This window comes from Plastoroseomonas arctica (genome assembly GCF_018128965.1).
In the GTDB taxonomy this organism is placed as follows: Bacteria; Pseudomonadota; Alphaproteobacteria; order Acetobacterales; family Acetobacteraceae; genus Plastoroseomonas; species Plastoroseomonas arctica.
This window is the reverse complement of sequence record NZ_JAAEDH010000011.1, coordinates 1-112,451: the sequence shown is the minus strand read 5'-3', so window position 1 is coordinate 112,451 and position 112,451 is coordinate 1. Positions and strand designations below refer to the sequence as shown.

General features: G+C 69.4%; 106 protein-coding genes, 2 tRNA genes and 1 pseudogene (1 of these 109 running past the window's edge). 62 read left to right on the top strand and 47 right to left on the bottom strand.

Going from position 1 to position 112,451, the window contains the following annotated elements:
- The 4 genes from GXW79_RS11300 to GXW79_RS11285 all read right to left on the bottom strand — a co-directional run.
- Positions 1–221: the start of a cache domain-containing protein gene (locus tag GXW79_RS11300; RefSeq protein ID WP_211874495.1), read on the bottom strand. It extends 907 nt beyond the left edge of the window; 221 of the gene's 1,128 nt are visible here — the first part of the coding sequence; the start codon lies at positions 219–221; its stop codon lies beyond the left edge, outside the window.
- A 78-nt stretch (positions 222–299) separates the two neighbouring features.
- On the bottom strand, positions 300–1,256 hold the full coding sequence (locus tag GXW79_RS11295; RefSeq protein ID WP_211874494.1) for an acetyl-CoA carboxylase carboxyltransferase subunit alpha: 957 nt from the start codon (positions 1,254–1,256) through the stop codon (positions 300–302).
- 50 nt (positions 1,257–1,306) lie between these two features.
- A complete protein-coding gene (locus tag GXW79_RS11290) occupies positions 1,307–2,221 on the bottom strand; it encodes a tyrosine recombinase (RefSeq protein WP_211874493.1) in 915 nt (304 codons plus the stop codon).
- A 154-nt stretch (positions 2,222–2,375) separates the two neighbouring features.
- Positions 2,376–2,522: a hypothetical protein gene (locus GXW79_RS11285; RefSeq protein ID WP_211874492.1), complete on the bottom strand. Its 147-nt coding sequence runs from the start codon at positions 2,520–2,522 to the stop codon at positions 2,376–2,378.
- On the opposite strand from GXW79_RS11285, the gene aroB reads away from it, so the two are divergent.
- The 4 genes from aroB (at position 2,521) to GXW79_RS11265 (ending at position 6,811) form a co-directional block, all read left to right on the top strand.
- Positions 2,521–4,305, top strand: coding sequence for a 3-dehydroquinate synthase (gene aroB, locus GXW79_RS11280; RefSeq protein WP_211874491.1), 1,785 nt, complete (start codon positions 2,521–2,523; stop codon positions 4,303–4,305). The two genes, GXW79_RS11285 and aroB, sit on opposite strands and share 2 nt — an antisense overlap.
- 68 nt (positions 4,306–4,373) lie before the next feature.
- Positions 4,374–5,279, top strand: coding sequence for an FkbM family methyltransferase (locus GXW79_RS11275; RefSeq protein WP_211874490.1), 906 nt, complete (start codon positions 4,374–4,376; stop codon positions 5,277–5,279).
- An 82-nt stretch (positions 5,280–5,361) separates the two neighbouring features.
- Entirely contained in the window at positions 5,362–5,961 is a 600-nt protein-coding gene (locus tag GXW79_RS11270; protein WP_211874489.1) for a DUF2889 domain-containing protein, read from the top strand.
- A 61-nt stretch (positions 5,962–6,022) separates the two neighbouring features.
- A complete protein-coding gene (locus GXW79_RS11265) occupies positions 6,023–6,811 on the top strand; it encodes a hypothetical protein (protein WP_211874488.1) in 789 nt (262 codons plus the stop codon).
- Positions 6,812–6,817: 6 nt separating this feature from the next.
- Here GXW79_RS11265 and GXW79_RS11260 read toward each other — a convergent pair whose 3' ends face one another.
- Entirely contained in the window at positions 6,818–7,252 is a 435-nt protein-coding gene (locus tag GXW79_RS11260; protein ID WP_211874487.1) for a hypothetical protein, read from the bottom strand.
- A complete protein-coding gene (secA, locus tag GXW79_RS11255) occupies positions 7,234–9,951 on the bottom strand; it encodes a preprotein translocase subunit SecA (RefSeq protein WP_211874534.1) in 2,718 nt (905 codons plus the stop codon). Before secA ends, GXW79_RS11260 begins: the two co-directional genes overlap by 19 nt.
- 149 nt (positions 9,952–10,100) lie before the next feature.
- Here secA and GXW79_RS11250 point away from each other — a divergent pair, with 149 nt between their 5' ends.
- From GXW79_RS11250 to GXW79_RS11225, 6 genes are read left to right on the top strand one after another with little or no spacing between them, the layout of a single operon-like run.
- The gene (locus tag GXW79_RS11250; protein WP_211874486.1) at positions 10,101–11,042 is read left to right on the top strand and encodes a peptidylprolyl isomerase; all 942 of its coding nucleotides are present in this window, start codon (positions 10,101–10,103) and stop codon (positions 11,040–11,042) included.
- An 11-nt stretch (positions 11,043–11,053) separates the two neighbouring features.
- Positions 11,054–12,286 (top strand): bifunctional glutamate N-acetyltransferase/amino-acid acetyltransferase ArgJ, encoded by a 1,233-nt coding sequence (argJ, locus tag GXW79_RS11245; protein WP_211874485.1) that lies wholly within the window; start codon positions 11,054–11,056, stop codon positions 12,284–12,286.
- A 52-nt stretch (positions 12,287–12,338) separates the two neighbouring features.
- Complete coding sequence (locus GXW79_RS11240; RefSeq protein WP_211874484.1) at positions 12,339–13,478, top strand: glycosyltransferase; 1,140 nt, start codon at positions 12,339–12,341, stop codon at positions 13,476–13,478.
- Positions 13,478–14,386: a class I SAM-dependent methyltransferase gene (locus GXW79_RS11235; RefSeq protein WP_211874483.1), complete on the top strand. Its 909-nt coding sequence runs from the start codon at positions 13,478–13,480 to the stop codon at positions 14,384–14,386. Before GXW79_RS11240 ends, GXW79_RS11235 begins: the two co-directional genes overlap by 1 nt.
- A gap of 36 nt (positions 14,387–14,422) precedes the next feature.
- Entirely contained in the window at positions 14,423–15,415 is a 993-nt protein-coding gene (locus GXW79_RS21655; protein ID WP_211874482.1) for a bifunctional GNAT family N-acetyltransferase/(deoxy)nucleoside triphosphate pyrophosphohydrolase, read from the top strand.
- A gap of 10 nt (positions 15,416–15,425) precedes the next feature.
- Entirely contained in the window at positions 15,426–16,181 is a 756-nt protein-coding gene (locus tag GXW79_RS11225) for a competence/damage-inducible protein A (protein WP_211874481.1), read from the top strand.
- Here the strand turns inward: GXW79_RS11225 and GXW79_RS11220 are convergent, their stop codons facing one another.
- The 12 genes from GXW79_RS11220 to GXW79_RS11165 all read right to left on the bottom strand — a co-directional run bounded on the left by GXW79_RS11220 (position 16,182) and on the right by GXW79_RS11165 (position 31,175).
- A complete protein-coding gene (locus GXW79_RS11220) occupies positions 16,182–17,045 on the bottom strand; it encodes an ABC transporter permease (protein ID WP_211874480.1) in 864 nt (287 codons plus the stop codon).
- Positions 17,042–17,989, bottom strand: coding sequence for an ABC transporter permease (locus GXW79_RS11215; protein ID WP_211874479.1), 948 nt, complete (start codon positions 17,987–17,989; stop codon positions 17,042–17,044). Before GXW79_RS11215 ends, GXW79_RS11220 begins: the two co-directional genes overlap by 4 nt.
- Complete coding sequence (locus GXW79_RS11210) at positions 17,990–18,988, bottom strand: ABC transporter ATP-binding protein (protein ID WP_367614884.1); 999 nt, start codon at positions 18,986–18,988, stop codon at positions 17,990–17,992.
- The gene (locus tag GXW79_RS11205) at positions 18,985–19,953 is read right to left on the bottom strand and encodes an ABC transporter ATP-binding protein (protein WP_211874478.1); all 969 of its coding nucleotides are present in this window, start codon (positions 19,951–19,953) and stop codon (positions 18,985–18,987) included. The genes GXW79_RS11210 and GXW79_RS11205 overlap by 4 nt, the downstream gene beginning before the upstream one ends.
- Positions 19,950–21,500, bottom strand: coding sequence for an ABC transporter substrate-binding protein (locus tag GXW79_RS11200; RefSeq protein ID WP_211874477.1), 1,551 nt, complete (start codon positions 21,498–21,500; stop codon positions 19,950–19,952). The genes GXW79_RS11205 and GXW79_RS11200 overlap by 4 nt, the downstream gene beginning before the upstream one ends.
- A gap of 3 nt (positions 21,501–21,503) precedes the next feature.
- The gene (locus GXW79_RS11195; protein ID WP_211874476.1) at positions 21,504–23,111 is read right to left on the bottom strand and encodes an ABC transporter substrate-binding protein; all 1,608 of its coding nucleotides are present in this window, start codon (positions 23,109–23,111) and stop codon (positions 21,504–21,506) included.
- A 4-nt stretch (positions 23,112–23,115) separates the two neighbouring features.
- On the bottom strand, positions 23,116–24,744 hold the full coding sequence (locus GXW79_RS11190) for an ABC transporter substrate-binding protein (protein WP_211874475.1): 1,629 nt from the start codon (positions 24,742–24,744) through the stop codon (positions 23,116–23,118).
- A gap of 3 nt (positions 24,745–24,747) precedes the next feature.
- On the bottom strand, positions 24,748–26,292 hold the full coding sequence (pehA, locus tag GXW79_RS11185) for a phosphoric/sulfuric ester hydrolase PehA (RefSeq protein WP_211874474.1): 1,545 nt from the start codon (positions 26,290–26,292) through the stop codon (positions 24,748–24,750).
- Between the two features lie 107 nt (positions 26,293–26,399).
- The gene (locus tag GXW79_RS11180) at positions 26,400–26,834 is read right to left on the bottom strand and encodes a DUF1772 domain-containing protein (RefSeq protein WP_211874473.1); all 435 of its coding nucleotides are present in this window, start codon (positions 26,832–26,834) and stop codon (positions 26,400–26,402) included.
- A gap of 15 nt (positions 26,835–26,849) precedes the next feature.
- Positions 26,850–28,037 carry an LLM class flavin-dependent oxidoreductase gene (locus tag GXW79_RS11175; RefSeq protein ID WP_211874472.1) on the bottom strand — a complete coding sequence of 396 codons (1,188 nt, stop codon included), beginning with the start codon at positions 28,035–28,037 and terminating at the stop codon, positions 26,850–26,852.
- 303 nt (positions 28,038–28,340) lie between these two features.
- Positions 28,341–30,011, bottom strand: coding sequence for a M3 family oligoendopeptidase (locus GXW79_RS11170; protein WP_408901552.1), 1,671 nt, complete (start codon positions 30,009–30,011; stop codon positions 28,341–28,343).
- A 45-nt stretch (positions 30,012–30,056) separates the two neighbouring features.
- Positions 30,057–31,175, bottom strand: a complete 1,119-nt coding sequence (locus GXW79_RS11165; protein ID WP_408901553.1) for a patatin-like phospholipase family protein — start codon at positions 31,173–31,175, stop codon at positions 30,057–30,059.
- Positions 31,176–31,415: 240 nt separating this feature from the next.
- Between GXW79_RS11165 and GXW79_RS11160 the strand changes: the two genes are divergently transcribed.
- The gene (locus GXW79_RS11160) at positions 31,416–33,719 is read left to right on the top strand and encodes a tetratricopeptide repeat protein (RefSeq protein ID WP_211874470.1); all 2,304 of its coding nucleotides are present in this window, start codon (positions 31,416–31,418) and stop codon (positions 33,717–33,719) included.
- A 116-nt stretch (positions 33,720–33,835) separates the two neighbouring features.
- A complete protein-coding gene (locus tag GXW79_RS11155) occupies positions 33,836–35,104 on the top strand; it encodes a nucleotide sugar dehydrogenase (protein WP_211874469.1) in 1,269 nt (422 codons plus the stop codon).
- 12 nt (positions 35,105–35,116) lie between these two features.
- Here GXW79_RS11155 and GXW79_RS11150 read toward each other — a convergent pair whose 3' ends face one another.
- Complete coding sequence (locus tag GXW79_RS11150; RefSeq protein ID WP_211874468.1) at positions 35,117–37,429, bottom strand: glycosyltransferase; 2,313 nt, start codon at positions 37,427–37,429, stop codon at positions 35,117–35,119.
- Positions 37,430–37,519: 90 nt separating this feature from the next.
- Positions 37,520–38,086, bottom strand: a complete 567-nt coding sequence (locus GXW79_RS11145; RefSeq protein ID WP_211874467.1) for a hypothetical protein — start codon at positions 38,084–38,086, stop codon at positions 37,520–37,522.
- A gap of 119 nt (positions 38,087–38,205) precedes the next feature.
- Between GXW79_RS11145 and GXW79_RS11140 the strand changes: the two genes are divergently transcribed.
- Positions 38,206–38,445 (top strand): hypothetical protein, encoded by a 240-nt coding sequence (locus GXW79_RS11140; RefSeq protein WP_211874466.1) that lies wholly within the window; start codon positions 38,206–38,208, stop codon positions 38,443–38,445.
- Between the two features lie 30 nt (positions 38,446–38,475).
- Here the strand turns inward: GXW79_RS11140 and GXW79_RS11135 are convergent, their stop codons facing one another.
- The 3 genes from GXW79_RS11135 to GXW79_RS11125 are packed head-to-tail and all read right to left on the bottom strand — an operon-like array spanning position 38,476 to position 41,018.
- Positions 38,476–39,192 (bottom strand): DsbA family oxidoreductase, encoded by a 717-nt coding sequence (locus GXW79_RS11135; protein WP_211874465.1) that lies wholly within the window; start codon positions 39,190–39,192, stop codon positions 38,476–38,478.
- Between the two features lie 41 nt (positions 39,193–39,233).
- Entirely contained in the window at positions 39,234–39,818 is a 585-nt protein-coding gene (locus GXW79_RS11130) for an amino acid synthesis family protein (RefSeq protein ID WP_211874464.1), read from the bottom strand.
- A 3-nt stretch (positions 39,819–39,821) separates the two neighbouring features.
- Complete coding sequence (locus GXW79_RS11125; protein ID WP_211874463.1) at positions 39,822–41,018, bottom strand: amidohydrolase family protein; 1,197 nt, start codon at positions 41,016–41,018, stop codon at positions 39,822–39,824.
- Positions 41,019–41,100: 82 nt separating this feature from the next.
- Here GXW79_RS11125 and GXW79_RS11120 point away from each other — a divergent pair, with 82 nt between their 5' ends.
- The 5 genes from GXW79_RS11120 to GXW79_RS11100 all read left to right on the top strand — a co-directional run bounded on the left by GXW79_RS11120 (position 41,101) and on the right by GXW79_RS11100 (position 47,588).
- The gene (locus GXW79_RS11120) at positions 41,101–41,532 is read left to right on the top strand and encodes a MarR family winged helix-turn-helix transcriptional regulator (RefSeq protein ID WP_211874462.1); all 432 of its coding nucleotides are present in this window, start codon (positions 41,101–41,103) and stop codon (positions 41,530–41,532) included.
- Positions 41,533–41,574: 42 nt separating this feature from the next.
- Positions 41,575–42,438 (top strand): FAD binding domain-containing protein, encoded by an 864-nt coding sequence (locus GXW79_RS11115; RefSeq protein WP_367614883.1) that lies wholly within the window; start codon positions 41,575–41,577, stop codon positions 42,436–42,438.
- A complete protein-coding gene (locus tag GXW79_RS11110; RefSeq protein WP_211874460.1) occupies positions 42,435–45,083 on the top strand; it encodes a molybdopterin-dependent oxidoreductase in 2,649 nt (882 codons plus the stop codon). The genes GXW79_RS11115 and GXW79_RS11110 overlap by 4 nt, the downstream gene beginning before the upstream one ends.
- A gap of 145 nt (positions 45,084–45,228) precedes the next feature.
- A complete protein-coding gene (locus GXW79_RS11105) occupies positions 45,229–46,701 on the top strand; it encodes a 6-hydroxynicotinate reductase (protein WP_211874459.1) in 1,473 nt (490 codons plus the stop codon).
- Positions 46,674–47,588 carry a UPF0280 family protein gene (locus tag GXW79_RS11100; protein ID WP_246503922.1) on the top strand — a complete coding sequence of 305 codons (915 nt, stop codon included), beginning with the start codon at positions 46,674–46,676 and terminating at the stop codon, positions 47,586–47,588. Before GXW79_RS11105 ends, GXW79_RS11100 begins: the two co-directional genes overlap by 28 nt.
- Positions 47,589–47,610: 22 nt before the next feature.
- Here GXW79_RS11100 and GXW79_RS11095 read toward each other — a convergent pair whose 3' ends face one another.
- The 4 genes from GXW79_RS11095 to GXW79_RS11080 all read right to left on the bottom strand — a co-directional run bounded on the left by GXW79_RS11095 (position 47,611) and on the right by GXW79_RS11080 (position 52,233).
- On the bottom strand, positions 47,611–48,312 hold the full coding sequence (locus tag GXW79_RS11095; RefSeq protein WP_211874458.1) for an ABC transporter ATP-binding protein: 702 nt from the start codon (positions 48,310–48,312) through the stop codon (positions 47,611–47,613).
- Complete coding sequence (locus tag GXW79_RS11090; protein WP_211874457.1) at positions 48,312–49,067, bottom strand: ABC transporter ATP-binding protein; 756 nt, start codon at positions 49,065–49,067, stop codon at positions 48,312–48,314. The genes GXW79_RS11095 and GXW79_RS11090 overlap by 1 nt, the downstream gene beginning before the upstream one ends.
- Before the next feature lie 157 nt (positions 49,068–49,224).
- Positions 49,225–51,069 carry an ABC transporter permease gene (locus GXW79_RS11085; RefSeq protein ID WP_211874456.1) on the bottom strand — a complete coding sequence of 615 codons (1,845 nt, stop codon included), beginning with the start codon at positions 51,067–51,069 and terminating at the stop codon, positions 49,225–49,227.
- Positions 51,070–52,233 (bottom strand): ABC transporter substrate-binding protein, encoded by a 1,164-nt coding sequence (locus tag GXW79_RS11080; RefSeq protein WP_246503921.1) that lies wholly within the window; start codon positions 52,231–52,233, stop codon positions 51,070–51,072.
- 280 nt (positions 52,234–52,513) lie between these two features.
- Between GXW79_RS11080 and GXW79_RS21650 the strand changes: the two genes are divergently transcribed.
- The 10 genes from GXW79_RS21650 to GXW79_RS11030 are packed head-to-tail and all read left to right on the top strand — an operon-like array spanning position 52,514 to position 60,129.
- Positions 52,514–53,281 (top strand): urease accessory protein UreD, encoded by a 768-nt coding sequence (locus GXW79_RS21650; RefSeq protein WP_211874454.1) that lies wholly within the window; start codon positions 52,514–52,516, stop codon positions 53,279–53,281.
- A 42-nt stretch (positions 53,282–53,323) separates the two neighbouring features.
- Positions 53,324–53,626 carry an urease subunit gamma gene (locus GXW79_RS11070; protein ID WP_211874453.1) on the top strand — a complete coding sequence of 101 codons (303 nt, stop codon included), beginning with the start codon at positions 53,324–53,326 and terminating at the stop codon, positions 53,624–53,626.
- A 10-nt stretch (positions 53,627–53,636) separates the two neighbouring features.
- Positions 53,637–53,942, top strand: coding sequence for an urease subunit beta (locus GXW79_RS11065; RefSeq protein ID WP_211874452.1), 306 nt, complete (start codon positions 53,637–53,639; stop codon positions 53,940–53,942).
- On the top strand, positions 53,942–55,654 hold the full coding sequence (ureC, locus tag GXW79_RS11060; protein ID WP_211874451.1) for an urease subunit alpha: 1,713 nt from the start codon (positions 53,942–53,944) through the stop codon (positions 55,652–55,654). Before GXW79_RS11065 ends, ureC begins: the two co-directional genes overlap by 1 nt.
- A gap of 10 nt (positions 55,655–55,664) precedes the next feature.
- Positions 55,665–56,546 (top strand): hypothetical protein, encoded by an 882-nt coding sequence (locus tag GXW79_RS11055; protein WP_211874450.1) that lies wholly within the window; start codon positions 55,665–55,667, stop codon positions 56,544–56,546.
- A 1-nt stretch (position 56,547) separates the two neighbouring features.
- Positions 56,548–57,060 (top strand): urease accessory protein UreE, encoded by a 513-nt coding sequence (gene ureE, locus GXW79_RS11050; protein WP_211874449.1) that lies wholly within the window; start codon positions 56,548–56,550, stop codon positions 57,058–57,060.
- Positions 57,008–57,721 carry an urease accessory protein UreF gene (locus GXW79_RS11045; RefSeq protein ID WP_246503920.1) on the top strand — a complete coding sequence of 238 codons (714 nt, stop codon included), beginning with the start codon at positions 57,008–57,010 and terminating at the stop codon, positions 57,719–57,721. Before ureE ends, GXW79_RS11045 begins: the two co-directional genes overlap by 53 nt.
- The gene (gene ureG / locus GXW79_RS11040; protein ID WP_211874447.1) at positions 57,718–58,341 is read left to right on the top strand and encodes an urease accessory protein UreG; all 624 of its coding nucleotides are present in this window, start codon (positions 57,718–57,720) and stop codon (positions 58,339–58,341) included. Before GXW79_RS11045 ends, ureG begins: the two co-directional genes overlap by 4 nt.
- Entirely contained in the window at positions 58,338–59,393 is a 1,056-nt protein-coding gene (locus GXW79_RS11035) for a serine hydrolase domain-containing protein (protein ID WP_211874446.1), read from the top strand. Before ureG ends, GXW79_RS11035 begins: the two co-directional genes overlap by 4 nt.
- A gap of 52 nt (positions 59,394–59,445) precedes the next feature.
- Entirely contained in the window at positions 59,446–60,129 is a 684-nt protein-coding gene (locus tag GXW79_RS11030) for a 2OG-Fe(II) oxygenase (protein WP_211874445.1), read from the top strand.
- A gap of 91 nt (positions 60,130–60,220) precedes the next feature.
- Here the strand turns inward: GXW79_RS11030 and GXW79_RS11025 are convergent, their stop codons facing one another.
- Positions 60,221–60,454, bottom strand: coding sequence for a DUF1127 domain-containing protein (locus GXW79_RS11025; protein WP_211874444.1), 234 nt, complete (start codon positions 60,452–60,454; stop codon positions 60,221–60,223).
- A gap of 100 nt (positions 60,455–60,554) precedes the next feature.
- On the opposite strand from GXW79_RS11025, the gene GXW79_RS11020 reads away from it, so the two are divergent.
- On the top strand, positions 60,555–61,433 hold the full coding sequence (locus GXW79_RS11020) for a LysR substrate-binding domain-containing protein (protein ID WP_211874443.1): 879 nt from the start codon (positions 60,555–60,557) through the stop codon (positions 61,431–61,433).
- Positions 61,434–61,626: 193 nt separating this feature from the next.
- Positions 61,627–61,845 (top strand): hypothetical protein, encoded by a 219-nt coding sequence (locus GXW79_RS11015; protein ID WP_211874442.1) that lies wholly within the window; start codon positions 61,627–61,629, stop codon positions 61,843–61,845.
- 6 nt (positions 61,846–61,851) lie between these two features.
- On the opposite strand, the gene GXW79_RS11010 is transcribed toward GXW79_RS11015, so the two are convergent.
- A complete protein-coding gene (locus GXW79_RS11010; protein WP_211874441.1) occupies positions 61,852–62,049 on the bottom strand; it encodes a ribbon-helix-helix domain-containing protein in 198 nt (65 codons plus the stop codon).
- A gap of 69 nt (positions 62,050–62,118) precedes the next feature.
- Between GXW79_RS11010 and GXW79_RS11005 the strand changes: the two genes are divergently transcribed.
- Positions 62,119–62,589 carry a molybdopterin-dependent oxidoreductase gene (locus GXW79_RS11005; RefSeq protein ID WP_211874440.1) on the top strand — a complete coding sequence of 157 codons (471 nt, stop codon included), beginning with the start codon at positions 62,119–62,121 and terminating at the stop codon, positions 62,587–62,589.
- A gap of 50 nt (positions 62,590–62,639) precedes the next feature.
- On the opposite strand, the gene GXW79_RS11000 is transcribed toward GXW79_RS11005, so the two are convergent.
- Both GXW79_RS11000 and GXW79_RS10995 read right to left on the bottom strand, forming a co-directional pair.
- The gene (locus GXW79_RS11000; protein WP_211874439.1) at positions 62,640–63,431 is read right to left on the bottom strand and encodes an alpha/beta hydrolase; all 792 of its coding nucleotides are present in this window, start codon (positions 63,429–63,431) and stop codon (positions 62,640–62,642) included.
- Positions 63,432–63,458: 27 nt separating this feature from the next.
- The gene (locus tag GXW79_RS10995; RefSeq protein WP_211874438.1) at positions 63,459–64,703 is read right to left on the bottom strand and encodes a serine hydrolase domain-containing protein; all 1,245 of its coding nucleotides are present in this window, start codon (positions 64,701–64,703) and stop codon (positions 63,459–63,461) included.
- A gap of 200 nt (positions 64,704–64,903) precedes the next feature.
- Between GXW79_RS10995 and GXW79_RS10990 the strand changes: the two genes are divergently transcribed.
- The 10 genes and pseudogenes from GXW79_RS10990 to GXW79_RS10950 all read left to right on the top strand — a co-directional run bounded on the left by GXW79_RS10990 (position 64,904) and on the right by GXW79_RS10950 (position 75,751).
- On the top strand, positions 64,904–67,051 hold the full coding sequence (locus GXW79_RS10990) for a rhamnosyltransferase WsaF family glycosyltransferase (protein ID WP_211874437.1): 2,148 nt from the start codon (positions 64,904–64,906) through the stop codon (positions 67,049–67,051).
- Between the two features lie 3 nt (positions 67,052–67,054).
- Entirely contained in the window at positions 67,055–68,302 is a 1,248-nt protein-coding gene (locus GXW79_RS10985) for a glycosyltransferase family protein (protein ID WP_211874436.1), read from the top strand.
- Positions 68,303–68,311: 9 nt separating this feature from the next.
- Positions 68,312–68,647, top strand: a pseudogene (locus GXW79_RS21800) (class I SAM-dependent methyltransferase); the annotation flags it as partial.
- 94 nt (positions 68,648–68,741) lie between these two features.
- Positions 68,742–69,110 (top strand): hypothetical protein, encoded by a 369-nt coding sequence (locus GXW79_RS21445; protein WP_246503919.1) that lies wholly within the window; start codon positions 68,742–68,744, stop codon positions 69,108–69,110.
- Positions 69,107–71,044, top strand: a complete 1,938-nt coding sequence (locus GXW79_RS10975; RefSeq protein WP_211874434.1) for a glycosyltransferase family 61 protein — start codon at positions 69,107–69,109, stop codon at positions 71,042–71,044. Before GXW79_RS21445 ends, GXW79_RS10975 begins: the two co-directional genes overlap by 4 nt.
- A 158-nt stretch (positions 71,045–71,202) precedes the next feature.
- Positions 71,203–71,976 carry a glucose-1-phosphate cytidylyltransferase gene (rfbF, locus tag GXW79_RS10970; protein WP_211874433.1) on the top strand — a complete coding sequence of 258 codons (774 nt, stop codon included), beginning with the start codon at positions 71,203–71,205 and terminating at the stop codon, positions 71,974–71,976.
- Positions 71,973–73,070: a CDP-glucose 4,6-dehydratase gene (gene rfbG, locus GXW79_RS10965; protein ID WP_367614881.1), complete on the top strand. Its 1,098-nt coding sequence runs from the start codon at positions 71,973–71,975 to the stop codon at positions 73,068–73,070. The genes rfbF and rfbG overlap by 4 nt, the downstream gene beginning before the upstream one ends.
- Positions 73,067–74,299: a class I SAM-dependent methyltransferase gene (locus GXW79_RS10960; protein WP_211874432.1), complete on the top strand. Its 1,233-nt coding sequence runs from the start codon at positions 73,067–73,069 to the stop codon at positions 74,297–74,299. The genes rfbG and GXW79_RS10960 overlap by 4 nt, the downstream gene beginning before the upstream one ends.
- Positions 74,299–74,829, top strand: coding sequence for a dTDP-4-dehydrorhamnose 3,5-epimerase family protein (locus GXW79_RS10955; RefSeq protein WP_211874431.1), 531 nt, complete (start codon positions 74,299–74,301; stop codon positions 74,827–74,829). The genes GXW79_RS10960 and GXW79_RS10955 overlap by 1 nt, the downstream gene beginning before the upstream one ends.
- A gap of 7 nt (positions 74,830–74,836) precedes the next feature.
- Positions 74,837–75,751: an NAD-dependent epimerase/dehydratase family protein gene (locus tag GXW79_RS10950; RefSeq protein ID WP_211874430.1), complete on the top strand. Its 915-nt coding sequence runs from the start codon at positions 74,837–74,839 to the stop codon at positions 75,749–75,751.
- On the opposite strand, the gene GXW79_RS10945 is transcribed toward GXW79_RS10950, so the two are convergent.
- From GXW79_RS10945 to GXW79_RS10925, 5 genes are all read right to left on the bottom strand, one after another.
- Positions 75,733–79,311 (bottom strand): glycosyltransferase family 2 protein, encoded by a 3,579-nt coding sequence (locus GXW79_RS10945; protein WP_211874429.1) that lies wholly within the window; start codon positions 79,309–79,311, stop codon positions 75,733–75,735. The genes GXW79_RS10950 and GXW79_RS10945 overlap by 19 nt on opposite strands.
- 34 nt (positions 79,312–79,345) lie before the next feature.
- Positions 79,346–80,122 carry a CmcI family methyltransferase gene (locus GXW79_RS10940; RefSeq protein WP_211874428.1) on the bottom strand — a complete coding sequence of 259 codons (777 nt, stop codon included), beginning with the start codon at positions 80,120–80,122 and terminating at the stop codon, positions 79,346–79,348.
- 73 nt (positions 80,123–80,195) lie between these two features.
- Positions 80,196–81,353, bottom strand: coding sequence for a class I SAM-dependent methyltransferase (locus GXW79_RS10935; RefSeq protein ID WP_211874427.1), 1,158 nt, complete (start codon positions 81,351–81,353; stop codon positions 80,196–80,198).
- Positions 81,354–81,543: 190 nt separating this feature from the next.
- A tRNA-Asn gene (locus tag GXW79_RS10930) sits at positions 81,544–81,619 on the bottom strand.
- 75 nt (positions 81,620–81,694) lie between these two features.
- Positions 81,695–81,765 (bottom strand) — tRNA-Cys (locus GXW79_RS10925).
- Positions 81,766–81,898: 133 nt separating this feature from the next.
- On the opposite strand from GXW79_RS10925, the gene GXW79_RS10920 reads away from it, so the two are divergent.
- The 7 genes from GXW79_RS10920 (at position 81,899) to GXW79_RS10890 (ending at position 89,916) form a co-directional block, all read left to right on the top strand.
- Positions 81,899–82,579, top strand: coding sequence for a protein-L-isoaspartate O-methyltransferase family protein (locus GXW79_RS10920; RefSeq protein WP_211874426.1), 681 nt, complete (start codon positions 81,899–81,901; stop codon positions 82,577–82,579).
- A gap of 152 nt (positions 82,580–82,731) precedes the next feature.
- Positions 82,732–84,162 carry a TolC family outer membrane protein gene (locus GXW79_RS10915; protein WP_246503917.1) on the top strand — a complete coding sequence of 477 codons (1,431 nt, stop codon included), beginning with the start codon at positions 82,732–82,734 and terminating at the stop codon, positions 84,160–84,162.
- 44 nt (positions 84,163–84,206) lie between these two features.
- Positions 84,207–84,731: a DUF2497 domain-containing protein gene (locus tag GXW79_RS10910; protein ID WP_211874425.1), complete on the top strand. Its 525-nt coding sequence runs from the start codon at positions 84,207–84,209 to the stop codon at positions 84,729–84,731.
- Between the two features lie 188 nt (positions 84,732–84,919).
- The gene (locus tag GXW79_RS10905) at positions 84,920–87,616 is read left to right on the top strand and encodes a valine--tRNA ligase (protein WP_211874424.1); all 2,697 of its coding nucleotides are present in this window, start codon (positions 84,920–84,922) and stop codon (positions 87,614–87,616) included.
- The gene (locus GXW79_RS10900; RefSeq protein WP_211874423.1) at positions 87,616–87,783 is read left to right on the top strand and encodes a hypothetical protein; all 168 of its coding nucleotides are present in this window, start codon (positions 87,616–87,618) and stop codon (positions 87,781–87,783) included. Before GXW79_RS10905 ends, GXW79_RS10900 begins: the two co-directional genes overlap by 1 nt.
- 139 nt (positions 87,784–87,922) lie before the next feature.
- Entirely contained in the window at positions 87,923–89,641 is a 1,719-nt protein-coding gene (gene ilvD, locus GXW79_RS10895; RefSeq protein ID WP_211874422.1) for a dihydroxy-acid dehydratase, read from the top strand.
- A gap of 74 nt (positions 89,642–89,715) precedes the next feature.
- Positions 89,716–89,916, top strand: coding sequence for a hypothetical protein (locus tag GXW79_RS10890; protein ID WP_211874421.1), 201 nt, complete (start codon positions 89,716–89,718; stop codon positions 89,914–89,916).
- On the opposite strand, the gene xth is transcribed toward GXW79_RS10890, so the two are convergent.
- Complete coding sequence (xth, locus tag GXW79_RS10885) at positions 89,910–90,677, bottom strand: exodeoxyribonuclease III (RefSeq protein WP_211874420.1); 768 nt, start codon at positions 90,675–90,677, stop codon at positions 89,910–89,912. The two genes, GXW79_RS10890 and xth, sit on opposite strands and share 7 nt — an antisense overlap.
- Positions 90,674–91,027: a HesB/IscA family protein gene (locus GXW79_RS10880; RefSeq protein WP_211874419.1), complete on the bottom strand. Its 354-nt coding sequence runs from the start codon at positions 91,025–91,027 to the stop codon at positions 90,674–90,676. The genes xth and GXW79_RS10880 overlap by 4 nt, the downstream gene beginning before the upstream one ends.
- A gap of 117 nt (positions 91,028–91,144) precedes the next feature.
- On the opposite strand from GXW79_RS10880, the gene GXW79_RS10875 reads away from it, so the two are divergent.
- From GXW79_RS10875 to serS, 11 genes are all read left to right on the top strand, one after another.
- Positions 91,145–92,299, top strand: a complete 1,155-nt coding sequence (locus GXW79_RS10875; RefSeq protein ID WP_211874418.1) for a deoxyguanosinetriphosphate triphosphohydrolase — start codon at positions 91,145–91,147, stop codon at positions 92,297–92,299.
- Between the two features lie 94 nt (positions 92,300–92,393).
- A complete protein-coding gene (argS, locus tag GXW79_RS10870; protein ID WP_211874417.1) occupies positions 92,394–94,178 on the top strand; it encodes an arginine--tRNA ligase in 1,785 nt (594 codons plus the stop codon).
- Positions 94,175–94,864 carry an SPOR domain-containing protein gene (locus GXW79_RS10865; protein ID WP_211874416.1) on the top strand — a complete coding sequence of 230 codons (690 nt, stop codon included), beginning with the start codon at positions 94,175–94,177 and terminating at the stop codon, positions 94,862–94,864. The genes argS and GXW79_RS10865 overlap by 4 nt, the downstream gene beginning before the upstream one ends.
- A gap of 298 nt (positions 94,865–95,162) precedes the next feature.
- Complete coding sequence (gene nagZ, locus GXW79_RS10860) at positions 95,163–96,176, top strand: beta-N-acetylhexosaminidase (RefSeq protein WP_281414714.1); 1,014 nt, start codon at positions 95,163–95,165, stop codon at positions 96,174–96,176.
- On the top strand, positions 96,176–96,874 hold the full coding sequence (locus GXW79_RS10855) for a site-2 protease family protein (RefSeq protein ID WP_211874414.1): 699 nt from the start codon (positions 96,176–96,178) through the stop codon (positions 96,872–96,874). Before nagZ ends, GXW79_RS10855 begins: the two co-directional genes overlap by 1 nt.
- On the top strand, positions 96,867–97,601 hold the full coding sequence (locus GXW79_RS10850; protein ID WP_211874413.1) for a segregation and condensation protein A: 735 nt from the start codon (positions 96,867–96,869) through the stop codon (positions 97,599–97,601). Before GXW79_RS10855 ends, GXW79_RS10850 begins: the two co-directional genes overlap by 8 nt.
- Positions 97,594–98,127, top strand: a complete 534-nt coding sequence (gene scpB / locus GXW79_RS10845; RefSeq protein ID WP_211874412.1) for an SMC-Scp complex subunit ScpB — start codon at positions 97,594–97,596, stop codon at positions 98,125–98,127. The genes GXW79_RS10850 and scpB overlap by 8 nt, the downstream gene beginning before the upstream one ends.
- Entirely contained in the window at positions 98,124–99,203 is a 1,080-nt protein-coding gene (locus GXW79_RS10840) for an ABC transporter ATP-binding protein (RefSeq protein WP_211874411.1), read from the top strand. The genes scpB and GXW79_RS10840 overlap by 4 nt, the downstream gene beginning before the upstream one ends.
- Positions 99,204–99,242: 39 nt before the next feature.
- Positions 99,243–99,704, top strand: coding sequence for a Sec-independent protein translocase protein TatB (gene tatB, locus GXW79_RS10835; protein ID WP_211874410.1), 462 nt, complete (start codon positions 99,243–99,245; stop codon positions 99,702–99,704).
- 51 nt (positions 99,705–99,755) lie between these two features.
- Positions 99,756–100,499, top strand: a complete 744-nt coding sequence (gene tatC / locus GXW79_RS10830) for a twin-arginine translocase subunit TatC (RefSeq protein ID WP_211874528.1) — start codon at positions 99,756–99,758, stop codon at positions 100,497–100,499.
- A 62-nt stretch (positions 100,500–100,561) separates the two neighbouring features.
- Positions 100,562–101,830, top strand: a complete 1,269-nt coding sequence (gene serS / locus GXW79_RS10825) for a serine--tRNA ligase (protein WP_211874409.1) — start codon at positions 100,562–100,564, stop codon at positions 101,828–101,830.
- A gap of 12 nt (positions 101,831–101,842) precedes the next feature.
- Here the strand turns inward: serS and GXW79_RS10820 are convergent, their stop codons facing one another.
- On the bottom strand, positions 101,843–102,790 hold the full coding sequence (locus GXW79_RS10820; protein ID WP_367614880.1) for an MBL fold metallo-hydrolase: 948 nt from the start codon (positions 102,788–102,790) through the stop codon (positions 101,843–101,845).
- Positions 102,787–103,647 (bottom strand): ATP-binding protein, encoded by an 861-nt coding sequence (locus GXW79_RS10815; RefSeq protein ID WP_211874407.1) that lies wholly within the window; start codon positions 103,645–103,647, stop codon positions 102,787–102,789. The genes GXW79_RS10820 and GXW79_RS10815 overlap by 4 nt, the downstream gene beginning before the upstream one ends.
- A gap of 112 nt (positions 103,648–103,759) precedes the next feature.
- On the opposite strand from GXW79_RS10815, the gene yajC reads away from it, so the two are divergent.
- Complete coding sequence (yajC, locus tag GXW79_RS10810) at positions 103,760–104,104, top strand: preprotein translocase subunit YajC (protein WP_211874406.1); 345 nt, start codon at positions 103,760–103,762, stop codon at positions 104,102–104,104.
- A 169-nt stretch (positions 104,105–104,273) separates the two neighbouring features.
- Here yajC and phoB read toward each other — a convergent pair whose 3' ends face one another.
- The 6 genes from phoB to pstS form a co-directional block, all read right to left on the bottom strand.
- Entirely contained in the window at positions 104,274–104,993 is a 720-nt protein-coding gene (gene phoB, locus GXW79_RS10805; RefSeq protein WP_211874405.1) for a phosphate regulon transcriptional regulator PhoB, read from the bottom strand.
- An 11-nt stretch (positions 104,994–105,004) separates the two neighbouring features.
- The gene (gene phoU / locus GXW79_RS10800; protein ID WP_211874404.1) at positions 105,005–105,727 is read right to left on the bottom strand and encodes a phosphate signaling complex protein PhoU; all 723 of its coding nucleotides are present in this window, start codon (positions 105,725–105,727) and stop codon (positions 105,005–105,007) included.
- A gap of 62 nt (positions 105,728–105,789) precedes the next feature.
- Positions 105,790–106,575, bottom strand: a complete 786-nt coding sequence (gene pstB, locus GXW79_RS10795; RefSeq protein WP_246503925.1) for a phosphate ABC transporter ATP-binding protein PstB — start codon at positions 106,573–106,575, stop codon at positions 105,790–105,792.
- A gap of 78 nt (positions 106,576–106,653) precedes the next feature.
- Positions 106,654–107,556 (bottom strand): phosphate ABC transporter permease PstA, encoded by a 903-nt coding sequence (gene pstA, locus GXW79_RS10790; RefSeq protein WP_246503915.1) that lies wholly within the window; start codon positions 107,554–107,556, stop codon positions 106,654–106,656.
- 4 nt (positions 107,557–107,560) lie between these two features.
- A complete protein-coding gene (gene pstC / locus GXW79_RS10785; protein WP_246503914.1) occupies positions 107,561–108,553 on the bottom strand; it encodes a phosphate ABC transporter permease subunit PstC in 993 nt (330 codons plus the stop codon).
- A gap of 158 nt (positions 108,554–108,711) precedes the next feature.
- Positions 108,712–109,773, bottom strand: coding sequence for a phosphate ABC transporter substrate-binding protein PstS (pstS, locus tag GXW79_RS10780; RefSeq protein WP_211874402.1), 1,062 nt, complete (start codon positions 109,771–109,773; stop codon positions 108,712–108,714).
- Between the two features lie 201 nt (positions 109,774–109,974).
- Here pstS and GXW79_RS10775 point away from each other — a divergent pair, with 201 nt between their 5' ends.
- Positions 109,975–110,763: an FTR1 family protein gene (locus GXW79_RS10775; RefSeq protein WP_211874401.1), complete on the top strand. Its 789-nt coding sequence runs from the start codon at positions 109,975–109,977 to the stop codon at positions 110,761–110,763.
- A gap of 6 nt (positions 110,764–110,769) precedes the next feature.
- Here the strand turns inward: GXW79_RS10775 and GXW79_RS10770 are convergent, their stop codons facing one another.
- Positions 110,770–111,576: an enoyl-CoA hydratase-related protein gene (locus GXW79_RS10770; protein ID WP_211874400.1), complete on the bottom strand. Its 807-nt coding sequence runs from the start codon at positions 111,574–111,576 to the stop codon at positions 110,770–110,772.
- Positions 111,577–111,653: 77 nt separating this feature from the next.
- Here GXW79_RS10770 and GXW79_RS10765 point away from each other — a divergent pair, with 77 nt between their 5' ends.
- Positions 111,654–112,340, top strand: a complete 687-nt coding sequence (locus GXW79_RS10765) for a DUF1194 domain-containing protein (RefSeq protein ID WP_211874399.1) — start codon at positions 111,654–111,656, stop codon at positions 112,338–112,340.
- The last annotated feature ends 111 nt before the right edge of the window (positions 112,341–112,451 follow it).

The window sequence follows — 112,451 nt, the reverse complement described above, 5'->3', positions numbered from 1 at the left end:
GCGTCGCGAACGGGGGGCATCTGGGCCACCAGCTCCGCGCGCGCGGCGAGGTCGCGGGCGGTGCCGGCGATCTCCTCGTCGACCTGCGTCGCGAGGCCACGCAGCGACTCCTCCGCGTCGCGCGTGAGGCTCGCGGCGAGTTGGGTGTAGAGGAAGCCGGCGAAGGCGGCGACGACGACGGAGGTGCCGAGGATTGCGGCCAGGATGACGCGGATTTTCAAGACGAGGTCCTTGGCGCACGCGGGCGCCGGCTCAGGGGAAGCAGGAGAGAGCGATACGGGCGCGCGGTGCGCTTGGGGTCACAGGGCGCCGACGCGCCCCATTTCCAGGAATTTTTCGCGTCGCCGCGCGCGCAGCGTCGCGCCGTCGAGGGCGGCGAGCGGCTCCAGCACCTCCTCGATGCGGACACCGACGGATGCGATGATCGCGGGCGCGTCGCGATGCGCGCCGCCCAGCGGCTCGGCGATCACGGCATCGATGATGGCCAGGCGCTTGAGGTCCTCGCCGGTCAGCCGCAGCGCCTCGGCCGCGACCGAGGCCTGCGCGGCGTCGCGCCAGAGGATCGAGGCGCAGCCCTCCGGCGAGATGACCGAATAGATCGCGTGCTCGAGCATCAGCACCCGGTCGGCGGCGGCCAGCGCGATCGCCCCGCCCGAACCGCCTTCGCCAATGATGGTGGCGATGAAGGGCACCGGTGCGTCGAGCCCGGCTTCGATCGAGCGGGCGATGGCTTCGGCCTGGCCGCGTGCCTCGGCGTCGATCCCGGGGAAGGCGCCGGCTGTGTCCACGAAGGACAAGATGGGCAGGCCGAAGCGGCCGGCGAGCTCCATGAGGCGGCGCGCCTTGCGGTAGCCCTCAGGACGCGCCATGCCGAAATTATGCTTCACGCGGCTTTCCGTGTCGTCGCCGCGCTCGGTGCCCAGGACCATCACCGCGCGGCCGTGAAAGCGCCCCATGCCACCCAGGACCGCCGCGTCATCGGCGAAGGCGCGGTCGCCGGCGAGCGGGACAAAACCCTCGATCAGGCCGGCGATGTAGTCCGAGGCGTGCGGGCGTTCGGGGTGGCGGGCGACCTGGGCCTTCTGCCAGGGCGTGAGCTTCGCGTAGGTGGCCTGGAGCAGCTTGTGCGCCTTGTCGCGCAGCCGCCCTACCTCCTCGGCGACATCGATGCCGCCGGCGTCGGTGGTGCGACGCAGCTCCTCGATCTTGCCTTCGAGCTCGGCGATGGGTTTTTCGAAATCGAGGAAGTGGCGCATGGCGGGGAGGGGTTAGCGGAAATCGGCGGCGGGCGTAAGGCCGCGGCGCGTCACGCCAGGGGATGGTGCTCGCGGACCAGGGCGCGCAGCCGCTCCTCCAGCACGTGGGTGTAGATCTGCGTCGTCGCGATATCCGCGTGGCCGAGCAGGATCTGCAGCGACCGCAGGTCGGCCCCCCGGCCGAGCAGGTGGGAGGCGAAGGAATGGCGCAGCACATGCGGGCTGACGCGGGCGGGCTCGATGCCTGCCACCAGCGCCGCCTCCTTCAACAGCAGCCCGAGTCCCTGGCGGGTGAGGTGCCCGGTGGCGCCGCGCGCGGGAAACAGGAAGCGCTGCGCCTTATCGCGCGGTGGCTTGGCGCCCTTGCGTGGCGCGGTCTTTCCAGCGTGGGCTGCGAAGGCGAGCGCACGGGCACGCGCCGAGACCGGCACCAGCCTCTCCTTGCCGCCCTTGCCGCGCACGGCGATCAGCGGCGCCTCGCCGGCACCAGGGCGGAGCGCGGTGACCGGCAGCCCCACCAGCTCAGAGGCGCGAAGGCCCGAGCAATACAGCAGCTCGACCGCCGCGGCCGCGACCGGGCCGCGTCCGGCGGGCAGGCTCGCGGCCGCCTCGATCAGGCGCACGACCTCGGCCTCGGCCAGCGGACGCGGCAGCAGTCGGGGCAGGCGGGGAGCGTCGAGCAGTTCGGTGGGGTCGTCCGCGCGCACCCCTTCGCGGGCGAGGAATTGGTGGAACTGCCGCAGCGTGGATAGCCGCCGGGCGGCGGTACGGGCGGCGAGTCCCTGTGCATCCAGCGTTGCGAGATAGGCGCTCAGCGTCGCGGCGTCGGCGCCATGTACCGGGTGCCCGGCCTGCGCCGCGAATCGGGCGAAATCCGCGAGATCGGCCGTGTAGGCGGAGAGCGTGTTGCGCGCGGCGCCACGCTCGGCCGCGAGCATTTCGAGGAAGGCCTCGGCGTGGCGCATCGACCTACCAATCTCCGGCCCGCAAGGCGGGCCGCGAGCCCGAATGGGCGAAGGCCGCTAATGCGGCGAGCCAAGCGCGCGGAGCGCGCGCCCGGCGCCTGAGGGCACAGAAATTCCTGTTGAAGTCATCGGTCATTCTTCATGACCGCTGACTTCAACGGGTTTGGAAGCGATCATTGGGTAGGACGCGCTCGACCGGCCGCGGCTCGACCGAAGGCGGGAAGGCGCCGATCGCCAGGACACCGACGACGGCCACGGCGAGCACCAGCAGCACGATCAGCACGAAGGGGCTGCGCAACATGAACCTCCCGGCGCGGCGGCAAGGCTCCCGCTCGCGCGGCGTTGTGCTAGCTTGCGAGACCGTGTCGCGCAACCTCGCCCTTGAACTGCTGTCGGACGCCGTTCCGCTGCCCGAACCAACCGGTGCCGCCCTCGGCGCGACCGCCACGCGCGCCGTGGTGCTCGTGGGCATGCCCGGCGCGGGGAAATCCGCCATCGGGCGACGCCTCGCGCATCGCCTCGGCCTGCCGTTCCGCGACGCCGATACCGAGATCGAGGCCGCCGCGGGCATGCCGATCACGGAAATCTTCGCCCGCTACGGCGAGCAGCATTTCCGCGACGGTGAGCGGCGCGTCATCGCGCGGCTGCTTTCCGGCCCGCCCATCGTGCTCGCGACCGGCGGCGGTGCCTATGCCGATGCGCGCACGCGTAAGGCGGTACGAACCTCCGGCGCCATCGCCCTGTGGCTGCGCTGCCGCCTTCCGGTCCTGATGCGCCGTGTTGCCGGGCGCGAGCACCGGCCGATGTTCCTCAACGCCGACCCGGCCGAGGTGCTCGAGCGCCTCATGGCCGCCCGCCACCCCCTCTATGCCGAGGCCGACATCATCGTGGATTGCTCCGAGGAAAGCCCTGACCAGACCACCCGCCGGGTTGCAGACGCGCTGGCCGGCTGGGTGCCCGAACGCCGCCTGCCGGTCGCCCTTGGCGAGCGCGGCTACGACATCCTGGTGGGACCCGGCCTGCTCGCCCGCGCCGGCGCGCTGATCGCTCCGGCGATCCCTGCCAGGCGCTGCGTCATCGTCACCGACGCGACGGTCGCCGGCGTGCACCTGCCGGCGCTGCGGGCCGGGCTGGCGGCCGCGGGGATCACGGTGCTCGCGGAGATCGCTGTGCCGGCGGGAGAGGCGTCCAAGTCGATGGGCGTGCTCGAGGGCCTGCTGGAGCAGATGCTCGCGGCCGGGGTGGACCGGCGGTGTGCGGTGGTGGCCCTCGGTGGCGGGGTGGTCGGCGACCTCGCGGGTTTCGCCGCCGCCGTGGCGCTGCGCGGGCTGCCCTTCGTCCAGGTGCCGACCACGCTCCTGGCGCAGGTGGACAGCTCCGTCGGCGGCAAGACCGGGGTGAACCTCGCGGCCGGGAAGAACCTCGCCGGCGCCTTCCACCAGCCGCGGATCGTGCTGGCCGATACGCGCGCGCTCACCACCCTGCCGTCGCGCGAACTGCGCGCGGGCTATGCCGAGGTCGCCAAGCACGGGCTGCTGCAGGGCGCGCTGTGGAGCTGGTGCGAGGCCGAGGGCGCCCGCGTCATCGCCGGCGACCAGGCCGCCCTCGCCCATGCCGTGATCGAGAGCTGCCGCCTCAAGGCCGCGATCGTCGCCGATGACGAGCGCGAGGAGAGCACCGAAGGCGGCCGCGCCCTGCTCAACCTCGGCCATACCTTCGCGCACGCCTTCGAGGCCGAGTGCGGCTATGGCGGGGAATTGCTGCATGGCGAGGCGGTGGCGGTCGGCCTGGGGCTCGCCGCGTCGCTCTCCGCGCGGCTTGGGCATTGCGCGCAGGAGCTGCCGGGACGCGTGATCCAGCACCTGTCGGATCTCGGCTTGCCGGTGCGCATCGCGGACCTGCCGCGGCGCTTCACGGTCGAGGCGCTGCTCGGGCGGATGCGCAAGGACAAGAAGGTGCGCGACGGCGCGATGCGCTTCGTGCTGCTGCGCGCCCCCGGCGACGCCTTCACCAGCGCCGACGTGCCGTTGGAGGTGGTGGCAAAACTGCTTTGGGACGAGGGTTGCGGATCTGGCGGTACTTAGGTTGCTGTCGGAGATTGATGATGTCATGAATGGACGGGGGCTCTCTGATGCCGGGTTCAGCACGTGCTGTGGCGGAACTGCTCCGCCTTCTGACGCCTTACGAAGTCCCTGGATTCACAAAGCGCCGCTATGGAAACAAGGCCGGCGATGGCGGCTATGTGCTGCTCTCGGAACTGCTGACGGACCAGCCTATCCTGAGTGCCGGCATCGGCAACCAGATCTCCTTTGACCAGGAGGTCGCCGCGCTCGGGCACAAGGTATTCATGCATGACCACACCATTCCCGGCCCGCGCGGTACCCACCCAAACTTCACCTTCCACAAATCGGGTATTGCCGCCGCCTCGAACGTAGAGGGAACGATGCTGAGCCTGGCCGACGTTCTCGCGAAGAATATTGGCGGCGATCGTCAGGATTTGATCCTAAAGATGGATATCGAGGGCGCCGAGTACCCGTCGCTCGACGCCATTCCGCGCAGCGCGCTGCGCCGCTTCTCGATGATGAGCTTCGAGTTCCACGAATTCCACCAGCTGGGCAATCCCGCCGTGCGGGCGAAGATGCAGCCCGTCTTCGAAAAGCTGGCGCAGGACTTCACGATCTTCCACGTCCACGCCAACAACAACCGGCCGCTGGGCCTCGTCTCAGGCTTCACGGTTGCGGATTATTACGAGCTGTCCTATGTGCGGACCGACTTGGTCAAGCGGAAGCCCAACCGAACCTTGTACCCAATGCCGCTTGACCCCCCCAATGTTGGCAAGCCGGAGCTTCCGCTTTGGTTCTTCCCCTTTCTCCCGATTGGTCCCGCGAGCGAGGCGGTGCATGAGGCGATCGTCGCCATGGGCGTCCGGATGGACGCGGCCCAGGACGTGCTCGAGAAGCAGCGCGACCTCCACATTCTCCAGCAGCGCATCGCGCAGCTTGAGGCGGAACTGGCCAAGCGCCCCGTCGCAGCCGAGACCAAAGCGCTGTCCGGCTGATCCGGGGCGGGACCCTCCCCACCTGGACCCCTACGCTGCACTGCGGCATAGATGGGCGTGAAACGGCCCTACCGGAGGCTCCATGCCCCTCTCTGCCCCCGCCGAGCGGGACCTGCTGCACCTGCGCAATATCGAGCTCCGCGGCTATCAGCGCGCCGACGGCCTGTTCGACATCGAGGCCCACCTCACCGACACGAAATCCTACGGTTTCGCCAATGAGGGCCGCGGCTGGATCGAGAAGGGCGAGGCGCTGCACGGCATGTGGATCCGCCTCACGCTCGACGAGGAGATGTTGATCCACAGCTGCGAGGCCTCCTCCGACTTCACGCCCTACCCGATCTGCCCGCAGGCCGCGCCCAACTTCGCCGCCCTCGCCGGGCTTCGCATCGGGCCGGGCTTCAACCGCGCGGTGAAGGAGCGGGTCGGCGGCGTGCTCGGCTGCACCCATCTGCGCGAGGTGCTCGGCCAGGTCGCGACCGTCACCTACCAGACGCTCTACCCGGTGCGCATGAAGCGCGAGCGCGAGGCCCGGGCGCGGCGCCTGGCCGAGGGCGGCGCCCCGGAAGTGGTGGTGCCCCGCGCCAATCCGCTGATCGGCACCTGCCTCGCCTATGCGCCGGACAGTCCGGTCGTGCTCGGCCGCGCTGCCGAGAACGAGACGGCGTCGCCCAAGGCACCGTGAACGGGCGTCGGTGGCCTGCGCGCGGGGCGCGACAGTCGCGGACTGGCAGTGGCCCAGCGCGATGATCGACCCCCGATGGACCCGCCGCGCCGTCCTGCTCGGCGCCGCCTCGGCACCCTTTGCCGCGGGCGCCCAGGCACCGCGCGATGCGCCCGAGACCGATGACGAGAGCGAACGTCGCGACCCGCCCGCGCTGGCTACCCCTCGCCCGGTGCGTCTTGCCCCCAACGCCGCGCCCGTCGTGCTCAGCGTCCGGCCGATGTCCATCGAGCGCGTCCTGGTGCTCAGCTTCGCCGGCGAGGACGGGCCGCCCGAAACGATCACGCTGCCCTCCTGGTACGGCTTCGCGCGCGTCTTCGCCGTGCTTCCGCTGCGTGGGCGCGAGGTCGTGCTCGCGAGCTTCGAGGGTGTGACGGGCACCGGCGTCTACCAGGAGATAGCGGCAATCATCGGCCGCGAGGATGGCGGTGCGCTGCGCATCCTGGGTCTGGAGACGCTGCGCTACCGCAACGCGGGCACCTGCGACGGGCAGAGCCTGTTCACCGGCCGCTTCACCGCCCAGCCGGACGGGGTTGGCCTTCGCTACGACGTCTTCGCCCGCGGCCTTCCCAGCGCATGCCCGCCGCGCCGAGCCAGTGCGGGCTGGCGCGAGGAATTCGGCACCACGTTGCGCTGGTCGGGCAGCGGCGTGCTGATGCTGCCGGTGCGTCGCGGCGAGGCGGGGCGCACACGCATCCGGGTCGAGACGGCGCGCGCCCGGGCGCACGCCTGGCTGCGCGGTGCGCCGCGCGTGATGGTCACGCTCGATGATGTGCGGCGGCTAGGGCTGATGGAGACGCTGGGCGAGTGAGCCTGGTCAGCTTGCGCAATGCAGCGCGATGGCGGCGTCGGGTTGGACCAGCATCTGGATGTCGTCCGGTCGCGACCAGACGAAGACGGATTGGTTCTCATCGCCGCCGATCTGCTGCACGGCGCCGAAGCGGCGGGTAATCCACCGGCGGAGCGCGGGCGCCTCGCGCGGGTCCTCGGCACGGATGCTGACGCAGCGCAGCCCGGTGCGGCCGAAGCCGAATGCCAGGCGGAAGACGGCGCCTTCCGCCTCGAAGCGCCCTGCGGCGCGATAGTCGAGCTCGCCCTGGCGGCGGCGTTCGGCAGGCGGCAGGGCGTGGACCGCCCCACCGGAGGCCGCGATGACGGCGCCCTCATTCATGCCCCAGCGGGTGTATTCCCAATGCGCCGCAGCGGGCGACGCCGCCAGCAGCGCGAGGGCGATCAGCCCCGCCCGTGGCAATGCTTGTACTTCTTGCCCGACCCGCAGGGGCAGGGCGCGTTGCGCGGGACATTGCCCCAGGTCGCGGGGTTCTTCGGGTCCACGGCACCGGAGGCCGGCCGCGTCGCGACCGCGGCGCCGTAGCCATCCCCGCCACCGCTCATGTCGTAGTCGCCCTGCCCGGGGTCGGGATGGCGCATGTCGGTGACGCGGATCGGATCGTGTTCCGGCAGCGGCGCCTCAGGGCGCAGCTCGATGCGCATGAGCAGGCCCGTCACCCGCTCGCGCATGTCGGCGAGCATGGTGTTGAACAGCGCGAAGGCCTCGGATTTGTATTCGTTCAGCGGGTCGCGCTGGCCGTAGGCGCGTAGGCCGATGCCGTGGCGCAGGTGCTCCAGCGCAAGCAGGTGCTCTTTCCAAACCTGGTCGAACACCTGCAGGAGCAAGGATTTTTCGACCATGCGCATGATCTCGGGCCCGACATCGGCGGCCTTGGCCGCCATGTGCCGGTCCGCGGCGTCCATCAGGCGTTCGCGCACCGCCTCGTCGTCGATGCCTTCCTCGCGCGCCCAGTCGGCCACAGGCAGGTTAAGCCCAAGGTGCTCGGTGACGGTCTTCTCGAGCGTCTCGAGGTCCCATTGCTCGGGATAGGCGTTCTCGGGAATGGCCTTGGAGACCATCTCGTTGATCGCCTCGCGGCGCATCTCCGCGGTGGTCTCGGCCACATCCTCGGCGAGCATGAAGGCGCGGCGCTGGGCGTAGACCTCGCGGCGCTGGTCGTTCATCACGTCGTCGTATTTCAGCAGGTTCTTGCGCGTGTCGAAGTTGCGCGCCTCGACCTTCTTCTGCGCCCGCTCCAGTGCCTTGTTGATCCAGGGATGGACGATCGCCTCGCCTTCCTTGAGCCCCAGCTTCTGCAGCATCCCGCCCATGCGGTTGGACCCGAAGATGCGCATCAGGTCGTCTTCGAGCGAGAGGAAGAAGCGCGACGCGCCGGGGTCGCCCTGGCGCCCGGAGCGGCCGCGCAGCTGGTTGTCGATGCGCCGCGATTCGTGCCGCTCGGTGCCGATCACGAACAGGCCTCCGGCTTCCAGCACCTTCGGGCGCAACGCTGCGATTTCCGCCTTGTGCTTCGCGAGCGCCGCTTCGAATTCCGGGCCCTCACCAGTCTTGGCGTCCTGGCGGGCGAGCATGTCGGCATTGCCGCCGAGCTGGATGTCGGTGCCACGGCCGGCCATGTTGGTGGCGATGGTGACCGAGCCCGGGCGGCCGGCCTGGGCGATGATCTCGGCTTCCTGCTCGTGGTAGCGCGCGTTCAGAACCGCGTGCGGCACCTTCTTCTTCTTGAGCAGGTTCGAGATGATCTCGCTCTTCTCGATGCTCGTCGTGCCGACCAGGCAGGGCTGGCCGCGCGTCCGCGCCTCGTCGATCAGGGTCGCCACTGCCTCATACTTCTCGGTGGCCGACCGATACACCTCGTCATCGCCATCGGCACGCGCGACGGGGACGTTGGTCGGGATCTCCAGCACTTCGAGCTTGTAGATTTCGGCGAATTCGTCGGCTTCCGTCGCCGCCGTGCCGGTCATGCCGGACAGCTTCGGATACAGCCGAAAATAGTTCTGGAAGGTGATGGAGGCGAGCGTCTGGTTCTCCGGCTGGATGGTGACGTGTTCCTTCGCCTCCAGCGCCTGGTGCAGCCCATCGGAGTAGCGCCGGCCTTCCATCATGCGGCCGGTGAACTCGTCGATGATGACGATCTTGTCCTGGTGGACGATGTATTCGATGTCGCGGTTAAACAGCGCATGCGCGCGCAGGGATTGGTTGACGTGATGGACGATGGTGACGTTGCCGATGTCATACAGCGTCCCCTCTTCGAGGATGCCCGCGATCCGTAGGGCCTGCTCGACAGCCTCGGTGCCCTCCTCGGTCAGCGAGACGGTGCGCTGCTTCTCGTCCTTCTCGAAATTCGCCGCCTCCTTCACGATCTCCTTGATGACGAGATCGACGCGGCGATAGAGGTCCGAGGTGTCGTCGGTGGGCCCCGAGATGATCAGCGGCGTGCGCGCCTCGTCGACCAGGATCGAGTCGACCTCGTCGACGATCGCGTAGGCGAAGTCGCGCTGGACCATCTCGTCGAGGCGGTACTTCATGTTGTCGCGCAGGTAGTCGAAGCCGAACTCGTTGTTGGTGCCGTAGGTGACGTCGCAATGGTAGGCGTCGCGGCGCTGGTCGTCCGTCAAGCCATGCACGATGGTGCCGGTGGTGAGCCCCAGATAGCCGTAAAGCTTGCCCATCCATTCCGCGTCGCGGGCCGCCAGGTAGTCGTTGACCGTCACCACGTGCACGCCCTTGCCAGGCAGCGCGTTGAGGTAGACGGGCAGGGTCGCGACGAGCGTCTTGCCCTCGCCGGTCTTCATCTCGGCGATCTTGCCCTCGTGCAGGACCATTCCGCCGATCAGCTGCACGTCGAAATGACGCATGCCGAAGACGCGCTTGGCCGCCTCGCGCACGGTCGCGAAGGCTTCGGGGAGGATGTCGTCGAGCGATTCGCCCTGGGCCAGGCGGGCACGGAACGCCGCCGTCTGGCCCTGCAGCTCCGCCTCCGACATGGCCTCGAAGCGAGGCTCCAGGGCGTTGATCGCGGGCACGCGCGCCTTGAGGCGCTTGAGGGCCCGGTCATTGGCGGAGCCGAACAGGGAACGGGCAAGGCCCGCGAACAGGTTAACCATGGGGGCAGGGGCTCTCCGGCCGGGCGCTGGCATCGCGCCCGCGTCAGATAGGGGTGCGGGGGGGCAAGGTCAATTCGCCCCGGCTTGTCGGGCGCCGGCGCTTCGGCCATGGTCCGGCGCGTCCACGACCGAGGTTTTTCATGCTCAGGCTTGCAGCCCTTTTCCTCCTGCTCGTGGCTGGCCCCACCTTGGCCCAGGCGCCGGCGGCAACGCCCCCGGCCGCAACCCCGCCCGCCGCCACACCCCCAGCCGCGACGACGCCCGCCGTCGATCCGGTAGTGGCGCGGGTGGATGGGGAGCCGGTGCTGCTCTCCGAAGTGACCGCCATGGCGCGCGCCCTGCCCGAGGAGCTGCGCAACGCCCCGCCGCAGATGGTCTATCCGCTCATCATCGACCAGATCGTGACGACGCGCGCCATCGTGGCGGCCGCCCGCCGCGCTGGCCTCGACCGTGAGCCCGACGTGCGCGCCCGCATCCGCCGCGCGGAGGAGCAGGAGCTGGCCCAGGCGCTGATCGCGCGCGAAATCGCCTCCCGCGTCGACGAGGCCGCCGTTCGCGCCCGCTATGACCGCGAGATCACCGGCCGCCCCGCCGAGGAGGAAGTCCGCGCCCGCCACGTCCTGGTGGCGACCGAAGCGGAGGCGCGCGATGCGCTGCGCGAAATCCAGGGCGGGGCGGATTTCGCCGCCGTCGCGACCCGCCGGTCGAGCGGCCCGGGCGCGCAGACGGGCGGCGACCTCGGCTTCTTCAAGCGCGGCGACTTGGTGCCGGAATTCGCCGAGGCCGCCTTCGCGCTGCAGCCGGGCCAGGTCTCGCCGGCGCCGGTGCGAACCAATTTCGGCTGGCACATCATCCGGGTCGAGGAACGCCGCCGCGCTGCGCCCCCTGCTTTCGAGGAGGTGCGCGACACCATCCGCCAGCAGATGTTCGAGGGCGAGGTGAACGCCTTCGTCGAGCGGCTCCGCTCGGCCGCCACCGTGGAGCGTTTCAACCTCGATGGCGGCCCGGTGCGCCCAACCGACACGGCCGAACCGCCGCCGCCGGCGGGCCCGCCCGCGCGCGGCCCCGCGCCGCGCCGCTGAGGAAGACCACCATGGCCGACCACGCCACCTCGCCGCTCGCGCTGCCGCTGCCTCAGATGCCGCCGATCGCGGGCGTGACGCTCGGCGCCGCCCAGGCGGGCATCCGCTACAAGGCGCGCGAGGACGTGACGATGATGGTGTTCCCCGCGGGCACCACTGTCGCCGGCGTCTTCACCAAGAACAAGTGCCCCGGCGCGCCCGTCGACTGGTGCCGCGACGCGCTGAAGGGCGGCAAGGCGCGCGCGTTGGTCGTAACCTCGGGCAATTCCAACGTCTTCACCGGCAAGGCCGGGCGCGAGACCTGCGCCGACACGGCCAAAGCCATGGCGGAGCTCGCCGGGTGCAAGCCGCGCGAGGTGTTTTTGGCCTCGACCGGCGTGATCGGAGAGCGGCTGCCGACTGCGAAGCTCACCGCCGCCCTGCCCGGGCTGCATGCAGCGCTCGTCGAGGATGGCTGGCCGGCGGCGGCGCGCGCGATCATGACGACCGACACCTTCCCAAAGGGTGCGGTGCGCACGGCGAAGATCGGCGACGCGACGGTTACCATCGCCGGCATCGCCAAGGGCAGCGGGATGATCGCCCCCGACATGGCGACTATGTTGAGCTTCCTCGCCACCGACGCGAAGATCCCTGCGCCCGTGCTGCAGAAATTGCTGAGCAAGGGCGTCGGCCCCAGCTTCAATTGCGTGACGGTCGATTCCGACACCTCTACCTCCGACACGGTCCTGCTGTTCGCCACCGGCGCCACCAAGCACCCGCGAGTTCCGGCCGAGGGCGGTCCGATGCTGCGCGACTTCACCCGCGCTTTGAACGACGTGCTGATGGACCTGGCCCTGATGGTCGCGCGCGACGGCGAGGGCGCCCAGAAACTCGTGCGCATCGACGTAACCGGCGCCGTGACCGCGCGCTCCGCGCACCGCATCGCGATGAGCATCGCCAATTCGCCCCTGGTGAAGACCGCCATCGCTGGCGAGGACGCGAATTGGGGCCGCATCGTCATGGCGGTGGGCAAGGCGGGCGAGCCGGCCGATCGCGACAAGCTCTCGGTGGCCGTCGGCGGCACCTGGATGGCGCGCGAGGGCGGCGTGATCCCGGATTACGACGAGGCACCTGTGGTCGCCCACATGAAGGGGCGCGAGGTCGAGATCACGGTCGATATCGGCCTGGGCAAGGGCCGCGCCACCGCCTGGACCTGCGACCTGACCCACGGCTACATCGACATCAACGGAAGCTACCGCAGCTGATCGCGGCGCGCGCGCCCGCCACGACGCCGCGCCGCACCCGGTGAGCTTCGGGATGGGCGCGGTCGCGCTGCTGGCCGCCGCACTCCTCGCCAATGTCGCCTGGATATCCGGCATCCTGTGGTTCCTCGCCTTCCTCCGCGCGCCGGCGCACCACGCGAGCGGCCGCCTCACGCTGGTGCTCGCGGCGACCGGGGGCGGTGCGCAATTCGCGACCCTGCTGGACGCGCTCACGCGGCAGACGCTGATGCCGACGCGGCTGATTCTCTGCGCCGAGAGCGAGACCGATCCCGTGGTGGCACAGGCGCGCGCCACGCCGCTGCCCTTCCCGATGGACATCGCCATTGCCGGCCTGGCCGAGCGCTGCTCGCAGAAGGGGCTGAACCTTGCGGCCGGCTTCGCGCTGCTTGATGGCAGCGAGGACGCGATCGTGCTGCTCGATGCCGATATCCTGCCCGGGCCGGGCTGGCTCTCCGCATTGGCGACGCCGGCGCTGAATGGTGCCGCGGATGTCGTGACCGGCTATCGCTGGCATATGCCCGGCGGCGGCCCGGTGCGCCATGCGGTGGTGTGGCTGGATCGCGCGCTGGCGCTCGGTCCGCGCTTCGTGGCGTCGTCAGTCGTGTGGGGCGGGTCCATCGCCATCGCGCGGGAGAGTTTTGTCGCCATGCGCCTCTCCGAGGCGCTTCAGAAATCCTTCTCCACGGACGGCGCCATCTCCCGGCGCGCGGGGGAGACTGGCGCGCGGATGCTCACGCGGCGCGCCGTGCTGCTGCCAACCCCGCCCGAGGGCGGCGAGGCCTCGGCCTGGGGGTTCAAGCGGCGGCAGCTACAGATTCTGCGCATCTACCGGCCCGGGTTCTGGGGGCTGCTCGGCCTGCTGCTGCATATGGAGGCCTGCGCGCTGCCGCTGGCGCTGCTCGGCGCCTGGTGGGCGGCGGCACCGCTGGCGGCACTCGCGCTGCTCCGGGCGGGTCTCCACGACCATGTCGGCCGCCGCATCGGGGTGCCGGATGCCCCCGCCGCACTGTTCGGCCAGGCGCTTGTCAGCATCTTCGCGCCCCCCCTCATCCTGGCGCTGTTCTGGTCCAGCGCCTTCTGGCGCACCATCCGCTGGCGCCATGTCGAATACCGCATCGACGGGCCGAACGCCGTGCGCGTGGTGCGCCGCGCGCCGCCCGCCGCGCTGCCCTGATGGCCGCGTGCCCGATCACCGGGGAGACCGCTACGCGCGTGCAGGCGGTCGGCACGAAACTGCTGCGCGGGCTGTGGCGGCACAGTTTTGGGGTCACGCCCTCCGTGCTGCCGGAGCGCGGCGAGTTTACCCTGTGGCGTGCACCCTGCGGGCTGATGTTCTTCGACCCGCCGGTCGAGGGCGATGCTGCATTCTACGCAGCGCTTTACGAAAAACTCGACGCGCCGGCGCTGATCCGCCGCGCCGCGCCGACGCGTCCGGAATACCTCGCCGCCGCGCGGCATCTCCGCGCTGGCGATGCGGTGCTCGATGTCGGCGCCGGCCCTGGCGCCTTCGCGTCGCCCGGGGTGCGCGTCACCGCGCTCGACCCGCACGCGGCCGAGGGTGGCGGGGTTCTGCGCGAGACCGCCGCCGACCACGCCGCGCGGCTGGGCGAGCACTATGATGCCGTCACCGCCTTCCAGGTCATCGAGCATGTCGCTGACCCGCTGGCGCTGACCCGCGCCATGCTGGCCTGCCTCAAGCCGGGCGGGCTGTTGATGCTCGGTGCGCCACTTTGGCCCTCGCCGATGACGGCGATCCCGAATTTCTGCCTCAACGCGCCGCCGCACCACCTGAGCTGGTGGAACGAGGGCGCCACGCGAGCGTTGGCCGCCCAGGCCGGGCTGGTGGTCCGGGACGTGGCCCTGCTGCCGGCCGCGCCGGGACAGCCGCTGATCCATTGGATGGGTCGTCTCGCGCCGATGAAGGCGCCGCCCGATGGCCCCTATTTTCGTGCCGATTGGCGCTGGCACGCCAGCCTGCTCGCGGCTTACGCGGCGGCGCGGATCCTGGCCCCGCTGCGCCGCATTCCGCCCGATGCCGCGCCACATTTCGTGCTGCTGGTGGCGCAAAAGCCGCCGCGTTGACATCGCCGCTTTTTCAATCGTTCCTAGCCATCCCCGATGCCCGATCCACGCCCCCCCACCCCTGGCTTCGAACCGCTGCGCACAGAGCGCTTCCGCCTGCGCGCCCTGCGCGCCGAGGACGCGCCGGACCTGCACCGCCTGGTCAATGACTGGGACGTGGCCAAGATGCTGGCGCGCGTGCCCTTCCCCTATCCGCGCCCGCTGGCCGACGAGTTCATCGCCTCCACCCATGTCAGCATGGCGGCCGGCAGCGCCTGGCACCTTGCGATCACCGGGCAGGAGGGCGAGTCGGAGGTGCTGGTCGGCTGCGTCGGAATCACTCGCGACCCGGAGTCCCGCGCCGCCGAGCTCGGCTACTGGATCGGCCGGCGCTTTTGGGGCCATGGCGCGGCTAGCGAGGCGGCGGGGCGGCTGCTGCGCTGGTCGCTCGCCAACCTGCCGATCGACCGCGTGGTGGCCTCCGCGCTGCTCGAGAACGCCGCCTCGCAGGCGGTGCTGCGGCGCATCGGCTTCCGCGAATCGGGCATGGGCGAGCGCGAGTTCGTCTCGCTGGGCGGCGCCCGGCCGGTGCGGCTGTTCGAGGCCAGGCGGGAGGATGTCGGCGCCCCCGCGCTCGCCGCGTCCGGTCAGAAACCCATCCTGCTGGTTGCCGCCTGCGCCCTGATCGACGCCGATGGCCGCGTGCTGCTCGCCCGCCGTCCTGAAGGCAAGGCGATGGCCGGGCTGTGGGAATTCCCTGGCGGCAAGCTGCACGCGGGCGAGACGCCGGAGGATGCGCTGATCCGCGAATTGCACGAGGAGCTGGGCATCGAGGTCCAGACCGCCTGCTTGGCCCCCTTCGCCTTCGCCTCCCATGCCGATGCGGCGTTCCACCTGCTCATGCCATTGTATGTCTGCCGGCGCTGGACCGGGCGGCCGCAGGGGCGGGAAGGGCAGGCGCTCGCCTGGGTGCGGCCCGAGAAGCTGTCCACCTATCCGATGCCGCCCGCGGATGTGCCGCTGGTGGCGCTGCTGCGCGACCTGCTTTGAGGAAATGGTCATGACGAACCCGACCGCCTGCCTGCTCATCATCGGCAATGAGGTGCTCTCGGGGCGCACCCGCGATGCCAACCTGCAGTTCATCGCCCAGGGCCTGGGCGAGATCGGCATCCCGCTGCGCGAGGTGCGCGTGATCCCCGACGTGCCCGAGACGATCATCGCGACCGTCAACGAGGTGCGCGCGAAATACGACCACGTCTTCACCACGGGTGGGATCGGACCCACGCATGACGACATCACCTCTGAATGCGTCGCCAAGGCCTTCGGCGTGCCGTGGGAGCCGCACCCGGAAGCGTGGGAGCGCCTGGCCGCGCATTACCGCAAGCTCGACCCGCCGGGCGACTACAACGCCGCACGCCAGCGCATGGGCACCATGCCGCGAGGGGCGACGCTGATCGACAACGCCATCTCCATCGCGCCGGGCTTCACCATCGGCAACGTGCATGTCATGGCCGGCGTGCCGCGCATCATGCAGGCGATGTTCGCCACACTTGCGCCGCGCCTGGCCGGTGGTCCGAAGATCCTGTCGCACACGGTCCATGCCCGCGGCGCCCAGGAAGGGGCCATCGCCGCGGAACTCGCCGCGGTGCAGGCGCACTACCCGGCGCTCGATATCGGCTCCTACCCGTATTACCGCCCCGAGGGCGGCGGCGTGGCGCTGGTCGCCAAGGGCACCGACGCGGCCGAGGTCGCGTCGGCGGGGGCGATGATGCTGGCCCTGCTCGGCACGGCAGGGCGCGAGGGCGAGCCGGAGTGACTACCGGAGCGTCGGGTCCAGCCTGTCGCGCAGCCAATCCCCCAGTACCGAGACCGAGAAGGTCGTCAGCACGATCACCGCCGCCGGCGAGAGCAGGATCCACGGCGCGCGGGTCAGATACTCCCGCCCATAGCCCACCATGGACCCCAGCGAGGTCTCCGGCGGCTGCACGCCCAGGCCCAGGAAGGACAGCCCGCTCTCCAGCAGGATGATCTCGGGGAAGGCCAGCGTCATCGAGACGATGAGCGTCGACGCGATGTTCGGCAGCACGTGCCGCCCATAGTTCCGCCACGGCGAGGCGCCGAGTTGCCGCACCGCCGCCGCATAGCCCTGCGACCCGGCGCTGATCGCGAGACCCCGTGCGATGCGCGCATACCGCTCCCACGCATGCAGTCCGAGCAGGCAGATGAACAGGGTCAGCGAATTGCCGAAGAAGGCGAGCACCGAAAGTGCGAGGATCAGGAAAGGGATGGAGGCGGAGAAATCCACCAGCGCCATCACGCACTGTTCGACCAGGCCCCGGAAATGCGCGGCCAGGAACCCCAGCGAGGTGCCGAGTGCCGCGCCGATCAGCGTGGCGCCGAAGGCGATCAGCAGCGACATGCGGATGGAGTAGATCAGCCGCGAGAACACGTCCCGCCCCAGCTCATCCGTCCCAAGCGGGTGGATGAGAACGCCGCCGAACCCGATCGGCGGTGCTAACCGATTGCGCAGGTCGAGCGCGGTGTAGCTGTAGGGTGCGAGCACATCGGCTAGGAAGGCTGTGGCCAACATCAGTCCCACCCAGCCGAGGGCGAACATCACAAGCGTCGGCGGCAGCCGGAAGCGCCGTGCGGCGGGCGCGGCAATGGCCACGTCGCTCATGCCGCGGCTCCCTTCGGCGCGCTGGCGAGACCGCTGCGCAGCCGCGGGTCGAGCGCGCCGTAGAGCAGGTCCACCACCAGGTTAGACGTCACCATCGTCGCCGCCACCAGCAGCAGGATGCATTGCACCACCGCGAGGTCGCGGTTCGCGACCGCCACCACCAGCAGCCGCCCTACGCCGGGCCAGGAGAAGACGCTCTCCACCACCACCGCGCCGGCGATCAGGCTGCCCACCATGAAGCCCACGATGGTGACCGTGGGGATCGCCGCATTCGGCAGCGCATGCCCCCAGACCACCGCGCGCCACGGCACACCCTTCGCCGACGCCGTGCGGATGTAGGGCTGTCCCAACACCTCCAGCATTGCGCTGCGTGTGAAGCGCGCGAGTACCGCCGCCCCGCCCACGCCGAGCGTGATGACCGGCAGGATAGCGTGCCGCCAGCTCTCCTGTCCGCCGGAGGGCAGCCAACCCAGCTGCACCGCGAAGAGCAACACCAGCAACAGCCCAAGCACGAAGGAGGGAATGGTGAAGCCCGCCACGGCCAGAGCCATCACCAGCCGGTCCAGCAGCGAATTGCGATGCAGCGCCGCCGTAATCCCCGCCGGGATGCCGATACACAGCTTGATCAGCAGCGCCGGGATCGTCAGCGCGAGCGTGGCCGGTACGCGCTCCAGCACCAGCGTCAGCGCCGGGCGCCCATCGCGCATGGAGCGCCCGAGATCACCCTCGAAGATGGCCGAGAAATACTTGAAATACTGCACCCACAGCGGCTCATCGAGGCCCCAGGCAGTGCGGAAGGCAGCCACCGCCTCGGGCGGCGCATCCACCGACATGATCAGCAGCGCGGGATCGCCCGACAGCCGCAGCACCACAAAGGCGAAGGTCACCACCATCACAATCGTGATCGCGGCGCGCAGCAGACGGAAGCCGAAGAAGCGCAGCATCTAGGCGGCCCTCGCGATGGCGGGTTCGTGCGCCAGGTGGCACGCCACCAGCCGCCCATCCGGCCTCGCCGTCAGCGCCGGGCTTTCCTGCGAACAGCGCGCGAAGGCCACCGGGCAGCGCGGATGAAACGCACACCCCGAAGGCCGATCCGCGGGGTTCGGCGGGTCACCTTGCAGCAGGATGCGCTGGCCGCCGCGCCCCGGATGCGGAATCGCCGACACCAGCGCCTGCGAATAAGGGTGGGCCGGGCTGTGCAGCACGTCGTCGGGCTCGCCTTCCTCGACGATGCGCCCGAGATACATCACCGCCACGCGATGGCTCACCTGCCGCACCGCGCGCAGGTCGTGGCTGATGAACAGGATTGCCGTGCCGAACTCCCGCTGCAACTTCACCAGCAGATTCATTACCTGCGCCTGGATGGACACGTCGAGCGCGCTGATCGGCTCGTCGCACACCAGCAGCGCCGGGTCCGTCGCGAGCGCGCGCGCCAACACCGCGCGCTGTCGCTGCCCGCCCGACAATTCATGGGGATAGCGCTCGGCCTGCTCCGGCCGCAGCCCCGTCGCGTGCAGCAGATGCAGCACCCGCTTCTCGCGCGCGGCCGCATCGCCGATGCCGTGAATATCCAGCGGCTCGCGCACCTGCACGCCGATCGTCAGCCTCCGGTCGAGCGCGCCGAGCGGGTCCTGGAACACCATCTGCATCCGCGCCCGCTGCGCGCGCCAGGGTGCAGTCCCGGGTGCGGGCATCGGCGCGCCCTGGAAGGCGACGGTGCCCGCATCCGGCGTCTCCAGCCCCAGCACGAGGCGTCCCGTGGTGGATTTGCCGCAACCGGATTCACCCACAAGGCCGAGCGTCTTGCCGCGTTCCAGCGAGAGCGACACGCCATCGACGGCGCGCACCTCAGTCGCCTTCCCGAAGGCGCCGCGCCGCATCCAGTAGCGGCGCATCAGGTTCTGGGCCTCGAGAAGGGGGGTGGTGATGGGAGAGGTCCTCACGCGTGCACCGCCTCGAACGCCTCAGCGCGGAGGCATGCGGCCCGATGCTCCGCCGCCATCACCCGGCTCTCTGGAATGGCCACCTCGCACGCATCGATCCGGCGCGGACAACGCGGGGCGAAGGCGCAGCCTTTCGGCATCGCGCGCGGGTCCGGCACCTGCCCGGGAATCGCGGCGAGCGGCCGGCGCGGCCCATCGATCGGCGGCAGCGCCCCGATCAGCCCATGCGTGTAGGGGTGCGCGGGCTCCGCAAAAATGCGCGCGATCGGCGCTTCCTCCACGATGCGGCCGGCATACATCACCGCGACCCGGTCGCAGGCATCCGCCACCACGCCGAGGTCATGGCTGATCAGCACCAGCGCCATGTTCATCTCCCGCCGCAGCCGCGCCAGCAGGTCCAGGATCTGCGCCTGGATGGTGACGTCGAGCGCAGTGGTCGGCTCATCCGCGATCAGCAATTCCGGCTCGCCGGCGAGCGCCATGGCGATCATCACGCGTTGGTTCTGTCCGCCGGAGAGTTCGTGCGGAAAGGCGTCCAGCCGCCGCGCCGCATCGGGGATTCCCACCAGGTCGAACAGCCGCTTCGCCTCGGCCCGCGCGGCCGCACCCGTGAGGCCGCGATGCAGCCGCAGCGCCTCGCACACCTGCTTGCCCAGGCGGTGCACCGGGTTGAGGCTGCTCGCCGGGTCCTGGAAGATCATCGCGATGCGGCCGCCGCGCAGCCGGTCCAGCACCGCCGGCTTCGCGTGCAAGATCTCCGCACGGTCCAGCGTGACGCTGCCGGTCACCCGCGCCTTGCCCGGCAGCAGGCCGAGCGCCGCAAGCCAAGTCACCGACTTGCCGCACCCGCTCTCGCCGACCATCCCGAGCGCCTCGCCGCGCGCGATGGCGAGGTCGATGCCGCGCAGCGCCGGCGTGCCATCAAAACTGACGGCGAGGTCGCGCAGCGTGACCAATGCCGTCACGCGCCGAAGCTCAGATTGGAGGCCCGGAAATCCAGCGGCCAGCCCTGCGAGGCCCGCCAGCGAATGTCGCGCCGCTTGCCGATGAAGGTCGCCGCCGTGTGCAGCACCATGTAGCCGGGGTCCTCGCGCTCGATGATCGTGAGCATACGCGCATGTGCGGCGCGACGCTCGGCTCGATCGGTCGAGGATTCGAGTGTGGCGGAGAGGCGGTTGAACTCCTCGTTCGTCCATTCGCGCTGGTTCTGCAATTCGCCGCGCGGCCCCATCGCGCGCACCAGCGACCCCACCGGGTCGCCGAAGGTATGCGTGACGGACCAGTCGCGGATGGCGCGCGTCGGCCCCGGCTCACTGATCTGGGAAAAATTCTCCATCATCTGGAGCTGCACGTTGAGCCCCGCCGCGCGCCACATCTCGACCAGCACCTGCGCGGTCGCGGTCTGGCCGGTGTAGTAGTTGTTCAGGCAGCGATAGGGAATCGGCTCGCCGCGATAGCTGGCCTCGCGCAGCAGCCGCCGCGCCTCGGCCACATCGAAGCGCGGGCTTTCCCAATCGGCCACGTACATGTCGCCGAAGAAGGGTAGTTGCAGCCCGCGCGGCATCTCCGTCCGCCCGGCCCAGAGGCTGTCCACGATCGCGCGGCGGTCGATGGCATGCGTCAGGGCGCGGCGCACCAGCGGGTTGCGCAGCACGGCGTGGCCGGCATCGAAGGCGAGGATGCGGATATTGTTGATCGGGCTGCCCAGCACCTCGAAGCGCGGGTTGCGCTCGATGATCGGGATCTGGTCGGGCGGCATGTCGGTGATGAAATCTACCTCGCCGGAGAACAGCGCGTTCACTCGGCTGGAGACTTCCGGCACTTCGACAACGCGCACGCGCCGTGCCGGCGGACGCCCGCCCCAATAGGCGTCATGCGCTTCGAAGGTCAGCGATGAATCGGGGCGGTATTCGGCCACGCGATAAGGCCCGGTGCCGACCGGCCGCCGCGCCCAGGCGAGCCAATTCTCAGCGGCCTCGAAGGCCGCCTGCGACACCACCACGCCGACATTCTGCGCCAGCCGGCCCTCCAGCGTCACGTCGGGGATGCGGTTGACGAAGCGCAGCACGCCCTCGCGCGGGATTTCCATGCGCTCGAAACCGGGGAAGGTGCGCCGCGCGGTCGCGACCACCTCGGGCGGCGTGGCGCTGCCATACAGCCGCGCCCCGCCGATGGAAAACGCGGCATCCTCCGCCGTCATCACCCGCCCATCATGCATGCGCACATCGGCGCGCAGGTCGAATTCCACGGTGCGGTCATCGACGCGCCGCCAGGCGGTGGCGAGCTCCGGCACCGCGCGCATATCGGTCGTCCAGCCGGTGCCGATCAGCCCCTCAACGAACAGCGTCGACAGCCGGAACCCGACATTGGACTGCTCGCGCGGCGTCTCCAGCGTGTTCGAGTTGGAGATCTTCTGCACCGCCACGCGCAGCTCGGGGCGCTGGTCGGATTGCGCAATGGCAGGCGCGGCCAGTGCGAGCGCCGGCAGCACCGCGAATTGACGACGACGCATGGCCTAGCCTCCCCAATTGCGCGCGCGGAAATCCATGAAGAAGGATTTCCCCGCCCGCCACGCGATGTCACGGCGCTTGGCCATAAGGTTCACCGACTGGTGCAGCACGGTGTAGACGGGGTCCTCGCGCTCGGCGATCTGGAGCATGCGGCGGAAGGCGGCGCGCCGTTCGGCCATGTCCATGCTGCTCTCCAGCACGCCCGACAGCGTGCCGAATTCGGCATTGCGCCACTCGCCCACCTGCCAGGCCTGCCCCTCTGGCCCGAAGCCCGCTACCAGCGAGGAGACGGGATCGCCGTAGGACGCGCTGTTCGACCAGTCGCGGATGCCGCGCTGTGTCGTGCGGTCGAAAATCTGGGTGAAGTTCTCGCGCATCTCGATGCGGATGTTCAGCCCCGCCGCGCGCCAGCCCTCGATCAGGATCTGCGCCGTCGCGGTCTGGTTCGCGTAGTAGTTGTTGAGCAGGCGGTAGGGTATGGGCTCGCCGCGGTAATTCGCCTCGCGCAGCAGGCGACGCGTCTCGGCGATGTCGAAGCGCGGGGCTTCCCAGTCGGCGTGGAACATCGGGCCGTAATGCTCGAATTGCAGCCCGCGCGGGATCGGCGCGCGGCCATCCCACAAGGCGGCCACGATCGCGGCGCGGTCGATCGCATGGGTGATGGCGCGGCGGATCAGCGGGTTCGCCAGGACCGGGTGGGTCGTGTCGAACACCGTCAGGCGGTGGTTCATGATGGCGTCACCCACCACCTCGTGCCGCGGCGACCGCGCGATGGTCGCGATCTGGTCGGGCGGCATGTCGCAGGCGAAATCCGCTTCGCCCGAGAGCAGCGCGTTGATGCGCGAGGACACCTCGGGCACTTCCATGAACCGGATGCGCCGAACCGGCGGGCGGCCGCCCCAGTAATCGTCGAAGGCTTCGAGCGTCAGCGACTGGTCCGGCCGGAACTCCACCACGCGATAGGGGCCGGTGCCGATCGGCCGGCGCGAATGGTCGAGCCATGAGGACGCGCCGGCGAAGGCCGCGCGGCTCAGGATCATGCCCGTGTTGCGCGTGATGCGGCCTTCGATGGTCGGGTCCGGGGTGCGGTTCACGTAGCGCACCGTCTGTGCATCGACGATCTCGATGCGCTCGAAGCCGGGATAGGTGCGCCGCGCGACGGCGGGCACCTCGGGCGGCGGCGTGCGGCCGGCCTCGCCCGGCGTTGCGACGAAGAGCCCGCGCGGCTGCGCGCCGGCGGCCGCCCATCCCATGCGCTCGGGGCCGAAGGAGAAGGCCACATCCTCCGCCGTCATCGGCGTGCCGTCATGGAACCGCACGCCCTGGCGCAGCTTCAGCTCGACCGTGCGGTCGTCGATGCGCCGCCATTCGGTGGCCAGCCCCGGCATCGGGCTGAGGTCGCCCAGCCAATCCGTCTCGATCAGCGTCTCGCCATAGGAGTTCCAGGTGCGGCTGCCGACATTGGATTGCTCGCGCAGCGTCTCCAGCGTGTTGGAGTTGGAGATGCGCTGAACGGCGATGGTGATGCTCGGGCGCTGATCCGCCTGCGCGATGGCGAAGCGCGGCAGCAGGGCCGCCGCACCGGTGGCGAGCAGGGTGCGGCGGTCCATCATCGCGTCAGGACCCGAAATTATGGGCACGGAAATCCATGGCGAAGGCGGGCGCGGTCTGCCAGCGGATGTCGCGGCGCTTGGCCGTGAAGGTCGCGTTCTGGTGCAGCACCGTGTAGGCGGGGTCCTCGCGCTCGGCGATGGTCAGCATGCGCTGGAAGGCCACGCGGCGCCGCGCGCGGTCCGTACTCGTCTCCAACTCGCGGCACAACGTGTTGAACTCGGCATTCGCGTATTCGCCGACCTGCTGCTGCTGGCCGTTCGGGCCGTGCTGGTTCACCAGGGACGAAACCGGGTCGCTGAACAGCCCCGAATTGGACCAGTCGCGCACCGCGCGCGTCGGGGTCTGCTCCAGGATCTGCGCCCAGTTCTCCTTCATCTCGATCTGCACGTTCAGCCCCGCGGCGCGCCACATCTCGACCAGGATCTGCGCGGTCGGGGTCTGGTTCGTGTAGTAATTGTTGAGCAGGCGATAGGGGATCGGCTCGCCGCGGTAATTCGCCTCGCGCAGCAGCCGGCGCGCCTCGGCCAGGTCGAAGGCCGGCACGCGCCAGTCGGCGATGAACATGTCACCGTAGAATTCCCATTGCAGCCCGGCCGGGATCACGGTGCGGCCGGACCACAGGCTGTCCACGATCGCCTGGCGGTCGATGGCGTGGGTCATCGCGCGGCGCACCAGAGGGTTGCGCAGGATGGCGTGGGACTTGTCGAACACCGTCAGGCGATGGTTCGGGATGGTGCCGCCCACCACCTCGAAGGCGCGGTTGCGCTCGATGGACACGATCTGGTCGGGCGGGATGTCGCAGGCGAACTGGTACTCGCCCGACAGCAGGCCGTTCACGCGCGAGGACACCTCCGGCACCTCGACGAAGCGCAGCTGGCGGATCGGCGGACGCCCGCCCCAATACTCGTCATGCGCGACGAGGGTCAGCGACTGGTCGGCGCGGAACTCGGCGACCTTGTAGGGGCCGGTGGTGACCGGCTTGCGCGCCCAGTCGAGCCAGGTCGCCGCCCCGGCGAAACCACGCTGGCTGCCGATGGGCGCGGCGGAATGCGTCATGCGCCCTTCGAGCGTGACGTCCGGCGTGCGGTTGATCCAGCGAAGCGTGTGGCGATCGACGATCTCGAAGCGCACGAAGCCTGGGAAGGAGCGGTTGGCAACGGCGGGCACCTCGGGCGGCAGCTCCTTTCCGCCGCGGCCGGCGGGCACCGTCTCGCCCACGCGCAGCGTCTCGCCGCTCGCGGGGCCGTTGGGCCCGAACATGCGCTCATTGCCGAAGGAGAAAGCGACATCCTCGGCCGTCAGTTCATCGCCATTGTGGAACTTCACGCCGGGACGAAGCTTGATCTCCACGACCGAGTCGCTGATGCGGCGCGTCTCGGTGGCGAGATAGGGCGTGGTCTCCAGCCGCGACTGGTAATTGCGCCCCAGCAGCCCTTCCCAGATCGAGGTGGTGAGCACGCGCTCGCCCACATTGGACTGTTCGCGCAGCGGCTCGAGCGTGTTGGTGTTGCTGATCTTCTGCACGGCCACCGTGATCACCGGGCGCTGATCCGCCTGGGCGATTGCGAAGCGGGGCAGGGTGGTCGCGGCAATGCCCGCGCCGATCGCGGCGCGGCGAGAGATGTCGGTCATGGTTCAGGTCTCCGTCTGGGGGGTACGGGTTTCGAGGCCACGCGGCGTCGCGCGGTGGTGGGTGAGCGTGCGTTCGGCGTGCTTGAGGCGCCACGACAGCGCCTTCTGTGCGTAGTCCTTGACCACGCCCGCATAGGCCGGCTCGTCGGCCAGGTTGCGGAACTGGTGCGGGTCGTCGCGGAGGTCGAAGAACAGCGGCGGCAGGGCCGCGAAATGCACGTATTTGTAGTCGTCATCCTGGATGACGCAGAGGCTGGACTCATCCATCGAGAGTCCCAGCGCCGTCTCCGGCCGGCTGTAGTGCACGTCGCGGAAATCGTACTCATAATGCAGCGCGTCGCGCCAACCCGCCGGCGTCACACCGCGCACCAGCGGGATGAGCGAGGCGCCATCGGCTGCGCGCGGGATCTCGCCGCCCAGCCATTCCAGGATGGTGGGCATCACATCCACGCTCTCGGTGAAGGCGCTCTCGATGATGCCGGCGCGCTCGGGCGCATCGGGGTCCTTGATGACCAGCGGGATGCGGAAGCTCTCATCATGATAGCCGATCTTGCCGAGCAGGTGATGGTCGCCGAGTTGCTCGCCATGGTCGGAGGTGAAGATAATCAGCGTGTCGTCCCACTGGCCGGTCTGCTCCAGGTGGTCGAAGACGCGGCCGAGGCAGGTGTCGATCTCGGTGATGAGGCCGGCATAGGTCGCGCGCATCTGCAGGATCTGCGCCTCATCCAGCGCGGCGCCGGTGCCCTCGGCGCCGTGGAAGAAGCTGCCCTGGCGGATGTTGCGGATGTAGAAATTGAGCAGCGGGTGCTGCGCCGCCTCGGCCTCGGGCGAATCCGCGCGCACCGGTCGCGGCATGTCCTCGGGCTTGTACATCGCGTGGTAGGGGGCGGGGGCGACGAAGGGCGGGTGCGGGCGGTAGTAGCCCAGATGTAGGAACCACGGCTTTTCCTGCTTGCCCTTGAGGAAGGTCAGCGCGCGTTCGGTGAAGAAGGAACTGTCGGAGAATTCGGCCGGAATGCGCGACGGCTTGTCGGTGGCACCAGGCACGGAGTCCACGCCCTCCGGCAGCCAGATATCCTCGCGCTTGGGCGGCAGTTCAAAACCGTTCTGCGCGATCCAACCAAAGTACCCATCCATGTTCGGCTCGAAGGCACCGACCGAGCGGAACCCGTCCATGATGTCGCCCAGCACCAGGAAGCGCGGATCGCGCGGCCCGGAGGTGCGCGGGTCCGGCGTGGTGGTGGTGTAGCCGATCAGCGCCGGGTCATACCCGATCAGCCGCAGCGCCTTGGCCAGGTTGAAGTGCCGCGCATCCAGCGGCACCGTGTTCTGCACCGCGCGATGGTTCATCAGGTACAGCCCGGTCAGCAGGCTGGCCCGCGCCGGCCCGCAAGGCACCGCTGTCGTCACGTGGTTGCGGAAGGTCACGCCCTCGCGGCAGAGCCGGTCCAGGTTCGGCGTACGGAGGAAATCGGCGCCGAGGGCGGGCACGAAATCGGCGCGCCACTGGTCCACGACAATCAGCAACACGTTGCGGCGTTCGCTCATCCGAGCACTCCTTGGTGAGGGCGGATTACGCTTGCTGCACTGCGAGTGCGTGACGCACGTGTTGCATTTTCATGACAAGCGCAGGCGTCGTCGGGAGCGCCGGCGAATCACATCCGCATTGAGATTACGTCGAGGAAAATTATCATCGCAATGCCGCCGAGGGCGCTTCGCCCCGCATGCAGCCAGCCCCAACGGATCAGCAGAGCCCTGGTCTCCGCCGAGGCATCGGCCGGCGCGGTCGCTTCCAGCTGGTGGTTCACGGGCATGATCACCACCAGGGTGTAGGGCCAGTTCGCCATCATGACGGCCGCCCCGGCCCCCCAGAGCCACTGCCCGCTCGTCCACCAGGCCGCAAGACCCAGCAACCCCGATGCGATCGCAAGCGAGGCCTGCATCGCGTAGCCGCGCTTGTAGGCCGGTTCCCACTGCGCCAGCGCGGCGCCGTCGCCGAGTTTCAGCCGGGCCGGGTGCTCGGCGATGTTGATGTAGATCGCCGCGCCAAAAAAGATCGCCGCGAGCACCAGCGCACCCAGGCCGAGCATGTCAGCGCCGCCAGGCTACTTCTTCTCTGAATACAGCTTCAGCCGCATGCTCTCCGGCACGTCCTGCCCGGCATCCACGAAGGCCTTCTTCAGCGCGTCGATGCTCGGCGCGAAGATGGTGGAGCGGTTGTCGCTGACCCATTCGCGCGACGCGTGGGTGGAGGCGACCGAGCCCTGGAAGCGCGGCATCACCCAACGTGCGAACAGCTCATAGCTACGCAGCGTTTGCTCGCGGTTCGCCCATTCGTGGCTGCGGAACAGCACCGCGCCGCAGCCACCCTCGCTGAAGGCGAGCAGCCGTTCGATGCCTTTCGCCACCGTGTCCGGCGAGCCAACCAACGTGGTGCCGGCGGCGAGCCCGTCGCTCAGCGGATCCTCGCTGCGCATCGGCGGCCGGCCCAGAACCTCTGAGAAGTAGTCCAGCGTTTCCAGCCGCTCGCCATGGCGCACCTCGGCCATCGCGGCCTCGTCGGTCTCGGCGACATGGAGGTTCACGACGAGTCGCCACTCGGCGCGGTTCATGCGGTGGCCGTGCTCCTCGGCGTGGTGCTCGGCCATGCGCCACTGCTCGGCCAGCTTCTGCGGCCCGCCAGGCAGCCCGGCACCAAGCGAAATCAGCCCCACCCCGTGCTTCGCCGCGGCCAGTGCGCCGGTCGGCGTGGTGCTGCTCGCGACCGCAACCGGAAAGCGCGGATAGGTGTAGGGCGCCAGATGCAGCCGCGCCTCGCGCAGCTCGAACCAATCCGTCTTCAGCGTCACGATCTCGCCGGCCAGCAGGCGCATGATCGCGCCCAGGCTCTCATCCATCCGCCGGCGCTGGTCGCCCGCATCGATCCCCATCATCCAGGCATCCGAGACCAGCGCGCCTGGCCCGCACCCCAGCATCACCCGCCCGCGCGTCATGTGGTCCAGCTGCACGAACCGCTGCGCGACCAGGAACGGATGATGATACGGCAGGCTCGACACGCCCGAACCCAGCATGATGTGGCGCGTGCGCTCCGCGGCCGCCGCGATGAAAATCTCCGGCGAGGCAATGGTCTCCCACCCGGCCGAATGATGCTCGCCAATCCAGGCCTCGTCGAAACCCAGCCTGTCGAGATGGGCGACGATTTCGAGATCACGCTCGAAGGCCAAGGTCGGGTTGTCGCCAACACGATGGAACGGTGCGAGGAAAATGCCGAAACGGAGGCCTGCATGGGGCATGGACGGGCGAACTCCCTTTTGCCGAGCATACTAAGCCCACGCCTTGACGATCCGAAAGACTGGGGGAAATGAATTTCCCCCAGACCCCCATTCTTTTGTTTTTGTCTATTGGTATGGGTTTGGAGGGTGCACCCAGCGATGAGGCGCGGTTCTGGCAACGCAGCCGGGGCCAATAGAGGTTTTTTGGGCGCTCGCTCGCAGGCCGCACCTGGCGCGGTAAACGGCGGACCGACATCACAGTCAGAACCAATAGATAAAAATAAAAGAAAGGGGTCTGGGGGAATTCTTTCCCCCAGCCTTACTTCACGCGTCCAGGAAGCTCTGCGCTTCCCGCACCACGTCCGCCAGCGCCCCGGGCTTGAACGGCGAGATCAGCCCTGCGCTCTCCACCAGCCCCGAGAACGGCATCGACCCACCCCGCGCGCACAGAGCCACATAGGCATCGAGCGCCGCTCCAAAATCCTGTCGTGACCGCACCCAGAACTGCATCGCGCAGCACAGCGCCAGCGTGTAGTCGATGTAGTAGAACGGGCCGTTGTAGATGTGCTGTTTGGCCTGCCAGCGCCCGCCCATCGCAGGGTGCTTCAGGTCTCCGTAATAGGTCCAGGGCATGTAGAGGCGTTCGAGCTTCTGCCACATCGCGTGGCGTTCGGCGGGCGTCGCCTCGGGATGCGCATAGACCTCATGCTGGAAGTGATCGACGCAGACGCCATAGGGCAGGAAGCTGAGCGACCCCACCAAGTGCATGGTGCGGAAGCGGTCGGCGGCGCGGTCGCCGACCAGAAGTCCCATCTGGGGGTGGGTGAGGAATTCGAGGCCCATGGAGTGGATCTCGGCTGATTCCATGGTCGGCCAGAGCTGGTCGATGCCGGGCTGGTCACGGCTTTCCCAGGCCTGGAAGGCGTGCCCCATCTCGTGGGTGAAGACGCCGATATCGTGATGCGTGCCGTTGAAGTTGGCGAAGATGAACGGCGTGCCGACGGAGGGGAAGCTGGTGCAGAAGCCGCCGCCCGCCTTCGTGGGGCGGTTCTTCAGGTCCATGAAGCCGCCATCGCGCAGCGTGCGATAGAAATCGGCCAGGCGCGGGTCCATGCGGTCGAACATGGTCTCGGCGGCGGCGACCAGCGTGTCGTGGTCGCCGATCGGCTTGGGGTTGCCGGCCGGGTCCATGAAGGCCTCGTCCCAGTAGCACAGGCTGTCCCAGCCATTGGATGCGCGACGGCGATCGAGGATCGTCTCGACGAGTGGGACGACGTGGGTGAGCACTTCCTCGCGGTAGCGCGCGACGTCGGCGGGGCCGTAGTCCAGCCGGCGCATGCGGCGATAGGCGAGGGCGGTGAAGGTCTCGTCGCCGAGTTTTTGCGCCATGCCGTGGCGCAGCTTCACCATGGCGTCGTAGATGGCGTCGAACTCGTCGCGGTGTTCGGCGAAGAAAGCCCAGCGCAGCCGCTCCGCCTCGTGCCGCGTCGCGCGGATCGGGTCCTCGGCATAGGGCGCCAGGCCCGCGAGGTTGACGCTCTCGCCCTCGATCTCGAAGCGGGCGGTGGCGAGCAGCTCGGTGTAGCGGGCGGAGAGTTTGCTCTCCTCCTCGAGGTCCCCGGCGATGGCGGGATCGAAGGTGGTGATGTCGTTCGCCCAGAGCCGCACGGTATGCGCGCCGGCCAGCGCCTCCAGCCCGGCGCGGTCGGGGTCGTCGAGCAGGCGGCGCTTGACCGCGGTCTCCAGCTCGGTGCCGTAGGGGGCGAGCGCGTCGGCGTATTCGCGCGCCGCCTTGGCCGCGGCATTGGTCGTGTCCTGGCTGAAGCGCAGGTGCACCAGCGCGGACCAGCTGTCGTAGTCGCGCCGTGCCTTGTCGAAGGCGACCAGTGCCGCGGCGCGGTCGCTGCCGACCAGCGCCATGATGGTGGCGTGGCGCTCGGCGAGGCCCTCCCGCGTCGGCGTGGGGAAGGCGAGGTCTGCGAATTGCATGGTCATAGCCGAACGAGAGGCTGGCGCGCGCGCGGCGTCAAGCCGGGCCCGTCACGCGTCCTCGTCGGGGATCTTGTTCGGGTTCAGCGGGTCGGACCGGCGCAGCCCCAGCCCCGGCGGGAAGGGCGCCTCCCAGGGAGCCAGGCGCAGGACCTCCCCGGCATTGGCGAAGCCCTCCGCCCAGCGTTCGCGCATCGTGTCGCGTCCGAAGGCGTAGTCCTTGCTCTGCCCCTGCTGCTGCTTCGGGCGATAGACCAGCTCGACCACGTCGATGCTGGAGATGCAGCCAAGCTCATGGAAGCGCCGGCCCTCGGGGCTCTCGCGCGCCGCCTCGGGCAGCATGGCCCAGAGCTCGCCGATCGCGACGCGCAGGTCATGCAGGCGCTTGAAGCCATCCACGCCCGCGCGCGTGCGGGAGGAATAGCGAATGTCCTTCTCGCGCTCGAGCGCTTCGGGCAGCGTGGTCGGCACCGGGCCCCGCGCGGCGAAGACATCGACCTCGAAGGCGAGTCGGTCGATGCGCGGGTCGGTGTCGAGCACGTATTGCAACGGCGTGTTCGAGACGAGGCCGCCATCCCAGTAGTGCCTGCCGTCGATCTCGACCGAGGGAAAGCCCGGCGGCAGCGCGCCCGATGCCATGACGTGCTCGGCGCGGATGCGGGTGGCCGGCTTGCCGTGGCGCGGGCGGTTCTCGAAATACTCGAAATTGCCGGTCTTGATCTCGACCGCGCCGAGGCTGAGCCGTATCGGCCCGTCATTGATCAGGTCGAAGTCGATCAGCCGCTCCAGCGTCGCCTTCAGCGCGGACGTGTCGTAGATGCTTTCGGGCAGCGGCGAGGCGAGCCAGGCGAAGGTGGGGCGCGGCTCGAAGAAGCCCGGCTGGCCGAACAGCAGCGCGCTCACCGCACCGGCCTCGCGCGGTTCGGGGAAGAAGCGGCTGAGGCCCATCTTATGCCGCATGTGCCCCGGATGGCCGGTGACGCTCTCCCAGAAATCGCGCAACGCGGCGACCCGCGCGCCCGGCGCGTTGCCGGCGATCAGCGCCGCGTTGATGGCGCCGATCGAGATGCCCGCGATCCAGTCCGGCTGCCAGGGGCTGTCGGCCAGCGCCTCGTAGACCCCGGCCTGGTAGGCGCCGAGCGCACCGCCCCCTTGCAGCAGCAAGGCCACCTCGCGAGGGCGGCGCGGCGCCGGCCCGGCTTGTGGCCTGGCTTGTGGCCTGGGGGGCGCGGAACGGGCCATGCCGGGGCTCCTGGGACGGGTGCTGTGCCGCGGCCGCCACGAGCCGGACGGTCACGTATTGCGGAGAAGCGTGGGTGCGGGCAAGGGGGAGGGGTTTGGTTCGGTTGTGGGGGAATGGGTGATGCGCTGCGCCACGGTTGAAAATTCCGTCGCCGCTGGACGCCGGGCGTGAGCGCAGCCGGCGCCGTGACACCCGGCCTGCGCGAACTGCGCATCGCGCGGCAGCATCTGGTGGCCGGGCGGGCGGCCGAGGCGGTCACCGCCTTCGCCGAGGCCGCCGAGCGCGGCGCGCCGCTTGCCGAGCGCGCGCATGACCACGCCCTCGCGCTCAGCAATACCGGGCGTCACGACGCGGCGGAGGCGCTGCTGCGCGAGGCGCTCGCCGCCGCGCCGCCGCAATACCCTCTGCTGCTGCTCATGGGCGTGGTGATCAAGCGCGACGGCCGGCTGCGCGACGCGATCGCGTTCATCGAGCAGGCGCGCGACCTCAACCCGGGCCCCGCCGCGGCGTGGCACAATCTGGGCAACACGCTGAGTGCGCTGGGCGAGGCGTCGGCCGCCGCTGCCGCCTATGCCGAGGTGGTGCAGCGCCAGCCCGAGGATGCCGGTTCGCACCGGCTGCTCGCCCAGAGCCTGCGCGACAGCGGCCGCCACGACGAGTCGGCGATGCACTACGCCCGCGCCCGCGCGCTGCGGCCCGGCGATGTCGAACTGTTCAACGAATCGCTGCTGCACCTGATCTCGCAGCAGCGCCACGAGGATGCCAAGGCGCTGGTCGCCGATTTCGAGCGCGCCAACGGCCCCGGCGCCGTCGCGACCATGCTCGAGGCGCGCCGGCTGCAGCGCACCGGCGAGCGTGATGCGGCGATCGCCCTGCTGCGCGCCCGGATCGCCGAGCACAAGGACGATCTGCGCCCCTACACCATGCTTGCGAACGCCCTGGGCGACGCCGACCGCGAGGCCGCCAACGCGGTGCTGCGCGAGGCGCTGGAGTACCATCCGCAATCGATCGACGTCGCCATCGCCTTGTGCGAGAGCCTCAACCGCACGCGCGGTCCGGGCGAGGCGGACAATATCCAGGGTGCGTGGGAGATTGCGCGCGACCTCACCGACCGCGACATCCCCGGCCTGCTCAACCACGCGCTCACCCTGCGCAGCGTGTTCCGGCGCACCGGCGATCTCGCCCGTCTCGAGAAGGTCGGCCCTGTCGAGGCGATCGCGCCCAGCTGGATCCCATCCAACCGCATCGCCGGGCTGCACAATGAGCTCGGCAACGTCACCACGCTCGAGGATCGCATCCGGCTGGTCGAATGGCACCGCGAATGGGGGCGGCGCCTGCAGGGTCGCATCGCGCCCCTGCCCGGTCCGCTTGCGGCACCGTGGGTGAAGGGCAGCCGCAAGATCCGGGTGGGCTTCCTCTCCTCCGACCTGCGACATCACCCCGTCAGCTACTTTGCGCTGCATCTGCTGGAGCTTTTCGACCGCGATCGATTCGAGGTGTTCTGCTATTCGTTCTATGAAAAGGAACGCGACCAGGTTCAGGCGCATATCGAGAGCAAGGTGACCGGCTTCCGCTGGTGGCCGCACACGCCCGATCCGGAGGTCGCACGCCGCATCCAGGACGAGAAGCTGGACATCCTGTTCGAGCTCGGCGGCAGCACGGCGATGAACAAGCTCGAGGTGATGGCCTACAAGCCGGCGCGTCTCGGCGCCTCCTGGCTGGGCTATCCGCATTCGGCGGGGATCGAGCGGATCGACTACATCCTGACCGACCCCCACCTGGCACCCGAGGACCCGCGCCTGCTGGTGGAACGCCAGTTCCGCATGCCCGAGAGCTGGGTAGCCCTTGGCCGGGTGGGCTTCATCGGCGTGCCGATCACCGAGGAAATCCCCGAGCTGCGCAACAAGCGCCTCACCTTCGGGACGATGAACAACCCGATGAAATACTCTGCCGCCTGTCTCGATGGCTGGGCGGCGGTGATGCGCGCGGTCCCCGGCGCCCGCTTCCTCTTCGTCCGCCCCGAAGGCGGCACGCCAGCCTTCCGCGACAATATCGGCGCCGGCTTTGCCGCCCGTGGCGTGGACGCGGCCCGCATCGAATACATCCCGATCCGCGGCGACCACCTCAAGCACTACAACGAGATCGACATCGCGCTCGATACCTTCCCCCATGTCGGCGGCACCACGACCTGCGAGACGCTGTGGATGGGCGTGCCGGTGGTGACCAAGGTCGGCCCCGCCTTCCAGGAGCGGCTGAGCTACTCCAACCTCACCAATGCCGGCCTGCCGGAGCTGTGTGCCTTCACGGTCGAGGACTACGTGGCCAAGGCGGTCGCCCTCGCCTGGGATCGGCCGCTGCGCAAGGCGATGCGCGCGGGGCTGCGCGGGATGATCCGGATCAAGCCCCTGGGCCAGGCGGAGCGCTTCACGCGGAGCTTCTATGCGGAGGTTGAACGGGTCGTCTCCGAATAGATCAGGCACCCTCAGAGCGGGAGTTGAGAGGGGGTCCACACGCAAGACGTGCAACAATTGATCGTCGATCAACCATTTGTGTTGATCAGTGGGTCTTTCCATGCTCCGAATGTTCCGTGTTCCTGAGCAATTCCCCGTCTGAAACGCCTGCCGACCGCGATGGCATCAGCCAAGCCCGCGTCGCGCATGTCGCCGTGCTCGGCCTTGGTTATGTCGGGCTGCCGATCGCCCGCGCCGCCTCGCGCGCCGGGCTCCGCGTCACCGGGATCGATCCTTCGCCCGAGGCGCGCGCGCGGGCGGCGGATGGCGAGATGCGGGTGCAGCCGCAAGCCGCCCCAGATGACCCGCCTGACGTCTGGATCATCGCGGTGCCGACGCCGCTCGATGGCCGCGACCGGCCGGACCTCGGGGCGGTGCGCGCCGCCTTCGCGACCGTCGTGGGCGGGCTGCGGCCGGGGGCGCTGGTGCTGCTGGTCTCCACCTGCCAACCGGGTGCGACGCGCACGCTCTGCGCGCCGCTGCTCGAGGGCGGGCCGTTGCGGATCGGGGAGGATGTCTTTCTCGCGGTCTCGCCCGAGCGGGAGAACCCCGGGCAATCCGGCTTCGGGCTCACCGATACGCCGCGCCTCGTCGGCGCGCTGGAGGCGGAGTCGCTTACCCGCGCGATGCGCTTCTGGGCCTGGCTCGGGGTGCCGACGGTGCCGGTCGCCTCGGCCGAGATCGCGGAATGCGCGAAGCTGCTGGAGAACACCTATCGCCTGGTCAACATCGCGCTGATGGACGAAATGCAGGCGGCCTTCGCGGCGCTTGGCGTGCCCACCCGCGCGGTGGTGGAGGCGGCGGCGACCAAGCCGTTCGGCTTCGCGCCGTTTTGGCCGGGCCTCGGCGCCGGCGGCCACTGCATCCCGGTGGATCCGGCCTACCTGCAGCGCGAGGCGCGCGAGGTCGGCGCGAGCTCGAGCCTGATCGCGGCGGCGCTGCGCGCGAATCGCGCGCGGCCGCGGCGGGTTCTGGCGCGGCTGGAGGAGGCGCTCGGCGGCAGCCTGCGCGGCCGCCGAGTCCTGGTCGCGGGCGTCACCTACAAGGCGGATGTGGCCGATCTGCGGGGTGCCACGGCGGTCACGCTGCTGCAGCGGTTGCAGCGACGCGGCGGCTGCGCGGCCTGGCATGACCCGGTGGTGACGGCATCGCCCACCATTCTCGCCGGCATTCCGCGCGCCCTGGCGCCGGACGCGCACCCCGGCGGTTCCCTGGATGCGCTGGTGATCGGCACGCCGCACAGCGCCTACGCACTGGATCGGCTTGCCGCCGCGGCGCCGCTGGTGGTGGATCCCTTCGGCCTGCTGAGCGCCGACGCGGTCGCCGGTCGACTTCTGCACTGCTGACGCGTCGGCGTCTCAGCCCCCCGCCATCGCGCGCAGCCGCGCGACCAGGTTGCGCAGCCGGGGCGCGAGGGTGTGGTGCTGCGCGGCATAACCGTGCCGACGGGCCGCACCGGCCGCCTCGAAGCCCGCCTCGGCGAGCGCCAGCGCCCGCGTCGCATCGCCCGCGTGGCGCACCACCGGCAGGCTCGCTTCGACCGTCGCGGGAAGGCCGGTCTCCAAGCTCTCCGCCACTACCGGCACCTGGCCCGCGAGCAGCGCCTCGTACACCGAGCCCGGCGGATCCTCGGCGCCGATCAGCGCCGCCCGCGCCGCGAGGCGTGCGCCAAAGCGCGACGCATCGTCGAGCCAGGCGTCGGGCGCGATATGCCCCATGCGCCGGCCGGCCGTCGCGAGCCGCCGCGCCGCCTCGCGCGGCCCGACACCCATGATGGGAAGCGCCAGCGCCGGCAGCACGGCGGCATGCGGGTTCGTCAGGAACGGCGCCGCAGCGGCCGTGGAGGGCAGCAGCAGGTCGGCCGCCGCGGCGATCTCGGCATGGGCGATCGGGTCGCGCCAATCCTCGACGAGCCAGGCGATGACCGGCCCGATGAAGCCGGCGTCGCGGATCGCCTGGACCCAGGCCGGGCCGTCATGCGCGCGGGTCATGCGCAGCACGAGGTCGGCATCGCGTGCCGACTGCGCCTCTGCATCGACGCGCAGCGCGATGCCGTCGGCGGCCAGCGCTGCGACCGCCTCGGCCGCCGCCTCGTCGGCGATGGCGTGCGGCTCGGCAGGGTGGGGCATCAGCAGCAGGCGCAGAGGCGCCGAGGCCAGGGCGGCGAGCAGCGCCGGTGCCGGGTCGGGCAGCGAGAGCGGGGCCAGGCGGTCGCGTACCGCCACCTGCTCGGCGAGCATGGCGCGCCGCGCCGCGGTCTTCTGCGCCGGGTGCAGGCGGTAGATCGCGCTCGGCCAGGCGGTGCCGGCGACGCGCGCGCCGAGCGTCGCGGCGCGCAGCCACAGCGCATAATCGGGCGTGAAGTGCAGCCCCGGATCGAGCCCGCCGACGCGGTCCAGCAGCCGCCGCGTGAACAGCGTCTCCGGCTGCAGGAAGTATGCCCCGCGCAGCCAGCGGCCATGGATGTCGGCGAGGCCCGCGGCGTCGAAGCCGCGCCCGTCCGCGAGCGGCACCTGCAGCCCGACCAGGCCGCCATCGCGTGCGACGAGGCAGGCGCCGTGGATGATGTCGGCGCCCGGATCGCCAAGCGATGCCAAGGCCAGCGCGAACAGCGCGCCGGGGGCCAGCATGTCGTCCGCGTTCAGCCAGCCGAGCAGGGTGCCCTCGGTCCGGGCGAAGCCCTTGTTCAGCGCGTCGACCTGCCCGCGATCGGGCTCCAGCACGGCGATGTCGATGCTCGCCGCGTGGCGGGCGATGACCGCGCGGCTGGCGTCAGAGGACCCGGCATCGAGCACGACATAGTGCAGGTTGGGATAGTCCTGCCGCGCGACGGAGCGGATGGTCGCCTCCAGCGTGTCGCCCTGGTTGAGCGAGGGTGTCACCAGGCCGATCCGTGGCCATTCCGCACCGGCGGGCAGCAGCGCCTCGAAGCCCGCGCGCATCGCCGGCGGCATCGGCGCCCAGGGCCAGGGCGTGGTGCCGGCGCGTGGCCAGGCGACCTGCGCCATCATCGCCTCGTCGGCCGGAGCGATCGCCGCGAAGGCTTCGCGCGCGGCGCCGACATCGCCATCGGCCAGCGCAGCGAAGCCGGCGTTCAACCCTGCGGCGACATCCTGGGGTGCGACCGCGAGCGCGGCCTCGAAGGCGGCGCGCGCCCGGCCGAAGCGGCCACCGGCGGCCAGGGCTAGGCCGCGCGCCGTCAGCGCCCCGGCCTCAGGCGGCGCGTCGAACAGCGCGGCGCGCTCCGCTGGTGGGCAGGAAGCGGCGAGGCGGGGAATGCGATGGCCGAGCGCATGGCTCTCCAGCAGCCGGATCAATTCACGGCGGTGGCCCGGCTGCAGCGCGGCGGGGCAGGCGATGGCAGCCTCGGCCAGGGCCGCGAGAAGCGCGAGGTCGGCGCCGTCATTGATGCTGCGGCGGAAGACGGTGAGGCCAGCCTCGATGAAGGGTGCGACGAGCCCCGGGCCGGGCGCGTCGGCGATCACCGGCCGCAGCAGCGCGATCGCTTCCTCCAGGCCTCCGTGGATCACCATCAGGCCGGCAAGCGCGGCAAGCGTGGATGTCGGAAGCGGGGCGGATTGCGCCAGCGCGAGGGCGGCGCGGTGCCGCCCCTCCCGCATCAGCGCCCAGGCCTGGGCGCGCCGTTCAGGGTCGCCGGGCGGGGTGGTCATCCCGGCATGGCGAAGCGCGGTGGTATCTCAGCCCGCGCCGGCATCGCCCTCAAGCGAGGGCAGTGCCGATGCGGTCGTCCATCCCGGGCCTCAGGTCTTGACGGGGCCGCGCGGCGCGGCGCCGCGGCCACCGCCCGGCGGGTCGTTCGGGTCATTGTCGGAGGGACCCTGCGGACGCACCGGGTTGCGCCCGGTGCCGCCGCCCGGCGGGTCGTTCGGGTCGGAATCGGTCGGCCCGCGCGCGCCGCCGCGGCCACCGCCCGGCGGATCGTTCGGATCATTGTCCGAGGGACCCTGGGTGCGCGGACGTCCACCACCGCGACCGCCGCCCGGGGGGTCGTTGGGGTCATTGTCGGAGGGACCTTGCGGACGTTGCCCACCCCCGCCGCGGCCGCCACCCGGCGGATCATTCGGGTCATTGTCGGATACGCCCGTGGGAGGGCGCTGCCCGCCGCCGCGGCCACCGCCGGGGGGATCATTCGGATCATTGTCGGAGGGGCCGTTCGGCACCTGGCGGGGCGGCGGCGGCGGCGCACTGCCGCCCTTCACGCCTTGCGCGACGGCGAGCCCCGGAAGGCTTGCGGCACCGCCCACGGCGCCGATTCGCAACACCATCAGGCGACGCGACAGGCGAGGGTCCTTAGTCTGTTCAGTCATCCGGCGTCTCCCGATCCGGCGCTCACTGTGTTAGGTTGCGCGAGGGATGACAAGCGTCGTTTCCGCGTAACGAAAATTGGCGCTTGCGTGTATGTTCCTAATTTGTTCTTATAATCCGCATGAGCGCGATCCAGCCCTTGCTGCCCCTTCAACTTCGCCAGGCGCGCGACCTCGCCGAGGCCTGGTCGCCGGCGCCGCTGCCGCCGCGCAGGCTCGGACGGCAGGGTGCTGTTGTGGCCGGGGCGACCTGGTCGGCAACGCAGGTCCGGCCGTTGCGAAGCGCGATGCGCGACCTCACCCTCGGGCTCGCGCTGGCGATGCTGGTGGTCGAGGCGATCCTGGCCTTCACCGGCGTCTGACCGCCCGCTCCGGATTTGCCGGCACACGCATCACCTCGCGGCGCGATCGCGCAGGATCCGCACCGCACGTCCGATCGAGGCCGCCATCTGCTCCGGCGGCAAGGCACCCGAGAACAGCAGGTGTCGGTCGAGGACGAAGCTCGGCACACCGTTGAGCCCGGCCTGCCGCAGCGCCGCATCCTCGGCGACCACCTCCTCCCGCGCCGCCTCGCTGCCCTCGAAGGCGGCGATCGCAGCGTCGTCAACGCCCACGTCGCGGCCGATGGCACCGAGCACCACGCGGTCGCCGATATCCTGACCCTCGTGGAAATAGGCGCGGAACAGCGCCTCGGCGAGCGCGTCCTGCCGTCCCGACGGCTCGGCCAGGCGCAGCAGTCGATGCGCCTCTATCGTGTTCGGCGTGCGCGTCATCCGGTCGAAGCGGAAATCCAGCCCGGCGGAGCGACCGACATCGGCCACCTGCGCGTCGAGCTGGCGCGCGCGCTCGGCATTGCCGAATTTCCGCGCCCGATAGGCTTCCCGCGCGACGCCCGCCGCGGGCATGTCCGGGTTCAGCTGGTAGGGCCGCCAGGACCAGGTGAAGCGCAGCCCCTCCTCATCGAGGATGGCCAGGGCCGCCGCGAAGTGCCGCTTGCCGATCCAGCACCAGGGGCAGATCGCGTCGGAGACGATGTCGATGTGGCCGGCCATGGGCGGCGGATCGACCGTCCCGCCGCCGGTGTTCCAGACCGTCGCTGTGTCGCGCATATTGTGCGTTTCCCGCCCCGTTCTGTTGTTGGGGAGGTATATCAGCGCAACCCGTCCTTTCCCTCAACCTCCCCGATCGTGAGGCCGCCGATCCGGGGCAGCGGACGCCCGCCGGCGGCAATCGCGACGAAGACGGCGATCTCGCTGGCGCGCGGCGCATCGGATACGCGGGCCTCGATCGCGTCGAAATGGCTGCGCACGAAGGCCGCGTCCTTGTGGCCGAGGGGCACGTCGATGGCCGTCCCCGGCCCGCCGGATTTCTTGGCCGAGGGGATCAGCGCGGCGCCGCCGCCGAGCAGGGCGCGGATCGGCGCGCCCATTTTGGGGTGCAGCAGGGCGGCGGCGTGCTCGAGCTCCCCGGCCTCCCCCACGATCGCGGCCTTACCGTATGATTGCGCGGCCTCGCCTGGCACGCCGAGCGCCTCGAGGCAGCGTGCGGCGAGAAGGCCGCCCAGTGCCTCGCCTTGCCCGATCAATTCCGCGAGATCATCCATGTACCGCCAAGCGAAGGGGTTCTCGATCACCGCGCAGGCGACGACGCGGCGGATCGGCGGAGCGACGTCGCGCCGCATCTCGCGATGGGTTTCGTCCAGCAGGAGGGTGATGCGACGGATGACGGGGGCCATGGCTCAGTGTCCGATCAGCTCGGGGATGCGTTCGGCGGGCGGCGTGTTGCGGCTGCGCCCGGCACGGACCAGGCCGTCGATCATCACCATGCCGATGCCCGGGATGTCGCCCAGCGCGATGGAGTGCAGCATGTCGCCCCCGGCGCTGTGCTGAGCACGATCGAGAAAGACCAGGTCTGCCACGCGCCCGACTTCGATCAGCCCGGAATCGAGCCCGCGCAGGCGTGCGGTGTTGCCGGTCGCCATGCAGAAGGCGAGTGCGGGGTCGATCTGCCCCATCGAGGCGAGCAGCGAGACCATGCGCAGGATGCCCAGCGGCTGCACGCCCGACCCGGCCGGGCTGTCGGTGCCGAGGATCACCCGGTGCAGCTGCCCCAGGTCGCGCGCTGCCTGGGCGGCGGCGACGGCTACGCGCTCATTGCCATTATGGACCAGTTCGATGGCGCGAGAGGAGCGTTCGCACAGCTCGCACACATGCGCCTCGGGGAGCGAGGTATGGCCGCCATTGATGTGGCCGATGATGTCGGCGTCGGCCTCCAGCACCGTGTCCTTGTCGATCAGCCCGGAGCCGGGGATCGAGGGACCGCCGGTATGGATGGTGCTCTGGATGCCGTGCTTGCGCGCCCACGCCACCATCTCCCGCGCCTCGTAGCCGGCCTTGACCGAACCCAGCCCGACTTCGCCCAGCAGGGTCACGCCGCCGGCAGCGAGTTCGGCGAAATCGCTCTCGACCATGCCGTGCTCCAGCACCGGCGCTCCGGCCAGCACCTTCACGCCGGAGGGGCGCGCGTTGGCAAAGCTGCGCTGGGCGGCGATGGCCAACGCCTTGAGTCCGATGATGTCCTTCGGCCGGCCGGGCAGGTGGACCTCGCCCGCGGAAATCATGGTGGTCACGCCGCCATGGAGGCAGCTATCCACCCAGCCGATCTGGTTCTGCCGCGGCGTCCAATCCCCGAAGACCGGGTGGACATGGCTGTCGATCAGCCCCGGTGCCACCGCGCCGCCATGCGCGTCGATGATGGCGGCGCCGGGCGCTTCGGGCAGCGCGTTGAGCCGCCCGATCGCCGCGATGCGCCCGTCGCTGACCAGGATGGCGTCGGCATCGAGGACCGGCACGCCGAGGTGGCCCGAGAGCAGCAGCCCGATGTTGCGGATGATGACGCTGCCCCGCATGGGCCCCGCTGCCGCCTCGATCGCCATGCCGCGCTCCTCACTGCACGGGACGAGCCTAGCGCGGCCCCGCATCGTGAGCCTAGAAACGAAATGCCGGGGAGAACAGCCAATGCCGGGAGAACCGCCGCCGGACTACCTCCTCGCCGATCAGGTCGGCCATCTGCTGCGCCGCGCCAACCAGCGCCACCTGGCGCTGTTCCAGGGCATCTTCGGCGAGGGCGAGCCGACCGCGATGCAGTTCGCCGCGCTGGTGACGTTGTGGCGCGAGGGGCCGCTGTCGCAGAACCTGCTCGGGCGGCAGCTGGCGATGGACCCGCCCACGGTGAAGGGCGTCGTGGCGCGGCTGATGGCGCGGGGCTTGGTCACGCGGCAGCGCGATCCTGCGGATGCGCGGTTGCTGCGGATTGCGCCCACGCCCGCTGCCCTGGCCATGCTGCCGGGGCTGGTCGAGAAGGCGCGGGCGGTGACGGCGGCGACGCTCGCGCCGCTGTCGCGCGAGGAGGCGTCCCGGCTGGTCGCGCTGCTGCGGCGGCTCGCGTGATGGATGTTGAATCCGGTCGCGGCGCCACCTAGGCTCGTTAGCGTGTCAACGATCTGGCTCCAACCCAAGACCCTGCCCGAGGCGCTGGCCATGCTGGCCGCCGATCCCGCGCTCACGCCCTTCGCCGGCGGCACCGACCTCTACCCGGCGCAGGCCGCGCGCTTCGCCTGGGGGGAGGCCTTGCCCGAGGCGATCCTGGACCTCGGCGCGCTGCCGGAATTCTGGGGGATCGCCGCGGACGCCACGCAGTGGCGCATCGGCGCGGGTGCGACCTGGGCGCAACTGCGCGACGCCGCCTTGCCGGCGGAGTTCGACGTCTTGCGCGCGGCATCGTGCCAGGTGGGCGGCGCGCAGATCCAGAATCGGGGCACGATAGGCGGCAATCTGTGCAACGCCAGCCCGGCGGCCGATGGCGTGCCGCCGCTGCTGGCACTCGACGCGGCGGTCGAACTCGCCAGCCTGCGCGGCACGCGCACCCTGCCGCTGGGGAAATTCCTGCTCGGCAATCGGCAGACCGAGCGCGCGCCGGACGAGCTGCTGACCGCCGTGCTGGTGCCGCACCGCGCCGGTGACCTGCGCAGCGGTTTCGAGAAACTGGGCGCGCGGCACTACTTGGTCATCTCCATCGTGATGGTCGCGGCAATGGTGCGGATGGAGGCGGGGCGCATAGCAGAGGCGGCGATTGCCGTCGGCGCCTGTTCCGCCGTCGCGCAGCGGCTTCCGGCACTGGAGGCGGCGCTGCGCGGGTCCCGTCCCGGCGAGGTGGCGGTCACACCCGGACAGCTGGACCACCTCGCCCCGATCGACGATGCGCGCGCGACCGGCGCCTATCGCCGCGAAGCCGCGCTCGTGCTGGTGCGGCGCCTGCTCGCGCGCCTCGCCTTGCCGGAGGCGCTGGTCGCGTGATCCTCACCGTCAACGGCGCGGACACGCGTTGCGATGTCGCACCCGGCGCCAGGCTCTCCGCCGTGCTGCGCGACACGCTGTGCCTGACCGGCACCAAGGTCGGCTGCGACGCCGGCGATTGCGGCGCCTGCACGGTGCTGCTCGACGGCGCCCAGGTCTGCGCCTGCCTGGTCCCGGCCGCCCAGGCCGAGGGCCACGCCATCCGCACCGTCGAAAGCCTCGCCGCCGACCCGCTCGGCGCTGCACTGCAGGCGGCCTTCCTCCACCACGGCGCGGCGCAATGTGGCATCTGCACGCCGGGGATGCTGATGGCGGCGATGGCGCTGCTCGCGCGCGACACCACGCCCTCCGAGGCTGCGGCGCGCGCCGCCATCGGCGGCGTGCTGTGCCGCTGCACCGGCTACACCAAGATCGTCGACGCCATCCGCGACGCGCATCGCTTCCACAATGCCCCGCCATCGGAGGAGGGCGGCGTCGGCGCGCGGCTGCCGCGGCTCGACGGGGTGGCGAAGATCGCGGGGCTCGATCGCTTCGGCGCCGACGAGGCCCCTCCCGGCGCGCTCTGGCTGCGCCCGGTGCGCTCGCCGCATGCGCATGCGCGCTTCGAGTTGGGCGACACCGCCGCCCTGGCCGCGCGCGGTATCCGCCTGCTGACGGCGCGCGACGTACCCGGCGCGAACAGCTTCGGCATCTACCCCGACATCAAGGACCAGCCGGTGTTCTGCGATGGCTATGTGCGCTACCGCGGCGATTGTATCGGCGCGCTGCTCGGCCCGCGCGCGGCGGTGGAGGCGGTGCGCTTCGCCGAGCTCCCCATCGCCTGGACGCCGCTGCCGCCGGTGGACATGGCCGCCGCCCGTCTGCCCGGTGCGCCCGTGCTGCACCTGTTCCGCCCCGACAATGTGCTGTCCACCGGACGCCTCGCTTGCGCGCGCGACGCGCCGGAGGAAGCCCATGTCGCCGAAGGCCTGTTCGAGACCGGCTTCGTCGAGCACGCCTATATCGAGCCCGAGGCCGGCCATGCCGAGCGCATCGGCGACACAATTTCTGTCTTCGCCTGCACCCAGGCGCCCTATATGGACCGCGAGGAGGTCGCCCGCGTGCTGGGCATCGCGCAGGACGAGGTGCGCATCATCCCTTCGGCCTGCGGCGGTGGCTTTGGCGGCAAGCTCGACGTCTCGATCCAGCCGATGATCGCGGTCGCGGCGTGGATCACGGGCAAACCCGTCCGCGCGGTCTGGACGCGCGGCGAGAGCATGGCGAGTTCCACCAAGCGCCACCCCGCCCGCATCCGGGCCCGCGCCGCCTGCGCGGCCGATGGTCGCCTGGTGCGCTTCGAATTCGAGGGCGATTTCGACACCGGCGCCTATGCCAGTTGGGGACCCACCGTCGCTGGACGCGTGCCGGTGCATGCGTGTGGTCCCTACCGCGTGCCGCATGTCTCGGCAGTGGCGCGCGCGATCTACACGACCAACCCGCCCTCCGGCGCCTTCCGCGGCTTCGGGGTGCCCCAGGCGGCGATCGCGCAGGAAGCGCTCTACGACGCGCTGGCTGATCGATGCGGGATGGACCGGCTGGAATTCCGCGCACTCAACGCACTGCGCGCCGGCGACACGACCGCGACCGGCCAGACCATCGCGCATTCCGCCGGCCTGCCCGCCTGCCTCGACGCGCTGCGGCCGCACTGGGCTGCGCTGCGCGCCGAGGCCGCCGCCTTCAACGCCACGCCCGGCCCGATCCGCCGCGGGACCGGCATCGCCTGCATGTGGTACGGCATCGGCAATACGGGGATGTCGAACCCCTCGACCATGCGCATCACCCTCGCACCCGACGGCACGCTCACCTTCTTCAACGGCGCGGTCGACATCGGGCAGGGCAGCACGACCGTGCTCACCCAGATTGCTGCCGAGGCGCTGGGCCTGCCGCCCGCCGCCTTCACCCTGGTGCTGGGTGACACCACGCTCACCGCCGATGCCGGCAAGACTAGCGCCAGCCGCCAGACTTTCGTCAGTGGCCGAGCCGCGCAGGACGCCGCCATCGCGCTGCGGGCCGCCATCCTGCGCCTCACCAATGCCGGCGAGGGCGCACGCCTGTCCCTGGAAGACGGCGTACTCCGAATCGACGGCGCCCCGGTCCCCATCCCCGAAACGCTGGAAGGCGTCGGCCGCTTCGACCCGCCCACCGTGCCGCTCGACGCCGAGGGCCAGGGCATCCCCTACGCCACCTATGGCTTCGCCGCGCAGATCGCCTCGCTCGACGTCGACACCCAGCTTGGTACCGTCACGCTACGGCGGATCGTCGCCGCGCATGATGTCGGCCGCGCGGTGAACCCGACGCTGGTCGAGGGCCAGATCCATGGCGGCATCGCCCAGGGCATCGGCCTGGCGCTGATGGAGGAGTACCTCCCCGGCCGCACGGAAAACCTGCACGACTACCTGATCCCCACCGCCGGCGACGTGCCACCCATCGACATCATCCTCATCGAAGAACCCGAGCCGCTCGGCCCTTTCGGCGCCAAGGGCATCGGCGAACCCGCGCTGGTGCCGACCGCACCGGCGATCCTGTCGGCCATCCATGATGCGACGGGAGCAAGGCTGCACCGTGTTCCCGCGCTACCGCATCGGGTGCTGGAGGCGATGCGATGAAACAAGAAAGACTGGGGAAAAGAATTTCCCCAGACCCCATTCTTTTATTTTTATCCGTTGGTGCTGACCCGACAACCAGCACCAAAAAGTCAAAAACAAAAGAAGGGGGGTTTGGGGGAAATTCATTTCCCCCATGCTTTCTTCCATGACCGACTCTACCGAAAAATTCGGCGCCCGAGAGGCTGACGGCATCGTCCGCTGCGATGCCTGCCCTGTACTCTGCCGCATCCGCCCAGGCCGCGCCGGCGCATGCTCCCGCTATGCCAACGAGAACGGCGCCCTGGTCCGCACCGACCCTCTCGTGCTACTCGAGCGCACCGTCGAGGCCGGTGGCACCGTGGTCCCCTTCGCCGCGAATGCCGAGGATTGGGATGGCCGCATCTTCGTCACAGCGATCGGCGCCGGCACCACCTATCCCGACTACAAGCCCGCGCCCTTCATCGTCGGCAGCACGCATGCGGGCGTGGACACCGTCACCGTCGTGACTGAGGGCATCTTCAGCTATTGCGGCCTGAAGGTGAAGATCGACACGGACCGTCACCTGGGTTCCGAGACCGCCGCGGTGCGCCACCAGGGCGAGCAGATCGGCCACGTCACGACCGCCGAATACGGCAGCCAGATGCTGAGCCTTGGCGGCGTGCACCATCTCACGGGCGGGTCCAAGCGCGAGGGCAATGTCACCTGCGCCGCAATGCTCGCACTGTGCGAAAAGCAGGCCGTAGAGGTCACCATCGATGGTGGCGCGACGCTGACGATCCAGGCTGGCGCGGCGCCCATTGTGAACGGGCATGTGGAACAGCGCATGCGCGTGGGCTGCGGCAGCGCCACCGTGGGCATCTTCGCCCAGCAATGGCAGGGCCATGTCGATGAGGTGATCGTGGTCGACGACCACATCACCGGCGTGCTGACCGAGCACCAGGCCGGCGCCTGCCTGGGCATGCGGCGCGCGGGCATCCGCGTCCGCGGCCGCCGCTCCACGCCCGGCCGTTATTTCCAGGTGGCGAGCCCCGGGACGGGCTGGGGCGGCACCGACATCACCGACCCTCTCTCGATCATCGAGAGCATCGATCCCGCGCTCGCCTGGCCGGGGCTGCGGCTGCTGCTCACCACCACCACCGGCGAGGATTCGCTCTACTGCGAGCTGGACGAAGCGCTGCACCCAGTGCCGCGCCCGATGCCGGATGCGGTGGCCGCGACCGTTGCGCGCATCGGGGAGAATTGCGAACCTGCGCTCACCTCGATCCTGTTCATGGCCGGCGCCGGCGGGTCGCTGCGTGCGGGCGTGACCGAAAACCCCATCCTGCTCACGCGCGGCGTGCGCGATGCCCTGGTCCGCGTCACCATGGGCGGCGCGCCGTGCACGCTGTGGCCAGGCGGCGGGATCACCCTGATGGTCGATGTGCTGCGCCTGCCCGCGCGTGCCTTCGGCTCGGTGCCGACGCCGGCCATCGTGGCGCCGATCGAATTCACCATGCGTGCGGATATCTTCGCCGCACTCGGCGGCCATGCGGGGCAGGTGGTGCCGCTGGCGCGGCTTCTCGCGGAGCAGGGCGGTGCGGCGCGGATCGAGGCGGCGCACGCGGATAATCCATGGCCGGCGCAAACCTCCAGCGGATGATTCACCGCGTCGGCGATCCCGTCCGCACGGATCATGCGCTGGCGCAGCGCCTGCCCGACGGAAGGCTGCACCTGCGCAACGGGCCGAGCGACCTCATCATCGCGGTCGACGCCCCGGAGGCCGCGCGCGAGGCCGCCTTTTGCCGCGCTGCCGTGGCCTTCGACGGGCTCATCGCCGCCCTCGCCGTCGAGCTGCCCGCGCTCCGCGCGCCGGTCGGTGCGCAGGCGTTCCGCCACCCGGTGGCCTCGCGCATGGCCGAAGCGGTGCGACCGCACTCGGCGGTGTTCATCACCCCGATGGCCGCCGTCGCCGGCGCCATCGCAGAGCATGTGCTGACCGCAATCGCGGCCGACCCCGCCATCCGCCGCGCCCACGTCAACAATGGCGGCGACATCGCCCTGCACCTGGCACCCGGGGAGACGCTGCGCGTGGGCCTGGTCCGCAGCCTCACGCAGGCGCGCCCCGAAGGCTGGGTGGAGATCACCCACGCCATGCCGGTACGCGGCATCGCCACCAGCGGCTGGCCGGGCCGGAGCTTTTCCCGCGGCATCGCCGATGCCGTCACCGTGCTGGCTGGCCGCGCGCCCGAAGCGGATGCGGCGGCCAGCATCATCGCCAATGCGGTGGATGCGGCGCATTCGGGCGTGCGCCGTGCACCGGCCGCCGCGCTGGACCCCGACAGCGACCTCGGCGAGACCCTGGTGACGACCGGGGTGGAAACGCTTCCCGCTGCGGTGGTGGAGGCCGCGCTCGACGCCGGGCTGCGCGTCGCGGAGGCGTGTTGCGCGCGTGGCCTGATCATCGCCGCGGTGTTGTTCTGCCAGGGGAGTCTGCGTGTAGCGAGTACGGTTCCGGGGGAAATCCCTGGCATTCCCTGGCTTCGCTAAGGTCACCTACTGCTTTTCCCGCTTACACGCTCAGGTATTGCTCCCGGACATCATCCGCCGCGATCAGGTCAGGCAGCGTTCCTGCCCAGCGGATGCGGCCCTTCTCGATGATCACCGCCCGGTCCGACACCAGCCGCGCGAAATGCAGGTTTTGCTCCGACAGCAGGATCGACAGCCCCTCCGCCTTCAACGCCGCGATCGCGTGCACCATCCGCTCGATGATCACCGGCGCGAGGCCCTCCGACGGCTCGTCGAGCAGCAGCAGCCGCGGATTGCCCATCAGCGTGCGCGCGATGGTGAGCATCTGCTGCTCGCCGCCGCTCATCCGCCCGCCGGGCCGGTCGCGCATGGCACCCAGCGAGGGAAACAAATCGAACAGCCGCGCCGCATCCCAGGACCGCAGGCCGGCGCGTGCCGGCTGCCGTCCGACGTCGAGATTCTCGAGCACGGTGAGGTCGGTGAAGATCCGCCGCTCCTCCGGCACATAGCCGATGCCCGCGCGCGCGATCCGGAAGGGGGGCTGCCCGGCAATGTCGCGCCCCTCGAAGCGCACTGACCCGGCCGAGGGGGGCACCAGCCCCATGATGGCCTTCATCGTGGTGCTCTTGCCCGAGCCGTTGCGGCCGAGCAGCACCGCGACCTCGCCGGCCGCAACCGTGAATCCGACACCGTCGAGGATGTGGGCGCGTCCGTAATGCGCATGCAGGCCGGCGACATCGAGCATCAGCCGTGCACCAGCCCGGCGCCGAGATAGACGGCCTGGACCTCGGGGTTCGCGCGCACCGCGGCGGGGGAGCCCTCGGCGATCAGGCGCCCACGGTCGAGCACGATGATGCGGTCCGCCTGGGCGAAGACCACGTCCATGTCGTGCTCGGTGAACAGCACCGCGATGCCCTGCTCGCGCGCGATGTCGCGGGTCAACGCCATCAACGCCACGCGCTCGCGCGGCGCCATGCCCGCCGTGGGCTCGTCCATCAGCAGCAGCCGCGGCGCATTGGCGAGCGCGATCGCGAGCTCAACCCGCTTGAGATCGCCATAGGCGAGCACGCCACACGCGCGCTCCGCCTGCTCCGCCATGCCCACACGAGCAAGAAGCGCATCCGCCTCGTCCGCGAAATGCTCCGGCGCCGGACGCCAGAACCGCAGCAGCCGGTGGGCATGGGAGAGCAGCGCCACCTGCACATTCTCGCGCACCGTCATGGAACCGAAGGTCGCGGTGATCTGGAACGTCCGCCCGACGCCAAGACGCCAGACGCGACGGGGCGCGAGACCGGTGATGTCCTGGCCGAGCAGCCGAACGCGGCCCGCATCGGGACGAAGCTGGCCGTTGAGCATGTTGAAACAGGTGGATTTGCCGGCACCATTGGGACCGATGAGGGCGAGCATTTCACCCGCTTCGATAGAGAAGGACACGCCCTGGACGGCACGCACGCCGCCAAAAGATTTTTCGATGCGCTCGACGTCGAGGATGGTGGTCATGACGACAGATTGGGGGAATGAATTCCCCCAAACCCCCATCTTTTATTTTTATCTATTGGTGCTGGTTGGAGGCTTAGCACTCGTTCACCTACCGTAGCGCGACCTTGAAGCTCGCACCAATTAATCAAAAACGAAAGAATGGGGGTTTGGGGAAAATTCATTTCCCCCATGCTTTCTGCACAGCACCCGCCAGCCCCTGCGGAAAGAACAGCACCAGCGCGATGATCACGCTGCCCATGATGAGCCTCCACAACTCTGTCGCGCGCATTAATTGTTCTTGCAACCCGGCGAAGGCCAAGGCCCCGACGATGGGTCCGGACAAGGTCTGGACACCGCCGAGCAGCACCATCAGCAGCGCATCCACGCTGCGCGGAATACCGAGCGTGGAGGGAAACACGCTGCCCTTCGAATAAGCGAACAACCCGCCGGCGATACCGGCGGCGACAGCCGCGACGGTGAAGGCGAGCCAGCGGATGCGGAAGCCGTCGATGCCGATCGCCTCGGCGCGCAGCGCGTTGTCGCGCCCGGCGCGCAGTGCGTAACCGAAGGGCGCGCGCACCGCGCGGCGCAGCATGAGCGACGCGCCGATGCACAGGACCAGCGTGAGATAGAAGAAGACGGATTTGTCCCGCGCCCAGCCATCCGGCCAGACGCCGAGGATGCCGTTGTCGCCGCCGGTCACCTCGACCCACTGGAAGGCGACCGACCAGGCGATCTGCGCGAAGGCGAGGGTGAGCATCGCGGAATACACGCCCGATAGCCGCACGCAGAACCACCCGAAGGCGATGCCCAGCAGACCCGCGAGGGCAGGTGCGGCAGCGAGGCCCAGCAGCATGGGCGCGCCGAGGTGCTTGGCGAGAAGGGCCGCGCCATAGGCCCCGGCGCCAAAATACGCGGCATGGCCGAAGCTCGCCATGCCGCCCGGGCCCATGATGAAGTGCAGGCTGGCCGCGAACAGCACGAAGATGAGCAGCTCGGTGAGGACGGAGATCTCGTAGTCGCGCAGCAGCAGGGGTGCTGCGATGAGGAGGGCAAGCGCGATTGCACCGGCGACGATCAGCGGCCGCGGTGTCGGCCCGATCGGCGGGTCGGGCGCCGCGGCGGCCCCGCGCGACGGTGCGCTGGCGCGGCCGAGCAGACCATGCGGTCGCGCCACCAGCACGATGGCCATGACCAGGAATACCAGCACCAGCGTGATGCGCGGCAGGATGAGGATGCCAAAGGCGTGCAATTCGCCGATCAGCAGCGCGGCCAGGAAGGCGCCTGGCAGCGAGCCGAGGCCACCCACCACCACCACCACGAACGCCTCGGTGATGATGGCGAGGTCCATCTGCAAATTCACGCTCTCGCGCGGCAATTGCAGCGTCCCGCCCAGCCCCGCGAGCATCGCGCCGAGGAAGAATACGGAAGTGAACAGTCGCCGCTGATCGACACCGAGCGCCGAGACCATCTCCCGGTCCTGCGTCGCCGCGCGCACCAGCGTGCCCCAGCGCGTGCGGTGGAACAGCAGCCACAGCAGGCCGAGGACCACTGGGCCCACGATGATGAGGAACAACTCGTATCGCGGAAACCGCACGCCCAGCATCTCGGTGCTGCCGCGCAGCAGCGGCGCTCGCGGCCCGAGCAGGTCCTGCGGCCCCCAGATCAGCAGCGCCACATCCTGTACGACCAGCACCACGCCGAATGTCGCGAGCAGCTGGAACAGCTCCGGCGCCTCGTAGATGCGGCGGAGCAGCAACACCTCGATGACCATGCCGATCGCGCCCACGATCAGCGCCGCGAGGAGGATGCTGCCCCAAAAGCCTACCGATGTGCCGGCCAGGCCCTCCGGCAGCTGGGTCACCAGGCTCCAGCCGACATAGGCGCCGAGCATATAGAGGCTGCCATGGGCGAAGTTGACGATGCGGGAGACACCGAAGATCACCGTCAGCCCGGATGCCACCAGGAACAGGGACGAGGCGCTCGCCAGGCCGTTGAGGGCCTGGATCAGCAGGTCCTCCATTCAGCTCTGGGGACGCAGCGTGCGCACCACGTCATCGGCCGGCAGATAGGCGGCGCCATCGGCATAGCGCCAATCCACCATGGTGCCGCGCCCGTTGCGCAGCGCCGTGCGCCCGACATAGGCGCCGAGCGTGGATTGATGGTCGATCGGGCGGAAGGTCACGTCGCCAGTGCCGAAGGCGGTGGGGAAGGTCAGGCCGCGCATGGCGTCGACCATCTTCTCCGTCTCGGTATCCGCGCCCGTCTTGCGCAGCATCGCGGCGATGGCGCTCACCGTGTCGAAGGCCACGACGGACCCAAGGCGCGGTGCCTCGTTGAAGCGCGCGCGATAGGCGTCGCGGAAGGCGGTATGGCCGGGCGTGTTGAGGTCTTCCCAGGGATAGCCTGTGACGATCCAGTTCTCCGGCGCCTCGTCGCCGAGGGGGAGCAGGTATTCCGGCTCGCCAGTCAGCATGGAGACGATGCGCCGCCGCTCGAACAGCCCGCGCGTGTTGCCCTGGCGGACGAAGTTCGTGAGGTCCGCACCGAAGGTGACGTTGAAGATCGCATCCGGCGTCGTGCTCGCCAGCGCCTGCACCGTGGCCCCCGCATCGATGCGGCCAAGGGCGGGAAACTGCTCACCCACGAAGGTCACGTCAGGCTTCGCGCGGGTGAGCAATTCCTTGAACCAGCGCACCGCGCTCTGCCCGTATTCGTAATTGGGCGCGACCGTCGCCCAGCGCCGGGCGGGGAGCTTCGCGGCTTCCTCGACCAGCATCGCGGCCTGCATGTAGGTGGAGGGGCGCAGGCGGAAGGTGTAGCGATTGCCGCGCGCCCAGACGAGCGCGTCGGTCAGCGGCTCGGACGCGACGAACAGCTTCTTGTTCTGGTTGGCGAAGTCGCCGAGTGCGAGGCCGACATTGGACAGGAACCCGCCGGCCAGAAGGGCCACGCGTTCCGAATTGATCAACTCGCCGGCGTGGCGCACGGCGTCCTCGGGGCGGCCGGCATCGTCGCGGAATATCGTCTCGAGCCGGCGGCCATTGACGCCGCCGCCAGCATTCACCTGCTCGATCGCGAGGATCCAGCCATTGCGATAGGGCGCGAGGAAGGCGGGTTGCGAGGTGTAGGAATTGACCTCGCCGATCCGGATCACGTCCCCCTGGGCATGCACGATGCGCGGCATGGCGAGAGCCGTGCCACCTGCAAGGAGCGTACGCCGGTCGAAACCCACCATGTCCTGTCTCCCGTCATCGCAAAGCGCCGGAACTGGCCCTGCATTCGCACATTGCGCCCATCCGCCCGTATTTATCGATGGCCTCCGGTCTGAGGACCAGCACCAAAAAGCGAAAATTTGCGAGCCCCGCGCACGGCACGGTCGAAGTTACGCGTTTTGTGGGCGCCGCCGCCTGTGCCAGTTTCGCGCCGTGTCATCATTGCATCAGCGCGGCAGCGGGATTCTGGACGTGACGCTCGCCCTCCGCGAGGGGCGCACCACGCTACGCAACCTGCACCAGGTCTCCCCGCTGCGCGCGCTATTCCCGACCCCAGAGCGCGACGAGGCGCTGACCCTCGCGCTCGTCAACACCGGCGGCGGGCTGGCTGGGGGCGATCACCTGCGCATCATGATCGAGGCCGAGGTGGGTGCGCGTGCGACCATCAGCGCCCCCGCCGCGGAGAAGATCTACCGCAGCCTGGGGCCGCCCAGCCGCATCGACTGCGCGCTCCAGCTCGGCGCCGGTGCGGTGATGGAGTGGATCCCGCAGGAGACGATCCTGTTCGACGGTGCCCGGCTGCAGCGCCGCATCTCCGCGGACCTTGCCGCCGGCGCGCGTCTGCTCGCCGCGGAGACGCTGGTGTTTGGCCGTGCCGCCCGCGGCGAGGCCTTCACCCGCGGCGCGCTGCGCGACAGTTGGCGGATCCGGCGCGACGGCGTGCTGGTCTGGGCCGATGGCGTTGCGGTCGACCCTCCGCGCGCGCTCGGCAACCGGTTCGGCTTCGCTGGTGCCGAGTCGCTGGCGACGCTGCTGTTCTGTGGCGACGAGGCGCCTGCGATGCAGGCGCTGCTGCGCGAGGCCGGGGCGCAGGTCACGCTGCCGACCCGGGGGCTGGTGGTCGCCCGCTGGCTCGGCGCCGCCCGCGACGTGCGCCGCGGCCTTGGGTCCGCCATCGGCCTGGTGCGCGCGGCGGTCTTCGGGCTGCCGGCGCGGCTGCCGCGGCTGTGGACGGCATGAGGCATTCCCTTCCATGATGGCGCCACGCCCCAGGAGACCCGCATGCATCTGACGCCGCGCGAGAAGGACAAGCTGCTGATCTCCATGGCGGCGGAGGTGGCGCGCAAGCGCCTCGCACGCGGCGTGAAGCTGAACCACCCAGAAGCCATCGCGCTGATCACGGATTACGTCGTCGAGGGTGCGCGCGATGGCCGCTCCGTGGCCGAGCTCATGCGCGACGGCGGCACGGTGCTGGCGCGCGAGCAGGTGATGGAGGGCATCGCCGAGATGGTCCACGAGATCCAGGTCGAGGCGACCTTCCCGGACGGCACCAAGCTCGTCACCGTCCACAACCCGATCCGCTGAGGCGCCCCCCATGATCCCAGGCGAAATCATCACCGGCGATGGCGATATCGAGATCAACGTCGGCGCCGTGGCCGTCGCGATGGAGGTCGCCAATACCGGCGATCGCCCGGTGCAGGTCGGCAGCCACTACCATTTCTTCGAGACCAACCCAGCGCTCAGCTTCAACCGTGCCCAGGCGCGCGGCATGCGCCTCGACATTGCCGCCGGCACCGCCATTCGCTTTGAGCCTGGGCAGTCCCGCAGCGTGAACCTCATCCCCTTCGGCGGCGCGCGCATCGTGCACGGCTTCCATGGCGCCATCGAGGGGCCGCTCTGATGCCCGCGCGCCTGTCGCGATCCGCCTATGCCGGCATGTATGGCCCGACCACGGGCGACAAGGTGCGCCTTGCCGACACCGACCTGTTCATCGAGGTCGAGCGCGACTTCACCACCCATGGCGAGGAGGTGAAGTTCGGCGGCGGCAAGGTCATCCGCGACGGCATGGGCCAGTCGCAGAAGACGCGCGCCGAGGGCGCGATGGACACCGTCATCACCAATGCGCTGATCCTCGATCACTGGGGCATTGTGAAGGCCGACGTGGGGCTGAAGGACGGGCGCATCGCGGCGATCGGCAAGGCCGGCAATCCGGATACGCAGAATGGTGTGGACATCGTCATCGGGCCGGGCACCGAGATCATCGCCTGCGAGGGGCGCATCCTCACCGCCGGCGGACTCGACGTGCATATTCATTTCATCTGTCCGCAACAGATCGAGGAGGCGCTGGCCTCGGGTGTGACCACCATGTTCGGCGGCGGCACCGGCCCCGCCCATGGCACGCTCGCGACCACCTCCACGCCGGGGCCGTGGCACATGGCGCGAATGCTCATGGCCGCGGAATCCTTTCCGATGAATTTGGGATTTCTGGGCAAGGGCAATGCGGCGCTGCCGGCTTCGCTCCGCGAACAGATCGAAGGCGGTGCGGCGGGCCTTAAGTTGCACGAGGATTGGGGCACCACGCCGCAGGCGATCCACAACTGCATGACCGTCGCGGATTCGATGGATGTGCAGGTGGCCATCCACAGCGACACGCTGAACGAGGCGGGCTTCGTCGAGGAAACTATCAAGGCACTCGCTGGCCGCACCGTGCAGGCCTTCCACACCGAGGGTGCCGGCGGCGGCCATGCGCCCGACATCCTGCGCCTGGTGGGCGAGCCGAACGTGCTGCCCTCCTCGACCAACCCGACCATGCCCTACACGGTGAACACCATCGACGAGCACCTGGACATGCTCATGGTCTGCCATCACCTCGACCCGCGCATTCCCGAGGATGTTGCCTTCGCTGAATCGCGCATCCGGCGGGAGACCATCGCGGCCGAGGACATCCTGCACGACCTCGGCGCCATCTCCATGATGAGCTCGGACAGCCAGGCGATGGGGCGCGTGGGCGAGGTGATCATCCGGACCTGGCAGACCGCGCACAAGATGAAACAGCAGCGCGGCCGTCTGCCCGGCGAGACCGGCGACAACGACAATCTCCGCGCACGACGCTACATCGCGAAATACACCATCAACCCCGCGATCAGCCAGGGCATCGGCGCGCATGTCGGCTCGATCGCGGTGGGCAAGTACGCGGATCTTGTCATGTGGTCGCCGGCCTTCTTCGGCGTGAAGCCGGAGATGGTCCTGAAGTGCGGCACCATCGCCATGGCGCCGATGGGCGACCCCAACGCCTCGATCCCGACGCCGCAGCCGGTGCACTACCGCCCCATGTTCGGCAGCTTCGGGCGTGCGATGCAGGCGAGCTCGATCACCTTCCTGTCGCAGGCCGGGATCGATGCCGGCATTCCGCGGCAGCTCGCGCTAAACCGCATCTGCCTGCCGGTGACCAACACGCGCAGCGGCATCTCGAAGCGCGACATGGTGCTGAACGACGCGCTGCCGAAGATCGAAGTGGATGCTGAGACCTATGAGGTGCGCGCCGATGGCGAGTTGCTGATCTGCGAGCCGGCGAAGTTGCTGCCCATGGCGCAGCGCTACTTCCTGTTTTGAGGGACCGCAAATGTCTGATTACGTTCGCTTAGAGCCTATACGAATGAAAATTGATGCAAAATATACTGAGAAATGGTTGCAAGGAATTATTGCAAATGATCCTTCCGTCTTGGGTTTGGGGGATGTTGAACTCCTTTCGAAAGAGAGACGCCAACCAAGAGCCGGTCGGTTAGACTTACTTCTTGCAGATTCTGAGGGTCGTCGGCGATATGAAGTTGAACTTCAGTTAGGAGCCGTTGACGAAACTCATATTGTTCGAACCATTGAGTATTGGAATATCGAAAAAAAAAGATATCCTCAATATGACCACTGTGCAGTTATAATTGCTGAGGAGATAAATGCTAGATTCTTGAACGTAATTAGTCTGTTCAACGGACATATTCCACTTATCGCTATGCAGGTCCAAGCTATAAAGGTTAAAGATGCAGTTACCGTGGTTTTCACAAAGGTGCTAGACGAAAATATTAGAGCCCCGCTGGACGAAGAAGATCTTCAGCAGGCAACTATTGACCCAACCAAATGGGAGAAAAATTATCCTCTTGAGATCATTGGAATAATGAAACAAATTCATGCAAACATAATACGGAAAATAGATAGTAAATGCGAGCTAAATTATACTAAACACTATGTCGGTATTACAATAAATAAAATTGCAAATAACTTTGTGCTATTCAAGCCAAAGAAAAAATCTTTGGAATTTCAAGTGGCTTTACCGCAAATACAGCAATACGACTCCTGGGTTGAATCGACAGGGTTCGATACATTGCCTTATGACAATTGGTTCAAAAATTATCGATTTTTGATCAGGCCTGCTGACGTAGACGGCAAACCAGAAAAACTCGATCAACTTAGGGAATTAGTGCAAGCGGCGTATAGTGAAAAAGTTGGGTAAAATGGGCGCCAAAGAATTTCTGCCCCGCGCGACCCGCGTCCTGCCCGCCGGCGACTGGGTGGCACGGACCGCGCGCGACACCGTCACGCTCGACTTCGACGAGCGGTTCCGTCGCCGCCGTCGCTACACCGGCGCGAACGGCACCGAATTTCTTCTTGATCTCGATGAGGCGGTGGCACTGCGCGATGGCGACGGCCTGCTGCTCGAAGGCGGCGGCGTCATCCTGGTGCGCGCGGCGCCCGAACCGCTCACGCAGATCACCGCGGCCACACCGGAACTGCTGATGCGGCTCGCCTGGCACCTGGGCAACCGGCATCTGCCGACGCAGATCGAAGGCAGCCGCATCCTGATCCGCGAGGACCACGTCATCACCGCCATGCTGCGCGGCCTGGGCGCGACCGTCGAAGCGGTTCAGGCGCCCTTCCATCCCGAAGGCGGCGCCTATGGCGAGCACAAGGGCCATGGCCACTCGCATGATCATGGCGACGGCCATCACCACCACCATGACCACTGAGGATTTCGCGCGCCTGCTCGCCTGGACCTCGCCCGCCTATCCGGTCGGCGCATATACCTACAGCCACGGCATCGAGGCGGCGGTCGAGGATGGCGCGGTGTGCGACGCCGCGACGCTCGCCGCCTACATCCGCACCGTGCTGCACGACGGCGCCGGCCACATTGATGGTGCGCTCTGCGCCGCTGCGATCGCCGCTGTGGATGACGCCGCTCTCGACGCCATTGCCGAACTCGCCTTCGCCTGGCGCGGCACCGCCGAGACGGCGCTGGAGAGCACGGCGCAGGGCAACGCCTTCGCGCTGGTCACGATGGCCGCCTGGCCGGACGCAGGCTTCGCCGCATTCTGCGCGCGCCATCCCAAGCGGCTGGCGCATGCGTCCGCCTTCGGCGCCGCCTGCCGCTTCGCCGCCATTCCACCGCGCGACGCGGTCTTCGCCTATCTTACAGCGTTTGCCGCCAACCTCACCTCCGCCGGCGTGCGGCTGGTGCCGCTCGGTCAGACCGATGGGCAGCGCGTGACGGCGGGCCTGCTGCCCGCCATCACCGCCGCGACCGAGGCCGCGCTGGCGGCCGATCTCGACGATCTGGGCACCGCATCGCCGATGATCGACCTGTTTTCCATGCGTCACGAGACGCAATACACGAGGCTGTTCCGCTCATGAGCGCACCCTATCCCCACGGCCCTTTCCGCGTCGGCGTCGGCGGTCCCGTGGGGTCGGGCAAGACGGCACTGGTCGACCGGCTCTGCAAGCATCTGCGCGCGACGCACGACATCGCCGCCATCACCAACGACATCTACACCAAGGAGGATGCCGAATTCCTCACCCGCTCCGGCGCGCTTGCGCCCGAGCGCATCATGGGCGTGGAGACCGGCGGCTGCCCGCACACCGCGATCCGCGAGGATGCCTCGATCAACCTCGCTGCCGTCGCGGAGATGAGCGAGCGCTTTCCTGCGCTGCAGGTGCTGTTCATCGAATCCGGCGGCGACAATCTCGCCGCCACCTTCAGTCCGGAGCTGGCGGACCTGATGCTGTATGTCATCGACGTCTCGGCCGGCGACAAGATCCCGCGAAAGGGCGGGCCGGGCATCACACGCTCGGATCTGCTCATCATCAACAAGACTGATCTGGCGCCGCTCGTGGGTGCGGATCTCGGCGTGATGGACCGCGACGCGAAGCGCATGCGCGGCGCGCGGCCGTTCATTTTCACCAACCTCAAGATCGAGCAGGGCGTGCCAGAAATCGCCGCCTTCATCCTTGAGCAGGGCGGTATCCCGGCATGAGCACGACCGGTTCCGATGCGCGCAAGCTCGCGGACGCCGTGGCCTTCGCCGCCGCGCATGAGACGCCCTGGCCGCACGACATCGCGTCGCACATTGCACATGGCTATTTCGAAGGGCCGCCGGACAACGAGATCCTCGGCCCCGTGAGCCCGCGCGGCGCGCCCAATGGTCTGATCACCCGCAACGGCAAGCTGGTCGCGTCCTGGGGCGACACGCGCCAGGCGGACATGACCTTCTCGGTCGCGAAATCCTACCTCTCGCTGCTCGCGGGCCTCGCCCATGCCGATGGGCTGATCCCCGATCTCGATGCCCGCATCGGCGCGACCATCACCGATGGCGGGTTCGAGACGCCGCAGAACGCACCGATCACGTGGCGCCACATCCTGACGAACACCTCCGAATGGGAAGGCACGCTGTTCGGCAAGTCCGACATCATCGATCGCGGCCGCAACCTCGTCGTCGAGGGCAAGGGCCAGAAAGGCCAGGCGCGGCCGATGAATCCGCCCGGCAGCTATTGGGAATACAACGACGTGCGCGTGAACCGCCTCGCGCTGTGCCTGCTGCGGCTGTTCCGCCGGCCGCTTCCTGACGTATTCCGCGAACGCATCCTCGGTCCCCTCGGCGGCTCCGCCGACTGGCGCTGGGAGGGCTATCGCACCAGCTGGGTCGAGATCGACGGGCAGCGCATGCAGTCGGTCTCTGGCGGCGGGCATTGGGGCGGCGGCGTGGTGATGCATGCCGAGGACCAGGCGCGCATCGGCATGCTTATGCTCGGCCGCGGCGCGTGGAACGGTGTGCGCATCCTGCCGGAATCCTGGATCGAGGCCAGCACCACGCCCTGCGCGCTGAACCCGAGCTACGGCTTCCTGTGGTGGCTGAACTCCGACGGCAAGCGGCTGCCCTCGGCGCCCAAGGATGCGCTCTTCGCCTCCGGTGCCGGCGGCAACACCATCTGGATCGACCCGTCGAGCGGCATCGTCGCGGTCAGCCGCTGGCTGGACCCGGCGGCACTCGATGGCTTCATCGGCAAGGTGCGCGCGGCGCTGGCGTAGCGGCGCAACCGGCGGAGGGACGCCGCCGCGCCGGCATGCTTCCATCCGCGGCATGACCGATATCGACACGCTCGATTGGCCCCGCATCGAGGCCGATCTCGACGCCTATGGCGCCGCCGCAACGGGGCCGCTGCTCAGCCCCGAACAATGCGCCGCGCTGGTTGCGCTCTACGACGAACCCGAACACTTCCGCAGCCGCGTGGTCATGGCGCGCCACGGCTTCGGGCGCGGCGAGTACCAGTATTTCGCGCATCCACTGCCGCCGCTCGTCGCCGGAATGCGCACCGGATTCTGGCCCCGCCTGGTGGGCATCGCCCATCGCTGGACCGGGCGCGACTATCCCGCGACCCACGCCGAATACCTTGAACGCTGCCACGCGGCGGGGCAGCAGAAGCCCACGCCGCTGCTGCTGCGTTACGGCGCCGGCGACTATAATTGCCTGCACCAGGACCTCTACGGCGCGGAGGTGTTTCCCCTCCAGGTCGCGATCCTGCTCTCCAGGCCGGATGCCGAATTCGGCGGCGGCGCCTTCGTCCTCACCGAGCAGCGCCCGCGCATGCAATCCCGCGCCGAGGTCGTGCCTCTCCGGCAGGGCGAGGCTGTGGTTTTCGCCGTCGCCGAGCGTCCGGTGCAGGGCACGCGCGGCACCTACCGGGTCAAGCTGCGCCACGGGGTCAGTCGGGTGACCTGGGGGGCGCGGCACACGCTCGGCGTGATATTCCACAATGCCGCGTAAAACAGTAAGGCGACCTTACCGCCGCTCCGATCTCAAGAAAACAGATCCGGCGCCACGTTGCCGGGCGCCGGACACTGTCGGTACTGCGCGGTCAATCCCGCCGTGTCGGCGCCTGGTCCCAGGGCTTGCGCGCCGCCTCGCGCAGCGCGTCGACGCGGGTGATGCCGATGTCGCGCAGCATCCGGTCATCCATCCCGACCAGCTCCTGGCGCGTCGCTGCGGCGCGGTACGCCGCGCCGACCACGCGTGCGAAGACGCGGAACGGGTTCAGGCGGGTGGCGGCCACTGGGGCGGTGGCAGAGCGGGTCAGGGTCAGGCCGGACATCGGATCCTCCTTGGGTTGCGATGTGCCGATACTCTGCCGTTGCAATGGAGATAAGAGAAATGCATAGTGTTGAGGTGAATCATCAAGGACATTGATCTTCATGCTGGCCGTCCCGCCGGGCCTCGACCCCGATCTGCTCCGCGCCTTCGTGCTCATCGCCGAGGGTGGCTCCGTCACCCGCGCGGCCGCGCGCGTTGGCCGCACGCAGTCGGCCGTGTCGATGCAGATCAAGCGGCTGGAGGATTTTTTGGGCAAGCCGCTGTTGCACCGTAACGGGCGCGGCCTGTCGCCGACGCCGCACGGCGCCTGGCTGCTCGACCGCGCGCGCCAGGTGCTCGCGCTGAACGACCAGATCTGGACCGGCTTCTGGGAACCCGCACTGGTCGGCCATGTGCGCCTCGGCGTGCCGGACGACTACGCGCTGCGCTGGCTGCCGACCATCCTCGCCGATTTCGCTGAGACCCACCCGGCCGTCGAGGTCGAGGTGGTGTGCTTCAACTCCGAAACTTTGGCCGGACGCATGGAGGTCGGCCTGCTCGACCTCGCGTTGCTGACCGAAGGGCATGCGGCACCGGGCTGGACGGGGCAGGAGGTCTGGCGAGGACCGCTGCGCTGGGTCGGCAGCACGCGCCACGGCACGCATCGGCGCGACCCGATGCCGCTGGTGCTGGCCCATCACGGCTGCACCTGGCGCGAGGCGGCGCTGGATGCGCTGCACGGGATTGGGCGCGCCTGCCGCGTCACCTACAACAGCGCGACGCAGGCCGGCTGCTTCACTCTGGCCCTCGCGGGACTCGGCGTCACGGTCAGCACCACCGCGCCGCTGCCCGAGGGCCTCGCCTGGCTCGGGGCGGCGGATGGCCTGCCGGCGCTGCCTGACATGGGGATCGAGCTGCTGCAGAGCCGCAGCGTGGCCGGCAGCCCCGCCGCGATGGCGCTTGCTGCAGGCATCGTGCGCGGCTTCGCCGAAGCGCCCTGAGCACGCGCGCCGCGGCGAAACGCCCAGCCGTGGTCAAACCCGCGCGAGAAGCATGCCGAGCGACCCGAAATGATCGCTTCGGCGCGTGGCCCGCCTGGGCAGCGGCACGATGCGACGCCACACTCTGCGCATGGCAAAAAAATCACGCGTGCCTTCTCCCTGGTCCATGGGCCTGTTCGCATGGAGTGCCGGGATGGTGTTCATGACCCGCGGCGCGCAGCTGTTCACAGACCCACAGGCGGCGAAGACGCTTGCCGGCATGGCGGTGGAGAAGCAGAGGGCCTTCACCGAGGGCGCCTTCGCGGCCGGACGCGCGGTCATGCGCGGCGCGTCGCCGGCCCACGTCCAGGCGGCGGCCCTGGCGCCGGCGCGGCGCGCGGTGCGGCGGAATTTTTCCAAGCTCGGCGACTGAGCCCGGCTACTTGATCCAGATTTCCTTGCCGCGGGTGCGCAGCGGCGTCGCGATCTGCACCTGGGAGCGCTTGTCCCGCCACTGCCGCAGCGCGTCGCGCAGGATTTCGGCGCGGTTCGCGTAGTCGCCCGAGGCGACGGCCTCGCGCAGCGTCTCCGCGAGATCGGCGGACAGGGTGAGGGAGATTCGCGTGGTCTCGGCCATGCGCAAGCCTATCTGGGCAGCGCCTCCGGTGCCATGCGATATGTGCGCGCACGACTGGGGAGAATGACGATGCGTCGGATAGTCCTGATCGGTGTTCTGCTGCTGCTCGCCTTGCCCGCCATGGCGCAGGAGGTGGTGGTGCGCGGCATCGATGGGCGCGAGGTGAGCGTTCCCGCGGCCGAGATCGCGGCGCTGCCGCATGTGACGGTGCGTGGCCCGGGGCGGGAGGCGGCCTCCTACAGCGGCGTGCCGCTGGTAGCGCTCCTCGAACGCGTGGGCGCACCCTTCGGCCAGGCGATGCGCGGCGCGGCGCTGCGCGTGGTCGTCGTCGTGCGCGCGAGCGATGGCTATGCCGCGACGCTCAGCCTTGCGGAGATCGACCCCGGCGCGCGCGGCACGCAGGTGATCCTGGCCGACCGCCGCGCCGCGGAGCCGCTCGACGCCGCCGAGGGGCCGTTCCGGCTGGTGGTGGAGGGCGATCTGCGCCGCGCCCGGTCGGTGTTCCGGGTTAACCGGATCGAGCTGGTGCAGCTGCCCTAGCATGGGCGCCGGCGCGCTGTTCGCAGCGCACCGGCCAGGATCCGCGCCGCCTACATCCCCTCGAGCAGCGCGATGATCCGTGCGGGCACCGCGGCCTGGGCATCGTGCGGCACGTCGAGTTCCATGTAGCGCCAGTCCGGACCCTGCTTGGCCCGCGCCCGCGCCCGGCTGGGCTCGATCGAGGCCAGCGCGGGGTTGGTGTAGGACACGTAGGTCACCGGGCGGCCGGCCCCGGGCGGCGCCTTGAGGCGGATCGGCGTGTCGTAGGTGCCGAAGGGGTGCGGCGCGAGGCGGCGGCCGAACCATTGCCGCACGTCCTCGGGCAGCGGGAAGGCGGAGAGCGGGGGCACCGGGAGTGCGACGCCACCGCCCTGCTCGTTCACCGTCTGGCGCCGCGCGGCCTCGATGCCTGGCGGCAGCACGGAGAAGGCGGTCTCGCCGTTCTCGGGCAGCAGTGCGTCGAGGTAGACCAGGTGGCGGATACGCTCGGGCAGGCGATCGGCCACACCCGTGACCGCGAAGCCGCCGAAGGAATGGCCGACCAGGATCACGTCGGTGAGTTCCTCGGCCTCCAGCACGCCGGCGATGTCATCGACGAAGGTGTCGATGGAAATGGTGCGCGCGAGGAGGTGGCGGCGCTCGCCCAGGCCGGTCTGGGTGGGCGTGAAGACGCGGTGGCCCTTCTGGCGCAGCCCATCGGCGGTGAATTTCCAGATCCAGCCGCCGCCCCACGCGCCGTGCACCAGCACGAAGGTTTTTCCCGCCGTGGCGGGTGTCTGGGCCTGGGCGGCGCCGGCGGCGGCCAGCACGGCGGCCCCGGCGAAGACGGCTCGGCGGTCCATGGTGTTCCTCCTCGAATGCGTTGCGGACTAGTCGTCAAGCGCCTGGTAGACCAGCGTATTGACCAGCCGGCGGTAGCGCTTGCGCAGCTCGCCCGGCGCATGCGCCATGAACACCACCGCGAGGCCCGAGGCCGGGTCCACCCAGAAATTCGTCCCGTACACGCCCGACCAGCCGAACAGCCCGGTCTTGCCGAGCAGCCCCGCCACGCCCGGGCGGGTGCGCACGGCGACCGTGGCGCCGAAGCCATAGCCGGCGAGCGACGCGTCGAAGCTCGCGATGGTATTGCGCACGTCGGGGCCGAGGTGATCGGACGCCATCCAGTCCACGATGCGGGGCGCGAGCACCTGCTCGCCGCCCCAGCGGCCGCGGTCGAGCAGCATCTGCGCGTAGCGGAGATAGTCCGAGGCGGTGGAGGTGAGGCCGGTGCCGCCGGGGTCCATCGCCGGTTGCGTGGTGTAGTGCGGCACCTTCTGCGCCGCCCCGGTCAGCGGGTCGGCCGCGAAGGGCTTGGCGAAGCGCTCGAGGCGCGCGGGATCGAGCGTCTGCGAGGTCTCGGCCATGCCGAGCGGGCCGGTGATGCGCTGAACCATCGCATCGCCCAGCCGCAGGCCGGAGGCGCGCTCGACCACCAGGCCGAGCACGTCGGTCGAGAAGCCGTATTCCCAGACGGTGCCGGGCTCATGGCGCAGCGCCAGTCCGGCGAGCAGGGCTTCGGCCTGGTCCGAGGTGGGGCCGTCCTGGAACAGGCCCGAGCCGCCGGGATAGGAGGTGTGGACGGCGGTGGTCCCGCGCCCGGCGCCGCCATAGACGAATCCGGTGGTGTGCCGCATTGCGTCCAGCACGGTCATGGTCTGGGTCGCGGGGCGGGTCTCCAGCGGGCCGGAGCCGGAGAGCATCGCCTGGGTCTCGATCGCGACGCGGATCTTCGCGAAGGCGGGCAGGTATTCGGCGACCGGATCGGTCGCCAGCAGCCGGCCTTCCTGCATCAGCGACAGCGCCGTGGCGCCGGTGATGGGCTTGGTCATGGACGCGATGGCGAAGGCCGCGTCGGCGGGCATCGGGCGGCCGGACTCGGGGTCGATCGCGCCATGCGCGGCGGCGTGGATGAGCTTGCCGTGGCGGGCGATGGCGACCACGCAGCCGGGCAGGCGGCGGGCCTCGATCTCTCGCTCGAGGGCGGCGCCGAGGCGGGCGAGGCGGGTGGGGGAGACGCCCTGGGCGGCGGGCTCGGCCTCGGGCAGCGGCGGATTGGCGAAGGCGATGGTGGCCATGCGGGGGGCTCCTGCTGCGCCGGACCGGCGGGGGAGAGGGGAGCTTGGCGTGAAACGGCGGGTTGGGCCAGCCATGCGGCGGCAGGTGGTGCGCCATCACATGGGAGCCATCAAGGGTTGTTACCGATGCCCGTGCAGTCTAGTCACGGGCACATATCCGCCATCGAGGCGGCCAGGCTCCCACTCCGAGGCTCTCCCGCATGGCCGAAGCGCCCCATGACGCCACATGCGCCGATGGCCATGAGGCCCTCGTTCAGCGCATCATCCATGGCCTGGCGCCGCGCCGCGTGTTCCTGACCGGGACGGTTGCCGAGCCGCTGGCGCCGGCTTTCAAGGCGCGCGGGGTGGAGGCGGTGGCCGCGGACACGGTCGATCCTCTCGCCGCCCCGCCCGGGTTCCGCCACGACCTGGTCATCGCCGGCCCCTGGGCGCAGGAAATGGCGGCCGATGAGGGCGCCATCGGCAGGCTCGCGGCGACGGCCGAGGCAGTGGTGCTCGCGCTGGCGCCCGACGGCAGCGCAATCGACTGGATGCGGGCCTTCGGCGCGCATGGCCTCTGGCCGGACCTGCTCTACGACGCCTCCTTCCTCGCGCCGCGGGCGATGCTGCTGCGCCGGGGCGAGGCGCCGTCGGGTGCGGCGCTGCTCGCCCATGCCGAGACGCTGCGCCTGCGCCAGGGCCTTGCCGATGCGCGGGCTTCGCGTCCCGGCGCGTCAGGCGACGGCGCCGAAGGATCGCGCATGGTCGAGCGGCTGCATGCGGCCAGCATCGCACTGGGCGAGCAGCTGGACATGGCCCGGGATCAGCTCGCCGGCATCGCGGCGCTGCGCGCCCATTACGCCCACGCCACTTCGCCGCCCGCGGCCCCGCCCCCGGCGCCGCCGCAGGCGTCGCGCCTCAACCCCACCGCGCGGGCCAGTGCCATGGTGCGGGGGATCGTGGCCGGCATGCCCGCACCGGTTGGGCGCGTGGTGGTCGCCGGGGCGCGGATCGGCTGGTGGGCCGCGACGCCGCACCGCATGCCCGCGCGCCTGCGACGGCTGCGCGCACGCGGCGTGTCGCCCGTGGATGCCCTGCGCAACCTGATCGCCCCGCCACCGCCCGAGCTGACTCTGCCGATCGAAGTGAGCTTCGCGCCGCAGACGGAGACGGTTTTGCGTGTGGTTGATGTCGAGGCCGTGGCGCCCGCGTCGGTCTCGACCGCCGATATCCTTGCCCGCCGCCTCGACACGCTGCGACCGCTGCCGGTCTTCGCCATCGACCACGCCTTGCGCCCGCGCCTGACGCTGGTGACGGACTCGATCGCCGCCGACAGCTTCTTCGGCGGTGTCGGCACGGCAACCATCCTGGCGGCGCTCTGGGCCCGGCGGCGCGGTGCCGGGCTGCGCATCGTGACCCTGCGCGCGGAACCCGTGCGCGACAATGTCGCCGCACTGCTCGGAGCGCTGGGCGTGGTGCCGCCCGAGCATGTGGAATTCCGCGACGCGGCCCTGTTCGACGGCGGCAAACCGGTCGACGTCGCGTCCGAGGACATGTTCCTCACCACCTCTTGGTGGTCCACGGCCAATACGCTTGGCGCCATCAAGCCCGAGAAGGTCGCTTACATCGTGCAGGAGGATGAGCGGATGTTCTATCCGCTCGGCGACGACTGGCTGCGGGCGCAGGAGGTGATGGGCACGCCCGGCCTGAAGCGCGCGGTCAACACACGCCTGCTGCGCGACCATCTCGCCGCTACCGGGATCGCTGGACTCGACACCGAGGCGCACTGGTTCGAGCCGGCCTTCCCCGATGCCGCCTACTACCCCGACCGCAGCGCGCGCCGCCGGATGAACTTCTTCTTCTACGCACGGCCGAACAATCCGCGGAACCTCTATCTGCGCGGCATGGAGGCGCTCGGCGCCGCGATCGGGCAGGGGGTCCTCGCGCCCGATGACTGGCACTTCCATTTCGTCGGACGCGAGCTGCCGCGCCTGACGCTTCCGGGCGGCGTGCCGGTCACCGTGGTGGAAGGGCTGACCTGGGATCGCTACGTGGCGATGATGCGCCGCATGGATCTCGGGCTGTCGCTGATGCTCACGCCGCATCCGAGCTACCCGCCGCTCGACCTCGTCGCCTGCGGCGCGGTGGCGGTGACCAACCGCTTCGGCGCGAAGCAGGCCCTCGATGCCTATTCGGAGAACCTGATCTGCACCGAGCCCAGCGTCGCGGCCCTGGTCGAGGGGCTGCGCGCCGGCGTGGCCCTGGCCCGCGACGCTGAGCGGCGTGCGGCCAACCACGCGAGGCAGGGGCTGCAGCGCTCCTGGACCTCGGCCTTCGCGAGCACGCTCGACTGGCTCGAGGCCGGTTGAGCGATGTTCATCGGCTTGCCGTTCGCCGCCCGCTACACCGATCCGTGGCAGGATGATTTCGAAACGCGCTTCCAGGCGCTGACCGCGCGCCGGCGCCGCATCGCGTACTACTACACCGAGCCGGACAACAGCACCTTCCGCTACCGCTGCTACAACATGGTTCAGACGGTGAACGCGGTCGCGCCCGACACCGGCGCGGCCTGGTTCTGCCGCGCCGATGGCGAGCGGCTCGGGCGCGTCGCCGATGCGGCCGACGTGCTGATCCTCGGCCGCGTGCGCTACGACACGCCGGTCGTGCAGCTGGTGGCGCGCGCGCGGGCCGGAGGCGCGCGCATCCTGTTCGATGTCGACGATTTGGTCTGCGACACGCGCCACATCGAGCTGCTGATGAACTCGCTCAACCAGGACACCGGGCCGGCCGGCAACTGGGATTACTGGTTTTCCTATATCGGGCGCATGGGCGCGGCGCTGCGGCTGTGCGACGGCGTCATCACGACGAACGCCTTTCTCGGCCAGCAGATCGCGCGCGACAGCGGCCTGCCTGTCGCGATCGTGCCCAATTACCTCAACCGCGAACAGGAAGCCGTCTCGCGCGCCATCGTCGCGGCCAAGCGCGACGGCAACTGGGCGCGCAACGGCCGCATCCACGTCGGCTATTTCAGCGGCTCGCCCACCCATACGCGGGATTTCGCGATCGTTGCGTCGAGCCTCGCGACGCTACTGGCCGAGGAGCCGCGCCTGATCGTGCGCCTGGTTGGCATGCTCGACCCGCACCCGGCGCTCGCCCCCTGGCGGCACCGGATCGAGGTCCATCCCTTCACCGACTTCCTCACCCTGCAGCGGCTGGTGGGCTCGACCGAGATCAGCCTCGCGCCGCTGCAGGACAACATCTTTACTAACAGCAAGTCCGAGCTGAAGTATTTCGAGGCGGCGGCGGTCGCGACCCTCACCATCGCCTCGCCCACCTTCACCTTCCGCCAGGCGATCGACGAGGGCCGCACCGGCCTGCTCGCGAACGAGCTGGAATGGGCCGACAAGATCCGCCAGGCGATCCGCATGATCGATGACGGACGCTACCAGCCGGTGGTGCTCGCGGCTGCGGAGTCCGCGATGGCGCGCTATGGCAGCGACGCGCAATTGCCTGCCATCGAGCGCGCGGCGTTCGGCGAGCTTGCCTCGCTGCCGCCGCTCCTGCCTGCCGGCACCCGGAGCAGCCTTGCCGCGCCAGCACCCGATGCGCGAGAGGAATAGATTTTGTCGATGCTGACCCCGGGCAGCTTCGGCCTCGATATCGGACCGAGCTACAACCTGCTGCTGCCGAAATCCGAAGGATTCAACATCGAGACGGTGGACTACGCGGATCAAGCCACCCTGCGGTCGAAATACGCTTCTACCGTGAACGTGGACATTGCGCGCATCGAGGTCGTGGACCACGTGACCGGCGGTCGCCCCCTCACCGAGACCATCCCGCCCGACCGCGCCTACGACTTCATCCTCGCGAGCCACGTGATCGGGCACACGCCCGACCTGATCGGCTTCCTCGCCGATTGCGCGCGCTTCCTCCGGCCCGGCGGCCGGCTGGTGCTCGCGGTGCTGGGCAAGCGCTTCTGGTCCGACCTGATCCATCCGCTGACCTCCGTGGGGCGAGGTGCTGCAGGCACATGCCGAGCAGCGGACCCGGCCCACGCCGATGGCAGTGCTGACGTCGGTCGCTTACGACGTGCTGCGCGGTTGCGGCGCGATCGGCTGGTTGCCGCAGGAGGCCCGTCCGCCGGTCTTCGCCGGCAAGCTCGACAAGGCAATGAAACTCGCCGAGCATGCGCGCGCGTCGCCGGAGTATGTGGACGTGCATTGCTGGCGCTTCGTTCCATCGAGCTTCCGCCTGCTGATCGAGGATCTGCGCGCCTTGGGCATGACGACGCTGCGCGAGGCTGCCTTCCGCCACCACGGAACGCATGAGTTCTTCGTGGCACTGTCCGCCGATGGCGCCGGGCCTGGCTTGGGCCGGGATAAGCTGGCCGGGCTCATCGCCTACGAAGTCGCGATGGGGCGGATTTGAGCGAGCCGATGGCGGGGGGCGAGGGCGGGAGCGTCGTGGCACCGGTGACGGATGCGGCTGCCGCCTGGGACCTTCTCACGGCGGGTGCCTTCGAGCCGGCGGCGGCTGCCTACGCGGCGCTGATCGGGGCCACCCCGCTCGACACCGATCTTCATGCTTTCCACGCTATGGCACTCGCCAAGCTCGGGCGCCTGGACGTGGCCGAGGCGGCGATCGCACCCGCCCTCGCGCTGCGCCTGAAGAACATCGTGCCGCTGATCATCGCGGCCGAGATCGCGACGATGCGCGCGGACTGGCCGTCGGCCGCCGTTCGCTGGCGTCGTGTGGCCTCCGGCAAGCCGCGCACCTACACGCGCTGGATGCGCTTCGAACCGCGGCCCGAGCCGGTGACCCCCTGGTTGCGCCATGTCGAGGCGCTGTACCACGACGCCCGCGATGCCGAGGCGGAGGCGGCTTGGGGCGAGGCGCTGGCCCTCTATCCTGACAACCTGGCGCTGTTGCGTCTGCCGGCGGATATCGCGACCGCGCGTGGCGATCACGCGCTCGCGGGCCGGCTCTGGACTGCGGCGCTGGAACGCTCCGGTCGCCACCCGGGGCTAGTCGGAGCGGCGCTGGCGGCCGCCTGGCATGCGGGGCCGGCGCTGCGCGCGGCCGGCGAACCGCAAGCTGCGTCCGGCTACTTTCTGCCCTCGTCCGAGGTGCAGGCATGGAACGACGCGCTCCGCGCCGAGGCGCCACTGCGCTACCTGCGCCCGATCGCCCCGGTCCCGAGCATCGAGATCATCGAGGGCGCACTTTTGATGCCGCATATGCCGCAACCGTCCGATGCGCCGCCGGAATTCGCCCGCACGATGCGCGGCGGCGTCTTCGATGCCGACGGCCGGATCGTGCCCAACGCCATCCAGCTGGTGCGCCCGCATGTGCCCGATGCCCCGTTTGGCCCGCTCGCCGCCTTCGAGCCGTTGCCTGGTCGTTGGATCTACGCCGCGGGCCACATCTACGGCCATATTGGGCATTTCCTCATGGATTGCCTCGGACGTGTCTGGGCGGCCGAGCGCGCCGGTGGTCCGGTGGACGGTCTGATCTTCCTCACAGCCTACAACCCGACGCTCGGCGCCGGCGGCTTTGATTTCCGCTCGCCCGAGCGCCACACACATTTCATGAATAGCGAGGGCGGTTTTGTCGCCAACTTGCTGCGCATCTTCGGCGGCATCACCAAGCATCGCGTCGCAGTAAGGCCGATGAGGGTGGCGGAGCTGCTGGTGCCGAGCCAGCTGCTCAGCTTGCGGCCCAGCGACGCCGCGAGCCATCCGCTGTTCCGCGCCTTCATCCGTCGCTCCGTGCAAGCGGTTTGCGACGGTCCGGGGCCGCCCACGCCGCCGCGTCTCTACGTGTCCCGCGCGCGGCTGCGCGAGGATCGCGGGCCCTTGTTCCAGGAGAAGGCACTGGAGCGGTGCCTGGAGGCCCAGGGCTACGCGATCATCTACCCCGAGGCGCTTTCGCTCGATGAGCAGCTGCGGCTGTACTGGAACGCAACGCACATTATCACCGCCACCGGCACCGCGGCCCATATCGCGGCAATGGCGATGCGCGGGCACCAGCAGGTGGCGCTGCTGAAGCGCAACCCGAGCCAGGACGGCCTGTTCGACGATCAGCTGCGGGCGATGGGGGCGGCGCGGGTCACCTGGATCGACGCGGTCACTGGGCATTTCGAAGATCGCGCGCCGGGGGCTGCGCGTTTTCGGGTGTATCGCGCGCCGCATGCGATCGATGTCGGGGGCGCGATGGCGGCGCTGCAGGAGGCAGGCTTCGTGGACCAGGTGGGCGCCATTCCCGATGCTGCTGCTGATGCCGAGGCTTTGACTCAGTTTCATGAACGGCTGCGCCGCTTCGCTCCCGAAAGCGCCTACGCCTTCGTGCGGCGCTGGGCCTGAGAGCTGAACCACGCCTACCGCCTCTCGGTTGCGTCACCGCCCGCCTTCGGATACCAGACGCGTGTGTGGCCGCATGGCGCAACGACCGGCCCGCAGCGCTCTCGACGGTGCACGGATCGCTGCGCGACACTGACGACCGTCAAGGCAGAGGTGCGGGTGTGAAGGCTGTGATCCTCGCGGGCGGGCTCGGGACGCGGATGTCGGAGGAGACCGACATTCGGCCCAAGCCGATGATCGAAATCGGTGGCAAGCCGATCCTGTGGCACATCATGAAGATCTACGCCCATCACGGCGTGACGGAATTCATCATCTGCCTTGGCTACAAGGGCTACATGATCAAGGAGTTCTTCGTGAACTTCCACAATCACGTCTCCGATCTGACCGTCGACACGCGCACGGGGGAGGTAGAGATCCATCGCCGCGGCGCGGAATCCTGGCGCGTCACCATGGTCGAGACCGGGCTCGAGACCATGACCGGCGGACGCCTGCGCCGCATCCGTGACTACGTCTCTGGCGAGGCGGAATTCTTCATGACCTATGGCGATGGCGTTGCGGACATCGACCTTCACGCGCTGCTCGCCCATCACCAGGCCGAAGGGCGGGACGCGACCGTGACCGCGGTGCGCCCGCCAGGCCGCTTCGGAGCGCTCGAGATCGAGGGCGGCCGCGTCGATCGCTTCATGGAAAAGCCGCAGGGCGACGGAAGCTACATCAATGGCGGCTTCTTCGTGCTGCGTCCCTCCGCTCTGGATCGCGTGGCGGATGACACCATGGTGTGGGAACAGGCGCCGATGCAGGGCCTGGCGCAGGATGGCCAGCTTGCCGCCTTTCACCATGACGGCTTCTGGCAGCCCATGGACACGCTGCGTGAGAAGCGAGTGCTCGAGGATCTCTGGGCCTCGGGCAAGGCGCCCTGGAAGCTCTGGGCGTGAGCGAATTCTGGCGCGGGCGGCGCGTCCTGCTGACCGGGCATACCGGCTTCAAGGGCGCTTGGCTCGCGCTGTGGCTATCCCAGATGGGCGCGCGCGTGACCGGATTTGCACTGCCTCCGCCGTCGGATCCTTCCCTGCACGCGCTCGCCTCCGCCAGCGTCTTCGAGCACGACATCATCGGCGACCTGCGTGATCCCGCCGCGGTCGATGCGGCCTACGCCCGCGCCGCGCCGGAGGTGGTTTTGCACTTGGCCGCACAGGCGCTGGTGCGGCCCTCCTTCGCCGATCCGGTGGCAACCTACGCGACCAACGTGATGGGCACGGTGCATGTGCTGGACGCGGCGCGGCGGCAGGGTGGCGTCGCCGCTGTGGTCGTCGTCACCTCCGACAAGGCCTACGAGAATCGCGAATGGCACTGGGCCTATCGCGAGGATGAGGCGATGGGCGGGCATGATCCCTACTCCAGCTCCAAGGGCTGCGCGGAGCTGGTAACGGCGGCGTTCCGGCGCTCCTACTTCGCAGCCGATCCCGATGGCGCTGCGGTGGCCAGTGCGCGTGCGGGCAACGTGATCGGTGGCGGCGACTGGGCGCTCGATCGCGTGGTGCCGGATTGCATCCGCGCCTTCGCCGATGGCCGCAAGGTGGCGCTGCGCAGCCCCGGCGCGACGCGGCCCTGGCAGCACGTGCTCGAACCGCTGGCCGGCTATCTCGCGCTCGCCGAACGGCTCGCCACGGGTGTAGACCGCGCACGCTTCGCCGCGGGCTGGAATTTCGGACCCGCCGAGGCGGATGCGATCGCCGTGGGCGAGCTGGTCACGACTCTCGCTCGCTTCTGGGGCGACGATGCAGGTTGGGAACTTGACGCCCGGCCGCAGCCGCATGAGGCGCACTACCTCAAGGTCGATGCCTCCAAGGCGCGTGCCGAACTCGGCTGGCGCCCGGCGCTCGGGGTCACCGAGGCGCTGGATTGGACCGTGGACTGGTATCGCCGCCAGGCGCGCGGCGAGGATGCGCGCGAACTGTGCCTGGACCAGATCGCCCGCTACAGAGCCCGCATGGCGGACGCGGACCAGGGACTGATTGAGCGCGCATGAAATCCACCCTCTGCCGCGCCTGTGGCGCGCCGCTCACCCGCAGCTTCGTCGACCTGGGCATGTCGCCGCTGGCCAATTCCTTCGTGCCGCTGGACCGCGCGGAGGAGGGCGAGACCTTCTATCCGCTGCACGCGAAGGTCTGCGAGGCGTGCCATCTGGTGCAGCTCGCGGAGTTCGAGGAGCCGCGGAAGATCTTCTCCGACGACTACGCCTATTTCTCATCCTTCTCGGCGAGCTGGCTCACCCACGCGGAGCGCTACTGCGCGGCGATGACGGCGCGCTTCGGCCTCGCAGCGGACGCGCATGTGGCCGAGGTCGCCAGCAACGACGGTTACCTGCTCCAGTATTTCGCGCGCGACGGGAAGCGCGTCACCGGCATCGAGCCCGCGGCGAATTGCGCGGCGGCGGCGGAGGCGCGCGGCGTCCATACCGAGATCCTGTTCTTCGGCACCGAGACCGGGCGCGAGATCGCGGCGCGCCGTGGCCAGGCATCGCTGATCGCGGCCAACAACGTGCTCGCGCATGTGCCCGACATCCATGATTTCCTCGGTGGTTTCCGTGAGCTGCTGCTGCCCGAGGGTGTCGCCACCTTCGAGTTCCCGCACCTGCTGTCCCTGATGCGGCACAACCAGTTCGACACGATCTACCACGAGCATTTTTCCTACCTGGCCCTTGGCCCGATCACGAAGGTGCTGGCGGCGCAGCGGCTGCGCATGTTCGACGTGGAGCGGCTGACCACCCATGGCGGATCGCTGCGGCTGTTTGTCTGCCATGCGGGCGCGGCGCATGTTCAGACGCCGGCGGTGGCGGCGCTGGCCGCCGAGGAGCACGCTGAAGGGCTGGATGATCTTGCGCGCTACGACGCCTTCGCGCCGAAGGTGGTCGCCATCAAGTGCGCGGTGCTGGACTTCCTCATCGCGGCGCGGCGCGAGGGCAAGACGGTCGCGGCCTATGGCGCCGCGGCCAAGGGCAACACGCTGCTCAATTATTGCGGCATCGGGCCGGACTTCATCGCCTTCGCGGTGGACCGCAATCCGGTGAAGCAGAACACGTTGCTGCCGGGCACGCGCATCCCCGTCTTTGGCGTCGAGGCGGTGGCCGAGCGCAAGCCCGACTACCTGATGATCCTGCCGTGGAATCTGCGCGACGAAGTGGCGCAGCAGATGAGCGGAATCCGCGACTGGGGCGGTCGCTTCGTGACTGCCATCCCGCAGGTCGAGGTGTTCTGATGCGCTTCACGCCGCTCGCGCTCGAAGGCGTGGTGCTGGTGGCGATGGATTCGCACCGCGACGCGCGGGGTCACTTCGCGCGCAGCTTCTGCGAGGAGGAATTTGCTGCCGCCGGACTGCCTGAGCGCTGGCCGCAGATGAACGTCTCGGTGAACGCGAAGGCCGGCACGCTGCGCGGGATGCATTTCCAGCGCCCGCCCTTCGAGGAGCCCAAGGTGGTGCGCTGCGTGCGCGGCGCCATACTCGACGTGGTGATCGACCTGCGTCCCGCCTCCGCGACGTTCCGCGCGCACCTGGCCGTGCCGCTCGATGCTGAGTCCGGCGATGCGCTGTACGTTCCCCCGGGCTTTGCGCATGGGTTCCAGGCTCTCATCGACGACTCGGAGGTCCTGTACATGATGGGCGCGCGATTTGAGCCCGGCGCGCAGGATGGCGTGCGCTGGGACGACCCGGCCTTCGGCATATCCTGGCCGCTGCCGGTCAGCGCCATCTCGCCGCGCGACGCGGCCTATTCCGACTTCGCGGGCTAGCGCGGCGGTGGCGCAGCGCATCCTCGTCACCGGTGCCGCGGGTTTCATCGGTCGGCATGCGCTCGCCCCGCTCGCGGCGCGTGGTTTCGAGGTGCATGCGGTGACGCGCGGCGCGGTCTTGCCGGGTGCGACGTCGCACGCGGTGGACCTGATGGATGTGGCCGCCACGCGCGGGCTGCTGGCGCGGCTACGACCGAGCCACCTGCTGCATCTTGCCTGGACGGTCGCACCCGGCGGCTTCTGGACCACGCGAGACAATCTCGACTGGGTGAGCGCGACCCTCGCGCTGTACCGCGCCTTCGCCGCGAATGGCGGGGCGCGCTTCGTCGGCGTTGGGTCCTGCGCCGAGTATGACTGGTCGCCCGATGCCGTGGCGGCGCCTCTCGACGAGCAGGCCTCGCCGTGCCGGCCGGCGACGCTCTACGGCATCGCGAAGGACTCGACGCACCGGATGCTGGCGGCGGCGGCGGCGCTGGATGGCGTCTCGCTCGCCTGGGGACGGGTGTTTTTCCTCTATGGCCCCGGCGAAAAACCGGGGCGGCTGGTGAGTGACACGGTCGTGCGCCTGCTGCGCGGCGAGCCCATCGAGACCACCCCCGGCACCCAGCGGCGGGATTTCCTCCATGTCGCGGATGTGGCCGGCGCCTTGGCCGCCCTGGTCGGTTCGGAGATGGAGGGACCGGTCAACATCGCCTCCGGCGAGGACCGGCCGATCGCCGAGTTCCTGGGCGAGATCGGCCGGCAATCGGGGCGCGCCGACCTGCTCCGCTTCGGCGCGCGGCCGATGCCGGCGAATGAGCCCGCGCGGCTCGCGGCCCAGGTGGCGCGGCTGCGGAACGCGGTGGGCTTCACGCCCCGCTTCGACATGGCAAGCGGCATCGCGGACACCATCGCCGCCGCACGTCATCCAACCGGCGGGTAGCGCCCGGCCGCGAGCGCGTCGAGGAACGCCGGCAGCTCCGCATAGGCGCCGATGACGCGATGCGTCTCGACCGGATTGAGCCGGTCTTCTACCGTCAGCGCCTGAAGGATCGCTTCGAGCCGCGCACGCTCCAGCCTGCCGGTGCGGACCAGCCAGGCGATCACTCCGGTCCGCAGCGCCCAAGACTTCTCGCGCAGCGACAAAAGCGGCCAGATCGCCGCGCCCATTGGGCGCAGCATCCAGCGCAGGCCGCCGCCCGCGATGACCGCCGCGAACATCTGGCGCTTCCGGTAGCGCTCGGCATCGGCATCGGCCGGTGCGCGCGCGCCGAGCCTCTCCGCCGCTTCCACCATGGCAAGGATGCCCGCGGCATCGCCCCCGGCGCCTGGCAGCAGTCGCGCGAGGTAGGGAGAGGCGGCGTCGAAGCCATCCTTGTCGGCGGCCACGATGCCGTCGCCGGGCCCGAGCACGACCAGCGGCTGCGGGGTGACGATGAATTTGTGGCTGAGCGCGAGGGCCACCGTGGCCAGATAGTGGTCCGGCCGCGCGCTGTGGAACACGGCGCCGTCGCGGCGCAGCGTGTCGAGGAAGTCGCGGCGGAAACGAAAGCAGGCCAGAACCGTCGAGAAATCCCGTCGCAGGCTCAGCGCGTCGGTCGCGGCCTGAAGCGTGGCGTCGGGAAACAGCAGGAACGGGATCGGCCGGTCGGTCAGGAAGCCAGCGTTCTGGATGGTGGACACCGCGCCAGCCAGCGCGCCGGGCGCGACGCCGGGCGGGATGAAGCGGTGGTAGGGCGAATAGATCACATCCGGTTGGCCGAATTCATCGGCGAGGTCGGCGACGCGCGCGCCGTGGTCCGGGACCAGCGCTTCGCCGGGCGAGAGCACGGTCACGTAGGTGCCCCGCGCGAGGTCGATCGCGCGGTTCCAGCTGGCGGTGAGCCCAAGGCGCTCGGCGACGCGTTCGACCCGAATGCGCGGATCGGCGAAGCCAGCGACCTGCGCGTCCACGGGCTCGGCCGAGGCATTGTCGAGGATGACGCATTCCCAGTCGCCGCCGGCCTGGCGGACCACGGAACCCAGCGTGTCGCGCAACGCGGCAAGCCCCTCGCGGAAGGGAATGATGACCGAGACCAGCGGGCCGGCAGGCACCGCGGCGGCGGTGGGCGCCGCGTCCGGAACCGTGGCGGGGATGATGTCGAGGCTGCCGCGGGGGAATTTGATGCCGAAATCGATCAGGCCTTGCGTGGGCTCGCGCAGGTAGTCGCCCCAGCTCATGCGTGCATGGAGCGCCCTCTGCCATGGCGACATGGCCGTGAAGTTGCGCACCTGGTTGTCGGTGACCAGCAAATTGGCCTGGTCACCAAGCCGGAAGGTGCGGCTTTCGGGCCATTGCGCGACGTCGTAGGCGGTGCCGTCCGCGCCCACCAGTACCGGTGCGAGCCCGCGCCGCGCGAGGCGCGCGGGCAGGCCGTCGGTGCCGCATTCGAACAGGTTCGACGCGGTCTTGGTGTTGTCGAGGTGGAAATCGAGTTCGACCATCAGAGCGCGGTCGATGATGAACGCGTTGCTACGCAAATGCGGGTTGGGGAAGGGTTTTACCTGTCGCACGATGGACCAGGCCCCCGCGGGCTGCGTCTCCTGGTCCCAGTATTTGCGGTAGGCCGCCTCGAGCGCCTTCGTGTTGTCGGAGCGTCCGAGCCATGGCCGCGAAACCGCGCGCTGCAGTTGCACCAGCGGGCCGCCGCGTCGGGCGAGCCAAGCGGCCGCGTGCTCGGCGATCTGGTCGCGGTATTGCCGCGCGATCTTGGCTGAGTACGGGATCGCCTTGGCGCCGGTCAGCCAGGTCACCTTGACCAGCAGCGAGAGCGAGGTGAACAGGCTCTCATACGATGCGGTCGCGCCGGCGACGCCGACGCCGGGCCGGTCGAGCGCGGCATCGAGATGGCGCAGCCAATCCGGAGCGTTGATCTGCGAGAAGGTGTTGAGGAAGCAGACGCGGTCATGGCGCAGCCAAGGCGCGACCTTCAGGTAGGCCTGGATGTCGAAGCCATCGTCGCTAACGTCGACAGTGCGGTGCGCGATGCCGTCGAGCATCGTCGCGAGTGCCGCCTGCGATCCGGGACGGCCGAGCAGGCCCTTGCGGATGATGACAAGGTCATGCGCGATCCCCGCGGCATGGGCGCGATACGAGGCGATGAAGGATTGGAAATGCCCAACCTCCCCGTCGCCCGAACGGGCGAGGTAGACGACCGCGACGCTGGGTCGGCCGGGCGCGATCGCAATGGGTTCGAGGACCGGCAGTGGCGGCGCCGCGGGCGGCAGCAATCCGATCTCCGCCGGTCGCCGCGGCAGATTTCGTGCCACCCAGCGAAAGGCATCACTGATCGAGCGGTGCACGCGGATATCGTGAAACGTGACCTCGGGGCGCGTGTAGATGCCGCGCATCCAGCTCAGCCGGTCCAGCAGGGCGTCGGGCTGCAGCGCGATCCGCGGGCGCAGCCGCTCCAGCCAGCGCAGCCGGTCGAGCAGTCGCGCGTCGACGGGCTGGAGATGGGGGCGCAGCAGCACTGCCGGCCGTGCCAGGCCCGACGTACTGGAAACTCCGCCGGAGAGGATCTCGATGATCTGCAGGCGCCGGTAGCGGCGCAGGTCGACCGCCTGGTCGAGCGGCCTTGCGAGGCTGCGTGCCGCCTGTAGCGCCGCGATCAGCCAGTTGCGGTAATGCGCCGAGCCGGGAAAGGCCAGCGTGTCGCGCACCGCTTGGGGAACCTCGCCCAGCCCGGCCGCGCCGCCATCATTGCCGAGCATGGCCTGGCCGGCCTCAAACTGGCGGTTCTGGTAGAAGAAGCCGAAGGATTTCGGCGAGATTCCGATGATCACTTCGGGCGCGGGAACGACGACGATGGACGCCGCCTCGGCCATGGTCAGGATGGCTGCGTGATAGTCGGGGTAGGGGCTCTGGAACAGGCCCCCGCGCAACTCCAGGCTGTCGACGAAGTCGCGCTTCCAGACGAAGTGCTGGGCGTTGAAGCTGAAGCGGTGGCGGAACCGCATCGCCTGGGTCGCGAGCGACCTGGCGGTCGCGCGCGGCAGCACGTAGGGCGCATCGGCGCCGCGGAAGATTTCGGCATTGTCGACGGTGGCGAGGTAGCCCTGCGGGTGGCTCGGCGCCACGCCCGGATAGGCGTAGTGGAATGCCATTGCGTAGAGCACCGCGGGCTGGTCGAACTGCCCGATCAGGCCGCGCGCGCGGGCGAGCCAGCCCGGCGCCAGCGCGTCGTCGTCGCCCAGCATGATGACGTAGCGCCCGGTGGCGGCGGCGAGCGCGCGCTTCCAGTTCTCGGTGACCGGGAGCGCCGCCTCGCTGCGCACCGAGCGCGTCGCGATGGCGCCGAGCGAGGCGACATAGGCCGCGTAGGACGGCTCGGAGGCGTTGTCCGAGATAATGATCTCGGCCTCCTCGCCGAAGTTCTGGGCGAGGACGCTGTCGACCGCGTGGCGCAGCAGCTCGTGGCGATTGCGGCTGGGCAGCAGGATGGAGAAGAGCGGGCGGGTCATGGCCGGGAACTTTCTCAAAGCGCGTGCGCGCCGCTCAGGCAACCCGCCGCAGGTAGCCGCGCGGGTTCATGGTGAGGATGAAGCGCTCGCAGCTGCGGTCGGCGACGAAGGCTGCATCCTCGGCGAGAAAATCATCCACCGCTTCCCATGGGCCCGGCCCGAATCCGGGGTAAGTGGGGTGGCCGTTGATATTGGTGTCCTCGACGATCAGCAGCCCGCCCACGGGCACATAGCCGCGATAGGCGCGCAGCTCGTCGGCGACGTGGTCGCGCCGGTGATCGGAGTCGAGGATGACCATGACGTTGCGCCGCCCTCCCACGCACGCGCTTACCTGGTCAAGGATGCCGGCATCGGTGCTCGATCCCGCCAAGTAGGTGATGCGCGGGTGGCGCGGACGGATCGCGTCGTGCGTGGTGTCGATGTCGATGGTGATGATCTCGCCATGGTCCAACATGTCGCAGATCGAGGCGAGATACAGCGCGCTGCCGCCCTTGTAGGTGCCGGTCTCGATGATGACGTCCGGCCGGTGGGTGACCATCAGCTCCTGGTAGGTCCACAGGTCGAGCGGGCATTTGAACATCTCGTAGCCCATCCAGGACAGGACGATGGTGTGCAGGCCCATGCCGCCGTCGAGCTTCGAATAGTAGAGGTCGTGAAAGCGGTCGGCGATACCGCGCTCGACGTCATCGAGCCGTGGCTCGGAGAGCTTCGGCCGGACGGGGCCGATGTTGCCGGCCTGCCAGGGCGACGGCGGCGGCGCCTCCGGCGCGGGTCGGAACAGATGCTGCAGCCGCGTCAGGAAGCTTGCCATGGGTTCGTTCGCTCGATGAGGTGCCTGCCGCCGCGTTATGGCGCCGCGCGGCGCCGGTCACAACACGGCCGCGTTACACGCCCAGGATCATCACATCCTGGCCGTCCTCGGCAGTCTCGTGCAGCCCCGACCACCAGCCCTTGAGGTAGGGCCGGTCCAGCCGCAGGCCGGCGGCGGCGATCAGCCGGCGGGCGGCGTCGTCGGTGAGTGCCACGGCGCCGCGCGGGTAGGTGGGATCATTGGCGAAGAGCCCGTTGCCGAGCGGAATGTCGAATTTGGCGAGCCAGGCCGTGTTGCCCTTGGTCTGGGCCGCTTCCAGCGCCTCGGCCGTGTGCAGGAAGAAGCTCGCATAGACCAGGCCCGAGGGCTTCAGCACCCGGCGGAACTCCTTCATGTAGTGCAGGATCTCGTCCTCGAGAATGTGCGTGAACACCGAGGACAGCACGATGCGGTCGACCGAGGCGTCGGCGATGGGCATCACGAAATCCATCGACGTCTGGTCGCCGAACGGATTGTACAGCTCGTTATGGGCGTTGAAGTGATGGAAGGTGAAGCGCGGGTCGCGCCTGGTGATGTTGTCCGAGCACCAGCGGATGGAATCGGGTGTCACGTCGATGCCGACGTAGGCGCCCGTGGGGCCGAGGATATCGAACAGCTGGAACGCATCCCGGCCGATGCCGCAGCCAACGTCGACGATGCACATCCCGGCCTCGATGCCGACATGGCGCTGGAAATTCGCAATGTGGGCCGCGCCGGTCTGCTCGAGCTGCTCGGCGGGGCCGCCGGTCAGCGCGATCAGGTGGCTGGGGATGCGGAAGCCCTTGTAGGCGTAAAACTTGTAGACCGGCGGCACGCGGATCGAGGTACCGTCGGCGCAGGGCAGGCACAGGGCGTCCCAGATGTGGGGCAGCTTCACGGCCGCCGCGGCGGGCTGCACCTCCAGGGCGTCGCCATCGGCGAAGCCGAAGGCGGCGAAATCCTCCGGCGCGATGTCCCAGTAGAAGTCGCCGCGCTGGATCCGGATGGTGAATTGCCGTCCGCTGGACCCTTCATTTACAGGGCCTCCGACGCGATCCGAGAGGCTGCGCACCAGGGCCGTGGTGGTGCGCTGCTCTTCCTCGATGCGGGCCAGGCGCGCGCGCGTCTGCTCAAAACCGCTGACGAGCGTGCGGTACGGCGGCAAGGCGCGCAATGCCAGGTCGCGCAGCCGCGCGCGGAGAGTTTCGGGCATGCAGGGCCTCCCAGGCGAGCGTCTCGGGGTTCACGACAGCCGAGCGCAGCGCGCCGTGAGGGATCGATGTGCCTACGGCGCCGGGATGCGCTCACGAGGGAGGCGGCATCGGAGGCGCGCGGATCGGCGCGCGGGCTGCATAGCAGGGTTTGCCGCTGTGTCATCTGGCCGCGGTGCGGAGATGCCCCGCTGGCTCCTCGAGTAGGACTCGAACCTACGACCCAGGGATTAACAGTCCCTTGCTCTACCAACTGAGCTATCGAGGAATAGCCGGGGCGCGCCCTATAACAGAGGCCGTCGGGATGCAAAAGACCCCCGTTGGCCGATCCCGCGCGCGCCCAAGGTCCGGGGCGGAATTGAACCGCCGTAGCAGGTTTTGCAGACCTGTGCCTGACCACTCGGCCACCGGACCGCAAGGGCTCGCCGCGCGGGACGTCTGTATCGGGTGCCATGCCCGCCCGGTCAAGCGCTCGCTGCGCTGCACGCGCGCGCTTGGCGTGCGCATGTCGCCGCCCCTATAAGCGCGGGACCGCGAAGGAGCCGCCATGACCGCCGCCGAGGATCTCGCCGCGCACACCGCCGCCGCGCGCCGTTTCATGATCGACGGCCAGCTCAAGCCTAACCGGGTCACCGATCCGCGGCTGCTCGGCGCCATGGGGCACCTGCCGCGTGAGCGCTTCCTGCCCGCCGGCCTCGCGCCACGCGCCTACCAGGATGAGGATGTGGCGCTGCCCGGCGGCCGCGCGCTGATGGAGCCCATGGTGCTCGCGCGACTGATCCAGCTGATGGCGATCCGTCGCGGCGAGCGTGCGCTGGTGCTCGGCTCGGGCGCCGGCTACGGCGCGGCCGTGCTTGCGTCCATGGGGGTCTCCGTCGTGGCGGTCGAGGATGATGCGGGCCTGATGGCGGTGGCGCGCGCGGTGCTGCCCGCGCTGACCCAGGCCGGCAGCATCACGCTGATTGAAGCCTCGCCGGTTGCCGGCCACGCCGAGGGCGCGCCGTACGACGGCATCATGATCGAGGGCGAGGTCGCGGCGGTGCCGCAGGCCATCCTCGACCAGCTCGCCGAGGGCGGCCGCCTGGTCACCGTTCTGCGTGACCGCCCGCCAGCGCGGCACGCGATTCTGGCGCGGCGCGTCGGCGCGACGGTGACGACCATGCCGGATTTCGATTGCTCGGCGGTGCCGCTGCCGGCGTTCATGCCGGCGCCGCGGTTCGCTTTCTGAGACTTCGCAACACTTTGCCAACCAGCTTTGTCGCAATGTCACATCAGCCATGCTGGCCTTCTCGGGTGCCACCGCTCTAATCTGCCAACCTCCTGTCCCTCGCGCGACGCGGGCGCCGATTGCGCACCCGGTGTCGGGAGATTGAGTTGCCCATGATGGCTCTTCGAACCGTCCTGCTGTCCGGCATCGGCGCGCTTGCCCTGCACGCCGTACCCGCCGATGCGCAGACACTGCGCGAGGCGCTGGCCGCCGCCTATGCCAACAACCCCTCCCTGCTTGCGGCCCGCGCCCAGCTGCGCGCGGTTGACGAAAACGTCCCCCAGGCGCTGGCCGGCTGGCGTCCCACGGTGACCATGTCTGCCTCGCCCAGCTATACCGAGGCGACGCAACGCAGCCGCGTGAACGGCCCGACCGGACCCTTCTCGGTCTACACCGACATCAACCGCGACGGGCTGACGGCGGCCGCCACGGTCAGCCAGCCCATCTATCGCGGTGGCCGCACCGTCGCCTCGACCAGGCGCGCCGAGAACCAGGTGCTTGCCCAGCGCGCCCGGCTGCTCGCGACTGAGCAGCAGGTGTTTCAGGACAGCACCACCGCCTACGCCAACATGATCCGCGACCTGGAGCTGCTGCGGCTGCGCAACAACAACGTCTCGGTGCTGACGCGCCAGCTGCAGGCCACCAATGAACGCTTCCGGGTGGGCGAGATCACCCGCACGGACGTCGCCCAGGCGGAGAGCCGCCTCGCCGGCGCGCGCGCCGACCGCGCCCAGGCGGAGGGGAACCTGCAAACCTCGCGCGCGACCTTCGAGCGCCAGATCGGCATCCCGCCGCGCCAGCTGAGCCCGCCGCAACCGCTGTCGAACCCCACCCGCACCTCGGCCGAGGCGGTCGAGCGTGCCGGGATGAACAATCCCACCGTCGTCGCGGCGCTGTTCGACGAGGCCGCCGCGCGCGACCTGATCGACGTCAACTTCTCGACCCTGCTACCGCAGGCGACGGTCCAGGCACAGCTGTTCCGCAATGACAACTCGATCGGCCGCGGCACGCGGGCGACTGGCAGCCAGGTGACCGCGACCCTGTCCGTGCCGCTGTATCAGGGCGGCTCGGAACACGCGCTGGTGCGGCAGGCGCGCCAGCAGGCGCAACAGGCCCGCGCCGCGATTGACGATGCCCGCCTCGCCGCGCGCCAGCAGGCCCAGGCGGCCTGGGAGACGGTCTCCTCGGCCCGTGCCCAGGTCGATTCCGTGCGCGCCCAGATCCGCGCCGCGGAAATCGCGCTTGACGGCGTGCAGCGCGAGGCGGTGGTGGGCAGCCGCACCACGCTCGACGTGCTCAACGCCGAGCAGGAATTGCTGGTCGCCCGCGTCAGCCTGGTGCAGGCGCTGGCGAACGTGGTCACCGCCTCCTACACGCTGACCGCCTCGGTCGGGCGGCTCAATGCCATCGACCTCAACCTGCCGGTGCAGCGCTACGACTACGAGGCCTACTACCGCGCGGTGCGCGATCGCTGGGCCGGCACCGGCGACTACGCCCCGCCGCCCGCCTCGGTCGCCCCCGAACTCACCGCGCCGGTGCGATGAGCGGCGCGTCGGCGACGGAGCCGGGAGCACCGGCCGATCCATCGATGGAGGACATCCTGGCCTCCATCCGGCGCATCCTGACGGAGGACCAGACCATGCCCGGCACGACGAGTTCGCCCGAGCCCTTCGCGCTGACGGAATCGATGCTCGTCAGCCCACCGCGCGACATCCTCGCCGAGGAGGCCGACCCGTCGCCGGCGCCCCCGCCCGCGACTGAGACCCGCATCACGCCGGCCGCAACCCCGGGCGAGGAGAATGTGGACCTGCTCGCCCCCGCCGTGGCCGCCGCGGCGGCCGCCTCGGTGGGCAGCCTGCTGCGTGCCGTGAGCCAGGATCGCCACGCCGCGGTGCGCCCCGGCGGCGGACCCACCATCGAGGACCTGGTCCGCGCGGAGCTGGCCCCGCTGCTGAAAGACTGGCTCACCGAGCACGCCGAGCCTGTCGCCGAGCGCCTGGTGCGCGAGGAGCTGCGCCTGATGCTGCGCGAATGGCTCAACGTGCACCTGCCCCCGATCGTGGAGCGCGCGGTGCGTTCGGAGATCGAACGGGTTGTGTCCCGCGGCGGGTAGAGCTTTCTGCGCCCTCAAGCGGCGGGCGCGGCCTCCGGCCGCTTGCCTCGCCGGCTGCCGGCCTTCGCCCATTCGCGCTGGGGGCCCGCAGCGCGGGCCGGATGGTTTCAGGTGGAGCCGCTGAGACTGGCCTGCCCGTTGCGCGCGCACCCTTGACGTGACGTCGCGGGCGCGGAAGGGATGCGCCCATGCTGGACAAGAACTTCACGCCCGCCACGGTCGAGACGCGTCTCTACGACGCCTGGGAACGCGACGGCGCTTTCGCGGCCCATCCCGAGGGCAACGCCGCGCCCTTCACCATCATGATCCCGCCACCCAACGTGACAGGCAGCCTCCACGTTGGCCACGCGCTGACCATGACCATTCAGGACACGCTGACGCGCTGGCGGCGGATGCAGGGGCGCGACGCGCTGTGGCAGCCGGGCACCGACCATGCCGGCATCGCGACGCAGATGGTTGTGGAGCGCCTGCTTGCCGGCGAGGGCGTGGACCGCCGCACCATGGGGCGGCCGGCGTTCCTCGAACGCGTCTGGCAGTGGAAGGCTGAGAGCGGCGGGACCATTACCCAGCAGCTGCGCAGGCTGGGCGCTTCGCTGGATTGGCCGCGCGAGCGCTTCACGATGGATGCGGGCCTTTCGCGCGCGGTGATCGAGGTGTTCTGCACCTTGCATTCTGAGGGGCTGATCTACCGCGACAAGCGGCTGGTGAACTGGGACCCGAAGCTGCAGACCGCGATCTCCGACCTCGAGGTGGAGTCGCGCGAGGTAAAGGGCGCGCTGCACTACCTGCGCTACCCGATCGATGGCGAGCCGGGCCGGTTCATCTCGGTCGCGACGACCCGGCCGGAGACCATGCTGGGCGATGCGGCGATCGCGGTGCACCCCGAAGATGCGCGCTATGCCGATCTCGTCGGGAAGCGCGCGATCCTGCCGCTGGTCGGGCGCGCCATCCCGATCGTGGCCGATGAGTATTCCGACCCCGAGAAGGGGACCGGCGCGGTGAAAATCACTCCCGCGCATGATTTCAAAGATTTCGAGGTCGGGCGGCGGCATGCGCTGGACATGCCCACCGTGCTGGATGCGGATGCGAAGATCGATCTGACGGAAATCGAGGCCGACTTTGCCGAGGTGGAGGGCGTGTCGGACCTCGCCTTCGTGCGCAGCCTGGCGGGGATGGAGCGCTTCGCCGCGCGCAAGGCGATCATCGCGCGGCTGGAGGAGATGGGGTTCGTCGAGAAGATCGAGCCGCACACCCATGCCGTCCCGCATGGCGACCGCGGCGGCGTGCCGCTGGAGCCGCGCCTGACCGTGCAATGGTATTGCGACGCGAAGACGCTGGCGCAGCCGGCGATTCAGGCCGTGGAGACCGGGCAGACCGTGTTTCACCCGAAGCAATGGGAGAACACCTTCTTCGCCTGGATGCGCGACATCCAGCCCTGGTGCATCTCGCGCCAGCTCTGGTGGGGGCATCAGATCCCCGCCTGGTACGGGCCGGATGGCGAGGTCTTCGTCGCGCATGACGAGGCGGGAGCGCTGGCCAAGGCGGCGGCGCATTACGGGCGCGAGATTGCCCTTGAGCGTGATCCGGACGTGCTGGACACCTGGTTCAGCAGCGCGCTGTGGCCGTTCTCGACGCTGGGATGGCCGGACAAGACGCCGGAGTTGGCGAAGTATTACCCCGGCGATGTCCTGGTGACGGGCTTCGACATCATCTTCTTCTGGGTCGCGCGGATGATGATGATGGGCCATCACTTCATGGGCGATGTGCCGTTCCGCGACGTCTACATCCACGGTCTGGTGCGCGACGAGCGCGGCCAGAAGATGTCCAAATCCAAGGGCAACGTCATCGACCCGCTGGAGCTGATCGACGCATACGGTGCCGACGCCGTGCGCTTCACCATCTGTGCCCTGACGGGACCGGGGCGCGACGTGAAGCTCGGCCGGCAGCGGGTGGAGGGGTATCGCGCCTTCGGCACCAAGCTGTGGAATGCGGCGCGGTTTCTGGAGATGAACGGCATCGCCGTGCAGTCGGGCTTCGACCCGGCATCGGTCCAGACACCGCTGGCGCGTTGGCTGATGGATGCGGCGAACACCGCGATCCGCGAGGCGGATGCCGCGCTAGGCGCCTATCGCTTCGATGACTATGCGCAGGCCTGCTATCGCTTCGTCTGGAACGGCTTCTGCGACTGGTTCATTGAGTTCGCCAAGCCCGTGCTGAATGGCGAGGACGGGGCGGAGAAGGACGAGATCAAGGGCGTCGCGCAGCACGTGCTCGGCGTGATCTTGCGCCTGCTGCACCCGGTGATGCCCTTCATCACCGAGGAGCTGTGGGACCAGTTCGGCTACGGCGAACCAGGCTCGCTGATCCGCGCGGAATGGCCGGTGCCGGTGGGGGTGCCTGACGCAGAGGCTGCGCGGGCGGAGCTGGGCTGGGTGGTGACGCTGATCTCGGAGCTGCGCGCCGTGCGCGCCGAGATGAACGTGCCGCCCTCCGTCACCGCGCCGCTACTTCTGCAAGGTGCAAGCGCGGCAACGATGGCGCGTGCCGGACGCTGGCTAGACGCCATCCGCCGCCTCGGCCGCGTCAGCGAGTTGAGCGCGCTGGATGGCCCGGTACCGCCGGGCGTGGCGCAGATCGTGGTCGGCGAGGCGACGGCTATGCTGCCGCTCGCCGGCATCATCGACTTCGCCGCCGAGCGGGCGCGCCTGGCCAAGCAGCGTGCGCAGCTGGAAACCGATGCCGGCAAGGCGGAAGCCAAGCTCGGCAATGCCGACTTCATCGCGCGCGCCAAGGAGGAGGTGGTAGAGGAAAACCGCGAGCGCCTCGCCACGGCGCGCGCCGAAATCCAGCGCCTGGATGCGGCCTTGGCGCGCCTCGCCGGCTGATGGGGACGCTGCACCTCTTCGCGGCGCTGACGCTGTTCATGATCGCGGTGGTGACGCTACGCGACCAGCTGCCGCGGCGCACGAGCATCGGGACACGGCAGGCGGAGTTCATCGGCGCGCTGGTCGGCCTAGCCGTCGCGCTGCCCTATCTGCTGGTCTTCAGCTGATCGGCGCTGCCTTCCCAGCCCCCAGTAACCAAGAATAGAAGAAAGGTGCGCAGGGGGAATTCTTTCCCCCGCTGCTTCCTTGCCCTTGCCCCCATCCAGTTCCCTGGCCTAATTCGCCTCAAGCCAAAGGAACGCCGCCATGACCCAATGGGACAAGTCCCGCATGCCGAGCCGTCACGTGACGGTCGGGCCGGAGCGTGCGCCGCACCGCTCCTACTACTACGCCATGGGCATGACGGATGAGGACATCGCCTCCCCGCTGGTGGGTGTCGCCACCTGCTGGAACGAGGCCGCACCGTGCAACACGGCACTGTCGCGCCAGGCGCAGTCCACCAAGCGTGGCGTGAAGGAAGCCGGCGCCGCGCCGCGCGAGTTCACGACCATCACGGTCACCGACGGCATCGCGATGGGTCACCAGGGGATGAAGTCCTCGCTTGTGTCGCGCGACGTGATCGCTGATTCCGTCGAGCTCACCATGCGCGGGCATTGCTATGACGCGCTGGTCGGCATCGCCGGCTGCGACAAGTCGCTGCCTGGCTTGATGATGGCGATGGTGCGGCTGAACGTGCCGTCCGTGTTCATGTATGGCGGCTCCATCATGCCCGGCACCTTCGAGGGCAAGGACGTCACCGTCGTCGACGTGTTCGAGGCGGTGGGCCAGTTCGCCGCGGGCACGATCTCGGAAGAGCGCCTCTGCCAGCTCGAACGCCATGCCTGCCCGGGCGAGGGTGCCTGCGGCGGCCAGTTCACGGCGAACACGATGGCCTGCATCAGCGAAGTGATCGGCCTGGCCTTGCCGAATTCCGCCGGCGCGCCGGCTCCCGATCTCGACCGCGACCACTTCGCCTACCTCTCCGGCAAGGCCGTGGTGGAGCTCATCCGCAAGAATTTGCGCCCGCGCGACATCGTCACGCTGAAGTCGCTCGAGAATGCCGCGATCATCGTCGGTGCGACCGGTGGGTCCACCAATGCCGGGCTGCATCTGCCGGCGCTGGCAAACGAGGCGGGCATCCGCTTCACCTTGCAGGACGTGGCCGAGATCATGCGTCGCACGCCCCACATCGCTGATCTCAAGCCCGGCGGGCGCTACGTCGCCTATGACGTGTTCAAGATCGGCGGCGTGCCGGTGATCATCAAGGCGCTGCTCGAGGGCGGGCTGCTCAACGGCGATTGCATGACGGTGACGGGCAAAACGCTCGCGGAGAACCATCGCGAAGTGATCGTGCCGAAGGACCAGGACGTGGTGCGTCCCGTCTCGGATCCGATCTCGCCGATCGGCGGCGTGGTGGACCTCAAGGGCAACCTGGCCCCCGAGGGCGCGATCGTGAAGATCGCCGGTCTGGAGAAGCTGCGCTTCGAGGGCACCGCACTCTGCTTCGACAGCGAGGAGGACGCCTTCGCCGCGGTCGATGCGCGCGCCTACAAGCCCGGCGACGTCATCGTCATCCGCTATGAGGGCCCCAAGGGCGGGCCTGGCATGCGCGAGATGCTGTCCACCACTTCTGCCATCTATGGCCAGGGCATGGGCGACAAGGTCGCGCTGATCACCGATGGTCGGTTCTCGGGTGCAACGCGCGGCTTCTGCATCGGCCATGTCGGGCCGGAGGCCGCGATCGGGGGGCCCATCGCGCTGCTCAGGAACGGCGACCGCATCATCATCGACGCGGAGAAGGGCACCATCGACATGATGCTGAATGAGGCGGAGATCGAAGCCCGCCGCGCCGCCTGGGTGCCGCGCAAGACGGATTATAATTCCGGCGTGCTGTGGAAATACGCCCAGACAGTCGGGCCCGCCTATCTCGGCGCGGTAACGCATCCGGGTGCCAGCGCGGAGACGCACACCTACGCAGACATCTGAGCAGCGGGGCTCACGGAAACTTGCGGAATGAAGGAGCGTTGACGGACTGCTTCAACGATCGAAGGAACAGTCCCATGCGTCTCCCCATCGCCGCCGCACTCATCGTCGCCGCTGCTTCGCTGTCCGGCTGCTATGTCGACCGCCGCAGCGCCGACCCGCAGCCGGTCGTCATCCAGCGCGAAGCCGCGCCGGTGCCCGCACCCGGCACCACCACCTACATCACGCCGGGCCAGCCTTCCTCGACCGTCGTGGTCGAGCCTGCGCGCCGCTACTGAATCTCGACGAGCAGCGGGGTGTGGTCAGAAGGCTGCTCCTCGCTGCGCGGCGAAGTGTCCACGTGGCAATCATGCAGGCGCTCGGCCAAGTCGGGCGAGAGCAACGCGTGGTCGATGCGCAGGCCGCGATTCTGCTCAAAGGCGGGGCCGTAATCCCAGTAGGTGTACATCGCCTCGCGCGGGTGCAATGCACGCAGCGCGTCGGTGAGGCCCAGGAATTCGAGGGCGCGCCAGGCGGCGCGTGATTCCGGGCGGCACAGCGCGTCCGTCGGCGGCAGCGTCCCCTCGGCCAGGTCCAGCTCGGTCGGGCAGACGTTGAAGTCGCCCAGCACCGCAAAGGGCGTGAAGCTGTCAAGGCGCTCCTGCGCCAGAACACGAAGCCGCTCCATCCAGCGAAGCTTGTAGGCGTAGCCCTCCTCGCCGCCGGAATTGCCATTGGGCAGGTAGATGCCCGCGACGTTCATCCCGGCAGCGGCCACTTCGATGTAGCGCGCCTGCGCGTCGTCGGCCTCGCCCGGCAGGCGATCTGCGACAAGCTCGAAGGGGATACGCGCGAGAACGGCCACGCCGTTGCGCCCGCCGGTCTGTCCGACCGCGTGGCATCGATAGCCGAGTGCTTCGAATTCCAGCGCCGGCATCTCGGCCGTCTGGCACTTCAGTTCCTGCAGGAAGACCAGGTCAGGTTCGGCGCGCTGGAGGAAGCGCAGCAGATGCGGCACGCGCTTGCGCACCGAATTCACGTTGAAGCTGGCGAGCTTCATCCAGCCAGCGCGAAGGACGCCCCGCAGCCGCAGCCGGAGGCGGCCTGCGGGTTCTTCACCACGAAATGCGCCCCGATCAGCGCCTCGTTCCAATCCAGCTCGGAGCCCGCGAGCAGGTCGAGCGACACCGGGTCGACGAACACCCGCGCCGACTCACCCTCCACCACCAGGTCATCCTCGGCGGGCGCCTCTTCGATGGCGAAGCGATACTGGAACCCCGAACAGCCGCCGGCATCGACAGCCAAGCGCAGACCTGCGCCGGGCTTGCCCTCGCGTACGGCGATTTCGGCGACCTGGGCCGCGGCGCGCGGGGTGATGCGGAAAGGGGCAACGATGGTGCCATCGGGCATGGGTGCGGACTCCTGAGGCCGTAAGATAGGGCAGGGAAGGGCGCTTTCCTAGCGGCCCGGTTGCCGCCGCCCCGCGCAGCGGTTGCCGACCGCCGCGACAGGGTGCTACGCGGCGCCATGTCCAGCCTGCGCGTCCCTTGGGCGACAAGCCCCGAACAATCGCGCGGCCGGCTCCACCCCGAGCCGGCAGGCGATGCACGCTCGCCCTACCAGCGCGACCGCGACCGCATCATCCACGCGACCGCGTTTCGCCGGCTGCAGTACAAGACCCAGGTCTTCGTCTTCCATGAGGGCGACCATTTCCGCACCCGCCTGACGCACAGTATCGAGGTGGCGCAGATCGCGCGCTCCATCGCACGTCTGCTTGGCCTCGACGAGGACCTGGCGGAGGCGCTCGCACTCGCCCACGACCTCGGCCACCCGCCCTTCGGCCATGCCGGCGAGGATGCGCTGAACGCCATGATGAAGCCGCATGGCGGCTTCGACCACAACGCCCAGTCGCTGCGCGCCGTGACCCTGCTCGAGACCCGCTACGCCGCCTTCGACGGGCTTAACCTCACCTGGGAAACACTGGAGGGCCTGGCCAAGCACAACGGCCCGCTGCGCCGTCCCCCGCCCTACATCGCCGAATACGACAGGCGGCATTCGCTGGACCTCGGCAGCTTCGCCTCCGCCGAGGCGCAGGTCGCCGCCATCGCGGACGACATCGCCTACAACAATCACGACCTCGACGACGGCCTCCGCGCGCGCTTCTTCACCCTCGACGAAGTTGCCGCCCTGCCGCTGCTCGGCGAGGCACTGACCGATGCCCGCGCCACCGTGGGCGAAGTGCCGCCCGAGCGCCTGGCTCCCGAGATGATCCGCCGCGTGATCAACCGCATGGTCAACGACGTGGCGGCCGAGACGCGCCGGCGAATCGCCGCCCTTCGGCCCGCTTCCGTCGAGGATGTCCGCGCCGCGAAAACCTCCGTCGTCGCCTTCTCCGAAACCATGGCACTCGCCAACCAGGCGGTGCGCGATTTCCTGTTCACCCGCATGTACCGGCACTGGCGCGTGAACCGCTCCATGGCAAAGTCGCGACGCGTGCTGCAGCTGCTGTTCTCGCTGCTCCATGGCGCGCCGACGATGCTGCCACCCTGGTGGCAAGCCCGCGCGGGGGAAGCGGGTAGCGCGGCGTGTGCGCTGGCGGTGAGCGATTACATCGCGGGGATGACGGACCGGTTCGCGTTGGAGGAACATCGGCGGCTGACAGACCCGGATATCCCGGGATGACAGACTGGAGGAAAAGAATTTCCTCCAGACCTCCATTCTTTTATTTTTGCGACTTGGTGCTTGGCATCGGGCGCAGCACACCTCGATTGAGATCATGACCGAGCCCCACATCTTCGCTGCGATCCACGCCGAAATCCAGAACGCCATGCGGGGGATCTACCCGGAACTGCCGCAGGAGGCGCTTGCGCGCATCGTGGTCGAGCCGCCGCGCGACGCAACGCACGGCGACATGGCGACCAACGCGGCACTGGTCAGCGCGAAACCGCTGCGCCTCGCACCACAGGCGATCGCGCAGGCACTCGCCGCGCGCCTCGCCGGCACGGCGATGATCCGCGAAGCCGCGCCCGCGGGGCCCGGCTTCGTCAACATCCGCCTTGACGAGACCTGGCTGCGAGGGCGGCTCCCGGCGGTGCTGCTGGCCGGTGAGGCCTATGGCCAGGGCAGCATCGGCGCCGGGCAGCGCGTGGATGTGGAATACGTCTCCGCCAATCCCACAGGGCCCATGCATGTCGGCCATTGCCGCGGCGCGGTGGTGGGCGATGCACTGGCGAACCTGCTCGCCAAGGCCGGCTTCGACGTGACCAAGGAATACTACATCAACGATGCCGGGGCGCAGGTGCAGGCGTTGGCCTATGCCGCCTACTTCCGCTACCTCCAGGCGCTCGGCACCATGTTGACCGAGGATGACTACGCAGCGCTGATCCCGGGTGGTTTGCAGTATCGCGGCGACTACCTGGTGCCGGTCGGCCAGGCGCTCGCCGCCGCGCATGGCGAAGCCTATGCGCAACCCGACGCGCAGCACCGCATCGGCCTGGCTCCCGCGGAGCTCTGGCTCGCGACCGTCCGCGCCTTCACGATCGAACGCATGATGGAATCCATCCGTGAGGACCTCGCGGCCCTCGGCGTCACCATGGACGTCTTCATCTCCGAGGCCGCGCTGATCGAGCGCCAGGCCGTCACCCAGGCCATCGCCACGCTCGACGCCAAGGGCCTCGTCTACCAGGGCATCCTGGAACCACCGAAGGGCAAGACGCCCGAGGACTGGGAGCCGCGCGAACAGACCCTGTTCCGCAGTTCGCAATTCGGCGACGATACCGACCGTCCCCTGCGCAAATCCGACGGCACCGGTACCTACTTCGCCAACGACATCGCCAACCATGCCGACAAGATCGCGCGTGGCTTCAACGCGCTCGTGCACGTCTGGGGCGCCGACCATGGCGGCTACGTCAAGCGCATGCAGGCGGTGGTCAAGGCGCTCAGCGACGGCGCCGTCACCATCGACATCGTGCTCTGCCAGATCGTGCAGGTGGTGAAGAACGGCGAGCCCGTGCGCATGTCCAAGCGCGCCGGCACCTACGTCACGCTGCGCGACCTCATCGACGAGGTCGGGCGCGACGCGGTGCGCTTCACCATGCTCACCCGCAAATCCGACGCGCAGATGGAATTCGACCTCGACAAGGTCATCGAGCAGTCGCGCGACAACCCGGTCTTCTACGTGCAGTACGCGCACGCCCGATGCCGGTCCGTGCTGCGCCAGGTCCCCGACGCCACGCCCGAGACCCTCGCCGCCGTCCCGCTCGACAGCCTGACCGACCCCGCCGAGCTCGCGCTTCTGCGCCGGATTCTTGCCTTCCCGCGCATGATCGAATCGGCCGCGGAGGTCCGCGAGCCGCATCGCGTGGCTTTCTATCTCGCTGATCTCGCATCGGATTTCCATGGCTTGTGGAATCGCGGCCGCGAGGATGCGACACTACGCTTCATTCGCGAGGATGAGCCGGCGGCGACGCAGGCCCGACTCGCGTTGGTGGCGGCCACGGCCAGCGTGATCCGCGCGGGCCTCGCCGTGATGGGGGTGACCCCGGTCGAGGAAATGCGGTGAGCGACATCACACCCTCCTACCGCCTGCGGCCCGAACGCGACGGCGGCGGCTCCTCCTGGCGCATGCTGGCGATCGGCGGCGGCCTGCTCGCAGCCCTCGGTCTCGGTGCGCTCGCCATCTGGGGCATGACGCGCGACGGCAGCGGATCGGTCCCGCTCATCGAGGCCGACCCGCGCCCCGTGCGCGTGCGCCCCACCGACCCCGGCGGCCTGCGCGTGCAGAACCAGGACGAGCTCATTTTCGACCGCGACCGCCGCCCCACCAACACCGGTGCCCGCCTGGCCCCCGAAGCCGAAGGCCCGCGCCTCGACGCACTGCGCCAACAAGTCGCACCTCCGCCCGCCCCCACCCCCGCGCCCTCAACGCCCCCGGCAGCGGCTGCACCGTCCACGCCCGCCACCCCAGCCGCCGCGCGCACACCCCCGCCCGCCACCACGGGCCGCATCCAGGTCCAGATCGGCGCCCTGCCGACCGAAGAGGCCGCCCGCACCGAATGGGACCGCCTCGCCCGCCGCGCGCCCGAACTGCTCGGCGACCGACGCCCCGCCGTCACCCGCTTCGAACGCGAAGGACAACCCGCCCTCTTCCGCCTGCGCACCGGCCTGTTCGCAGACGCGGAAGCCGCCCGCACTTTCTGCGAATCCCTCCGCGCCAAGGGCGGCAACTGCACCGTGATCCGGCCCTGAACGCGATGCGGGGCGAAGGATGGCCAGGGCTCTGCCCTGGACCCGCCAGGATCGTGTCGATCCTGGACCTCCATGCGTTGGTTCTTCGGACTGGTGAGGGGTTCTCGCCGGAGGCGAGTCGGGTTGGGGAGGGGGCGCAGCGGGTGCCTGCGCTGCACGACGTCCCTCGATGCGCTCCCTCCCCAACCCGACGCTTCAAGCAAGCACACCCCTTCCCATTCCAGGACCAACACACGCAGGGGCCCGGGGATCGGCGCGATCCCCGGCGGGGGTCCGGGGGCGGCGCCCCCGCGCTTTCTTGACCCGCGCCGCGATCATCGGCCTGTCCGGTCCGCAGCTAACCTTGGACGAGGTGGCGCTGCTGCGTGCGGAGCGTCCGTTGGGGGTCATTTTGTTCCGGCGGAATGTGGTGGATGTGGCGCAGGTGGCGGCGTTGACGGGTGCGGTGCGCGAGGTGTTGGGCGAGGCGGCGCCGGTGTTGGTCGATCAGGAGGGGGGTCGTGTGGCGCGGCTGCGGCCGCCGCATTGGCCGGCGTTTCCGGCGGCGGCGTCGTTTGCGGGTGGGGCGGCGGCGGCGGTGCGGGAGTCGGCGCGGGCAATGGGGGCGATGTGTTTGGCGGTCGGGTTGGATGTGGTGTGTGCGCCGGTGTTGGATGTGCGGATGGCGGGGGCGCATGACGTGATCGGGGATCGCTCGTTTGGGGGTGATCCGCGGGAGGTGGCGCGATTGGGCGGCGCGGTGATCGAGGGGTTGTGGGCGGCGGGGGTTACGCCGGTCATGAAGCATGTGCCGGGGCATGGGCGGGCGCTGGCGGACAGCCATCATGAGTTGCCGCGCGTGGATGCGGGGGTGGCGGAGCTGGAGCAGGACCTGCAACCGTTTCGCGTGGTCTGCGCCAATGATGGCGGGGCTGGCGTCTGGGCGATGACGGCGCATGTGCTCTACCCGGCCTGGGATGCGGACTGGCCGGCGACGCTGTCGGCGCGGATCATCGCCAAGGTGATCCGCGGCGCGGTCGGGTTCGAGGGTGTGCTGGTGTCCGATGATGTGGCGATGGGGGCTTTGGCGGGCGTCTCGAATGATCTGGCGGACGCGGTGATCGGGGCGGGGTGTGACGTGGTCTTGCATTGCAGCGGCCGGCTTGCGGAGAGTGCCGCGCTGCTGCGCGCGACGCCGGCGCTGAGCGATGTGTCGCGTGCTCGGCTGGGCCTGGCGCGGGCGATCGCGCGGCGAGAGCGGTTCGAGGGTGGGGTGGTCGCGGCGGGTGCCGCGGGCCCGGACCCCACGGCCACGGGGCGGGACGCGGCCTGATGCCCGAATGGTTGCCGGAACTTGCCGCCGCCGTGCTGGCGGTGGTCTTCGCCATCACGCTGCATGAGGCGGCGCATGGCTATGCGGCGCGCGCGCTGGGCGATGACACGGCGGAGCGGATGGGGCGGATCAGCCTCAATCCGCTGCGGCATGTGGATCCCGTAGGCACGCTGCTGGTGCCGGGGGTGATGCTGGTGGGGCAGTTGCTCACTATCGGCAGCGTGCAGGCGATGTTCGGCTGGGCGAAGCCGGTGCCGGTGGATTTCGCGAGGCTGCGGCACCCGCGCCGCGACATGATGCTGGTGGCCGGCGCAGGCCCGGCGATGAATTTCGTCCTCGCACTGTTCGCGGGATTCGCCGTGCATGGCGTGGAGGCGGCCGCGCCCGCGACGGGAGAGGCGGTGGCCGAGTTTCTGGTTCGGTTTTGTGCGCTGTCGATCCTGTCCAATCTGGTGCTCGGGCTGTTCAATCTGATCCCGCTGCCGCCGCTCGATGGCGGGCGCATCCTGGTGGGGCTGCTGCCCTACCGCGTCGCGATGGCGGTGGCGGGGCTGGAGCGATACGGCATCCTGATCGTGCTGCTCGGATTGTTCATCGCGCCGCAGATCATCCCGGCCTGGCAGCCGATGAGCTGGTTCGTCCAAAACGTCGTCTGGCCGGTGCTGCGGCTGGTCCTGCGGATGACGGGCAATGAGTGAGAGCCTGACCCTGCACCTGGAGGGTTTTGACGGGCCGCTCGACCTGCTGCTGGAGCTCGCGCGCTCGCAGAAGGTGGATATCGCGCGCATCTCGATCCTGGCGCTGGTGGACCAGTATCTGGAGGTCATCGCGCGCGAGCAGGTGCGCCTGGAACTCGCCGCGGATTGGCTGGTGATGGCGGCCTGGCTGGCCTGGTTGAAATCGCGCCTGCTGCTGCCGCCCGATGAGGTCGCGGGCGAGGAGGAAGACCCCGAGGCGCAGATCGCGCGGCTGACCGAACGACTCGCCGCGTTGGAGGCGATGCGCCGTGCCGCGCTGTGGCTGAACCGCCGCCCCTGGCTCGGGCATGACGTGTTCCCGCGCGGCGCGCCGGAGAGTTTTGCGACCTTCGACCGCTCCGGCGTGGTGGCGGACGTGCCCGCGCTGCTGCAAGCCTATGTGGGTGCGCGACGCCGGGCGCTGGCGCGGCGGCCCTACCGACCCAAGCATCGCAGCCTGTGGACGGTGCAGGAGGCGATCGCACGGCTGCAGGCGATGGTCGGCAAGCTGCCCTCCTGGCAGGTGCTCAGCCGCTTCCTGCCCGAGGGCGGCGACCCCGTGGAGCGCCGCGCGGCAGTGGCCGCGACCCTGATCGCGGGGCTGGAGATGGCGCGCGGCGGCCTGGTGGAACTCCGCCAGGACGCCGCCTGGGGGCCGATTGAGGTGCGGGCATCAGGCCATGGATGAGGCCGTGCGCATCGCGGAGGCGCTGGTCTTCGCCGCGGAAAAACCCGTCACGCGGGAGGTCCTCGCCGGCGTGCTGCCCGATGCCAGCGACGTGGAGGCGGTGATCGAGGCGCTCACCGCCCGCTACGCCGGGCGCGGGGTGGAGGTGGTGGAGGTCGCCGGCGGCATCGCCTTCCGCACCGCGCCCGACCTGGCCGCGCGGCTGACCAAGGTGATCGAGGCGCCGCGCCGGCTGCCGCGCGCGGCGATGGAGGCGCTGGCCATCATCGCCTACCACCAGCCCTGCACACGTGGCGAGATCGAGGAGATCCGCGGCACCGCCCTGTCGCAGAACAGCCTGGAAGCCTTGCTGGAACTCGGCCTCATCGCCCCGCGCGGCCGGCGGGAAAGCCCTGGCCGCCCAGCGCTGTGGGGCACCACCGAGGCATTCCTGGAGAAATTCGGCCTTCGCCAGCTCACCGACCTGCCCAAGCGGGAGGAGCTGGTGACCGGGGAGAGCCAGCTTCCGCTGAACGAGCCGCCGTGAGCCTCGGCTTCGCGGATATCCACCACGCCTACGGTGCCAAGTCCGTCCTGCGCGGCATCGACCTCGACGTCGCACCGGGCGAGATCCTGTGCCTGCTCGGTCCCTCCGGATGCGGCAAGACCACGCTGCTGCGTCTCGCCGCGGGGCTGGAGAGCGTCCAGCGCGGGCGCCTGGAAATCGGTGGCGCCGTGATGGCCGAGGGCGGGCGCGAGGTGCCGCCCGAGCGGCGCAATGTGGGCTTCGTCTTCCAGGACTATGCGCTGTTCCCGCATCTGAGCGTGGCCGAGAACGTCGCCTTCGGCCTGCGCTTCTCGCCCAAGGGGGAGAGGGTGTGGCGAGTGATGGATGCGCTCGCCCGCGTCGGGCTGGAAAGCTTCTCCAACGCCTTCCCGCACATGCTCTCCGGCGGGCAGCAGCAGCGCGTCGCACTCGCCCGCGCGCTCGCCCCGCGCCCGCAGCTGCTGCTGCTCGACGAGGCCTTCGCGAGCCTCGATGCGCGGCTGCGCGAACAGGTGCGCGACGACACGCTGCATGTGCTGCAGGAGGCCGGAATCGCCTCGCTGCTCGTCACGCATGACGCCGAGGAGGCGATGTTCATGGGCGACCGCATCGCGCTGATGCGGGAGGGACGTATCGTGCAGGTGGGCGCACCCGACGCGCTGTACCTCAAGCCCGTGGACCGTTTCGTCGCGATCTTCCTGGGCGAGGTGAACCGCCTGCCTGCGCGGGTGGTGGCGGGCGAGGCGGTGACCGCGCTGTGCCGCGTATCGGCCCCAGGCTTGCCCGAGGGTGCCGCGGTGGAGGTGCTCATCCGCCCCGAAGGCGTCCGCGTCGCGGGGCCGGAGGCCGGCGGCGCCGTCGCCGAGGTCGAGGCCTCCCGCCTGCTGGGTGCGACCACGCTGGTGCACATGGCGCTGCCCGATGGCGCAGGCGGGTTGCTGCACGTGCATGCGCGGATGCCGCCCGGCCCGGGCCTCGCGCGCGGCGAGCGCGTTTCTGTCACGGTCGACACGTCGCGGGCCTTCGTATTTCCGCCCGAGGCTCCCCAACTAGGCGATGGCGCGGCTTCCTGCTAACGGGTGCGGCGCCCTGAATCTGGGGGCGAAAGGGAGCCCATGTTCGACCTCGCCTGGTCCGAAATCGCGCTGATCGCCGTGGTGGCATTGCTTGTCATCGGCCCCAAGGATCTGCCCACGGCGATCCGCGGGATCGCGCAGGGCATCCAAAAGCTGCGCCGCATGGCCGGGCAGTTCCAGCAGCAGGCCGATGAGCTGGTGCGCGAGGCGAAGCTCGACGACGTGCGCAACACCATCAACGAGATCCGCAGTTTTGACATCAAGGGCCAGTTCACCAAGGCGGTGGATGGCGACGGCACGCTGCGCGACAGTTTTTCGGATCCGATGAAGCCCTCTCCGCCGAGCTGGACGCCGCCCCCGCCCGCACCCACCGGCGAGGCGCCGGCCTTCATCCCGCCGCCGCCGGCGCCATGGGAGCCGCCCGCGCCGCCTGAGCCCCAGGTGGCGCCCGCCTTCATCCCGCCGGGGGCCTCGCCGCCGCCTGGCCCACATTCAGCGTAAGGACGGGGCCACTTGTCCACCGTGCAGGACGATCCGATCGACGACAAGCCGATGCCGTTGATAGAGCACCTCATGGAGCTGCGCACGCGGCTGCTGTGGTCGGTGATCGCCTTCGGGCTGGCGTTTGCGGTGTGCTACTACTTCTCGACCGCCATCTACGGCTTCCTGGCGCGCCCGCTGGCCGACATCCTGATGCAGCAGGGCGGCGAGCGGCGGATGATCTTCACCGCGCTGTACGAGGCGTTCTTCACTTATCTCAAGGTGGCCTTCTTCGGCGCGACCTTCTTCAGCTTCCCGATCTGGGCGACGCAGCTGTGGCTGTTCGTCGCACCGGGGCTGTACCGGAGCGAGAAACGGGCGATCGCGCCGTTCCTGGTGGCCTCGCCCTTCCTGTTCGTGATGGGCGCCGCACTCGCCTACTACTTCATCTTCCCGCTCGCCTGGAAGTTCTTCATCACCTTCGAGACGCCGGCGAGCGAGGGCGTGCTGCCGATTCAGCTGGAAGCCAAGGTCAGCGAATATCTGTCCCTGGTGATGCACATGATCCTGGCCTTCGGGGTCGCGTTCCAACTGCCGGTGTTGCTGACGCTGCTGGTGAAGGTGAACATCCTCAGCGTGGAGAGCCTGAAGAAGGGCCGCCGCTACGCGATCGTGGGCATGTTCGTCGCGGCGGCGATTCTGACGCCGCCGGACATCATCAGCCAGGTGGGCTTGGCCGTGCCGCTGATCCTTTTGTATGAGATCTCGATCCTGGTCGCGACCTGGATGACGAAGAAGAAGAAGGACGAGGAGTAGTCTCTTCGTCGACGGGGTGCGCGTGAGGCGGAGCCTCTTGCGCTTTGAGCGAGTGAGAGAAAATGCACGATATCCGCGCGATCCGCGCTGATCCTGACGCGTTCGACCGCGCGATGGCGCGTCGGGGGCAGCCGGCGCAAAGCAACGATTTGCTAGAAGTTGACGACGTTCGACGTCGCAACATTGGCGAAGCGCAGTCGCAGCAAGAGCATGCCAACCAGCAAGCGAAGCTGATTGGACAAATGCGCAAGGCGGGCGAAGATACCGCTCTGCTCGAGGCGCAGTCTCGTTCATTTAAGGACACGCAAGTCGCATTGGAGCATAGCGCAAAGGTAGCCGAAGGCCGCTTGACGTCGCTAATGTCTCTGCTCCCCAACATCCTTGATGCCGAAGTCCCTGAAGGCCGCGACGAGAGTGACAACGTCGTCCTCTACACCCATGGGGAACCGGCGCGGTTCAATTTCGTCGCGCGCGAGCATTTCGAGATCGGCGAGGCGCTTGGACTGATGGATTTCGCCGGCGCCGCAAAGATCGCGGGTTCGCGCTTCGTGGTGCTGAAAGGCGTGCTGGCGCGACTCGAACGCGCTCTCGGGCAATGGATGCTCGACCTGCACACGGGCGAGCACGGCTATACCGAGCACGTCGTGCCGCTGCTGGTGAACGACGCCACCATGTACGGTACCGGCCAGCTGCCGAAATTCGCGGAGGACCTGTTCGCCACCACCGATGGCCGCTACCTGATCCCCACCGCCGAGGTGCCGCTCACGAACCTCGTCCGCGACACCATCCTCGGGCCCGCCGACCTGCCCATCCGCGCGACCGCGCTGACGCCGAGCTTCCGCTCCGAGGCCGGCAGCGCCGGGCGCGACACGCGCGGGATGCTGCGGCAGCACCAGTTCACCAAGGTGGAGTTGGTCTCGATCGTCGCCCCCGACGCGTCCGACGCCGAGCACGAGCGCATGACGGCCTGCGCGGAACGCGTGCTAACGGAACTCGGCCTCACCTGGCGGCGGGTGTTCCTGTGCGCCGGCGACACCGGCTTCTCCGCGGCGCGCACCTACGATTTGGAAGTCTGGCTCCCGGGGCAGCAGGCTTGGCGCGAGATTTCATCCTGCTCGAACTGCCGGGATTTCCAGGCGCGGCGGATGAAGGCGCGCGTTAAGATCGGCAAGGACAACGTGCTGGTGCACACGCTCAACGGCTCGGGCGTCGCCGTTGGCCGGGCGCTGATCGCGGTGCTGGAGACGCATCAGGACGCCGATGGCGGGGTCGCCGTGCCGCCCGCGCTACGGCCCTACATGGGCGGGCTGGAGCGGATCGCGCGCGGGTAGGGCCGCGGGCCGTCAACCGAGCCGCACCATCATCGTCTCGCCGAAATCCGGCACGCGGAAATCCGCCTCTCCTCGTGCCTCGCGCAGGCGGGCCGGTGGTTCGTTGATGGCCTCGCCAGACAGGCGGAACACGCCCCAATGCATCGCCAGCGACACCCGCGCCCGCAGCGCGTGGTGGGCGACCACCGCCTGCTCCGGCGTGATGTGGACGCTGCCCATGAACCATTCCGGGTCATAGGCGCCGATCGGAATCAGCGCCGCGTCGAAGGGACCGAGCTCCGCGCCGATCTCGGCGAGATGCGGCCCCCAGGCGGTGTCGCCGGTCGCCAAGATGCGACCGCCGTGCGCCTCGATGCAGAACCCTCCCCACAACGCCCTGCAGCGGTCGAAGGGCCCGCGCGCCGAGCCATGCTGCGTCGGGGTGTAGGTCAGGCGCGTGCCATCGGCGAGGACATGCTCGCCCCACCAATCCAACTCGGTGACCGGCGCCAGCCCGGTGGGCGCGATCAGCCCTGCATTGCCCAGGCCGGTGATGACCGGAACCCGCGCGCGGGCGGCCAGGCGCCGCAGTGTCGGCAGGTCGCAATGATCGTAGTGGTTGTGGGTGACGAGGATCGCGTCGAGCGGCGGCAACGCGTCGAAATCCAGCGCCGCGGGCCGCACTCGCTTCGGCCCGAACCAGCCGACCGGGCTGCACCGCTCGCTCCAGATCGGGTCGATCAGCAGGGTAGGACCGCCGGCGATCTGGATCAGCGTCGTCGCGTGCCCGATATGGGTGAGGCCGGCATGGCCCGGCGGCACCGCGGGCAGGGATGTCACCTGCGGTGGCGCGACCACCGCCGGCCAGCCGACACCCTCATGCTTTTGAAGGCGCCAGATGTCGCCAAGCGTCTTGCCGCCATTGCTGCCATCGGGGTTCAGGAACCGGCCGGAGGCGTCCCGGCGCGCCGACGCCCTCACGCCGGGATCGGGGTGCCGAGCCGTCCCGCCAGGTCCTGGATGCACTGCCACGCCACGCGCCCGGATCGTCCGCCGCGCGTCACGCTCCATTCCACCGCCGCGGCGCGCAGCTCCTCGGGCGTGATCGGCAGCGCGTAGGCCGCGGCATAGGCCTCGACCATCGCGAAATAGGTCGGCTGATCGCAATTGTGGAAGCCGATCCACAGGCCGAATCGGTCCGACAGCGAGACCTTCTCCTCCACCGCCTCGCCGGGGTTAATCGCGGTGCTGCGCTCATTCTCGATCATGTCCCGCGGCATCAGGTGGCGGCGGTTCGAGGTGGCGTAGAACAGCGTGTTCGACGGCCGCCCCTCGATCCCGCCATCGAGCACCGATTTCAGCGCCTTGTAGTCCTGGTCCTCGCGCTCGAACGACAGGTCGTCGCAGAATATCAGGCAGCGGCGCGTGGTGGCGCGCAGGATGTTCAGCAGCTCCGGCAGGGTGCGGATATCCTCGCGATGGATCTCGATCAGCACCAGCGCATGCGGGTGGCGCGCATTCGCCTCGCCATGGGCGGCCTTCACCAGCGAGGATTTCCCCATGCCGCGCGCACCCCAAAGCATGGCGTTGTTCGCGGGAAGCCCCTGCGCGAACCGCAGCGTGTTTTCGAGCACCAGCATCGACTGACGCTCCACGCCCTGTAGCAGAGCGAGCGGCACTGCGGACACGCGCGGCACCGGGGCGAGATGGGGCACGGGGGCAGGGTGCCAGACATAAGCGTCGGCGACGTCGAGATCGGGTGCGGCGGCCTGCGGCGGCACCAGGCGCTCCAGCGCCTCGGCGATGCGCAGCAGGGCAGGGAGGATGGTTTCGTCCATGGCCAGTTTATCCGGTTGACGCGCAAGAGGGCGTGGGTAGGTTGCGCCCGAGCTTTCAGCCCCAATTCACGGCCCGCGCAAGCCGCGCCGCCGCTGCCGGAGATCACCTGCCATGTGGATTTCGCCCGCCTATGCCCAGGACGCCGCCGGCGGGACCATGGCGATGGTGACGCAGCTCGCACCGCTGGTCCTCATCTTCATCGTCTTCTACTTCCTGCTGATCCGCCCGCAGCAGAAGAAGATGAAGGAGCACCGCACCATGCTCACCGCGCTCAAGCGCGGCGACAAGGTGGTCACCGCGGGCGGGATCGTGGCGACCATCACGAAGGTGAAGGAAGGCTCGGACGAGATCGAAGCCGAAATTGCGCCGAATGTGCGCGTGCTGCTGGTACGCGGGACGATCGGCAGCGTGATCAAGCCGCAGGCGGCCAATGATGAGAGCGGCAAGGCGGCGTAGAAGCAAGGCTGGGGGAAAAAATTCCCCCAGAGCTTTTTTTTGTTTTGGTCTATTGGTGCTGGCCGAGAGGTAGCACCTGTTTGCCGAACTCAGAGCGAGCTGCGAGCTCGCACCAATAATCCAAAAAAGAAAGAATGCGGGTTCGGGGGAAATTCATTTCCCCCAAGCTTTAAGTCCCCTCGGCATCCAGTGCATACCCCGCCGCCCGCACCGTACGGATCAGGTCTGCCTCACCCGGTGCATTGATCGCCTTGCGCAGTCGGCGGATGTGCACATCCACCGTGCGCGGCTCGACATGGATGTCGCGCCCCCACACCGCATCCAGCACCTGTTCGCGCGTGAACACCCGCCCGGGGTGCTGGAGGAAGAATTCCAGCAGCCGGTATTCGGTCGGCCCCAGGTGCAGCGCGCGGCTGTTGCGTGTGACGCGGTGGGCGTCCTGGTCCATGGCAAGGTCGTTGTAGCGCAGCGTCCCCTTTTCCGGCACGCCGCCGGAGCGGCGCAGCAGGGCGCGGATGCGCGCGAGCAGCGATTCCATCGCGAAGGGCTTGGCGATGTAGTCGTCAGCGCCGGTGTCGAGCGCGCGGACCGTGTCCTGGTCCTCGGTGCGCGCGGTGACCATGATGATCGGCAGGTCGCGGGTATTGGGCCGGCGGCGCAGCTGGCGGCATACTTCCAGGCCCGACATAGCCGGCAGCATCCAATCGAGCAGGATGAGGTCCGGCCTGGCTTCGGACACGCGAAGGAGGGCTTCCTGCCCGTCGGTGGCTTCCTCGACGGCGAAACCCTGCTTCTCGAGGTTGTAGCGCATCAGGGTCAGCAGCGGCGCCTCGTCCTCCACGATCAGGATCGTGGGGCGAACCGCGCTGCCGGTCATCGCGAGGGACATCGGTGCTTCTCTCAGTCGGCGTGGGGACGCAGCGCCGTGTAGGCGGAGCTGTCCGATTTCGGACGTTCGTCGGGCAGCTGGTCGCCGAGCACGGCGTAGTGGACGGTCTCGGCGATGTTGGTCGCATGGTCGCCGATTCGCTCAAGGTTTTTCGCCACGAACAAAAGGTGCGTCGCCGCGGTGATGTTGCGCGGATCTTCCATCATGTGGGTCAGCAGCTCGCGGAAGATGCCCGTGTAGATGTCGTCGACGGGCTCATCCGCACCCCAGACCTGCTTGGCGGCCTCGGCGTCGTCCTGCACAAGCGCGTCGATCGCGGCGGTGAGGTTTTCCTGCACCAGCCGCGCCATGCGCCCGAAGCCGTTGAGGCTGCCGGTAAGCGGCAGGGAGGCGAGTACGATGGAGCGCTTGGCACCGTTGCGCGCATAGTCGCCGATGCGCTCGAGGTCGTGGCTGATCTTCATCGCGGCGATGATGAAGCGCAGGTCGGCGCCCATCGGCTGTCGCAGTGCGAGCAGGCGAACGGAGTAGGCCTCGATCTCGCGCTCGAGCTGGTCGATCTGGCTGTCGCGCGTCAGCACTTCCTGGGCAAGGTTGGAGTCGCGGCGCATCAGCGCGGTGGTGCTGTCGGCAACCTGCTGTTCGGCGAGGCCGCCCATGCGGACGATCATGTCGCGCAGCTTCTTGAGATCCTCGTCGAAGCTGCGGACGATGTGGTCGGAATCCTGGGGCATCGAACCCTCCTATCTGCGTTCCGTGGCCGAGAGGCGCGCGCCGTTGCGGCGCGCGCCGGCGGTCAGCCGAACCGGCCGGTGATGTATTCCTGCGTACGCTTCTGCTTGGGCGCGGTGAACATCTGCGCCGCCGGCGCGATCTCCACCATTTCGCCCAGGTAGAAGAACGCCACCTGGTCGGCGCAGCGGGCGGCCTGCTGCATGTTGTGCGTGACGATCGCGATGGTGAAGTCGCGCTTCAACTCGTCGATCAGCTCCTCGATCTTGAGCGTGCTGATCGGGTCGAGGGCGGAAGTCGGCTCGTCAAACAGGATGACTTCCGGGCGCACCGCGATGGTGCGCGCGATGCACAGGCGCTGCTGCTGGCCGCCGGAGAGGCCGAGCGCGGAGCGGTCCAGGCGATCCTTTGATTCCTCCCAGATGGCGGCGCGCGTCAGCGCCCATTCGACCCGCTCATCCATCTGCGACTTGGTCAGCTTCTCGTGCAGCTTGATGCCGAAGGCGATGTTGTCATAGATCGACATCGGGAAGGGCGTGGGCTTCTGAAACACCATGCCGACCTTGGCGCGCAACTCGTTCACGTCGACGGCGGGGTCGATCATGTTCTTGCCGTCCATCAGGATCTCGCCGGTGGCGCGCTGGCCCGGATAGAGGCTGTACATGCGGTTGAGCACGCGCAGCAGCGTGGACTTGCCGCAGCCCGACGGGCCAATCATGCCGGTGACCTGCTTTTCCGGCAGATCGAAGTTGATCGCCTTCAGCGCCTTGTTGTCACCGTAGTAGAAATCGAGGTTACGGATCGACACGCGCGCGGTGGTGTTGATCACGACCTCGGAGCGAGCCTGCATGCCGCCGAAGCTGGCATTGCCGGTCTCGGCGGAGGTCTGGGCGGGGTTGGTTTCGGTGGTGCTCATGGGGATCCCCTTTTAGCCGCGGTTGCGCAGCAGGGCGCGGGCAGCGATGTTGATGAGAAGGACGCCGAGCGTCACGATCAGCGCGCCGGACCAGGCGATGGCGATGAGGTCAGGGTAGCCGGAATTGGCCTGCTGGTAGATCGCGACCGGCAGGGACGCCATGGCGCGGGTCATGTCGCCGCTCACCACGTTGTTGCCGAACGAGGTCAGCAGCAGCGGCGCCGTCTCGCCGGCGATGCGGGCGATGGCCAGCAGCACGCCGGTGACGATGCCGGCGAGCGCTGCCTTGTAGCACACCAGGATGATCATCTTCCATTTCGGCGCGCCGAGCCCGACCACCGCCTCGCGCAGCGTGTTCGGGATCAGGCTCAGCATGTCCTCAGTGGTGCGGACCACGACCGGGATGACGATGATGGCCAGCGAGATGACGCCCGCGATGCCGGAGAAGCCGCCCATCGGCAGCACCACCAGCTGGTAGATGAACAACCCGATCAGGATCGAGGGTGCCGAGAGCAGGACGTCGGAGACGAAGCGCACCGCGTTTCCCAGTTGCGAGCCGCGCGCGTACTCGGACAGGTAGGTGCCGACCAGCAGGCCGATCGGCGTGCCGATCAGCGTGGCCAGCGAGACCATCAGCAGGCTGCCGGTGATCGCATGCAGCAGGCCGCCCTTCTGCGCGGTGGCGTCGCCATAGGTGGTCGGGCGGAACTCGGAGGTGAAGATGGTGAAATCCATCGCCTCGAGACCGCGCCAGAGCAGCGTGACGATGATCGAGGCGAGGAAAGCCAACGCCAGGATGGTCGCGGCGATGCAGAACCAGCGCACCGCGGCATCCATCAGCTTGCGCCGGCCGGCGAGGCCCTTCGCGACATCGGCGTTCCGCACCGGGGCGGAGGGGGTGAAGGTCGTGCTCATGGGCTCAGGCCTTCAGCTTCGAGCGGAGGAGGTAGCGCGAGATCGCCAGCACCACGAAGGAGATGACAAACAGCAGGAAGCCGAGCAGCAACAGCGAGGATTGCTGCAGGCTGCCGGTCAGGCTCTCCGGGAACTCCATCGCGACAACCGAGGCGATGGTCGTGGTCGGGTCGAAGATCGAGGTCGCGATGCGGTTCGCGTTGCCGATGACGAAGGTCACCGCCATGGTCTCACCCAAAGCGCGGCCGAGGCCGAGCATGATGCCGCCGACCACCGAGGTGCGCGTGTAGGGCAGCACGACGTTGCGCACCACTTCCCACCGCGTCGCACCCAGGCCGTAGGCGCTCTCCTTGAACACTGGCGGCACCTGGTCGAACACGTCGCGCATGGTCGCCGCGATGAACGGCAGGATCATGATGGCCAGGACCAGCGCGGCGGCAAACAGCGAGGTGCCGGTGAAGCTGTTCGAGGCGAACAGGAAGCCGATACCGGGCAGCTCGGCCATCGCCTCGCCGATCCAGCCCAGCTGGATGTAGCCCTGGATGATCGGCACGATCACGAACAGGCCCCACATGCCGAAGATGATCGAGGGCACGGCGGCGAGCAGCTCGATCGCGGTGCCGACCGGGCGCTTGAGCCATTCCGGCGCCAGCTCGGTGAGGAAGAAGGCAACACCGAACGCCAGCGGCACGGCCATGATGATGGCGAGCACTGAGGCGACGACGGTGCCCACGATGGCGATGCCGGCGCCGAACTGCTCGCGACCCTCCACCGGGTTCCACGCGGTGCTCCAGACGAAGGGAATGCCGAACTGGCGCAGCGCCGGCAGGCCGCCGATGAACAGCGTGATGATGATGCCGCCGAGCAGCAGGAGCACGAGGAGGCCGGCACCACGACACATCCATTCGAAGATCGTGTCGCCGAGGCGTCCTGAACTGCCGCGGACGGTGGCTGCGGGCGGCGGCGGGGCGGTCGTGCCCATCACGGCTTGGCTCAAGGGGGAGGCTCCAACTTGTATGGCGGATCAGGTGTCGGAAGGCTGGTCCGGTCGGTCCGCGCGCCAGTCCGCGGATCGTCGCGGCGACGCGTCGGCGAGCATGCCGGACGTCACGGGAGCACCGGGGCGGCTTGGGGCCGCCCCGGCGCGTCAAGTGATCAGGCGGTCCAGATCGGCTGGCCGGCCGGATTCTTGACCTGAGCGCGCCAGGCGGCGCGGACGCGGTCCTGCACGGCGGCGGGCAGCGGCATGTATTCGAGTTGCGTCGCGGCAGCGGCGCCGTTCTTGTAGCACCAGTCAAAGAACCGCATCGTGTTCAGGCTGCCATTCACCTTATCGGCGGTCGGGTTGGTCGGCAGCAGGATGAAGGTCGGCGAGACGATCGGCCAGACGGTCGGGCCGTTGAGGTCGATCAGGTCGGCGGCGAAGCCGGGCACGTCCCAGTTGGCGACGTCGGCGGCGGCCTGGAAGGAGGCCATCACCGGGGTGACGAAGGCGCCGGACTTGTTGCGGATCTGGGTGGTGATGAGGCGGTTCACCGTGGCGTAGGCGTTCTCGGTGTAGCCGATCGCGCCGGGCGTCTGGCGGACGGTGTTGGACACGCCCTCATTGCCGCGGGCGCCGTTGCCGGCCGGCCAGGAGATCGAGGTGCCCGAGCCGGGGCCGTTCTTCCAGGTCTCGGAGATGCGGCTGAGGTAGGTGGTGAACACGAAGGTCGTGCCCGAGGCGTCGGCGCGATAGGCCGGGGAGACGGGCAGGCTGGGCAGCCGGATGCCGGAGTTCAGCTCGACGATGCGAGCATCGTTCCAGCGCGTGATGCGGCCGAGGAACATGTCGGCGATCACTTCGGGCGTCAGCTTCAGCGTGTTGTCGGCCACGCCGGGGATGTTCACGATGAGCACGACGGAGCCCATCACGGTCGGGAACTGGAGCAGGCTGCGCTCGGTGAGCTGAGCGGCCGGCAGCGGCGCGTCGGAGGCGCCGAAATCGACGGTGCGGTTGGTGATCTGGTTGATGCCGCCGCCCGAGCCGATCGACTGGTAGTTCAGGGTGAGGCTCAGCCCCTCGCGGGCGGCCTGGCCCCAGCGCTCGTAGATCGGGCGGGGAAAGCTGGCGCCGGCGCCGGTGACGGTTGCGGCCTGGGCCAAAGCGGGGCGGGCGAGTGCGCCGAGGCCAAGCAGGGGGGCACCCGAGGCGAGCAGAAGAGTACGACGATTCATGGGAGGATCTCCGGTCGGGGGGGAACGCCCTGAAGTGGCGTCCTTGAACCGGGCCAGTGTTTAGGGGTGAGTTAAGACCTGCAGATTGCAGAACGGTGAAGCTTCGATGACGGCGGGCCGGATGAGTTTCGCCTTTGTCACTCGACAGGCCGGCCGCTTTTGACGTTAATGCGAAGCGTTCTCAATTTAGCCGAGGCTTCCATGGGCTTTCTCGCCGCCGCCTTCGACACGCTCCTGATCCTGCTGCGGGAGGGGCTGGAGGCCGTGCTGGTGCTGGCGGCACTGGCCGCCTTCCTTCGCCGTGCCGCGCCCGAGCGCGTCGGCGCGCTGGCCTGGGGCGCCGCGCTGGGCATTCTCGCCAGCCTGCTCGCCGCGGCCGCCTATGCCGCTTGGCGCGACGGGGCGCATGACGACCGGGTCGAAGGCCTCACCTGCTTCGCGGCCGCCGGGCTGATGCTGTGGACCGGCGGGTGGCTGGCGCGGCGCTCCGACCCGCGCGCTTGGCAGGCCGCACTCGCCGGGCAGGCGCAGCGTGCGCTGCGCTCGGGGCGGGTCGCCTGGGCGGTGGCGGGGATCGGCTTCCTCGCCGTCTTCCGCGAAGGAGCGGAGACGGTGCTGTTCCTCGGCGCCGCGGGTGCCGAGCGCGCCGGTGCCTGGCCGGTACTCTCGGCGGCGCTGGTCGCCGCGATCGCCCTGTTCGTCATCTGGCGCCTGATTGCCCGGGCGACGCGGCGGCTGCCGCTGCGGCCGCTGTTCCTGGGCACCTCGCTGCTGCTGCTGGTGCTCGCCCTGCGGATCGCGGCGCAGGGGCTGGGCGAGTTCCAGGAGCAGGCGCTGGCACCCTTCACCCCGGCCAACCTGCCCGAGGCGCTGGAATGGGTTGGCTTCGCACCGTCGTGGGAAGGGCTCGCGCTGCAGGGCGTACTCGCGCTAGTGGCGCTGGTTGCCGGTTGGCCGCGCCGCCGCCCCGCCCTGGCCGCGGCCGAGTAGCCACGCTTAGCGATACCAGCCCGGCCGCCGCTTCTCCTGGAAGGCGGCGAGGCCTTCCTGGCCTTCCTCCGAGGCGCGTTGCGTCCAGCTTTCATGCGCGAGCAGGCTCATCTGCCGCGCATCGAGCTTGAGGCCGTTCGCACCCAGGAAGCTGTCCTTGGTCACGGCGATGGCGCTGGGCGAGGACAGCATCGTCGCATCCAGGATATCGGCAAGCCGCGCCTCGATCACGTGCGTCGGCACCACCTCATGCACGAGGCCGATGCGCAGTGCCTCGGCGGCGTCGAAACGCTCCCCGGTCAGGGCATAGCGCCGGGTCTGGCGCAGGCCGAGCGCGTGGACCATGTGCGTGGAGATCGGCGTCGGCGCGACGCCGACCCGCACCTCGGTGATGCCGAACACCGCGTCGGGTGTGGCGAGTGCCACGTCGACGCAGCAGGCCATGCCGATCCCGCCGCCGAAGCAGGCACCGTGGATCAGCGCGAAGGTCGGGCGGTGAAATTCGTTCAGCAACTGCATCGCCCGGGTGGTTGCCATGGACGCCCGATACGCCTGCTCGGGCGTGTAGGTGGCGGCGACCGCCAGCCAGTCGAGATCGGCGCCGGCCTGGAAATGCTTCCCCGCGCCGCGCAGCACCAGGGCGCGCACCTCGGGGTTCTGCGCGAGGGATTCGAGGCCGGCGATCAGCGCGTCCAGCAGCTCCTCATCATAGGCATTGCCCTTGTGCGGGCGGTTCAGCGTCGCGGTCGCGATGCCGCGCGCATCGACGGTGAGCAGGACGGGGCTTGGGGCAGCGGCGGGCTCGGTGGCCATGGCATGTTTTCCTTGGCGGTTTCGCCTGATGTGCCATGTCTAGGGCGACATCCGCTACAGCACGAGGGGAGCAGGCAATGCGGCGCCGGACGGTCCTGGGGGCGGCGGGGGCCGCGATCGCGGCGCGGAAGGTGCGGGCGCAAGCCGGCGAGGTGGACCTTCTGCTGGTGCTCGCCGTCGATGCCTCGGGCTCGATCGACGCCGATGAGTTCCGCCTGCAGCGCGAGGGCCTGGCCGAGGCGGTGACCCACCCCGCGGTGCTCGCCGCCGTGCGCTCTCAGCCGATCGGCGCAATCGGCATCGCGATGGTCGAATGGGGCACGCCCGGCGGGGCCGAGACGGTCATGGCCTGGGAGATCCTGCGCGACGCGGCGAGTGCCGCCCGGGTGGCGGAGCTGCTGCGCACGGTCCCGCGCAGCACGCAGAGCTACAACGCGATCGGCGACGCCATCCTGCACGCGCAGGCGCTGATCCAGGCGGCGCCCTGGCGCGCGGCGGAGCGGGTGATCGACGTCTCCGGCGACGGGCCGGACCTGCGCTCGCTCACCGCCGCGCCAGAGGCGCGCGACGCCGTGGTGGCGGCCGGCACCGTGGTGAACGGGCTGGCGATCGAGCTCTCGCCGGTGACGCGGTTCGGCGAGTCGCTCGGCGAGCATTACCGCCGCGCGGTGATCGGCGGCCCCGGCGCCTTCGTGCTGACCGCGACCGACCGGCGCGACTTCGCCCGCGCCATGCGCACCAAGCTGGTGCGCGAGATCAGCTGAGCCGGGGTCGCGCGGCACCGCCTCAGGGGGTGGTGCGGCGGGGCGTCGTCGCGGGTGCCGGGGTCGTCGCGGCGGGCGGCGTCGCGGCGGGCGCGGTGGGCGCGCGGCCGG

Excerpts from the sequence above, each read along its gene's own strand:
- GXW79_RS11295 (WP_211874494.1), bottom strand. The coding sequence starts at position 1,256 with ATGCGCCACTTCCTCGATTTCGAAAAACCCATCGCCGAGCTCGAAGGC.
- GXW79_RS11290 (WP_211874493.1), bottom strand. The coding sequence starts at position 2,221 with ATGCGCCACGCCGAGGCCTTCCTCGAAATGCTCGCGGCCGAGCGTGGC.
- aroB (WP_211874491.1), top strand. The coding sequence starts at position 2,521 with ATGAACCTCCCGGCGCGGCGGCAAGGCTCCCGCTCGCGCGGCGTTGTG.
- GXW79_RS11285 (WP_211874492.1), bottom strand. The coding sequence starts at position 2,522 with ATGTTGCGCAGCCCCTTCGTGCTGATCGTGCTGCTGGTGCTCGCCGTG.
- GXW79_RS11270 (WP_211874489.1), top strand. The coding sequence starts at position 5,362 with ATGCCCCTCTCTGCCCCCGCCGAGCGGGACCTGCTGCACCTGCGCAAT.
- GXW79_RS11265 (WP_211874488.1), top strand. The coding sequence starts at position 6,023 with ATGATCGACCCCCGATGGACCCGCCGCGCCGTCCTGCTCGGCGCCGCC.
- GXW79_RS11250 (WP_211874486.1), top strand. The coding sequence starts at position 10,101 with ATGCTCAGGCTTGCAGCCCTTTTCCTCCTGCTCGTGGCTGGCCCCACC.
- argJ (WP_211874485.1), top strand. The coding sequence starts at position 11,054 with ATGGCCGACCACGCCACCTCGCCGCTCGCGCTGCCGCTGCCTCAGATG.
- GXW79_RS11240 (WP_211874484.1), top strand. The coding sequence starts at position 12,339 with ATGGGCGCGGTCGCGCTGCTGGCCGCCGCACTCCTCGCCAATGTCGCC.
- GXW79_RS11235 (WP_211874483.1), top strand. The coding sequence starts at position 13,478 with ATGGCCGCGTGCCCGATCACCGGGGAGACCGCTACGCGCGTGCAGGCG.
- GXW79_RS21655 (WP_211874482.1), top strand. The coding sequence starts at position 14,423 with ATGCCCGATCCACGCCCCCCCACCCCTGGCTTCGAACCGCTGCGCACA.
- GXW79_RS11225 (WP_211874481.1), top strand. The coding sequence starts at position 15,426 with ATGACGAACCCGACCGCCTGCCTGCTCATCATCGGCAATGAGGTGCTC.
- GXW79_RS11220 (WP_211874480.1), bottom strand. The coding sequence starts at position 17,045 with ATGAGCGACGTGGCCATTGCCGCGCCCGCCGCACGGCGCTTCCGGCTG.
- GXW79_RS11215 (WP_211874479.1), bottom strand. The coding sequence starts at position 17,989 with ATGCTGCGCTTCTTCGGCTTCCGTCTGCTGCGCGCCGCGATCACGATT.
- GXW79_RS11200 (WP_211874477.1), bottom strand. The coding sequence starts at position 21,500 with ATGCGTCGTCGTCAATTCGCGGTGCTGCCGGCGCTCGCACTGGCCGCG.
- GXW79_RS11195 (WP_211874476.1), bottom strand. The coding sequence starts at position 23,111 with ATGATGGACCGCCGCACCCTGCTCGCCACCGGTGCGGCGGCCCTGCTG.
- GXW79_RS11190 (WP_211874475.1), bottom strand. The coding sequence starts at position 24,744 with ATGACCGACATCTCTCGCCGCGCCGCGATCGGCGCGGGCATTGCCGCG.
- pehA (WP_211874474.1), bottom strand. The coding sequence starts at position 26,292 with ATGAGCGAACGCCGCAACGTGTTGCTGATTGTCGTGGACCAGTGGCGC.
- GXW79_RS11180 (WP_211874473.1), bottom strand. The coding sequence starts at position 26,834 with ATGCTCGGCCTGGGTGCGCTGGTGCTCGCGGCGATCTTTTTTGGCGCG.
- GXW79_RS11175 (WP_211874472.1), bottom strand. The coding sequence starts at position 28,037 with ATGCCCCATGCAGGCCTCCGTTTCGGCATTTTCCTCGCACCGTTCCAT.
- GXW79_RS11170 (WP_408901552.1), bottom strand. The coding sequence starts at position 30,011 with ATGACCATGCAATTCGCAGACCTCGCCTTCCCCACGCCGACGCGGGAG.
- GXW79_RS11150 (WP_211874468.1), bottom strand. The coding sequence starts at position 37,429 with ATGACCACCCCGCCCGGCGACCCTGAACGGCGCGCCCAGGCCTGGGCG.
- GXW79_RS11145 (WP_211874467.1), bottom strand. The coding sequence starts at position 38,086 with ATGACTGAACAGACTAAGGACCCTCGCCTGTCGCGTCGCCTGATGGTG.
- GXW79_RS11140 (WP_211874466.1), top strand. The coding sequence starts at position 38,206 with ATGAGCGCGATCCAGCCCTTGCTGCCCCTTCAACTTCGCCAGGCGCGC.
- GXW79_RS11135 (WP_211874465.1), bottom strand. The coding sequence starts at position 39,192 with ATGCGCGACACAGCGACGGTCTGGAACACCGGCGGCGGGACGGTCGAT.
- GXW79_RS11130 (WP_211874464.1), bottom strand. The coding sequence starts at position 39,818 with ATGGCCCCCGTCATCCGTCGCATCACCCTCCTGCTGGACGAAACCCAT.
- GXW79_RS11125 (WP_211874463.1), bottom strand. The coding sequence starts at position 41,018 with ATGGCGATCGAGGCGGCAGCGGGGCCCATGCGGGGCAGCGTCATCATC.
- GXW79_RS11120 (WP_211874462.1), top strand. The coding sequence starts at position 41,101 with ATGCCGGGAGAACCGCCGCCGGACTACCTCCTCGCCGATCAGGTCGGC.
- GXW79_RS11105 (WP_211874459.1), top strand. The coding sequence starts at position 45,229 with ATGACCGACTCTACCGAAAAATTCGGCGCCCGAGAGGCTGACGGCATC.
- GXW79_RS11100 (WP_246503922.1), top strand. The coding sequence starts at position 46,674 with ATGGCCGGCGCAAACCTCCAGCGGATGATTCACCGCGTCGGCGATCCC.
- GXW79_RS11095 (WP_211874458.1), bottom strand. The coding sequence starts at position 48,312 with ATGCTCGATGTCGCCGGCCTGCATGCGCATTACGGACGCGCCCACATC.
- GXW79_RS11090 (WP_211874457.1), bottom strand. The coding sequence starts at position 49,067 with ATGACCACCATCCTCGACGTCGAGCGCATCGAAAAATCTTTTGGCGGC.
- GXW79_RS11085 (WP_211874456.1), bottom strand. The coding sequence starts at position 51,069 with ATGGAGGACCTGCTGATCCAGGCCCTCAACGGCCTGGCGAGCGCCTCG.
- GXW79_RS11080 (WP_246503921.1), bottom strand. The coding sequence starts at position 52,233 with ATGCCGCGCATCGTGCATGCCCAGGGGGACGTGATCCGGATCGGCGAG.
- GXW79_RS11070 (WP_211874453.1), top strand. The coding sequence starts at position 53,324 with ATGCATCTGACGCCGCGCGAGAAGGACAAGCTGCTGATCTCCATGGCG.
- GXW79_RS11065 (WP_211874452.1), top strand. The coding sequence starts at position 53,637 with ATGATCCCAGGCGAAATCATCACCGGCGATGGCGATATCGAGATCAAC.
- ureC (WP_211874451.1), top strand. The coding sequence starts at position 53,942 with ATGCCCGCGCGCCTGTCGCGATCCGCCTATGCCGGCATGTATGGCCCG.
- GXW79_RS11055 (WP_211874450.1), top strand. The coding sequence starts at position 55,665 with ATGTCTGATTACGTTCGCTTAGAGCCTATACGAATGAAAATTGATGCA.
- ureE (WP_211874449.1), top strand. The coding sequence starts at position 56,548 with ATGGGCGCCAAAGAATTTCTGCCCCGCGCGACCCGCGTCCTGCCCGCC.
- GXW79_RS11045 (WP_246503920.1), top strand. The coding sequence starts at position 57,008 with ATGGCCACTCGCATGATCATGGCGACGGCCATCACCACCACCATGACC.
- ureG (WP_211874447.1), top strand. The coding sequence starts at position 57,718 with ATGAGCGCACCCTATCCCCACGGCCCTTTCCGCGTCGGCGTCGGCGGT.
- GXW79_RS11035 (WP_211874446.1), top strand. The coding sequence starts at position 58,338 with ATGAGCACGACCGGTTCCGATGCGCGCAAGCTCGCGGACGCCGTGGCC.
- GXW79_RS11030 (WP_211874445.1), top strand. The coding sequence starts at position 59,446 with ATGACCGATATCGACACGCTCGATTGGCCCCGCATCGAGGCCGATCTC.
- GXW79_RS11025 (WP_211874444.1), bottom strand. The coding sequence starts at position 60,454 with ATGTCCGGCCTGACCCTGACCCGCTCTGCCACCGCCCCAGTGGCCGCC.
- GXW79_RS11020 (WP_211874443.1), top strand. The coding sequence starts at position 60,555 with ATGCTGGCCGTCCCGCCGGGCCTCGACCCCGATCTGCTCCGCGCCTTC.
- GXW79_RS11015 (WP_211874442.1), top strand. The coding sequence starts at position 61,627 with ATGGTGTTCATGACCCGCGGCGCGCAGCTGTTCACAGACCCACAGGCG.
- GXW79_RS11010 (WP_211874441.1), bottom strand. The coding sequence starts at position 62,049 with ATGGCCGAGACCACGCGAATCTCCCTCACCCTGTCCGCCGATCTCGCG.
- GXW79_RS11005 (WP_211874440.1), top strand. The coding sequence starts at position 62,119 with ATGCGTCGGATAGTCCTGATCGGTGTTCTGCTGCTGCTCGCCTTGCCC.
- GXW79_RS11000 (WP_211874439.1), bottom strand. The coding sequence starts at position 63,431 with ATGGACCGCCGAGCCGTCTTCGCCGGGGCCGCCGTGCTGGCCGCCGCC.
- GXW79_RS10995 (WP_211874438.1), bottom strand. The coding sequence starts at position 64,703 with ATGGCCACCATCGCCTTCGCCAATCCGCCGCTGCCCGAGGCCGAGCCC.
- GXW79_RS10990 (WP_211874437.1), top strand. The coding sequence starts at position 64,904 with ATGGCCGAAGCGCCCCATGACGCCACATGCGCCGATGGCCATGAGGCC.
- GXW79_RS10985 (WP_211874436.1), top strand. The coding sequence starts at position 67,055 with ATGTTCATCGGCTTGCCGTTCGCCGCCCGCTACACCGATCCGTGGCAG.
- GXW79_RS21445 (WP_246503919.1), top strand. The coding sequence starts at position 68,742 with ATGGCAGTGCTGACGTCGGTCGCTTACGACGTGCTGCGCGGTTGCGGC.
- GXW79_RS10960 (WP_211874432.1), top strand. The coding sequence starts at position 73,067 with ATGAAATCCACCCTCTGCCGCGCCTGTGGCGCGCCGCTCACCCGCAGC.
- GXW79_RS10955 (WP_211874431.1), top strand. The coding sequence starts at position 74,299 with ATGCGCTTCACGCCGCTCGCGCTCGAAGGCGTGGTGCTGGTGGCGATG.
- GXW79_RS10945 (WP_211874429.1), bottom strand. The coding sequence starts at position 79,311 with ATGACCCGCCCGCTCTTCTCCATCCTGCTGCCCAGCCGCAATCGCCAC.
- GXW79_RS10940 (WP_211874428.1), bottom strand. The coding sequence starts at position 80,122 with ATGGCAAGCTTCCTGACGCGGCTGCAGCATCTGTTCCGACCCGCGCCG.
- GXW79_RS10935 (WP_211874427.1), bottom strand. The coding sequence starts at position 81,353 with ATGCCCGAAACTCTCCGCGCGCGGCTGCGCGACCTGGCATTGCGCGCC.
- GXW79_RS10920 (WP_211874426.1), top strand. The coding sequence starts at position 81,899 with ATGACCGCCGCCGAGGATCTCGCCGCGCACACCGCCGCCGCGCGCCGT.
- GXW79_RS10915 (WP_246503917.1), top strand. The coding sequence starts at position 82,732 with ATGATGGCTCTTCGAACCGTCCTGCTGTCCGGCATCGGCGCGCTTGCC.
- GXW79_RS10910 (WP_211874425.1), top strand. The coding sequence starts at position 84,207 with ATGGAGGACATCCTGGCCTCCATCCGGCGCATCCTGACGGAGGACCAG.
- GXW79_RS10905 (WP_211874424.1), top strand. The coding sequence starts at position 84,920 with ATGCTGGACAAGAACTTCACGCCCGCCACGGTCGAGACGCGTCTCTAC.
- GXW79_RS10900 (WP_211874423.1), top strand. The coding sequence starts at position 87,616 with ATGGGGACGCTGCACCTCTTCGCGGCGCTGACGCTGTTCATGATCGCG.
- ilvD (WP_211874422.1), top strand. The coding sequence starts at position 87,923 with ATGACCCAATGGGACAAGTCCCGCATGCCGAGCCGTCACGTGACGGTC.
- GXW79_RS10890 (WP_211874421.1), top strand. The coding sequence starts at position 89,716 with ATGCGTCTCCCCATCGCCGCCGCACTCATCGTCGCCGCTGCTTCGCTG.
- xth (WP_211874420.1), bottom strand. The coding sequence starts at position 90,677 with ATGAAGCTCGCCAGCTTCAACGTGAATTCGGTGCGCAAGCGCGTGCCG.
- GXW79_RS10880 (WP_211874419.1), bottom strand. The coding sequence starts at position 91,027 with ATGCCCGATGGCACCATCGTTGCCCCTTTCCGCATCACCCCGCGCGCC.
- GXW79_RS10875 (WP_211874418.1), top strand. The coding sequence starts at position 91,145 with ATGTCCAGCCTGCGCGTCCCTTGGGCGACAAGCCCCGAACAATCGCGC.
- argS (WP_211874417.1), top strand. The coding sequence starts at position 92,394 with ATGACCGAGCCCCACATCTTCGCTGCGATCCACGCCGAAATCCAGAAC.
- GXW79_RS10855 (WP_211874414.1), top strand. The coding sequence starts at position 96,176 with ATGCCCGAATGGTTGCCGGAACTTGCCGCCGCCGTGCTGGCGGTGGTC.
- GXW79_RS10850 (WP_211874413.1), top strand. The coding sequence starts at position 96,867 with ATGAGTGAGAGCCTGACCCTGCACCTGGAGGGTTTTGACGGGCCGCTC.
- scpB (WP_211874412.1), top strand. The coding sequence starts at position 97,594 with ATGGATGAGGCCGTGCGCATCGCGGAGGCGCTGGTCTTCGCCGCGGAA.
- tatB (WP_211874410.1), top strand. The coding sequence starts at position 99,243 with ATGTTCGACCTCGCCTGGTCCGAAATCGCGCTGATCGCCGTGGTGGCA.
- tatC (WP_211874528.1), top strand. The coding sequence starts at position 99,756 with ATGCCGTTGATAGAGCACCTCATGGAGCTGCGCACGCGGCTGCTGTGG.
- serS (WP_211874409.1), top strand. The coding sequence starts at position 100,562 with ATGCACGATATCCGCGCGATCCGCGCTGATCCTGACGCGTTCGACCGC.
- GXW79_RS10815 (WP_211874407.1), bottom strand. The coding sequence starts at position 103,647 with ATGGACGAAACCATCCTCCCTGCCCTGCTGCGCATCGCCGAGGCGCTG.
- yajC (WP_211874406.1), top strand. The coding sequence starts at position 103,760 with ATGTGGATTTCGCCCGCCTATGCCCAGGACGCCGCCGGCGGGACCATG.
- phoB (WP_211874405.1), bottom strand. The coding sequence starts at position 104,993 with ATGTCCCTCGCGATGACCGGCAGCGCGGTTCGCCCCACGATCCTGATC.
- phoU (WP_211874404.1), bottom strand. The coding sequence starts at position 105,727 with ATGCCCCAGGATTCCGACCACATCGTCCGCAGCTTCGACGAGGATCTC.
- pstB (WP_246503925.1), bottom strand. The coding sequence starts at position 106,575 with ATGCAGGCTCGCTCCGAGGTCGTGATCAACACCACCGCGCGCGTGTCG.
- pstA (WP_246503915.1), bottom strand. The coding sequence starts at position 107,556 with ATGAGCACGACCTTCACCCCCTCCGCCCCGGTGCGGAACGCCGATGTC.
- pstS (WP_211874402.1), bottom strand. The coding sequence starts at position 109,773 with ATGAATCGTCGTACTCTTCTGCTCGCCTCGGGTGCCCCCCTGCTTGGC.
- GXW79_RS10775 (WP_211874401.1), top strand. The coding sequence starts at position 109,975 with ATGGGCTTTCTCGCCGCCGCCTTCGACACGCTCCTGATCCTGCTGCGG.
- GXW79_RS10770 (WP_211874400.1), bottom strand. The coding sequence starts at position 111,576 with ATGGCCACCGAGCCCGCCGCTGCCCCAAGCCCCGTCCTGCTCACCGTC.
- GXW79_RS10765 (WP_211874399.1), top strand. The coding sequence starts at position 111,654 with ATGCGGCGCCGGACGGTCCTGGGGGCGGCGGGGGCCGCGATCGCGGCG.